This is a genomic window from Pedobacter aquatilis, from assembly GCF_030409415.1.
GTDB classification, from domain to species: domain Bacteria; phylum Bacteroidota; class Bacteroidia; order Sphingobacteriales; family Sphingobacteriaceae; genus Pedobacter; species Pedobacter aquatilis.
Genome location: NZ_JAUFPW010000012.1, coordinates 576,504 through 691,846 on the forward strand (window position 1 = coordinate 576,504; position 115,343 = coordinate 691,846).

General features: G+C 35.3%; 104 protein-coding genes and 7 tRNA genes. 68 read left to right on the top strand and 43 right to left on the bottom strand.

Annotation, left to right across the window (positions count from 1 at the left end):
* The first annotated feature begins 465 nt into the window (after positions 1 to 465).
* From rpsF to rplI, 3 genes are read left to right on the top strand one after another with little or no spacing between them, the layout of a single operon-like run.
* Complete coding sequence (gene rpsF / locus QWY86_RS06535) at positions 466 to 822, top strand: 30S ribosomal protein S6 (protein WP_290239999.1); 357 nt, start codon at positions 466 to 468, stop codon at positions 820 to 822.
* A complete protein-coding gene (rpsR, locus tag QWY86_RS06540) occupies positions 822 to 1,085 on the top strand; it encodes a 30S ribosomal protein S18 (RefSeq protein WP_056093004.1) in 264 nt (87 codons plus the stop codon). The genes rpsF and rpsR overlap by 1 nt, the downstream gene beginning before the upstream one ends.
* Before the next feature lie 11 nt (positions 1,086 to 1,096).
* Positions 1,097 to 1,540 carry a 50S ribosomal protein L9 gene (rplI, locus tag QWY86_RS06545; protein WP_290240009.1) on the top strand — a complete coding sequence of 148 codons (444 nt, stop codon included), beginning with the start codon at positions 1,097 to 1,099 and terminating at the stop codon, positions 1,538 to 1,540.
* 192 nt (positions 1,541 to 1,732) lie between these two features.
* On the opposite strand, the gene QWY86_RS06550 is transcribed toward rplI, so the two are convergent.
* Positions 1,733 to 2,437 (bottom strand): SDR family oxidoreductase, encoded by a 705-nt coding sequence (locus QWY86_RS06550; RefSeq protein WP_290240010.1) that lies wholly within the window; start codon positions 2,435 to 2,437, stop codon positions 1,733 to 1,735.
* 127 nt (positions 2,438 to 2,564) lie between these two features.
* Between QWY86_RS06550 and mtgA the strand changes: the two genes are divergently transcribed.
* Positions 2,565 to 3,293 (top strand): monofunctional biosynthetic peptidoglycan transglycosylase, encoded by a 729-nt coding sequence (mtgA, locus tag QWY86_RS06555; protein WP_290240012.1) that lies wholly within the window; start codon positions 2,565 to 2,567, stop codon positions 3,291 to 3,293.
* A 79-nt stretch (positions 3,294 to 3,372) separates the two neighbouring features.
* Here the strand turns inward: mtgA and QWY86_RS06560 are convergent, their stop codons facing one another.
* Both QWY86_RS06560 and QWY86_RS06565 read right to left on the bottom strand, forming a co-directional pair.
* On the bottom strand, positions 3,373 to 5,790 hold the full coding sequence (locus QWY86_RS06560) for an AsmA family protein (protein ID WP_290240014.1): 2,418 nt from the start codon (positions 5,788 to 5,790) through the stop codon (positions 3,373 to 3,375).
* A 127-nt stretch (positions 5,791 to 5,917) separates the two neighbouring features.
* Positions 5,918 to 6,397, bottom strand: coding sequence for an ABC transporter ATPase (locus tag QWY86_RS06565; protein ID WP_290240017.1), 480 nt, complete (start codon positions 6,395 to 6,397; stop codon positions 5,918 to 5,920).
* Between the two features lie 51 nt (positions 6,398 to 6,448).
* Here QWY86_RS06565 and QWY86_RS06570 point away from each other — a divergent pair, with 51 nt between their 5' ends.
* Positions 6,449 to 6,943, top strand: a complete 495-nt coding sequence (locus QWY86_RS06570; protein WP_290240018.1) for a hypothetical protein — start codon at positions 6,449 to 6,451, stop codon at positions 6,941 to 6,943.
* Here QWY86_RS06570 and QWY86_RS06575 read toward each other — a convergent pair.
* Both QWY86_RS06575 and QWY86_RS06580 read right to left on the bottom strand, forming a co-directional pair.
* Complete coding sequence (locus QWY86_RS06575) at positions 6,938 to 7,726, bottom strand: (Fe-S)-binding protein (RefSeq protein ID WP_290240020.1); 789 nt, start codon at positions 7,724 to 7,726, stop codon at positions 6,938 to 6,940. The two genes, QWY86_RS06570 and QWY86_RS06575, sit on opposite strands and share 6 nt — an antisense overlap.
* Positions 7,727 to 7,829: 103 nt before the next feature.
* Complete coding sequence (locus tag QWY86_RS06580) at positions 7,830 to 9,131, bottom strand: 4Fe-4S dicluster domain-containing protein (protein WP_290240022.1); 1,302 nt, start codon at positions 9,129 to 9,131, stop codon at positions 7,830 to 7,832.
* A gap of 219 nt (positions 9,132 to 9,350) precedes the next feature.
* On the opposite strand from QWY86_RS06580, the gene QWY86_RS06585 reads away from it, so the two are divergent.
* The 3 genes from QWY86_RS06585 (at position 9,351) to QWY86_RS06595 (ending at position 11,001) form a co-directional block, all read left to right on the top strand.
* Positions 9,351 to 9,423: transfer RNA gene (locus QWY86_RS06585), tRNA-Phe, on the top strand.
* Between the two features lie 120 nt (positions 9,424 to 9,543).
* Positions 9,544 to 9,616 (top strand) — tRNA-Phe (locus QWY86_RS06590).
* 137 nt (positions 9,617 to 9,753) lie between these two features.
* Positions 9,754 to 11,001: a hypothetical protein gene (locus QWY86_RS06595; protein WP_290240024.1), complete on the top strand. Its 1,248-nt coding sequence runs from the start codon at positions 9,754 to 9,756 to the stop codon at positions 10,999 to 11,001.
* 36 nt (positions 11,002 to 11,037) lie between these two features.
* Here QWY86_RS06595 and QWY86_RS06600 read toward each other — a convergent pair whose 3' ends face one another.
* The gene (locus tag QWY86_RS06600) at positions 11,038 to 11,463 is read right to left on the bottom strand and encodes an SRPBCC family protein (protein ID WP_290240026.1); all 426 of its coding nucleotides are present in this window, start codon (positions 11,461 to 11,463) and stop codon (positions 11,038 to 11,040) included.
* Positions 11,464 to 12,138: 675 nt separating this feature from the next.
* On the opposite strand from QWY86_RS06600, the gene QWY86_RS06605 reads away from it, so the two are divergent.
* The gene (locus tag QWY86_RS06605; protein WP_290240028.1) at positions 12,139 to 13,728 is read left to right on the top strand and encodes a S41 family peptidase; all 1,590 of its coding nucleotides are present in this window, start codon (positions 12,139 to 12,141) and stop codon (positions 13,726 to 13,728) included.
* A gap of 116 nt (positions 13,729 to 13,844) precedes the next feature.
* Here the strand turns inward: QWY86_RS06605 and QWY86_RS06610 are convergent, their stop codons facing one another.
* The 3 genes from QWY86_RS06610 to QWY86_RS06620 form a co-directional block, all read right to left on the bottom strand.
* Positions 13,845 to 14,444 carry a hypothetical protein gene (locus QWY86_RS06610; RefSeq protein WP_290240030.1) on the bottom strand — a complete coding sequence of 200 codons (600 nt, stop codon included), beginning with the start codon at positions 14,442 to 14,444 and terminating at the stop codon, positions 13,845 to 13,847.
* 63 nt (positions 14,445 to 14,507) lie between these two features.
* A complete protein-coding gene (locus QWY86_RS06615; RefSeq protein WP_290240032.1) occupies positions 14,508 to 14,906 on the bottom strand; it encodes a hypothetical protein in 399 nt (132 codons plus the stop codon).
* Between the two features lie 91 nt (positions 14,907 to 14,997).
* A complete protein-coding gene (locus tag QWY86_RS06620; protein ID WP_290240033.1) occupies positions 14,998 to 15,639 on the bottom strand; it encodes a DUF47 domain-containing protein in 642 nt (213 codons plus the stop codon).
* A gap of 80 nt (positions 15,640 to 15,719) precedes the next feature.
* Between QWY86_RS06620 and QWY86_RS06625 the strand changes: the two genes are divergently transcribed.
* The gene (locus tag QWY86_RS06625; protein WP_290240034.1) at positions 15,720 to 16,202 is read left to right on the top strand and encodes a GNAT family N-acetyltransferase; all 483 of its coding nucleotides are present in this window, start codon (positions 15,720 to 15,722) and stop codon (positions 16,200 to 16,202) included.
* A gap of 26 nt (positions 16,203 to 16,228) precedes the next feature.
* Here QWY86_RS06625 and QWY86_RS06630 read toward each other — a convergent pair whose 3' ends face one another.
* Positions 16,229 to 17,080: a DUF5694 domain-containing protein gene (locus QWY86_RS06630; RefSeq protein WP_290240037.1), complete on the bottom strand. Its 852-nt coding sequence runs from the start codon at positions 17,078 to 17,080 to the stop codon at positions 16,229 to 16,231.
* A gap of 203 nt (positions 17,081 to 17,283) precedes the next feature.
* Here QWY86_RS06630 and QWY86_RS06635 point away from each other — a divergent pair, with 203 nt between their 5' ends.
* The 5 genes from QWY86_RS06635 to QWY86_RS06655 all read left to right on the top strand — a co-directional run bounded on the left by QWY86_RS06635 (position 17,284) and on the right by QWY86_RS06655 (position 23,957).
* Positions 17,284 to 18,291 carry a sensor histidine kinase gene (locus tag QWY86_RS06635; protein ID WP_290240039.1) on the top strand — a complete coding sequence of 336 codons (1,008 nt, stop codon included), beginning with the start codon at positions 17,284 to 17,286 and terminating at the stop codon, positions 18,289 to 18,291.
* Between the two features lie 2 nt (positions 18,292 to 18,293).
* The gene (locus QWY86_RS06640; RefSeq protein ID WP_290240040.1) at positions 18,294 to 19,007 is read left to right on the top strand and encodes a LytR/AlgR family response regulator transcription factor; all 714 of its coding nucleotides are present in this window, start codon (positions 18,294 to 18,296) and stop codon (positions 19,005 to 19,007) included.
* A gap of 42 nt (positions 19,008 to 19,049) precedes the next feature.
* Positions 19,050 to 19,517: a pyrophosphohydrolase domain-containing protein gene (locus QWY86_RS06645; protein WP_290240042.1), complete on the top strand. Its 468-nt coding sequence runs from the start codon at positions 19,050 to 19,052 to the stop codon at positions 19,515 to 19,517.
* Positions 19,518 to 19,589: 72 nt separating this feature from the next.
* Entirely contained in the window at positions 19,590 to 20,519 is a 930-nt protein-coding gene (locus QWY86_RS06650) for a glycerophosphodiester phosphodiesterase family protein (protein WP_290240044.1), read from the top strand.
* A gap of 48 nt (positions 20,520 to 20,567) precedes the next feature.
* Positions 20,568 to 23,957, top strand: coding sequence for a DEAD/DEAH box helicase (locus QWY86_RS06655; RefSeq protein WP_290240046.1), 3,390 nt, complete (start codon positions 20,568 to 20,570; stop codon positions 23,955 to 23,957).
* 281 nt (positions 23,958 to 24,238) lie between these two features.
* On the opposite strand, the gene QWY86_RS06660 is transcribed toward QWY86_RS06655, so the two are convergent.
* Both QWY86_RS06660 and QWY86_RS06665 read right to left on the bottom strand, forming a co-directional pair.
* Positions 24,239 to 25,042 carry an SDR family oxidoreductase gene (locus QWY86_RS06660; RefSeq protein ID WP_290240048.1) on the bottom strand — a complete coding sequence of 268 codons (804 nt, stop codon included), beginning with the start codon at positions 25,040 to 25,042 and terminating at the stop codon, positions 24,239 to 24,241.
* 17 nt (positions 25,043 to 25,059) lie between these two features.
* On the bottom strand, positions 25,060 to 25,641 hold the full coding sequence (locus QWY86_RS06665; protein WP_290240050.1) for a thymidine kinase: 582 nt from the start codon (positions 25,639 to 25,641) through the stop codon (positions 25,060 to 25,062).
* A 454-nt stretch (positions 25,642 to 26,095) separates the two neighbouring features.
* Here QWY86_RS06665 and QWY86_RS06670 point away from each other — a divergent pair, with 454 nt between their 5' ends.
* Positions 26,096 to 26,350, top strand: a complete 255-nt coding sequence (locus tag QWY86_RS06670) for a hypothetical protein (protein WP_290240052.1) — start codon at positions 26,096 to 26,098, stop codon at positions 26,348 to 26,350.
* Positions 26,351 to 26,498: 148 nt separating this feature from the next.
* Entirely contained in the window at positions 26,499 to 27,650 is a 1,152-nt protein-coding gene (locus QWY86_RS06675) for a DUF8457 domain-containing protein (protein ID WP_290240054.1), read from the top strand.
* Between the two features lie 192 nt (positions 27,651 to 27,842).
* On the opposite strand, the gene rodA is transcribed toward QWY86_RS06675, so the two are convergent.
* From rodA to purH, 6 genes are all read right to left on the bottom strand, one after another.
* Positions 27,843 to 29,105, bottom strand: a complete 1,263-nt coding sequence (gene rodA, locus QWY86_RS06680) for a rod shape-determining protein RodA (protein WP_290240056.1) — start codon at positions 29,103 to 29,105, stop codon at positions 27,843 to 27,845.
* A gap of 13 nt (positions 29,106 to 29,118) precedes the next feature.
* Positions 29,119 to 31,089, bottom strand: a complete 1,971-nt coding sequence (gene mrdA, locus QWY86_RS06685; protein ID WP_290240059.1) for a penicillin-binding protein 2 — start codon at positions 31,087 to 31,089, stop codon at positions 29,119 to 29,121.
* Positions 31,089 to 31,604: a rod shape-determining protein MreD gene (locus QWY86_RS06690; RefSeq protein ID WP_290240061.1), complete on the bottom strand. Its 516-nt coding sequence runs from the start codon at positions 31,602 to 31,604 to the stop codon at positions 31,089 to 31,091. The genes mrdA and QWY86_RS06690 overlap by 1 nt, the downstream gene beginning before the upstream one ends.
* The gene (gene mreC / locus QWY86_RS06695; protein ID WP_290240063.1) at positions 31,601 to 32,437 is read right to left on the bottom strand and encodes a rod shape-determining protein MreC; all 837 of its coding nucleotides are present in this window, start codon (positions 32,435 to 32,437) and stop codon (positions 31,601 to 31,603) included. Before mreC ends, QWY86_RS06690 begins: the two co-directional genes overlap by 4 nt.
* A 73-nt stretch (positions 32,438 to 32,510) precedes the next feature.
* Entirely contained in the window at positions 32,511 to 33,533 is a 1,023-nt protein-coding gene (locus QWY86_RS06700) for a rod shape-determining protein (protein WP_290240065.1), read from the bottom strand.
* A gap of 580 nt (positions 33,534 to 34,113) precedes the next feature.
* Positions 34,114 to 35,640 carry a bifunctional phosphoribosylaminoimidazolecarboxamide formyltransferase/IMP cyclohydrolase gene (gene purH / locus QWY86_RS06705; RefSeq protein WP_290240067.1) on the bottom strand — a complete coding sequence of 509 codons (1,527 nt, stop codon included), beginning with the start codon at positions 35,638 to 35,640 and terminating at the stop codon, positions 34,114 to 34,116.
* Between the two features lie 39 nt (positions 35,641 to 35,679).
* On the opposite strand from purH, the gene QWY86_RS06710 reads away from it, so the two are divergent.
* Entirely contained in the window at positions 35,680 to 35,859 is a 180-nt protein-coding gene (locus QWY86_RS06710) for a hypothetical protein (protein ID WP_290240069.1), read from the top strand.
* 26 nt (positions 35,860 to 35,885) lie between these two features.
* Here QWY86_RS06710 and purN read toward each other — a convergent pair whose 3' ends face one another.
* A complete protein-coding gene (gene purN, locus QWY86_RS06715; RefSeq protein WP_290240071.1) occupies positions 35,886 to 36,464 on the bottom strand; it encodes a phosphoribosylglycinamide formyltransferase in 579 nt (192 codons plus the stop codon).
* A gap of 234 nt (positions 36,465 to 36,698) precedes the next feature.
* Between purN and rpsT the strand changes: the two genes are divergently transcribed.
* From rpsT to QWY86_RS06765, 10 genes are all read left to right on the top strand, one after another.
* A complete protein-coding gene (gene rpsT / locus QWY86_RS06720) occupies positions 36,699 to 36,953 on the top strand; it encodes a 30S ribosomal protein S20 (RefSeq protein ID WP_187593711.1) in 255 nt (84 codons plus the stop codon).
* 73 nt (positions 36,954 to 37,026) lie between these two features.
* Entirely contained in the window at positions 37,027 to 37,725 is a 699-nt protein-coding gene (radC, locus tag QWY86_RS06725; protein WP_290240077.1) for a RadC family protein, read from the top strand.
* A 66-nt stretch (positions 37,726 to 37,791) separates the two neighbouring features.
* Positions 37,792 to 38,628, top strand: coding sequence for an endonuclease/exonuclease/phosphatase family protein (locus tag QWY86_RS06730; RefSeq protein WP_290240079.1), 837 nt, complete (start codon positions 37,792 to 37,794; stop codon positions 38,626 to 38,628).
* Between the two features lie 384 nt (positions 38,629 to 39,012).
* Positions 39,013 to 41,412 (top strand): phenylalanine--tRNA ligase subunit beta, encoded by a 2,400-nt coding sequence (gene pheT / locus QWY86_RS06735; RefSeq protein ID WP_290240081.1) that lies wholly within the window; start codon positions 39,013 to 39,015, stop codon positions 41,410 to 41,412.
* A gap of 31 nt (positions 41,413 to 41,443) precedes the next feature.
* Entirely contained in the window at positions 41,444 to 41,734 is a 291-nt protein-coding gene (locus QWY86_RS06740; protein ID WP_290240083.1) for a hypothetical protein, read from the top strand.
* Between the two features lie 33 nt (positions 41,735 to 41,767).
* Positions 41,768 to 42,058 (top strand): cell division protein ZapA, encoded by a 291-nt coding sequence (locus tag QWY86_RS06745; RefSeq protein ID WP_231462488.1) that lies wholly within the window; start codon positions 41,768 to 41,770, stop codon positions 42,056 to 42,058.
* 284 nt (positions 42,059 to 42,342) lie between these two features.
* A complete protein-coding gene (gene rny, locus QWY86_RS06750; protein ID WP_290240088.1) occupies positions 42,343 to 43,905 on the top strand; it encodes a ribonuclease Y in 1,563 nt (520 codons plus the stop codon).
* Positions 43,906 to 44,150: 245 nt separating this feature from the next.
* The gene (locus QWY86_RS06755; protein WP_290240385.1) at positions 44,151 to 44,666 is read left to right on the top strand and encodes an Mpo1 family 2-hydroxy fatty acid dioxygenase; all 516 of its coding nucleotides are present in this window, start codon (positions 44,151 to 44,153) and stop codon (positions 44,664 to 44,666) included.
* A gap of 150 nt (positions 44,667 to 44,816) precedes the next feature.
* Complete coding sequence (locus QWY86_RS06760) at positions 44,817 to 47,570, top strand: TonB-dependent receptor (protein ID WP_290240090.1); 2,754 nt, start codon at positions 44,817 to 44,819, stop codon at positions 47,568 to 47,570.
* 101 nt (positions 47,571 to 47,671) lie between these two features.
* Positions 47,672 to 49,102, top strand: coding sequence for a beta-helix domain-containing protein (locus QWY86_RS06765; protein WP_290240092.1), 1,431 nt, complete (start codon positions 47,672 to 47,674; stop codon positions 49,100 to 49,102).
* Between the two features lie 55 nt (positions 49,103 to 49,157).
* Here QWY86_RS06765 and QWY86_RS06770 read toward each other — a convergent pair whose 3' ends face one another.
* The 4 genes from QWY86_RS06770 to QWY86_RS06785 all read right to left on the bottom strand — a co-directional run bounded on the left by QWY86_RS06770 (position 49,158) and on the right by QWY86_RS06785 (position 53,229).
* Complete coding sequence (locus QWY86_RS06770; protein WP_290240094.1) at positions 49,158 to 49,472, bottom strand: hypothetical protein; 315 nt, start codon at positions 49,470 to 49,472, stop codon at positions 49,158 to 49,160.
* A gap of 126 nt (positions 49,473 to 49,598) precedes the next feature.
* Positions 49,599 to 49,874 carry a hypothetical protein gene (locus QWY86_RS06775; protein ID WP_290240097.1) on the bottom strand — a complete coding sequence of 92 codons (276 nt, stop codon included), beginning with the start codon at positions 49,872 to 49,874 and terminating at the stop codon, positions 49,599 to 49,601.
* A 120-nt stretch (positions 49,875 to 49,994) separates the two neighbouring features.
* Positions 49,995 to 51,203 carry a hypothetical protein gene (locus QWY86_RS06780; RefSeq protein ID WP_290240099.1) on the bottom strand — a complete coding sequence of 403 codons (1,209 nt, stop codon included), beginning with the start codon at positions 51,201 to 51,203 and terminating at the stop codon, positions 49,995 to 49,997.
* A 274-nt stretch (positions 51,204 to 51,477) separates the two neighbouring features.
* Complete coding sequence (locus QWY86_RS06785) at positions 51,478 to 53,229, bottom strand: bifunctional lysophospholipid acyltransferase family protein/GNAT family N-acetyltransferase (protein WP_290240101.1); 1,752 nt, start codon at positions 53,227 to 53,229, stop codon at positions 51,478 to 51,480.
* Between the two features lie 79 nt (positions 53,230 to 53,308).
* Here QWY86_RS06785 and QWY86_RS06790 point away from each other — a divergent pair, with 79 nt between their 5' ends.
* Positions 53,309 to 54,217 (top strand): ComEA family DNA-binding protein, encoded by a 909-nt coding sequence (locus tag QWY86_RS06790; RefSeq protein WP_290240104.1) that lies wholly within the window; start codon positions 53,309 to 53,311, stop codon positions 54,215 to 54,217.
* 220 nt (positions 54,218 to 54,437) lie between these two features.
* Positions 54,438 to 55,589, top strand: coding sequence for an acyl-CoA dehydrogenase family protein (locus QWY86_RS06795; protein ID WP_290240106.1), 1,152 nt, complete (start codon positions 54,438 to 54,440; stop codon positions 55,587 to 55,589).
* Between the two features lie 212 nt (positions 55,590 to 55,801).
* Here the strand turns inward: QWY86_RS06795 and QWY86_RS06800 are convergent, their stop codons facing one another.
* A complete protein-coding gene (locus QWY86_RS06800; protein WP_290240108.1) occupies positions 55,802 to 56,188 on the bottom strand; it encodes a hypothetical protein in 387 nt (128 codons plus the stop codon).
* A gap of 494 nt (positions 56,189 to 56,682) precedes the next feature.
* Here QWY86_RS06800 and QWY86_RS06805 point away from each other — a divergent pair, with 494 nt between their 5' ends.
* The 23 genes from QWY86_RS06805 to QWY86_RS06915 all read left to right on the top strand — a co-directional run bounded on the left by QWY86_RS06805 (position 56,683) and on the right by QWY86_RS06915 (position 80,560).
* On the top strand, positions 56,683 to 59,823 hold the full coding sequence (locus tag QWY86_RS06805) for a SusC/RagA family TonB-linked outer membrane protein (RefSeq protein WP_290240109.1): 3,141 nt from the start codon (positions 56,683 to 56,685) through the stop codon (positions 59,821 to 59,823).
* 11 nt (positions 59,824 to 59,834) lie between these two features.
* Entirely contained in the window at positions 59,835 to 61,283 is a 1,449-nt protein-coding gene (locus tag QWY86_RS06810) for a RagB/SusD family nutrient uptake outer membrane protein (protein WP_290240112.1), read from the top strand.
* A 145-nt stretch (positions 61,284 to 61,428) separates the two neighbouring features.
* Positions 61,429 to 61,623, top strand: coding sequence for a 30S ribosomal protein S21 (gene rpsU / locus QWY86_RS06815; RefSeq protein WP_231462547.1), 195 nt, complete (start codon positions 61,429 to 61,431; stop codon positions 61,621 to 61,623).
* A 137-nt stretch (positions 61,624 to 61,760) separates the two neighbouring features.
* A complete protein-coding gene (locus tag QWY86_RS06820; RefSeq protein WP_290240114.1) occupies positions 61,761 to 62,645 on the top strand; it encodes a phage lytic cycle repressor MrpR family protein in 885 nt (294 codons plus the stop codon).
* Between the two features lie 14 nt (positions 62,646 to 62,659).
* The gene (hpf, locus tag QWY86_RS06825; RefSeq protein WP_290240116.1) at positions 62,660 to 63,007 is read left to right on the top strand and encodes a ribosome hibernation-promoting factor, HPF/YfiA family; all 348 of its coding nucleotides are present in this window, start codon (positions 62,660 to 62,662) and stop codon (positions 63,005 to 63,007) included.
* Between the two features lie 229 nt (positions 63,008 to 63,236).
* Positions 63,237 to 63,309 (top strand) — tRNA-Thr (locus tag QWY86_RS06830).
* Positions 63,310 to 63,389: 80 nt separating this feature from the next.
* Positions 63,390 to 63,472 (top strand) — tRNA-Tyr (locus QWY86_RS06835).
* Positions 63,473 to 63,559: 87 nt separating this feature from the next.
* Positions 63,560 to 63,632: transfer RNA gene (locus QWY86_RS06840), tRNA-Gly, on the top strand.
* Positions 63,633 to 63,711: 79 nt separating this feature from the next.
* Positions 63,712 to 63,783 (top strand) — tRNA-Thr (locus QWY86_RS06845).
* Positions 63,784 to 63,905: 122 nt separating this feature from the next.
* Positions 63,906 to 65,093 (top strand): elongation factor Tu, encoded by a 1,188-nt coding sequence (tuf, locus tag QWY86_RS06850; RefSeq protein ID WP_290240117.1) that lies wholly within the window; start codon positions 63,906 to 63,908, stop codon positions 65,091 to 65,093.
* Between the two features lie 57 nt (positions 65,094 to 65,150).
* Positions 65,151 to 65,224 (top strand) — tRNA-Trp (locus QWY86_RS06855).
* A 95-nt stretch (positions 65,225 to 65,319) separates the two neighbouring features.
* Positions 65,320 to 65,517 carry a preprotein translocase subunit SecE gene (secE, locus tag QWY86_RS06860; RefSeq protein ID WP_056092816.1) on the top strand — a complete coding sequence of 66 codons (198 nt, stop codon included), beginning with the start codon at positions 65,320 to 65,322 and terminating at the stop codon, positions 65,515 to 65,517.
* 6 nt (positions 65,518 to 65,523) lie between these two features.
* Positions 65,524 to 66,063 carry a transcription termination/antitermination protein NusG gene (nusG, locus tag QWY86_RS06865; protein WP_231462584.1) on the top strand — a complete coding sequence of 180 codons (540 nt, stop codon included), beginning with the start codon at positions 65,524 to 65,526 and terminating at the stop codon, positions 66,061 to 66,063.
* 304 nt (positions 66,064 to 66,367) lie between these two features.
* Positions 66,368 to 66,868 carry a hypothetical protein gene (locus tag QWY86_RS06870; protein ID WP_290240124.1) on the top strand — a complete coding sequence of 167 codons (501 nt, stop codon included), beginning with the start codon at positions 66,368 to 66,370 and terminating at the stop codon, positions 66,866 to 66,868.
* A gap of 198 nt (positions 66,869 to 67,066) precedes the next feature.
* A complete protein-coding gene (rplK, locus tag QWY86_RS06875; protein WP_010601094.1) occupies positions 67,067 to 67,510 on the top strand; it encodes a 50S ribosomal protein L11 in 444 nt (147 codons plus the stop codon).
* A 19-nt stretch (positions 67,511 to 67,529) separates the two neighbouring features.
* The gene (rplA, locus tag QWY86_RS06880; protein WP_290240148.1) at positions 67,530 to 68,228 is read left to right on the top strand and encodes a 50S ribosomal protein L1; all 699 of its coding nucleotides are present in this window, start codon (positions 67,530 to 67,532) and stop codon (positions 68,226 to 68,228) included.
* Between the two features lie 2 nt (positions 68,229 to 68,230).
* On the top strand, positions 68,231 to 68,752 hold the full coding sequence (gene rplJ, locus QWY86_RS06885) for a 50S ribosomal protein L10 (RefSeq protein WP_231462586.1): 522 nt from the start codon (positions 68,231 to 68,233) through the stop codon (positions 68,750 to 68,752).
* A 63-nt stretch (positions 68,753 to 68,815) separates the two neighbouring features.
* On the top strand, positions 68,816 to 69,193 hold the full coding sequence (rplL, locus tag QWY86_RS06890; protein WP_231462588.1) for a 50S ribosomal protein L7/L12: 378 nt from the start codon (positions 68,816 to 68,818) through the stop codon (positions 69,191 to 69,193).
* Between the two features lie 157 nt (positions 69,194 to 69,350).
* Complete coding sequence (rpoB, locus tag QWY86_RS06895; protein ID WP_290240153.1) at positions 69,351 to 73,154, top strand: DNA-directed RNA polymerase subunit beta; 3,804 nt, start codon at positions 69,351 to 69,353, stop codon at positions 73,152 to 73,154.
* Between the two features lie 77 nt (positions 73,155 to 73,231).
* Positions 73,232 to 77,518 (top strand): DNA-directed RNA polymerase subunit beta', encoded by a 4,287-nt coding sequence (gene rpoC / locus QWY86_RS06900; protein ID WP_290240155.1) that lies wholly within the window; start codon positions 73,232 to 73,234, stop codon positions 77,516 to 77,518.
* Between the two features lie 129 nt (positions 77,519 to 77,647).
* Positions 77,648 to 77,959 carry a DUF3467 domain-containing protein gene (locus QWY86_RS06905; protein WP_231462600.1) on the top strand — a complete coding sequence of 104 codons (312 nt, stop codon included), beginning with the start codon at positions 77,648 to 77,650 and terminating at the stop codon, positions 77,957 to 77,959.
* A gap of 79 nt (positions 77,960 to 78,038) precedes the next feature.
* Positions 78,039 to 79,262: an OmpP1/FadL family transporter gene (locus tag QWY86_RS06910; protein ID WP_290240157.1), complete on the top strand. Its 1,224-nt coding sequence runs from the start codon at positions 78,039 to 78,041 to the stop codon at positions 79,260 to 79,262.
* Positions 79,263 to 79,273: 11 nt separating this feature from the next.
* Positions 79,274 to 80,560, top strand: a complete 1,287-nt coding sequence (locus QWY86_RS06915; protein WP_290240159.1) for an SGNH/GDSL hydrolase family protein — start codon at positions 79,274 to 79,276, stop codon at positions 80,558 to 80,560.
* Between the two features lie 219 nt (positions 80,561 to 80,779).
* Here QWY86_RS06915 and miaA read toward each other — a convergent pair whose 3' ends face one another.
* From miaA to QWY86_RS06935, 4 genes are all read right to left on the bottom strand, one after another.
* Positions 80,780 to 81,700, bottom strand: coding sequence for a tRNA (adenosine(37)-N6)-dimethylallyltransferase MiaA (miaA, locus tag QWY86_RS06920; RefSeq protein WP_290240162.1), 921 nt, complete (start codon positions 81,698 to 81,700; stop codon positions 80,780 to 80,782).
* A gap of 68 nt (positions 81,701 to 81,768) precedes the next feature.
* Positions 81,769 to 82,416: an IS1096 element passenger TnpR family protein gene (locus QWY86_RS06925; protein WP_290240165.1), complete on the bottom strand. Its 648-nt coding sequence runs from the start codon at positions 82,414 to 82,416 to the stop codon at positions 81,769 to 81,771.
* A 99-nt stretch (positions 82,417 to 82,515) separates the two neighbouring features.
* The gene (locus QWY86_RS06930) at positions 82,516 to 83,922 is read right to left on the bottom strand and encodes a CCA tRNA nucleotidyltransferase (RefSeq protein WP_290240167.1); all 1,407 of its coding nucleotides are present in this window, start codon (positions 83,920 to 83,922) and stop codon (positions 82,516 to 82,518) included.
* Positions 83,923 to 84,024: 102 nt separating this feature from the next.
* Positions 84,025 to 84,591 (bottom strand): L-threonylcarbamoyladenylate synthase, encoded by a 567-nt coding sequence (locus QWY86_RS06935; RefSeq protein WP_290240169.1) that lies wholly within the window; start codon positions 84,589 to 84,591, stop codon positions 84,025 to 84,027.
* A gap of 189 nt (positions 84,592 to 84,780) precedes the next feature.
* Here QWY86_RS06935 and QWY86_RS06940 point away from each other — a divergent pair, with 189 nt between their 5' ends.
* Positions 84,781 to 85,335, top strand: coding sequence for a DUF4136 domain-containing protein (locus tag QWY86_RS06940; protein WP_290240172.1), 555 nt, complete (start codon positions 84,781 to 84,783; stop codon positions 85,333 to 85,335).
* Here the strand turns inward: QWY86_RS06940 and QWY86_RS06945 are convergent, their stop codons facing one another.
* Both QWY86_RS06945 and QWY86_RS06950 read right to left on the bottom strand, forming a co-directional pair.
* Positions 85,336 to 86,451, bottom strand: coding sequence for a glycosyltransferase family 4 protein (locus QWY86_RS06945; RefSeq protein ID WP_290240174.1), 1,116 nt, complete (start codon positions 86,449 to 86,451; stop codon positions 85,336 to 85,338).
* A gap of 80 nt (positions 86,452 to 86,531) precedes the next feature.
* A complete protein-coding gene (locus QWY86_RS06950) occupies positions 86,532 to 87,350 on the bottom strand; it encodes a 2,3,4,5-tetrahydropyridine-2,6-dicarboxylate N-succinyltransferase (protein ID WP_290240176.1) in 819 nt (272 codons plus the stop codon).
* A 191-nt stretch (positions 87,351 to 87,541) separates the two neighbouring features.
* Between QWY86_RS06950 and QWY86_RS06955 the strand changes: the two genes are divergently transcribed.
* A complete protein-coding gene (locus tag QWY86_RS06955) occupies positions 87,542 to 87,943 on the top strand; it encodes an RNA-binding S4 domain-containing protein (protein WP_290240178.1) in 402 nt (133 codons plus the stop codon).
* On the opposite strand, the gene QWY86_RS06960 is transcribed toward QWY86_RS06955, so the two are convergent.
* On the bottom strand, positions 87,944 to 88,717 hold the full coding sequence (locus tag QWY86_RS06960) for an EcsC family protein (RefSeq protein WP_290240181.1): 774 nt from the start codon (positions 88,715 to 88,717) through the stop codon (positions 87,944 to 87,946).
* A 110-nt stretch (positions 88,718 to 88,827) separates the two neighbouring features.
* Here QWY86_RS06960 and QWY86_RS06965 point away from each other — a divergent pair, with 110 nt between their 5' ends.
* The gene (locus QWY86_RS06965) at positions 88,828 to 90,750 is read left to right on the top strand and encodes a TlpA family protein disulfide reductase (protein WP_290240182.1); all 1,923 of its coding nucleotides are present in this window, start codon (positions 88,828 to 88,830) and stop codon (positions 90,748 to 90,750) included.
* 124 nt (positions 90,751 to 90,874) lie between these two features.
* Here the strand turns inward: QWY86_RS06965 and QWY86_RS06970 are convergent, their stop codons facing one another.
* Complete coding sequence (locus QWY86_RS06970) at positions 90,875 to 91,357, bottom strand: nucleoside deaminase (RefSeq protein ID WP_290240185.1); 483 nt, start codon at positions 91,355 to 91,357, stop codon at positions 90,875 to 90,877.
* A gap of 67 nt (positions 91,358 to 91,424) precedes the next feature.
* Positions 91,425 to 92,024 (bottom strand): OmpH/Skp family outer membrane protein, encoded by a 600-nt coding sequence (locus QWY86_RS06975; protein WP_290240187.1) that lies wholly within the window; start codon positions 92,022 to 92,024, stop codon positions 91,425 to 91,427.
* 515 nt (positions 92,025 to 92,539) lie between these two features.
* Between QWY86_RS06975 and gyrB the strand changes: the two genes are divergently transcribed.
* The 3 genes from gyrB (at position 92,540) to QWY86_RS06990 (ending at position 95,634) form a co-directional block, all read left to right on the top strand.
* Positions 92,540 to 94,498 carry a DNA topoisomerase (ATP-hydrolyzing) subunit B gene (gene gyrB / locus QWY86_RS06980; RefSeq protein WP_290240189.1) on the top strand — a complete coding sequence of 653 codons (1,959 nt, stop codon included), beginning with the start codon at positions 92,540 to 92,542 and terminating at the stop codon, positions 94,496 to 94,498.
* A gap of 135 nt (positions 94,499 to 94,633) precedes the next feature.
* Positions 94,634 to 94,972: a PadR family transcriptional regulator gene (locus QWY86_RS06985; RefSeq protein ID WP_290240191.1), complete on the top strand. Its 339-nt coding sequence runs from the start codon at positions 94,634 to 94,636 to the stop codon at positions 94,970 to 94,972.
* The gene (locus tag QWY86_RS06990; protein WP_290240193.1) at positions 94,972 to 95,634 is read left to right on the top strand and encodes a hypothetical protein; all 663 of its coding nucleotides are present in this window, start codon (positions 94,972 to 94,974) and stop codon (positions 95,632 to 95,634) included. The genes QWY86_RS06985 and QWY86_RS06990 overlap by 1 nt, the downstream gene beginning before the upstream one ends.
* A 203-nt stretch (positions 95,635 to 95,837) precedes the next feature.
* On the opposite strand, the gene QWY86_RS06995 is transcribed toward QWY86_RS06990, so the two are convergent.
* From QWY86_RS06995 to mdh, 8 genes are all read right to left on the bottom strand, one after another.
* Positions 95,838 to 96,764, bottom strand: a complete 927-nt coding sequence (locus QWY86_RS06995; RefSeq protein ID WP_290240194.1) for a bestrophin family protein — start codon at positions 96,762 to 96,764, stop codon at positions 95,838 to 95,840.
* 27 nt (positions 96,765 to 96,791) lie between these two features.
* Positions 96,792 to 97,289 (bottom strand): hypothetical protein, encoded by a 498-nt coding sequence (locus tag QWY86_RS07000; RefSeq protein WP_290240196.1) that lies wholly within the window; start codon positions 97,287 to 97,289, stop codon positions 96,792 to 96,794.
* A gap of 161 nt (positions 97,290 to 97,450) precedes the next feature.
* Positions 97,451 to 98,803 carry a HAMP domain-containing sensor histidine kinase gene (locus QWY86_RS07005; RefSeq protein WP_290240198.1) on the bottom strand — a complete coding sequence of 451 codons (1,353 nt, stop codon included), beginning with the start codon at positions 98,801 to 98,803 and terminating at the stop codon, positions 97,451 to 97,453.
* On the bottom strand, positions 98,803 to 99,480 hold the full coding sequence (locus QWY86_RS07010; RefSeq protein ID WP_290240201.1) for a response regulator transcription factor: 678 nt from the start codon (positions 99,478 to 99,480) through the stop codon (positions 98,803 to 98,805). The genes QWY86_RS07005 and QWY86_RS07010 overlap by 1 nt, the downstream gene beginning before the upstream one ends.
* Positions 99,481 to 99,636: 156 nt before the next feature.
* The gene (locus QWY86_RS07015; RefSeq protein ID WP_290240202.1) at positions 99,637 to 100,176 is read right to left on the bottom strand and encodes an SRPBCC family protein; all 540 of its coding nucleotides are present in this window, start codon (positions 100,174 to 100,176) and stop codon (positions 99,637 to 99,639) included.
* A 55-nt stretch (positions 100,177 to 100,231) separates the two neighbouring features.
* Entirely contained in the window at positions 100,232 to 100,627 is a 396-nt protein-coding gene (locus QWY86_RS07020) for a group III truncated hemoglobin (protein WP_290240204.1), read from the bottom strand.
* 57 nt (positions 100,628 to 100,684) lie between these two features.
* Positions 100,685 to 101,110, bottom strand: coding sequence for an aspartyl protease family protein (locus QWY86_RS07025; RefSeq protein WP_290240206.1), 426 nt, complete (start codon positions 101,108 to 101,110; stop codon positions 100,685 to 100,687).
* 70 nt (positions 101,111 to 101,180) lie between these two features.
* On the bottom strand, positions 101,181 to 102,119 hold the full coding sequence (gene mdh, locus QWY86_RS07030; protein WP_290240208.1) for a malate dehydrogenase: 939 nt from the start codon (positions 102,117 to 102,119) through the stop codon (positions 101,181 to 101,183).
* 119 nt (positions 102,120 to 102,238) lie between these two features.
* Here mdh and QWY86_RS07035 point away from each other — a divergent pair, with 119 nt between their 5' ends.
* The 9 genes from QWY86_RS07035 to QWY86_RS07075 all read left to right on the top strand — a co-directional run bounded on the left by QWY86_RS07035 (position 102,239) and on the right by QWY86_RS07075 (position 112,520).
* The gene (locus QWY86_RS07035) at positions 102,239 to 102,784 is read left to right on the top strand and encodes a lipocalin family protein (RefSeq protein ID WP_290240210.1); all 546 of its coding nucleotides are present in this window, start codon (positions 102,239 to 102,241) and stop codon (positions 102,782 to 102,784) included.
* 22 nt (positions 102,785 to 102,806) lie between these two features.
* Positions 102,807 to 103,259, top strand: coding sequence for a lipocalin family protein (locus tag QWY86_RS07040; protein ID WP_290240212.1), 453 nt, complete (start codon positions 102,807 to 102,809; stop codon positions 103,257 to 103,259).
* An 89-nt stretch (positions 103,260 to 103,348) separates the two neighbouring features.
* Positions 103,349 to 104,029, top strand: coding sequence for a type 1 glutamine amidotransferase domain-containing protein (locus QWY86_RS07045; RefSeq protein WP_290240214.1), 681 nt, complete (start codon positions 103,349 to 103,351; stop codon positions 104,027 to 104,029).
* Positions 104,030 to 104,194: 165 nt separating this feature from the next.
* The gene (gene dnaE / locus QWY86_RS07050) at positions 104,195 to 108,553 is read left to right on the top strand and encodes a DNA polymerase III subunit alpha (RefSeq protein WP_290240216.1); all 4,359 of its coding nucleotides are present in this window, start codon (positions 104,195 to 104,197) and stop codon (positions 108,551 to 108,553) included.
* Positions 108,554 to 108,729: 176 nt separating this feature from the next.
* Positions 108,730 to 109,050: a thioredoxin gene (gene trxA, locus QWY86_RS07055; protein ID WP_290240218.1), complete on the top strand. Its 321-nt coding sequence runs from the start codon at positions 108,730 to 108,732 to the stop codon at positions 109,048 to 109,050.
* A 108-nt stretch (positions 109,051 to 109,158) separates the two neighbouring features.
* The gene (locus QWY86_RS07060; protein ID WP_290240220.1) at positions 109,159 to 110,370 is read left to right on the top strand and encodes a PQQ-dependent sugar dehydrogenase; all 1,212 of its coding nucleotides are present in this window, start codon (positions 109,159 to 109,161) and stop codon (positions 110,368 to 110,370) included.
* A gap of 165 nt (positions 110,371 to 110,535) precedes the next feature.
* Positions 110,536 to 111,453, top strand: a complete 918-nt coding sequence (locus tag QWY86_RS07065) for a DUF58 domain-containing protein (protein ID WP_290240222.1) — start codon at positions 110,536 to 110,538, stop codon at positions 111,451 to 111,453.
* Between the two features lie 85 nt (positions 111,454 to 111,538).
* Positions 111,539 to 111,997 (top strand): peroxiredoxin, encoded by a 459-nt coding sequence (locus QWY86_RS07070; protein WP_290240224.1) that lies wholly within the window; start codon positions 111,539 to 111,541, stop codon positions 111,995 to 111,997.
* Positions 111,998 to 112,001: 4 nt separating this feature from the next.
* Complete coding sequence (locus QWY86_RS07075) at positions 112,002 to 112,520, top strand: DsbA family protein (RefSeq protein WP_290240227.1); 519 nt, start codon at positions 112,002 to 112,004, stop codon at positions 112,518 to 112,520.
* Between the two features lie 319 nt (positions 112,521 to 112,839).
* Here the strand turns inward: QWY86_RS07075 and hppD are convergent, their stop codons facing one another.
* Together hppD and QWY86_RS07085 are read right to left on the bottom strand one after the other, a co-directional pair.
* Complete coding sequence (hppD, locus tag QWY86_RS07080; protein ID WP_290240230.1) at positions 112,840 to 113,970, bottom strand: 4-hydroxyphenylpyruvate dioxygenase; 1,131 nt, start codon at positions 113,968 to 113,970, stop codon at positions 112,840 to 112,842.
* A gap of 136 nt (positions 113,971 to 114,106) precedes the next feature.
* Entirely contained in the window at positions 114,107 to 115,267 is a 1,161-nt protein-coding gene (locus tag QWY86_RS07085) for a homogentisate 1,2-dioxygenase (RefSeq protein WP_290240232.1), read from the bottom strand.
* Positions 115,268 to 115,343 lie beyond the last annotated feature (76 nt).

Genomic DNA, 115,343 nt, shown 5'->3' on the forward strand with positions numbered 1-115,343 from the left:
TGCCCCTCCTAAATTTAGGAGGGGAGCTGTCAGAAAGCTATTTAACGTTGTAGCTTAGATTTAAGTTTTATCGTTTAATCCAAAACTCAAAAGCAATGAAGTTTTACCTTCATAAACCAAATCCCCTTTTTTTAATGAGGGGCAGGGGTGGTTTCTAATATGGCTATTGTTTGTATTTCAATCAATTTCAACTAAAAAATGATTTACTGTTATATTTTTCTAAAGTATAAGTAAATACTATTTGCATAAACCAACGGATACTAAATACCAAGCCAGTTCTATTCCGTTATAAAAACTATTGCTAACCTGATTTAAACTTTTTGATTTCAAGCGATTTAATTAATTCAGCAACAACTAATTATTGTGGTTTATTTTTAGTTAATGCTTTGGGTTTTAAAATTATATTGTTACTTTTGCAACCCCGTAATATACCTCGGGATTAAAAAATTAAAAAATTTTATAACAATGAATCAGTACGAAACTGTTATCGTTCTAACCCCGTTGTTATCAGAAGAAGTTGCGAAAGAGGCTATGGCTAAATTCAAAGCTGTTCTTACTGATGGCGGAGCCGAAATTATCCACGAAGATAATTGGGGTTTAAGAAAATTAGCGTATCCGATCGCTAAAAAATCAAACGGATTTTTCAACTTAACTGAGTATAATGCTCCAGGTGATTTGATTGCTAAATTAGAGTTACAATTAAAGCGTGATGAGCGTGTGTTACGTTTCTTAACCATCAGGTTAGATAAACATGCAGTTGCTTACAACGCAAAAAAACGCAGCGGTGCGTTCAACAAAAAAACTAAGGAGGTTGCAGCGTAATGGCAAGAGAACAAATTCAATACGTTACTGCCCCTAAAGTAGAGGATAACCGTAAAAAATATTGCCGTTTCAGAAAAAATGGTATTAAATACATTGATTACAAAGACGCAAACTTTTTGTTAAAATTTATTAACGATCAAGGTAAATTATTACCACGCCGTTTAACTGGTACTTCGTTAAAATTTCAACGTAAAGTGGCTCAAGCTGTAAAGCGTGCTCGCCACATCGGTTTGTTACCTTTCGTTGCTGACCAATTAAAATAGGAGGATTTGATATGGAAATTATTTTAAAACAAGATATTAAATCATTAGGCGAGAAAGATGATATCGTTACAGTAAAGCCAGGTTTTGGCCGTAACTATTTAATTCCGCAAGGATTTGCAACTTTAGCTACTGTTTCTGCAAAGAAAGTTTTAGCTGAAAACTTAAAGCAAGCTGCTTTTAAACAAGATAAAATTAAGAAAGATGCTGAAGGTATTGCTGAGCGTTTAACTGATGTTAAACTTTCTATCGGTGCTAAAGCTGGCGAAAGCGGTAAAATCTTTGGTGCTGTTAACACTATCCAAATCGCTGAAGCATTAAAAGCTCAAGGTTTTGATGTTGACCGCCGTCGTATTACTTTCGAAACTGAACCAAAATTTGTTGGCGAGTATGTTGCTAACTTAAACTTACATAAAGAAGTGAAAGTTCAAGTTCCTTTCGAAGTTATTGCTGAATAAGCATTTCTTTAAAACATAAAAAAAGTCCTTTCATTAATTTGAAAGGACTTTTTTTTTGATTTGTGATGTAAGATGGATTATGTTTATCGTTGTTCGATGTTCGTTTTTCGTCTGTCGATTTTCGTTCTCCATTCCATCATCCATTTTCCATTTCGCATCTTCCATTTTACATCTCACCATCTTACATCTTTCCTATCCCTTAGGCGTTGTTGGTCTTATTTCTATTTTACTTGGTAAGGTTCTGGCTGGCATAGCTAATAAATCAACAATTAACTTACCCATATCTTCCGGTTGGATTTTCCATGCATCATCCTGTTCATTAGGATTATGATCATTAAAATGGCTAGCCACAGAACCCGGCATAATCGTACTTACTTTAACGCCATACTTTCTTAAATCTAACATTACAGATTGCGTAAAACCTGTTAAGCCAAATTTACTGGCATTATAAGCAGAGCCACCGGCAAAAAAGTTTGTTCCTGCTAAACTCGAAATGGTAAATATATATCCTTGAGTTTTCTTAATTTCCGCAACGGTAGCCTTAATACTGTAAAATACACCAGTTAAATTGGTATCAATAATCTCATTCCAGTCTTCAACTCTTATTTCATCAATTGGAGCAAAATGCCCAACACCCGCATTTGCGATTAAAACATCCAGCTGACCCCATTTTTCGATAATTAAATTTACGGCATCTTGCTGCGAGGCGAAATCCTTAACATCAGCTTCTATTGCCAATACATCACCATGGGCAACTAATTTTGATGCGGCTTCATTTGCGCTGTTTATCGAACGACTGGTAATGGCAACTTTATAACCATTTTTTAGAAGTGATTCTGCAATACCGTAACCTATTCCTTTGCTTCCGCCTGTTATTAAAACTGTTTTCTGACTCATAATTTTGTTTATAAATTAACCAATTAAATGCAAATATGTTTAAGCATATTTAAAATTAGGTATTCAAACTGTCAGGAATGGAGAGATTCAAATTATATCGGGATTAAGATTTTATTAACTTTGCAGCATGGCGAAAAGACGAAGCTCCAAATCGAAATCAACAGCGAAAAGACCCTGGTTAAAAAAAACGATTAACATTGCGACCAAGGTTTTTATTTATTTTTTGTTGGTTTCTGTTATTTGGGTTATTGCGCTACGCTTTATCAATCCACCTATAACCTTATTGATGGTTTTGCGCAACATTGAACGCAAAGCAGATGGAAAAGCTTTTAAATTGGAGAAAGAGTGGGTGAAATTTGATGATATATCTGATAATATGAAACGGGCCGCAGTTTCTGCAGAAGACCAGCTTTTCCTAAAGCACATTGGTTTTGATTTTAAATCGATAGAAAAGGCTTTCGCCAGCAATGCTAAAGGCAAAAAAATAAAAGGTGGGAGTACCATTTCTCAGCAAACTGCAAAAAATGTATTTCTCTGGCCTGGTCGCTCATGGATAAGAAAGGGTTTTGAAGCTTATTTTACTTTGTTAATTGAGATTTTCTGGAGTAAGGAGCGAATTTTAGAAGTTTACTTAAACGTTATAGAAATGGGCGATGGTATTTATGGTGCCGAAGCTGCAGCGCAAGAATATTACAATAAATCATGTCGTAAGCTTAGTCGCAATCAGGCTGCATTAATTGCTTCTTGCTTTCCAAATCCCCGCCGTTGGACACCAAAAAATGCTACTTCATATATCAGGCATCGCCAGTATCTTATATTAAGAAACATGAAAAGATTAGGGCCTTTGGATTTTTAGTTGCTTAGTTCGTTGCTCGTTTTTAGTGTATAGTTTTTCGTTTTTTATTGTAACAATTTTACCTAAAGCCGTTCAAATGCTAATCATGGTCTTTGTTCCACCTGATTTTTATCCCGCCCTTTTCATCGTCAATTGCTTTCAAATGTAAAACGATACCTTTCATTCTGGCTTCACGTTTTTCTTTAGCAGTTAGGTTTTCATCCCCTTTGGGGTTTCTAAGTGGAATATCCATTTGCACATTTGTACCTGTATTTAGGGCATAAATACCTTTAACATTAAAATTTAATGCGCTCGAATTTACCTGCATAGGCTTTATTTCAACCTTATCACCTCTAACAATTAAGGTTCCGTCGAGGTTATTGATTTTAACATCAGACAGGTTTCTGTTTGCAAAGGCAAATTTTCCAACCTTAACCATTGGATCGAAGTTAACCAAAGCAGCATTCTTAAGATTGAATGCAACCTTTCCGTTGATGGAGCGAGGTAAGATTTTTCCTGAATGTGAAATCCTACCTGAAATGTTTACTAAAGAAGATAAATAACCCTTGATATTTTTATTCGTGATGGTTTGTTGCCCAAAATTATCGAAAGAATAGAAAAAATCCTTAACACTTACATGGCTAATTTTAGAATTGATTTTAAAAAGATTTGAACCTGTTTCCTGTATGATATTTCCATCTAAGGCCAATAAACCACCCGCATGCGCTACGCTAATTTTATTAAAATAAATTCCAGAACCTCTAAGTGAAATATCTGCGTTTAGGTTCTTGGCTGTAAACTTATCGTAAATGGCTTTATCAACTTTAAGCTGCATGTTCATTTTTGAAACTTCTAATACATTGCTTAACTCTTTCGAAGCAGATTTCATTCCACCGGTAGATCTGCTTTTTTTCTTAACGGTTCGTGGTCCTAAAAAGGGTAAAAACTCATTCAAATACAGCTGCGGACTGTACATATTAAGATTCACAATAATTTTATCAGGGTCGGTATAATACAAATTTGCAAAATTGGCGATGCTGCAATTCACATTCAGCTCACTTTTGCCAAGTTGGAAATGACCATCTTTTATAGATAAGTCGTTTTGATTAAAATTGATATTCAAAGCGCTTTTTACCAAATGCAGTTTACGTGGAATATATAGAATATCCGCATTAGCAATTTTAATCGCACCAGAAACCACAGGTTTAGTGAAACGGAAATTATCTATATCTGCCTTGCAATAAAGTTTTAAATCTGCGGTTCCGTTTTTAAATTCAAAATCGTTTGTGCCTAAAGAATTATTCAAATTTGATAGCGGAAACTGCGAAGTAACGAGTCCAGTAGCAATGGGTTGCGCTAAGTTATTAACCGTAAAGGTATCTATCTTCAACGGTGCATTAAAGTATTTCGCAGTTAAATTGTGGAATTTAATGGAAGAGTTTTCATCGCCAATAATGCCACCAACCGTATCCTGATTCGTAAATGAACCATCAAAATTAGCAGCTGTTAGCTTGCCAGCAGGAATGCTCACGATATTATCACGAACCTTAATTCCAACCTTAATTAGTGGGTCGCCATATTTTCCCGAACCATCATCAATAATATTTCCTCTGATGTCTATCGGTTTTTCAATGCCGAATTTAAGGAGTTTAGAAGAAATATTTGGTGAAAGTAGTAGCGCAACATCTCTAAACAGAATTTTATCAACTGCAATACTGATGTTAAACCCAGAATTTGCTAAATCTATTTTAGCCCCTATTTTAAATGGATGTTCTCCAATTTTTAAAACTTCAGGGGCTAAAATTACAGCTTCTTCCTTTCGACTGTAGTGTGCAGAAAGCGTTCCATCTAAAATTTTATCTTTTAAGAAGCTTCCTTTTCTGGTGTTAAAAGCAAAGCTGTTAACCATTGTTTTCAGTCTGATTTTGCCGGTCCAGCCACTATCTGGATATTTCAATCTGCCTTGAACCTGATCGATATTAAAATTGAAAAGCTTAAATCTTTTTTGATTGTTGACAGTAAGTTCTACTTTGTTTAAATCGATTTTTTTAACTGCGAAATCTGGGGCTTTTGAGTCAGATGGTTCCGTTTTGGCAGTTTTGCTTTTGAAAATGCTGGTGTTGCTATATCCCGTAGAATCTGTAAAAAGATATATTGATGCGTTGTTGATGGAAATTTGATTAATGTTAACGTTGCCAACAATTAATGAAAGTACGTTTAATGAAACATCAATATTTTGTGCTTTTAGTAAATCGTGTTTATGCTGGCTCCATAAACTATCTCTTAATAATACACCATTTAAAGAAACAGCTACGCCAGGAAAACTTTTTAACAAAGTTGGTTCCATTCCTGTGGCTGTAATTTCACCATTTAAGTTCTTATTTAGTTGTGATAAAATAGAGCTTAAAATTTCTTTCTTATTTCTGCTGATGTAAAATGCGCCAGCAAGCCAGGTTAGAATTATCAGAATAAATAGTGCCCCAACAATTTTTAGAGAGATTTTTAACCAGCGTGCCATAGAGAATGTTTGATTTAACCAATATAATGATTTAACCGGTTAAATTGTTTGGGCATGGAGCTAATAAATCGCTTTATTCCACAGTATTGTGTTTTTTTCGAGTTTATTGATTGTGGGTTTCCTTGGGTTAAAGCAGGTGGGCGAAAACCTGGGCATGCCAGCTATCCTTAAATGCAACTTCCCATTTGGTTTCAAGCTCTTGCAGGTTTTGAACCATATTGTTAAAAACAATGGTTTCTGGCGTTACATTTTTAATATTTACCAGTGTTTCAAAATCTTCCTTGCCCTGAACATGCACTTCTCCATCAAGTTTATAAGCAATATTAAAACGGTTGAATAAATCTACATTATAAGTTTGCTCAATATCTTTGATAATCCTTACAGAACTATCGATTGAGCAACCGGTTACACCTGCCTGACTTTCATCAACAGTTAGAATAATAAAATAACCATATCTAATTTCTGCTTTTGCCATCAATTCGTTGCCATGAGCTTTCCATTGGCTGGTAAAAACTTCGAGTTTTTGAAGAATTTCTGTTTCTTCAATTGCACTAAATTTACGGTTGCTTTGGTATATCCAAACTCTTGATTGTGGAGAAAAAATCATATTACAAATTTATCATTTTAATTAACTTGGTGTTGTCAAAACCCTAACGCTATGAAAAAGTTTACATTCTGCTTGAGATTGTTAAGTATTTCGGCTATATGTATGCTTTTATATTCTTTTTCAACAGCTGATAATGTTGATGAGTATGTAAATTATTTACAAAAAAGCTTCACTGAACATTACGATTTTGCACAGGAAAGTAGTGCGGTAAAGAAGTATGAACTTAATGTTACCAACAATGGATTTTGCAGGTACAAGCGTTATTTTGCAAATGGAAAAATAGAGTATTTTGCCTTTAAACTTGCTAAGTTTAAGGATTTAGATTATTACGGTACCACCACCGCGGGCAAATTATTCCTGCGCACTAAAAGCGATGATGTGATTGTTCAAACTTACAACGATAGGGCAGGAGATGTAGATTCGATGGGAACCTGTATTGTTATTCCATTAAAAAACATTGAAGCCGAAGATTTAAATCAGATCAAGGAAAGTTTAACCCGAATTGGGCCAAACAATACCATTCAGCTTAAAGAAAGTAAACTATAAGCCGTTAGCTCTAGCTGTAATTTCTGCAATATCTAAAACCTTAACTTCTTGTTCTTTATCTTTCAATTTAATGCCATCGCTTAACATGGTCATACAAAACGGGCAACCTGCAGCGATAAATTGTGGGTTGGTTTCTAATGCTTCATCAATACGTTCTACGTTAATGTCTTTTTTTCCTTTTTCAGGTTCTTTAAACATTTGAGCGCCGCCTGCACCGCAACATAAACCATTGCTTTTGCAACGTTTCATTTCTACCAGTTGTGCATCTAAAACTTCAAGTGCTTTTCTCGGGGCCTCATAAATGCCATTTCCACGCCCAAGGTAACATGGGTCGTGATAGGTTATTTTTTTGCCCTTAAAGCTTTCGCCACCTTCGGCCTTTAGTTTTCCTTCATTTATTAAGTCCTGTATTAACTGAGTATGATGTATTACTTCATATGTGCCACCCAAACCCGGATATTCATTTTTAATGGTATTAAAGCAATGTGGGCAACCTGTAACAATTTTTTTAATGTTATAAGCATTCAAAACCTCAATGTTGGTCATTGCCTGCATCTGGAATAAAAACTCATTTCCCGCTCGCTTTGCCGGGTCTCCGGTGCAACTTTCTTCGGTACCTAAAACGGCATACTTTATACCAACGTGATGAAGGATTTTGCAGATATCACGCGTGATTTTTTGTGCTCGCTCATCGTAACTTCCAGCACAACCTACCCAAAATAATATTTCTGGTTCCTCTCCTGCAGCCATTAATTCGGCCATCGTTGGTATTTTAAATTCCATTTCTCTTTATCAAATATTGTTTTAGTATCAAATATATAGTATCAAGTATTGAGTTTTGAGCAGATTAAATCGTTAGTTCAAAACCTCAATCTTAACCTCAGCCTCAACCATTATTATCTTCCGCCCAATTAAAACGGTCGGCTGGCGAATATTTCCATGGCGCCTGATTGTTTTCAATATTTCCCATCATGGCATTAATGCTTCCCGGTGCCTGAGATTCTTCCATAACAGCAAAACGCCTCAATTCTGTAATAATTTGCAATGGGTCAATATTTACCGGGCAAGCCTGAACGCAGGCATTACAACTTGTACAAGCCCAAATTTCTTCTCTGGTGATGTAATCATCCAATAGAGATTTTCCATCCTGATGTTCAGCACCATGCTTATCAATATTTTTCCCGATTTCGGTAATCCTGTCACGGGTATCCATCATAATTTTACGTGGAGATAATAACTTTCCGGTAATATTAGCCGGGCAAACCGAGGTACAACGACCACACTCTGTGCAAGTATAGGCATTCATTAAATTTACCCAGTTTAAATCCGTTGCGTCCTTAGCGCCAAACTTTCCGGCTTCAGTTTCAGTCGGCACAAAAGAAGGGTCAAGCATGGCTTTTACTTCATTTGTAACAGAAGCCATATTTGTAAACTCACCTTTTGGGTTAAGGTTTGAATAGTAAGTATTTGGAAACGCAAACAAAATATGGAAGTGCTTAGAATATGGCAAATAATTTAAAAATGCCAGAATTCCGATGATGTGAAACCACCAGGTACTTCTTTCAATTGCAATTAAGGATTGCGTAGAATTTGGTAATAAATCTACCAAAAACTGACTAACAGGAAAAGCGCCTGCACTCACGTAATGCTCTGCACCAAGCATTTGCAATTTAGCATCTGCAGCATTCATCAATAGAAATGCTGTCATCAACAAAACCTCTGTTATCAAAATATAATTAGCATCTGATTTTGGCCATTTCGTCATTTCTACGCCTCTAAAACGTTTCAGATTTAAAATGTTTCTTCTGATTAAAAAGATAATACAAGACAACCAAACCGTAAAAGCAAGTATTTCAAAAGAACCAATCAGGAAATTATATAAACCCCCTAATCCGTTAAAAATTCTGTGTGTACCGAATAGGCCATCAATCATGATTTCCAGAACTTCGATGTTGATGATAACAAAACCGATATAAACGAAGAAATGCAAAAACGCCGGAATGGGTTTTACCACCATTTTCGATTGACCAAAAGCAACCCGCAACATCGTCATTAATCTTTTTTGAGGTTGATCATTGCGATCGACAGCTCTACCCAAACGGATATTGCGTATAATTTTGCGCAGATTAACCGTAAAAAGTGCAATTGCGGCAATAATAAGTACAAGAAAAAGGATTTGGCTCACCATGTAATTAGGATTGTTGCGCTAAATTAGGATATTTAATTTAAATAAATTGCTATGCATGCATAAAAAAATGATAGTTTGTACTTATTCTAAATTACAACATTACGTGGATTCACTATATCTATAAAAATTAATTTATTGATAATCAGACAGAGAGGTTCTTTTTTGAAAAAAAGTTTTGCTTTTGGAAAAAGAACACTACATTTGCAATCCCAAACGGGAGGTGCCATAGCTCAGTCGGTAGAGCAAAGGACTGAAAATCCTTGTGTCCCTGGTTCGAATCCAGGTGGCACCACTTCAAAAGCCTTTCAGAAATGAAAGGCTTTGTTGTTTGAAATTGAAGAGAATGTTTTATTTTTTAAAAGCATTCTTGGATTTGAAAAAAAGAATATTACATTTGCAATCCCAAACGGGAGGTGCCATAGCTCAGTCGGTAGAGCAAAGGACTGAAAATCCTTGTGTCCCTGGTTCGAATCCAGGTGGCACCACTTCCTAAAAGCCTTTCAGAAATGAGAGGCTTTTTTGGTTTCCAGTCAATTTAATTTATGATTATTCAAGGCTATCAGGCTCAAATTTATTTCTGTTATCAACTTTATTTTTAGTTTTGCGGTTCAAACAAATTAATATGCAATCTAAAATAATCTCAGCACTACTAAGCTTAATACCTTTTTTTGTTTTTTCTCAAAATTATAAGCCTGCAACCATTACAACTTCATCAGGAAACAAGCTGCAGGTCGAGTTAAAAATGGAAAACTGGAAATTTAATCCTAAAATTTTTAATTATAAAACTGTAAATGATGCCGCTCTTAAACAACTTTCAGTAACAAATACGTCTATTGTTGAAATTGAAAACGAATTAAAATTTGAGCGTGCGGAAATTCAAAAGAGTATTAATAAGGTTAACTATCCCGATATTCCTAAGTTCGAAGATTCATCAAGTGTAAAAGAAAAAGTATTTTTAAAAGTCATTTATCAAGGCGAAAAGCTATCTCTTTACGCTTATAATGATGAAATTAAAAACAGATTCTATATTAAAAGTATTAATGGAAATATAGAAGAATTAAAATATCGAGTGTTCTATTCAGCAAATATCGATTTCAAGATAGAAACCCAGCATTTATACAAAGATCAGTTAAGTAACCTACGTTCAGCACTCGCGATATCGGATCCTATAGTTGCTCAAAAAATTCAATCTTCAAAATATAATACTAATGATATTCTTGCAATTGTTAAATTGCTCGATGGAAGTAAAGGAACAATTAGCAGCAAAGCTGATGCATCACCATTCTCTTTTATTTTAGGGGTGGGTATAAGTATTTCTAAATTTAAGCTTAGCAGTAATGAGGTTTTAGGTCAATCTCCATCTTATAGCTCAACATCACCTTTTCCAGTAATCGGTCTAAATTATATGTTGGATTATAATCAAAAGTCGATGATTCAGTTTTTAATTTCCGCTTCAAGAGATAAAGCGTTTTTCAGTGGTATAGATAGGCGTTCGGAAGAAACCAAAAAGTTTACCCAAACAAATATCAGTTTTGCCTCAATGTATTTATATAATTTTTATAATAGTAAACACTTAGCTGCATTTTTTTCAGCAGGTTTAGGCTTAAATGTACCATCTTACAAAGATGATGTTGTAACATGGAAATCAACGGAAATACCTAATGCCTCTACGGTGGTTACTAATGATTTGGCAGGATTTCAAGGCATTGGATTTCTTCTCCCTGTTAAAACCGGAATTTCGGTTAAAAACTTTCAATTCGGAATTGGTTATACTTATAATGTTGCAGGCATTACAGATTCGCCAAAATTTGAAATCAATAAAAGTTCATTGAATTTTTCTATCCAGTATATTTTCTCCAAGAAAAGATAATTCCTTTTCACAGGCACATTTTTTGCCTGTGAAAAGCTACCCTTCCGCCAATTCAGCAACCTTATCCAATGCTTTTGGCCAGGCTTGGTTAAAATAGTCCTTCCATTCATGCTGAACGCCAATATCTATTTTTAAAAGTGTACCATCATTTGTTGGCTCAAGTGTATAATTCTCCAATGTTCCGGCCCAATCATTATCATAGTTTTCTTTGCCATCTTTAATTTCACCAAGATGCTCTATTGATAAATACTCATTTTGGATATTTTCTTTAATTCTGGCAATCATACCATTTCCGGTACCATCACCAAATACGGCTTTGCTCCCCTTTTTCCAGTCGGTTTCTACAGTTGAGTTTTCGGCAAATGCCGATGTCCATTGCTCGTAAGTTTTCTCCCCAAATAAAATACTCCAGACTTTTTCAGGAGTAGCCTTAATATTTTTAGCAAATTCTAATGTTTCCATGGGTTTAGGTATTTAATGTTTTTAAGTAAATATCGGATAAATAAAAAAAAGATGTAGGGTGTAAATGCGACAAATAAAGGGGTTGGGGGTTCAAAATCACATTCAGGATAAAAATTTAAACAAACGTTTGACTAGCATTAAAAATGCATATTTTTGTTATATTTGATTTTTGATATTCGCTTACAATCTAATTTAAAATACTGCACATCTACTAAATGGGATACTTCATCTACTTTAGTATTTTGGCAGCAATATCTTTAATAAGTTTACAGCATTATATAAAGAACACGCTCTAAACAATCTAGGCAATTTAAACCCTAATCAGGGGAGAATTGAATAGATTATTAATTGGATTAGTGTTTCTTTTTTATCAATTAGTTGTTTTGGTTGTTTGCTATTTTAGCGACCGTTTTAAAATATTTCAGTTGGTAGAAGGACTGAAATGATACGTAACATCTCATCCTATTGTTACAACAGAAGGCCTTTCAGCGATTGAAAGGCTTTTTTGTTTTTCAAACTTCGCCGATACTCTTTCTCTCGTACATTGATACATTATAGTTTTAACCGTTAGTTATGATTATATTTAAGTCATAAAATTGTTGTAATATCACTGCAACAAACTTTTAGCTGGTGTTTTACGTATATGTATTATACTGATTTGACAATCAATAATTTATGAAAAGTAATAACTCAAGATTAATATTATTTCTTTTAACATTCGGCATATCTGTTTTGTTCGCTTGTAAAAAAACAAGTACGCCTCCCGAAGTAACGCCAACACCTCCCGTAGTGGCTACTGGCACTAGAGATGAATTGACTAAAGATTCTATCTTCTTGTATTCTAAAGAACTATATTTCTGGAATACATCCCTTCCAACCTATGATGTTTTTAAACCGCGTAGTTTTAGCAGCAACGAAACAGAATTATATGCATTAACACAGTATTCTAAGAATCCGGAAACTGGTTTACCTTACGAATATGTTAACAATAGTACATCTCCAAAATACTCTTTTTTTGATTACGGCGCTACAGGCAAAACAGCTGCGCTCAAAGCAGATTTAAATGGTACAGAAACTGATTTCGGTTTTTCTATTTTATATAATACGACTTCAGATTTAAGGGTGAAATATGTATACCCTAATTCTCCGGCAAGCCAGCAAGGATTATCAAGAGGCAGTAGGTTAACTGCTATTAACGGACGAACCAATTTATTATATAGTTCTGCTACTGTTTCATTTTTAAATGATGCGCTTTTCGGTTCGAATAGCTCGATAAGTTTAACCTTTACAGATTTGGCAGGAAATACAAAAGGCGTTACCGTTACTAAAGCAACTTATACGCTTAACCCAATTTTGTTCACAAATGTTTATACGGCGGGAACAAAGAAAGTAGGGTATATTGTATTTAATAGTTTTACAAATAACGCCTCAGCAGCAATAAGCTCAACGTTCGCGAATTTTGCCACTCAAGGTGTTAGTGAAGTTATTGTAGATCTTCGTTACAATGGTGGTGGTTATGTAAGTACAGCTGCACAAATTATAGATATTTTAGCACCTGCAGCTCAGAATGGAAATGTAATGTATGTAACGCATTATAATTCTTATCTGCAGGGATTAACAACGGCTCAAAGAAAAGCTTCTGTATTGGCTCACCAACCTATACTAGATGGACAAGGGAAGTTGCAAAATTACACAGGCGGTGTTAACGGTAAATACGCTACCTATGCAGATTTAGATTATTCATCAACCTCTGCAGATAATATTGAGCGCTTTGCTAAATCTGGTGCATTAAATTTAAGTAGAGTATATTTTATAGTTACAGATGCCACAGCTTCGGCGAGTGAATTAACCGTTAACAGCTTAAAGCCTGTAATGGATGTAAAGTTAATCGGAACCAAAACTTATGGTAAGCCAGTTGGTTTTTTTCCTGTTAAAATTGATAAACTTGAAATGTATATTCCTGAGTTTGAAACGAAAAACCAACTGGGTGTTGGTGGTTATTATTCTGGCTTAATGGTTGATAAGGAAGCTTACGAAGATTTAACCAAAGCCTGGGGTGACGAAACTGAAACGTTACTCGGCTATGCCTTAAACTATGCCAAAAATGGAACTTTTGTAACCTCGGCAGCCAAAACCGCAAGCTTAAGTGCAAACTCTACTACGATGCCTCAAAGGCTTTCAAGTACCGAAATAAAATTGGTTTCAGAACAACTAGACCAAAATAGCTTTAAAGGAATGGTTAAAGAGCCTGCTAAAAAGTTTTAATACCTAGTTTCCCACCAATTTAAAGAGATGTAAAAAAACGCAGATTCAGCATGATGATTTTGTCATTTTGAATCTGCGTTGAAGGTTTTTGTAAAAAAAACTTCACTTACGAAGTTTTACAATAAAATTTTGCTGCTTATATCTTTATTAATGGTAATATACCCTGGATATTTAACAGGCATATTGCCTAACATAATGGTCGGCTTAATCTTAATTGTTAACAAACCTAGTTTTTCATCGCTTTTAGTGCCTTTTTGTGCGGCTTTAATAATGTCGTTCAATACGTTTACATTAGAGATTAAGCCATAAATGTTACTTCCCATTTGCACAGGCACGGTTACCGTTTGTCCTTGAGGTATACTCACGGCCTGATTAACAATACCCTCCGCTAAATCTGTATTATTTACCAATATTTTATATTCAAACTGGTTTATCGCAGCCAGATTCGCAGATGGATTTGTAATCTCCAGATTCAAGTTTGCCCTTAAGGGTATATCTTTCCTTAATAAACCTAAAGCAACGCCTGGCAAACTACTAATATTAAAGTCTTGCTGATTAATCAGCCTGGTTAAATCTGTTCCCGCTAGAGTAATCGAATTAACATTCTTAATTTTGTAGGTACAGGCTTCTAAAGCTTTTATCTGCTGTGCTTGCTTATTTATGCCGCAACCAAATATCGAGATGGTTAAAAAGCAAAATAATAGTGTTTTTTTCATGTGTGTCATAATGCCAAATTAGTAAACTATTTCAGCGGTATAACAATTATCTCGCCAAATACATTATGGTGCAACAGTTTCTATTTTATCGCCTTCATCTGTACCTTCTTTTTTATCTTTTGATGAAGTTTCCGTTTCCTTTTTCGGTTCTTTATCTTTTATTTCCTCCGATTCATCTTCCGGGCTTTCAGTTTTTACTTCTGAATCCTTATCAGTAGTTTCTTCTGTTTTATTTTCTACAGTTTCAGCTTCATCTACGCTTTCCTCTTTTTCAGAACCATCTTTTTGATCCGTGGCCTCCTCCTTTTTATCAACTGGTTTTTGAGGTGTTTCTAAAGAAATTTTATGTTTTACTTCAGTGGTTTTGCTTTCTTCGGTTTCTGTAGATGGGATAATTGTTTCTACTAAAGACTGCGCATCATCAGACGGCTTTGGGCTAAGTTTATTGTCTTGATTTTCCATAATATCTTTTATATAACAAAGAAATTTTATCTGCCTTTTGTTTTGATATTATGCAATCTTTTAAGCTCAGCGCATCTGCTAATGCTTTGATTTAGGCATTTTTTAAAAAGATAGTTTCAATGGTTGTAGCTAAATCGCCGCATTTATCTGTTGTGTTTTCTAGTAAAGCCAACACTTCCGATTGCCTGATTAAAATTATGGCATCAAATTCACTTTCGAATAATATTGAAACAGATTGCTCATAAAGTCTATCGGCTTTGCTTTCTAATTGGCTTACATCCTTGCAGATATCAATAATGGTTTGCTTGTTTTTGAAGTTTTTGATTTCAATAATAGCAAATTCAAGCATTGAGCACATTTTAAAAATAATCTCCGCAAATTTTACAATAGGCTCTTTAAAATCAACCAGTTGATAAAGTTCAATCTTTGTTAATATGGAAAGAATTTCATCAGCAATATCATCAATATTCGTAGCCAGTAAATGCACATCTTGCCTATCAAATGGAACAATAAAATTATTGTTAAGTTCTTCGTAAATGGTATCGGTTGCTTTATCTCCAAGCAGTTCCATATTTTTTATTTCTTTTGATAATCTGCTTTTTTCAGATTGCTCTTTAGAACGCAAATAAAGTACAAGTGCTTCTGAAATATTGGTCAGATTTTTTGCCCCTGTTTCAAAAAGTGGCTGGAAGGTTCGGTCTTTCGGTATAAATAAGCTGAAAATCTGATTCATAAATAAAAATAAATTATAAGTAAATGTACCTTTGTTATGTTAACACAATGTTGCCAAAGCATTATATCCGTTAAAAACTTATGCCCATTCAAACCAGACAAATAGAACAGCTAGATAATCCCGTAATTGCAGAATTAATAAGGGTTATTTTCAGAGAATTTAAAATTGATAAACCTGGTACAGTTTATACAGACCCGACGACGGATTCACTTTACGAATTGTTTCAGAAGGACGGTGCCGTATATTGGCTTGCAGAAGAAAATGGGATAATTTTAGGTGGTTGCGGCATTTATCCAACTGATGGTTTGCCTGATGGCTGTGTAGAATTGGTAAAGTTCTATGTTTCAGCTGAGGCCCGTGGTAGAGGTGTTGGGAAATTATTAATGCAGAAAAGTATCGAATCTGCCCAACAGTTCGGCTATAACGAAGTTTATCTGGAATCATTTCCAGAACTCAATACAGCAATTGGAATGTATGAAAAGGCTGGGTTTAAAAACTTAAGCGGTCCTTTAGGTAATTCTGGTCATTTTGCCTGTAATGTATGGATGTTACTGGTGCTGTAAATTACAACACCAGTAAACTTTCTGATTTACTTTAGCACATCCTTAAGTTCTACAATTTTAAATTTATCTTCCAAGTTAATAAACTCTTTAATCATCGATATATGTCCAGAGCCTAAAAGAATTACAATTTTTTTATCGGTTGATTGTGTTAACTTCTGCACCAAAGAATACATGTATAAATTACGACGATACCACTCCGAAACGGAATAAGCACCAGCAAAACTTTCATTGCTACCTGCTTTGTTAATCGCTTTAAGATAAAAACCTGCATTAGCTTTTCTTGCAGCAGGAGTATTTAAATCGAGCATCAGTTCTGTTAAACTCATAGTTTTTCGTTTAAGGTTTGCTTCCTCACCAGATTTTTTCACAAAAGCATTAATTTCATTCATCAACTCTTTTTGCTTTGCAGATTTAATCGAATTCATTACCGTGTCAAAAGGCAAATCGATGTAATAATCTATTCCATTTACCTTTGCTAAATTGCTTTTCTTTGCAGCCCTGAAAGCCAATTGAAAGATTTCGTTTTCTTTGTAAAAAGCTAAATCATCCGCATTTTTATATTTTTCTTTGATAAATTTATCATACTTCCCATCGAGATATAATTGGTATAAGGAATCTAATTTTGCTTGCTTATCAAAGTTCCATTCTACAAAAATCTTATCGGGATTGTATTGTTTAATTTTATCGCTTATCTGCTCTAATTCTCTCTGTGATTTGTCTCCCAAAACATCAAAGGCATCTGTTTTAACGGCATCAAAATTTGGATTGTTATAATGGAAAGTGCCTATCAATAACACTTCTTGCTTCTGGCCAAAGGAAGTATAGTAATTGGCTGTAAAAGCAATTAATAAAGCTAAGGTTTTAAATGTGGTCTTCATATCTATTCGTTTATTTGATGGTTCAAAGTTGTTGAATAAGCTTTGTCGGGAGAATAAAATAATCCCAACAGGTCAAATTTTTATCCCAAACGGGATTTATTACTTTAGCCATTTTATCTATGAAATCAGCCCGTTGGGATAAAGTTTTTCGGCTTTTGGATAAGAAGATTTAACCTTTGAAAAGGTTTATATAGTTTTATAGCATGAAACAAACAAAAGTTATTTTAATACACATTGCTTGTTGGTTGCTAATTCTTGGCTATCAGTATAGTGGTTATCTGGTGGAGTCGGCTAGCTTCGGCAGTATTGCTTTAGGCATATCCATGACAATTATCCAAATCATAGAATTTTATATCTGCTATTTGTGGGTTTATCCACGCTTTTTAAAAAAGGGTAAAATACCGCAGTTAATTTTGGGGCTTATTTTTACATTATTTATTTTCATCGCTTTGCGATATCTTATTGAAGAGATTTTGTATTTAAAATGGTTCGGCTTTCATAATTATTCTGATCAAACTACAGCAATAAGTTATATTTTAGATAATATATATTACGGTACATCATATCTGGTTATTCCAGCTGCGGTTTATGCGGTGCAGCAAAATTTCAAAACTGAAATTGCCAACCGTAAACTGAAAGATGAGGTGGTTAAATCGGAACTAGCCTTTTTGAAGTCGCAAATTAATCCTCATTTTTTGTATAATACCTTAAATTATGTATACTCGCTAGCGATTCCTGTTTCAGATAAATTGGCAAATGCGGTGCTTCGATTGTCAGATTTGATGCGGTACACACTGAATGAAAGTCCGGATGGAAAAGTTAGCCTGAATAAGGAAGTTGATTACCTGGAAAGTTATATAGAACTTTTTAGAATGCGTTTTGAGCCAAAATTTTATGTCGATTTTAAATCAGAGGGTATTGAAGAACAAAAGATTGCAGCCTTGGTGCTGATTCCTTTCTTAGAGAATGCTTTTAAGCATGGCGTTGTAAATGATGAGAAACATCCGGTACGTATTCGGTTAAAGGTACAGCAAAAAAGATTAAGCTTTGAAGTGAGCAATAAAATCAGTCATGCGCAAAAAGACCATTCGAGTGGTATCGGACTGGTCAATATCCACCGCAGATTGGATTTAATTTATCCGGAACAACACGATTTGCTCATATCAAACAATGGAAATACTTATAAAACAACTCTAACAATAAACCTTTAACTATGATTCGCTGCCTTGCTGTTGATGATGAATCTTACGCATCAGATATTATCGCCTCTTTTATTTCAAAAACCCAATTTTTAGAACTTGTAGGTACAACAACTAATGCTTTTGAAGCGCTGAACATGGTTCAGAATGGTATGGTTGATTTAGTTTTCCTTGATATACAAATGCCCGAATTAACTGGTATTCAGTTTATGAAAATTTGTGGCGATAAGTGTAAGGTGATCTTAACTACCGCCTATCCGGAATATGCCCTTGACGGTTTTGAATTTGATGTTGTTGATTATTTATTAAAGCCGATTTCTTACGAGCGGTTTTATAAAGCAGCACAAAAGGCACAGCAAATAATTTCGCCTGCAAAGGTTGAAATTGTAAATGCGCCTGCAGCCACAAGCGATTATATTTTTATTAAAGGCGATACCAAGAATAAATTTATAAAGGTAAATTATAACGAAATTCTTTACATAGAAGGCTTGAAAAATTACATATCGGTTTACACGGCTAATCAAAGAATAATCACTTACCAGTCACTTCGCGAATTGGAAACCCAATTGCCGCAACCACCATTTTACAGGGTACATAAATCGTATATTATTTCGCTCGAAAAGATTAAAATGATTGATGGTAATGCGCTTTATATTGGCGAACAGTCTATCCCGATAGGAGATACCTATAGAGAAGGGTTTTTTAAAATTGTTAGGGAAAATAAGTAAACAATATTTTTAACTTTGTTGCTTTAAAAACCAAACATTGCCATGCAAGAAACGAATTCATTAAATCAGGTTGCAGAATTTCACACTACCTTTAAACATCCAATTTTAGAAACTCCGGTTATTCCTTCTAAACAAAGGGCTAATTTGAGAATATCGCTTTTAGCTGAAGAATTGAAAGAATTACAGGAAGCGGTTGATAACGATGATTTAATTGAAGTTGCAGATGCGCTTTGCGATTTGCAATACGTATTGGCAGGTGCCATTCACGAATTTGGTTTAGGTGGCAAGTTTAAGACCCTTTTTGATGAGGTTCACCGTTCAAATATGAGCAAAGCTTGTAAAACGGTTGAAGAAGCCGAACAAACCATTCAGTTTTATTTAGATAAGGATAATACAGAATCATACTATAAAGAAATTGACGGATTGTTTTTGGTTTTTAGAAAGGCCGATGATAAAACCCTAAAATCAATTAATTATTCGCCAGCCGATTTAAAAGGATTATTAGTTTAGAAAACGATTTAATACCAGCTTAATATTCTGGTTACAATATTTAACTAGAATTGGATTTTACTATTTTTAAATATGAAATTCAATTCTGGTTTTTTTTATGCGTTTATTTTTCTCTTACCGTTTAATTTAAAGGCGCAGCAAAATATTAACGTGCTTAAAATTGATAATGCTAAGCAACTTCAGGCATTTTTTAAATATACTGGTAAAAATATTCCCATCATTAGCGGGCATCGCGGCGGAACGGTTAAAGGCTTCCCAGAAAATAGTATTGAAGCTTTTGAGCATACTTTAAGTTACACGCCCGCTTTTTTTGAGGTAGACCCGAGATTAACCAAAGACAGTGTTGTGGTTTTGATGCATGATGCAACCTTAAACAGAACAACAAATGGTACCGGGAAGGTTGCAGATTACACTTATGCCGAATTGCAAAAGCTCAGGTTAAAAGATATTGATGGTAATGTTACGGATTTTAAAATTCCAACCTTAAAAGAAGCCATAGATTGGAGCAAGGGTAAAACCATTTTAAACCTCGATAAAAAGGATGTACCTTTTGCCTTACAACAGAAAATAATGGCCGAGCATCCAAATAAAGTAATAATGATTACTGTGCATGATGCTAAACATGCTAAATTTTACTTTGATAAAAATCCGGAAACTATGTTTTCTGCCTTCGTAAAAACAAAGGCTGCCTTTGATGAATATGAAGCAGCAGGCATTCCCTGGAAAAATATGATTGCCTACATTGGTTCTGTGAATAAACCTGAAAACGCAGAATTATTTAAAATGCTTCACAGCAAAGGGGTAATGTGTATGATTTCTGCCGCCCCGAGCTTTGATAAGCTTGCAGACAAAAAGGATAGAGCCGAGCAATACAGAACAACGTTTTTGCAGGGTGCAGATGTTCTTGAATCTGATTTGCCTGTTGAGGTTGGCGAAGCAATACAGTCAATTTTGCCTAAGGTTAATACGAAGAAAAATTTCTTTAGCACGCTAAAGCTTTAAATACGGATTAAAATGTCTTACTTTTATTTCCTTATAGTTAACTATTAAATGCAGGAAAATAATATCGGTAATGATGAAGGAGAAGCAAATCTGTATGATTATATTTTACCAGATTTCAATTTAAAAAGCCTTAATCAAACCTTTATTTTAAAGCATTTAAATCAACAGGTATTCACCGATACAAAAAGTTTTTACAATTTAGAAGCAACGCAAATCGAAATAAATTTTGCAGCTTTTAGCTTTCCAAACGCCGATGATTATTTTCCGGTTGTATTGGTTCAACAAAATGAGTCTTCTGTAAAGCTCACATGCAGATGTGAAACACCAAAAACCAAACTTTGCCTTCATCAGGCGCAAACTTTATATAATATTTTAAAGCGTGATGAGTTGCTGGTTTTTTTTGATGAAAATCTGCGTCGACAGAAATTAGTAAAAGTAGCAGCCGATTATGGTTTGGAAAAGGAATCAGACCTCGACCAATTTTTCGACCTGACTATTGAGCAGCAAAGCTTACAGATTAAACCCAAAAATAAATCCTTACAGGGTTTTAATGCAGAGATGCAGCAGAATTTACAAACAGCCTTACTTCCTGTTAAAAAAAATAAATTTGCAGCACAGCATCTACATCCCGATAATGCTAAACTGATTCTGGTACTTGGTCCGCATCGTTATTATGGCAATTTAACTTTAAATTTATTTGAGGCCGAGATTACGAAAAGTGGCAAAGTTAAAAATCCGTTCAAGGCAATAAACCCCGCAGATTTAGTTTTTAAAACCGAGCAAAGTGAAGCACTGAAATACTTTAGTGGTGTGAGTCGCTTTCATCAAAATTATGCTACCGAAGCAATCGATGTAGAGTTGGAAGCCCTTATCGCGATAGCTAAAAATCCATTGGCTATTCCTGTTTATTTGCATGATGAAAAGCGTTCTGTAAATATTCAGGCATCTTCTGTAATCCCCATTAATATCCATTTGCTTGATATGGATTTAAGGTTACAGGTTAATCAGAAAGATGATTTCTTTGAGATTACCGGTCGTTTGTTCATCAACGGAAATGATTATCAACTGGATAATCTGGCCATAAAATATCAATATTTTGTACAGCTAAACAATCAATTGTATTTAATTGGAAAGCCTGATTTTGTTCGGGTTATTGGTTTTTTCATCAGGCAAAGCAACCGAATCGTTATCCATAAAAATAAATATGAAGAATTTCAGCGAACTATTCTTATTCCGTTAGAAGGTAATATTCATGTTGATTATTCGTACCTGAAACCTGCAACGCCAAAACAAATTGAAGAGAAAGGTTTCGATTTGGAGAATGAAAAGTTGGTTTATCTTTCAGAATCTGAAGATTATATATTGATTACACCTGTAATGAAATACGGTAACCTGGAAATTCCGGTTTTATCAAAAAAGAAAATTCAGGCTCAGGATAAGTTTGGCAATGTGTTTACCCTTCATCGTGATGAGGACGCCGAACTCCAGTTTGCGGCAGATGTAATAAGGCAACACCCATATTTCTACGATCAGGAAACAAACGAATCTTATTATCTCCACAGAAAAAGGTTTCTGGAAGAACTTTGGTTTTTAAATGCATTTGATGCATGGAGAAAAAAAGACATTCATATTTTAGGCTTCAATCAACTTAAAAACAATAAGCTTAACGAACATAAACCCGAAATTAATATTGAGGTTTTAAGCGGAACAGATTGGTTTGAAACAAAGGTTAAGGTAAAGTTTGGCAAGCAGAAAGTAGCTTTAAAGTACCTGCATAAATCAATACGCAACAAGAGTAAATTTGTAACACTAGATGATGGAACTCTAGGCATCTTGCCGGAAGAGTGGATTGAAAAGTTTACCAATTATTTCAATGCAGCTGAAATTGCTGAGGAAACTCTACTTACACCGAAGATAAAATTTGCTTCTATAAATGATTTGTATGAGGATGCTTTGCTTGATGGCGATGTTAAAAATGAAATCAGTTTACTAAAGAAAAAGTTTAACAGTCCGGAGCATATTCAGGTTTCGAATGTACCGAAAGCACTTAAAACTAAACTCCGGCCATACCAACACGAAGGGTTAAACTGGTTAAATTTCCTCGATGATTTTAACTTCGGCTCTGTTTTGGCCGATGATATGGGTTTGGGGAAAACCATTCAGGTAATCGCTTTTATTTTATCGCAAAGGGAAAAAGTTGAGCATAATACAAATCTAATCGTAGTTCCGGCTTCTTTAATTTTCAACTGGAAAGCGGAGATTGAAAGGTTTGCGCCATCCGTTCAGGTTAAAACCATTTATGGCAGCGAACGGGTAAAGGTTACAACAGATTTTAATCATTTCGAGGTGATTTTAACTTCATACGGAACGCTGCTTTCTGATATACGTTTCCTCAAAGATTTCCGTTTTAATTATATTTTCCTGGATGAATCACAGAACATTAAAAACCCCGAATCGCAACGTTACAAAACGGTTAGGATGCTTCAATCCAGAAATAAAGTGGCCATAACCGGAACACCGATAGAAAATAATACCTTCGATTTGTACGGACAACTCTCTTTCGCTTGTCCGGGTTTATTTGGAAGCAAACAGCAGTTTGCCGATTTATATTCTACACCCATTGATCAGTTTAAGGATAGTAAACGAGCGAAGGAACTTCAAAGTAAAATCCGACCTTTTATTTTAAGGCGAACAAAAGAACAGGTTGCCAAAGAGCTGCCCGACAAAACAGAAATTACCTTGTATTGTGAGATGGGAACGGAACAAAGGGATGTTTATGAAGCCAATAAAAAGGAAATTCAGGATTATATTTTAGGTAAAACTGAAGATGAACTACCAAAAAGTTCGATGCACGTATTAAGGAGCATCACTCGCTTAAGGCAAATTTGTAATTCGGCAGCCTTACTTGCTGATGGAAAATCTTATGTGCAGGCTTCCTCCAAAATTGAAGTGTTGATTGAGCAAATTGAAAGTAAGGCACAAAAACACAAGATTCTGATTTTCTCTCAATTTGTGGGCATGTTAGATTTAATTAAAAAGAGGTTAATAGAAAAGGAAGTTAACTTTCAATATTTAACCGGGCAAACCAAAAACAGGGAAGAAGTAGTGCGAGATTTTCAGTCGAACACCTCCATTCCGGTTTTCCTAATTAGTTTAAAGGCCGGTGGAACTGGCTTAAATTTAACCCAGGCAGATTATGTTTACCTGGTCGACCCGTGGTGGAATCCAGCTGTAGAAAACCAGGCGATTGATAGGGCTTATCGCATTGGTCAGCATAAAAATGTAATGGCCGTTCGGTTGATTTGTCCGGATACGATTGAAGAAAAGATTATGAAACTGCAGTCGGTTAAAAAGGATTTGGTTAAAAATTTAATTCAGAGTGATGGAAGTTTCTTAAAAGGCTTAACCAAGAAAGAATTGTTGGGTTTGTTAAGTTAATTTCTTTCTCTTATTATTCAGTTTGGTTATTGCTAGAAAATTAAAGGGCAGAATTACTATCGGCTTTCCGGCCCGCTAAACACTACAATCTTTTAAAAACCTAAGGTAGTCGTGTTTTAAAAAGTTGCTGCAATTTTTAAAAGTATTTCCATTTATATCGGGTTTAGTTACAACGTTTAGTGCATAACAATCCCCTCAAAAAGGTTTTTAAGGCTGAAAATAGACTTACAAAGTTTTCTTTAAGCGCCCAATAAACTTCGTAAGTTCCTTTTAGCGATTGCTTAAATGTTCACCTCAAATTTGTAATCTAAAAAGGCTAAAACATTTTCACTCTCAATAACTTTCCAACTCGTTTTTTCGGCTATAAATTCAGGTTTTTCTAATCCAGTTTTTGCGGCAGCATCGGTATAAAATTCCTTTTTTGTTGGATGCTGCGGTGCACAAGCATTGTAAACCCGACCGAAAGCCTGCTTTTCGATAATGGAAAGGGCAATGCCAATCGCATCCATCTGGTGGATAAGATTTACTGGTGCCAATCCATTTGAAACTGATGTTTTTCCGGCGAAAAACCTGCCTGGGTTTCGTTCCGGACCAAATAATCCCGCGAAGCGAAGTATAGTAAAAGATTTTGGTAAAAGGTTCTGAATAATTTCCTCAGCCTTTAGAATAACTTTTCCAGATGCCGTATCGGGTTGTGTTGCACTATTTTCGTTTACAGTTTTATTATCATCGCCGTAAATACTGGTAGAGCTGATGAGCACAACGTTTTTGCTCTTGTTTTTTGCAGCATCAATAATGGCTTGAATTTTAATTGGGTAGTCATTTAATTCAGTTGAATTACGCTTGGGCGGAATGCAAATAAATAAAACATCAGCATCAAAAAAAGCTACATCTGCGGCAATTTTATTTGCCGTAAAGTTTACCAGATAAGGTTGGATATTTGCTTCTGATAAAAGAGGCAACTTTTCTGCGGTTGTTGTAGAGCCTTTAACCGCGTAACCCAATTCTATCAGTTTCTTTGCGAAGGCAAGACCAAACCAGCCGCAACCTAAAACAGAAACAGTTTTCATCGGAATAGTCTGCATAATTTTTGGAGGATATTTTAGGACTTATTAATATTGTAGCAAGCCCGGCATCGCGGCTCATAACTTTCTTTCTCGCCCAATAAAACAGTAGATTCGTCTTCAACAGTTCTGTAGCTGTAAAGTGCGGGATTGCCACAGCAAACACACACAGCGTTTACTTTGGTAACATGTTCGGCAATTGCCATTAATCCTGGCATTGGCCCGAATGGTTTGCCGGTAAAATCCATATCCAAACCCGCAACAATTACCCTTATACCCCGCATCGCCAGTTTATTGCAAACATCCGGTAATTCATTGTCAAAAAACTGAGCCTCATCAATGCCAACCACTTGTGTGTTTGTTCCAAGCAACAAAATGGCCGAAGCGCTATCAACAGGTGTGGAATTGATTGAATTTAAATCGTGAGAAACGACAGCAGAATCGTGATAACGTGTATCTGTACGTGGCTTAAAAATTTCTACATTTAATTTTGCTATCTGTGCTCTTTTTAACCTTCTTATTAATTCCTCAGTTTTTCCTGAAAACATCGAACCGCAAACAACTTCAATACTGCCCGAAAATTCGCCCCTTCTTCTAAAATTTTGCTCGCTGAATAACATGGTTTAGTTTATGCTGTAGAAATTTAAATGAGTTTCAAAGTTATTAAAATATCTGATTTCATGAGGAAGCAGATTTAATTTTATCTCCCGATTCTTGGATGATTGAAATTCAATTTACCACCAATCTTTATTCTAATACGTAAGTAGTCTTCTTTACGTTTTCTTTAGGGTATGTCCACAGTGAGTCCGCAGTTAGTCCGCCTTTTGCTATGAAAATGCGGACTAATTGCAGAGGGTAGCAAGTTATACCCTGACTATGGCTTATTTAAAAGTGCAATGATCTAGGCATATGCATCCAGTAGAGTATGGATTGATAACCGTTCTAGATGGTTGTGCTTATGGACGATTACCAATACTGATGATAAATATTCCTAAAAAATCTAAGCCATTTATTTTTTCGTAAGTGTAAACCAAATACTGAAAGGCATGAATCTAACTTACTTTTAGCCCAGTTATGGAGAATCAAGATAAATTAAAAACATTGGATAACTTTCTCTTTCGGGTAAAGCAACTTCGCGGGTATGGCGATATGAACTCATTTAACCTTGTAAATGAATTAAAGGAGCTTTACGAAGTTTTACCAGAATCGCCAGAAAAAATAGATAATATTATTAAAGATTTAGCTGCACCACAAACATGGAGTAATGGCAAAAAGGCATTAAAGGATAGGGTTGAGCATGCAATTTCCGCGGCACATGATAATTCTTAATCCCAGTAATTAAAACAAATCATAACTTCTGATTGTGTTTCTTATTGATGGCTGATTTTTGAACAAAAGACTTCAATATCACTAATTAAGTGTTATTTTTGAATGTTTAGTTACAAACATAAATCAGCAAAAAAAACGTTTATAGTTTATGATGAATCAACGAGATATTTTCAGAAAAGTAGGTAGCATTTTAACAGAATTAAATGAGCAGTATGAGTTTCTAGCTCGAAATCCTGAAAAACTTAACCACTTGGAAGTTGAACTTTTTTTAGCTAATGCTGATTTCTTGGCAGATCATGTACGTGTTGTAAAAAAACTCAACCCCGATGAAACTGCTGATAAACACATCGAGACTGATTCAGCACATCTTTTAAATCAGCAAAATACCATAATTTTACCTGAAGTAAAAAGTTATAAGGAAGCCGAAGAATGCTTCGACCCAGTAGAATTACCCGAAGTTATTACGGCCGAAGAAGAAGAAGCCAGGGTAGATATTCAGCCTGAACAGGAAGTATTTGATGAGGAAAAAATTCAGCAAGAAACTGCTGATGATATTTTACACAAGGATTTTTTTAAACCCGACCAAGAAGAGAATACTTTTGAATTCGTTTTAGGAAATCATAATGTGGATGATAAGTTTGACTATGAGCAAAAATCTGTTGATGAGATTTTTGATAGACCATTAAGCAAAGCTGAAGAAGAAATTCTGGCTCAGAAAAAAAGGATTCAGGAAAAAGATGAACAACAGGAAAATGAACCTCTAGCGGCTGATGATGATGAAATGGGGCCTGAGCCATTTTTATTGCCTCACGAGGAACAAGTTGAAACGAGACCAATGGTTGAAACACTTTTTAATCAAGTAGAAGAAACACCTGTAGAAATTGTGAAACCTGTTGAATATGATGAGCCCATTATCGCTCCTGCAGTTGAAGATAGACCTGCTTTTATTCCACAAGCCGTGCCTGTTAAACCAACGCCACCTGTTGAAGATGCAAAAGCACCAACATTGAATGATCTATTGGCTAAAACTAACCAACAACCTCAAGAGCCTTCTAAAGCGCCAGTTGCAGATTTGAAACAGGTAATTAATTTAAACGAGAAACTTTTATTTATAAAAGATTTGTTTGGTGGTTATAATTTAGCGTATTCGGAAGCAATTGATATCGTTAACAAAATGCCAAATTTTGAATCAGCTGATAGTTTTTTACAAAATAATTACGCTGGTAAAAATAACTGGGCAGCAAAACAAGCTACTGTAGATCAGTTTTACGAATTGTTGAACAGGAGATTTGGAGCATAAGACTAAGAAATAAGGAGCAAAGATCAAAGAACAAGGAGTAAGAAACAAAGAGTAAAGATGAAAGAACAAGGAGTAAGGAACAAAGGAAAATACGCAAAGAATTACGCGTAAGCCTTATCAGGCAATTAAGTCTTTATTCTTTGCGCAATTATCTTTAATCTCTATTTATTTATCCTTAATCTTTTCTTCTTGCTAAATAAATCCCATTCTATTGGAATCCAGTTTTAAGAATATAAAAAGCAAAATTGTAAAACTCCATAATGAAGAACCACCGTAACTTATAAATGGTAATGGAATACCGATAACCGGAATAATTCCGATCGTCATACCGATATTTATAAATACGTGAAAAAACAGTATACAAGCTACACTATAACCATAAACTCTGGAAAATGTTGAACGTTGCCGTTCTGCAAGGTTAACTAATCTTAACAATAGGAAAATAAACAAGCCTATTATTATAGAGCATCCAACAAACCCCCATTCTTCACCTACAGTCGAGAATATAAAATCTGTACTTTGAGCAGGAACATAGCCATATTTTGTTTGTGTGCCTTGCAAAAATCCTCGTCCGGTTGCTTGTCCGGAACCAATTGCAATTTGCGATTGAATTACATTATAACCTGCACCCTTAGGATCTGTTTTTAAACCAAGCATTAGCTCAATTCGGCTGCGTTGATGTGGAGCAAGTATATTATTGAAAGCAACTTTCACTAAAAATAAATATGCGATTGCAATTATAGTAACCAAAACAGTCGTGATAATTATGGTCTGTTTTCTTTTGTTTGCATAAATAAATAAACCAGCTATGGTTATAATAATTCCAATAAGAACTGCACTTGGAACAAGGAAATCGGCTACAAACAATACAATCATTCCCAAAAATATCAATAGAAAATAGCCTGATAAACCTTCTCGGTATAATGGGAACATAAAAGCTAAAAATACAAGAGCAGAACCTGTATCGGGCTGAAGCATAATTAAAGCTAAAGGTGCTAAAACGATAATTGCAGCAAAAAATATAGATTTAAAATCCCTGAACTTTGGATTAAATGAGCTTACATACCTGGCTAAAAAAAGTGCTGTTCCGAATTTTGCAAACTCAGAAGGTTGTAATCGGAATGAGCCTATAGGTATCCAGGCTTGGTTTCCGCCCACATTTCGACCAACAAATAAAACAACAACCAATAGTATTAATGTTCCACCGTAAATAAAAGGGGAGAACACATTGAACAGTCTACCATCAAATAATAATATCGATAAGCCCAAAATCAATCCTGAGATGATATAGATAAGTTGTTTTCCATAGCTACTTCCAAAATCAAAAGCAGAAGAATTCTCTGGATGAGGAATTGAAGCATAAATGTTAACAAAACCAATGGCACATAAACAAATATAGATTAGTACCGTAATCCAATCAACATTAAAGAAAAATCGGTTGCCCTGCTGTTGCATTATTGATTTGTATTTACTTAGGTTTGGTTGTTAACTTTGCAGAAATTGTATTTTTCAAAGTCGCGGATTTTATTCTAATGCTGTCTTGAATTCTTTTGGAAGAATCAGCTTTTTTAATTGCAGCACTATCTGCTTTTGTTAGTTTTGGTTTCTTCGTTTTATCGATAATTAATGGTAAAAGATTCTGGCTTTTCATCCACTCTACCTGATTTGCCCTTGCGCCCGATACTTGTCTGGTTATATATTTCTCAACCATATAACTGGCAATTGGTGCAGCATAGGTACTTCCATAACCTGCATTTTCTACAATTACTGCAATGGCAATTTTAGGATTATCGCGAGGGGCAAATCCAATAAACACAGAGTGATTTTTTCCTCTCGAGTTTTGTACCGTTCCGGTTTTACCACACATTAAAATATTTGGGATTCGAGATAGTGTTGCCGTACCCCAAGCGGTGTTTACTGCATCTTGCATTCCATCAATTACTGGTTCAAAATGCTTCGCATCAACGCCCACGTAATTTTTCTCAACATATTCTTTTTTAATTCTATCGCCTATGGCTTTAATTAAATGTGGTTTAATATAATAACCACGATTGGCAATAACGGCCATAGCATTGGCGATTTGCAGAGGTGTAGCCGTAATTTCGCCCTGACCAATTGCCTGAGAAATTACATTTGTATAACCCCATCTGTTATTGTAAATTTTATCGTAATGGTCTGAATTATAAAAATAGCCTTTCTTTTCGAAAGGTAAATCGATATCCAACTTGGTTCCAAACCCGAATTTTGCAACTTTATCACGCCATTCTTGATAAGTTGGACGCTGTTTTTTCATCCCATTTTTTGTTATTAATTTTTGAAAAACATAACAAAAATACGTGTTGCAAGAACGGGCAATGCCTTTTCTTAAACTTATTGGTCCATCGAAGTGTTCACATTTAATTCTGCGATTTCCGGCTTGATAATAGTGCGGGCAAAAAAATGTTGTATTCGGATCGATAACACCTTCCTGTAAACCAATTAATGCATCGATGGGCTTAAAAGCAGAGCCAGGAGGATAATAACCTTGAATGGCTCTTGGGTACGAAGGACGATATGGATTTCCGATTAAATTCATGTAGTGGTTACCTTGATCTTTACCCACTAGTAAATTTGGGTCGTAACCAGGACTACTTACCATTGCAATAACTTCTCCTGTAGCAGGCTCAATTGCAACAATTGCACCAACCTTATTCTGCATTAATTCCTCGCCTAATCTTTGTACCTGAATATCTATACCAGAAATTAGGCGTTCGCCAGCAACTGCATTAATGTCATATTTACCATTAGCATAACTGCCTTGTGGAGTGTTTTTAGCATCATAAACGGTGTTGACGACACCACGTTCTCCCCTTAAAACTTCTTCATAAGCCCTTTCAAGTCCGCTCTGCCCTTTGTAATCTCCAGATTTATAATAACCCTCAGATTTATCAATATCCTGTTGACTAACTTCTTTAACATAACCAAAAAGAAGACCTGCCAAGCTATCCGGATAATGGCGTATGGTTCTATCCTGAGTAGAAAATCCTGGAAAACGGTACATAATTTCTTGTAACCGAGCATAACTTTGAACAGAAATTTGCTTAACAAACGGTGTTGCCTGATAAGGGGATTTTGCTCGGGCTTTACGCATAAATTTACGGGCATCAACCATCGTAATTTCCAAGGCATTTGCTAAAGCAACGGTGTCGAAAGGTTTAACCTCATTCGGAATCACCATTAAATCATATACAGGCTCGTTTTGAACAATTACTTTTCCTGTTCTATCCAAAATTGCGCCACGGGCGGGGTATTTAAATTTCTTTTTTAATACATTGCTTTCAGCAGAAACAAAGGCTTTATCGCTAATGATTTGTATATAGAAAAGCTTTGCCAAAAGAATTAAGGCAACTACAATAAACAATCCTTGAATAATATACTTTCTGTTAAATAATTGATCCATTAGCGGGATGTTCTTTTATAGAAGATAAACTCTACAAGTAAGATAATAAGTAGTGTAAATATACAACTTAAGCCGCATCTCATTAACGTATAATTAATTTCTGTAAGCCTAAATGTTTCTAAAAAGAACAGAACTAAATGATGCGAAATCACGCAAAGCAGTGCATATAATGAAAACCATTGGAAGCCCATATAACTTAAAGATGGCTCCGGATCATCAATCGAATCGCGATTTAAACTTATTGAGATAAAGGAAATTCTTACAAAAGCCATAACTGTACAAGCTGTTGCATGTACACCCATTGTATCGTAAAATGCATCTAATATTAAACCAGTTGCAAAAGCTAAACCATATAGTAAAATGTTTGGAATGCTAAAAGGAAGTAGCAGGATAAATAAAACGTATATAAATGGCGTAGATAAATCATAAAAGCCCATGTTTTTGAGCAGGAATATCTGAACAAACAAAAGGATGAACCATCTGATTATGTTAACTATTATTAATCTACTGTTCATTTCGGAATAACAGGGTTTTCTAAAAGATCTTGTTCTTTTGCTAATTTATCTTTTATAACATAAACATACTGTAGTGTACCAAAATCGTTAAATAAATTTAGTTCACCGGATAGGAAATTATCGTTTGTTGCAACACCGGTTTTAATTAATCTACCTACCGGGATACCAGCAGGAAATTTCCCAAAACCAGAAGTTATTACAGTATCACCAACATTCATTTTAATATGATTGGGCACTTCTTTTATAAATGCCCTTCTTATGTCAAAGTTGTTTTCTCCCCAAACTAGCGAGCCTAAGGCATTTGTTTTCTTTAGTGTTACACTAATTTTTGTGTCTTTATGCAATAGCGATTGTATGGTAGCAAGATGCGCAGAAACATCTCTTATAAAACCAACAACACCTTTCTGTGGTGAAATAACAGCCATTCCGGTTTCAATTCCATCAACTGAACCTTTATTTATAGTCATTACATTATTCCGCAAAGTAATTGAGTTTTTAACAACCTTTGCAGCGAGGTAAGTATATTGCTGGTTGGTTACGGTATCACTTACCTTAATATCTTTAGCAGAATCTACTGTAGTAATGGCTAACAACTTAGACTTAAGCTTTGCATTTTCTGCTGCCAAACTATCATTAACCATTCCCAGATTCAGATATCTTTTAAGAACATTTAAATTCTCGTACGCGTTACCAACAATTTCGTTTGATGAATTTAATGTTACACTACGCGGATAGGCATTATTTTTTATCGTAAGGTAAATCCCAATGATAAAAAAAATTATAAATAAAAAGAATGCGTTATATCTGCTTATAAAAATCCAAAGGTTACGCATTTAGGTTCTAAGTTATATGTGATACGTTGTAAGTCAAAAACGTAAAACGTATAACTTACAACGTAAAACTCGATTACTGCATTAAAAATTTATAATTACCAATATTTTTAAGGGCAATGCCTGTTCCACGTACTACCGCACGAAGTGGATCTTCTGCAACGTGTACAGGTAATTTTGTTTTAGCGGCAACACGTTTATCTAAGCCTCTTAATAATGCACCACCACCTGTTAAATAAATACCGGTTTGGTAAATATCTGCAGATAATTCTGGGGGTGTAATCTCTAATGCCTTTAAGATTGCTTCCTCAATTTTAGAAATTGATTTATCTAAACAGTGTGCAATTTCAGTATAAGATACTGTGATTTGTTTCGGTACTCCAGTCATTAAGTCACGACCTTGAACTGCAAAATCAGACGGTGCATCCTGTAATTCAGGTAAAGCCGCACCAACTTCAATTTTAATCTTCTCTGCCGTACGGTCGCCAATCATGATATTGTGCTGACGGCGAATGTAATTTACAATATCCGAGTCAAAATTATCTCCCGCAACGCGGATAGATTGGTCGCAAACAATACCAGATAATGCAATAACAGCAATTTCAGTAGTACCACCACCAATATCGATAATCATATTACCCATCGGTTCCTCAACATCAATACCAATACCAACGGCAGCTGCCATTGGCTCGTGTATTAAATAAACTTCTTTCGCACCTGCAATTTCAGCTGAATCACGTACTGCACGTTTCTCAACTTCAGTAATTCCAGAAGGAATACAAATTACCATACGTAATGATGGGAACATCCAGCCTTTACCGCCATTAAGCATTCTAATCATGCCTTTAATCATCGCTTCAGCGGCGTTAAAATCGGCAATAACACCATCTTTTAGTGGGCGAACGGTTTTAATATTATCGTGGGTTTTACCCTCCATTTGCATCGCCTGACGGCCAATTGCGATAACTTTATTTGTAGTGCGGTCAAAAGCTACGATAGATGGTTCATCTACAACAACTTTGTCGTTATGTATAATCAGGGTGTTCGCAGTGCCTAAATCAATGGCAACTTCTTGCGTAAACCAGTTAAATAATCCCATGTAAAAGGTGTCTTTATTTTAATTTGTTTAAATCTATACTATTCCTAATGTAAAAATAGGATTTTTATTGTTTTATGTTTGATTTTCATTACTCATTTAATTGATTTTGTTGCAATTAAAATCTTTTGAAAATCATGAACGGTCATTCTTCGGTTAAATCAGTCCCACTTTTTTTTCACCCGATGAAAAATGGGGATCCACTTCAAATGGGCATAATTTACTTTGGATTGTGAAAAATCCTCCCCCTGCTCCTCCAAAGGGGGATGCCCCTCAAAGTTTAATATTGTGCATGCTCTTTCCCAGTCAATAGGTTTAATTTATTAGTAATTGCTGCTACATATGTGCAAATTGCGTATACCACCCCGCCCTGCGGGCATCCATCAAGAGGGAATTTCCCCTCAAAGCTTTAAACCAAGCATATCATATAGACTATCATTATTGCGAGGTACGAAGCAATCTAACTTCTAAGGTTTCTAGCGCTTTAAGATTGCTTCGTACTTCGCAATGACTGGCTATTATCCTTCGACAAGCTTAGGATGACAAATTCTCTAACCCTTTAATCTTAATCTCTCAACTCCTTTTAATGTTTGAAATGCCTAACGCCGGTAGTTACCATTGCAATGCCTTTTTCGTTGGCTTTCGCTACCGAATCTGCATCTTTAATAGATCCGCCAGGTTGTAAAACAGCAGCAATACCTGCATCAGCAGCAATCTCCACACAATCAGGGAAAGGGAAAAATGCATCAGATGCCATCGAAGCACCTTTAACACTAAAGCCAAATGATTCTGCCTTTTCAATCGCTTGTCTTAACGCATCAACGCGTGATGTTTGACCAACACCGCTTGCAATTAAAACATCATCTTTAACCAACACAATGGTATTTGATTTAGTATGTTTTACGATTTTATTAGCGAAGAATAAATCTTTTAATTCTTGTGCTGTTGGCGCTTTATCGGTAACGGTAGTCATTTGCTCCGGACCTTCGATAATTAAATCTTTATCTTGTTCAATTACACCATTTAATAAAGTTTTGAATTGTTTTTTGCTCAATTCAACTTCATTACGTTGCAAAATAACACGGTTTTTCTTTTTGCTGAATAATTCAATTGCTTCTGGCTGGTAAGATGGTGCAATTAAAACCTCAAAAAATAAGTTGTTAATTTCTTCGGCTGTAGCCAAATCAACCTCACGGTTTGTAATTAATACGCCACCAAAAGCAGAAACAGGGTCGCAAGCTAAAGCATCAACCCAAGCTTGTTTAACCGTTGGGCGAGATGCAATACCGCAAGCATTCGTGTGTTTTAAAATCGCAAATGTTGGTTCTTCAAATTCATCAATTAATGCAACGGCAGCATCAACATCTACTAAGTTATTATATGAAAGTTCTTTACCGTTCAATTTGGTAAACATTGCATCTAAATCACCATAAAAAACACCACCTTGATGAGGGTTTTCTCCGTAACGTAAAGTTTTAGCTTCAGTAACACTTTGTTTAAAAACATCAAGCGGTTCTTCCTGATTAAAGTAATTAAAAATTGCAGTATCATAATGAGAAGAAGTATGGAAAGCTGTTTTAGCAAAAGCTTTACGTTGCGCTAAAGTAGTTTCCCCATTCTGAGCTTCTAATTGAGCCTGTAGAGTAGGGTAGTCGTTCTTTGATGCTATAATTACAACATCATTAAAGTTTTTAGCTGCAGCACGAATTAAAGAGATACCACCAATATCGATTTTCTCAATAATTTCTTCGGCAGTACCACCACCTTTAACAGTTTCTTCGAATGGGTATAAATCAACAATAACCAAGTCAATTTCAGGGATTTCATATTCGGCAATTTGTTGTTTATCACCTTCTAAACCTCTGCGGTTTAAGATACCACCAAATACTTTTGGGTGTAAAGTTTTAACACGTCCGCCTAAAATTGAAGGATAACCCGTTAAATCTTCGACCGCTGTAACCGGCAGGTTTAAGTCTTTAATAAATTGTTCAGTTCCACCTGTAGAAAATAATTGTACTCCATGCTTGGCAAGTAATTCTACCAATGGTGCTAAACCATCTTTATAATATACTGAAATTAAAGCGTTTTTGATTTTAATGGGTTGACTCATTTTACTGTAAATTTTGAGCCGCAAAGGTAGTAAAACAGAATGTTTTTTTTGTATGATAAAGCTGTAAAAAGTGGATTATTTCATCAAAGAAATATCGGGCAATTGATAATGCCTTCAATTATCATCCACGCTACTTATTTTGAAGTAAAAAATGTTGAAGTCTACGTAAATAAAAGAAGTGACTTTTTGCCGCAGTTTGGTGCTCTAAAGATAGTTTGAATGCTTTTTATAAGTTTAAGAATTAACTACTTCTTAATCTTCTTTATAATGCTTTCTACAATTCTTGGGTAATGTAAATGCTCAAGTTGCTGACCTTTAAATTTAATCATTTCAAGGTTGTCATTTTTATCTACCTTATATCTGGCCTGGTAAATATACTCGCCCTCGTCGTAATGCTCATTTACATAATGAATGGTAATGCCACCCTCGGCTTCGCCTGCGGCTATAACAGCATTATGCACATTGTCGCCATACATGCCCTTGCCACCAAACTTAGGTAATATTGCAGGGTGTATATTTATGATTCTACCCGGGTAAGCAGCAATTAAATTTTTAGGCACGAGCCAAAGAAATCCGGCTAAAACGATAAGATCTATGTCGAGATTTTTTAATAAATCGATTACTTCTTCAGTTTTATAAAATTCGTGTTTATCAAAAACGTGACTCGGAATTTCGAAATTATCTGCTCGTTGCAAAACGTAAGCATCTGCATTGTTGGTTAATACTAATGAAATTTCCGTATCGGTGCTTCTCTTAAAATGCTCCATTAGTTTTTGGGCATTTGAGCCCGAACCTGAAGCAAATATGGCTATTCGTTTTTTCACTAAAAATTCGTTTTGCTCAAAAATAGCATTTTTAGGCAGGTTTAATAGAAAACATTTTAATAATCTATAATAGCTTATACAAAGCAGAAAAATAACAGTATTTTTGCATCGATTATTAAGGGAGAAAAAAATATAATAAAAAAGTTAAAAGTGTTTTGTTATTTAAAAACATTAATTCTATATTTGCATCCCGAATTAAAGGAAACGATTAAAGAAAAAAATAAAGGCTAAGCAATGGCAAATCATAAATCTTCATTAAAAAGAATTAGAGCAAACGCTACAAAACGTTTACGTAACAGATATCAGGCAAAAACTACACGTACATTTATCAAAAGATTACGTGCGGCTGAAGATAAAAAATCTGCATCAGATTTATTGCCTAAAGTAATTTCTATGTTAGATCGTTTAGCTAAGAAAAACGTTATTCACAAAAACAAAGCAGCTAACAATAAATCAAAATTAACGAAATTCGTTAACGGTTTAAAATAAGCTAATTTTTTACGATATTAGTAAAAGGCATCCCAACCGCAAGTTGGGATGCCTTTTTTTTGCGTAAAAAATTATGGAAAACTACGAACAGAAATTAGGAATTAAACTTTGGGCAGAGGAAGACCGACCAAGGGAAAAATTATTATTGAATGGAAGGAGGCACTTAACCGATGCCGAACTCATTGCGATTTTAATTGGCTTGGGTAATAAAAATGAAAGTGCCGTTGATTTAAGTAAACGCATATTAAGTGCTTTTCAAAATAATTTAACAAAGCTTGGTATGGCCTCTACAGCAGAGCTTTCAAAGTTCAAAGGTATAGGAGAGGCTAAAGCAATTTCTATTGTTGCTGCACTTGAATTGGGCTTACGCCGAAAGGAAACTGCCGTGGATGATGTTGTTAAAGTAACGGCATCAAGCGATGTATACAAATATCTTTATCAAACTTTTGCGCATTTAAACCATGAAGAATTCTGGATTTTGTTGCTCAATCGATCTAACAAAATCATCGGTAAGCATTTAATAAGCAAGGGCGGCCAGGCTGGTACTGTTGCGGACCCGAAAATTATTTTCAAAGTTGGGCTGGAAAACAATGCAGCCTATATTGTTTTGGCTCATAACCATCCCTCCGGAAATTTAAAACCAAGTGATAGTGATAATAAATTAACGTCTAATATGGTTTCATCCGGTAATTTACTTAGTATGCCTGTTATCGACCATTTAATTTTTACAGATAATGCTTATTACAGTTATAGAGATGAGGGACTTATTTAAGCATAAAACAATTGTTACTTAACATGAAATCAACATTGAGCATAAACAATTTTGTATTTTAGCTGCATGAAAAACTTAGTAACCATTGCAATTTGTTTGTGTTTATCGATACATGTTTTTGCCCAAAAAGGCGAAAAGCCTTTAAATGTTATAACTTATAACATCAGATATAATAATCCTGGCGATGGCGTTAATGCCTGGCCTAATCGCAAGGAAAATGTTAAGGCCTTAGTTAAGTTTTATGATGCAGATATTTTATGTGTGCAGGAAGCTTTGGCAGATCAATTTGATGATTTATTAGCGAACTCAAATTTCGATTTTGTTGGAGTTGGTAGAGATGATGGTAAACGCAAAGGTGAATTTTCTGCTGTATATTTCGATAAAACCAGGTTTACTAAAAAGGACGGAGGTACTTTTTGGTTATCTGAAACACCGGATGTACCATCAAAAGGATGGGATGCTGTGTTGCCAAGGGTATGCAGTTGGGTGAGATTATATGATAAGTTAAATAAGAAAGAATTTTTAGTTTTTAACACACATTACGACCATGTAGGTGTTAAAGCCCGTATTGAATCAGCAAAGCTGATTAAACAAAAAATACAAGAAATTGCACCAAAATTACCTGTTATTTATACTGGTGATTTAAATGTTACGCCAGAAACCGAAGCGATATCTACTATAAAATCTTTTCTTCTGGATGCTAAGGAAATTACACAAGAGCCACCCTATGGCCCAAATGGAACATTTAATGCTTTCGATTTTAACAGCGAGCTGAAAAATAGAATCGATTATGTTTTTGTGAACAAGGGTTTTAAAGTTCAAAAATTTGCTGTGTTGAGCGATAGTAAGGATAAAAGGTATCCTTCTGATCATTTACCTGTTTTTGTGCGCCTTTGGTTCTAGCTTGGCCTGTTTTAATTATTCAGTTATTGTCGTCATTTCGAGCGAAGTAAAGCGCCAAGAAGTGTTTAGGGTTCAAAGATCTCGCCGTTCCGCTGCGCTCCAATCGAGATGACGGCTTTAGAAGTCTTCGTGTCGATGGCAGTGGAGAACCACGAAGTGCTCAGCGAAGCTAAATCTTTTAAAGTAGAAAAAATTCAGGGTTCAAAGATCTCTCCATTTCGCTGCGCTCTGTCGAGATGACGGAGGGCTAAATTTTATTACATCAAGATTTCTCGATTAGCTTTCTGCTTTAACCTTTAAATAATATCTTTGCGTTTTATAAAATTACTGTATTTAGTGAAGGCATACGCTTTGATACTTGATACAATTACTTGATTCTTAAAAATGAAAATATCATACAACTGGTTAAAGCAATTCATTAAAATAGATAAAACCCCGCAAGAACTTTCGCTGATTTTAACTAACATTGGTTTAGAAGTTGAAAGCGTAGATAAGGTGCAGCCAGTTGTTGGTGGCTTAGAAGGTTTGGTAATCGGTGAAGTTTTAACTTGCATACAGCATCCTAATGCCGATCGTTTACGTGTTACAACCGTAAATGTTGGTGGTAAAGAGAACTTACAAATTGTTTGTGGTGCACCAAATGTTGGCGCAGGGCAAAAAGTTGTTGTGGCTACAGTTGGTACAACTGTTTATCCGTTAGAAGGAGAACCTTTTAAAATTAAGGAATCGAAAATCAGGGGTGAAGTATCTCAAGGGATGATTTGTGCTGAAGATGAAATTGGTTTAGGTAAATCTCACGATGGAATTATGATTCTTCCAGCTGAAACTCAAATTGGAATTTTAGCCAAAGAACATTTCCAAATGGATGATGATTTTGTTTTTGAAATAGGTTTAACGCCAAACCGTGCTGATGCTGCTTCGCATTTAGGTGTGGCAAGAGATTTAGCCGCTTACTTCAGAACTGAATTTGAAATGCCTGATTTATCATCTTTTAAAACTGACAACGAAGATTTAGTTATTCCGGTAGAGATTGAAGATCTAGAGGCTTGTCCGCGTTACAGCAGTGTTACGATTTCTGGTGTTACAGTAACCGACTCTCCGGATTGGTTAAAAGACAAATTAAAGGTAATTGGTTTAAGACCGATAAATAATGTTGTTGATATTACAAACTATGTTTTGCATGGCTTTGGTCAGCCTTTGCATGCTTTTGATGCGGATAAAATTGCAGGTGGAAAAGTAATTGTAAAGAAGGTTGCAGAAGGTTCGCCTTTTGTAACGCTTGATGATGTTGAGCGTAAGTTAAGTGCAGATGATTTAATGATTTGCAATGCGGATTCGCCAATGTGTATTGCTGGTGTATTTGGCGGTAAAACATCTGGTGTAGATACTGCTACCAAAAACATTTTCTTAGAAAGTGCTTACTTCAATTCGGTTTCTGTACGTAAAACGGCTAAAAGACATGGATTAAAAACTGATGCTTCTTTCCGTTTTGAAAGAGGTACTGATCCTGAAATGACGGTTACTGCATTAAAATACGCAGCACTTTTAATTAAAGAGCTTGCCGGAGGTACCATTTCATCATCAGTTTCTGATATTTATCCAAATCATATTAAGCCATTTGAATTTGAGGTTAGCTACTCAAGCATTAATAAATTAATTGGCGCAAATATTCCTGCAGCAGAAATTAAACATATTATTACGGCATTAGGTATTTCGGCTACAAATACATCCGATGATACTTTGGCGCTTCGAGTGCCATCATTTAAGGTTGATGTAACCCGCGAATGTGACATTACAGAAGAAGTTTTAAGAATTTACGGTTATAACAACATCGAAATTCCTTCAAAAATTAATGCTTCGCTTTCTTACACTTCAAAGCCAGATAAAGAAAACACGCAAAATGCGATTGCAGATATGCTTACTGCAAATGGTTATGCCGAAATCTGGTGTAATTCGTTAACTAAGTCGGCTTATTCTAAAAAGACAGATGAGGCTGTTTTTATATTAAATCCGCTAAGTAGCGATTTGAATGTAATGCGCCAGAGTTTGTTAATGCCTGCCTTGGAAAGTGTTGCATATAACCAAAACCGTAAAAATGCTGATGTTAAATTCTATGAATTTGGCAAAACCTATCATTTAATTAACGAGCAATATGTTGAGCGTCCGCGTTTGTTATTGTTAATTTCTGGCGCTACAGAAAGTGAGCAATGGAACCAAAAAGCAAAGTCATCAAGTTTTTATAATCTTAAGGCTGCTGTTGATGCTGTTGTAACTCGTTTAGGCATTACCACTTATCAATCTGATGTGTTAACTGATGAAAACTTTGCTTATGGCATAAAATATTTCAGAGGAGATAAAGTTATTGTGAACTTTGGTGCTGCTACCAAAACCGATAGAAAAGTGGCTGATGTAAATGCTGAGGTCTTCTATGCAGATTTCGACTGGTCGGTTTTATTGGATATCGTTCGTAAAAATAAGATTGTAAATAAAGAGGTTTCAAAATACCCGCAGGTGAGAAGAGATTTATCACTACTAATTGATAAGCAAATTACATTTGAAACCTTAAAGGGGATTGCATTTAAAACCGATAAAAAGCTGATTAAAGAAGTTGGCGTTTTTGATGTTTACGAAGGCGATAAATTACCTGAAGGGAAAAAATCGTATGCATTAAATTTCATTTTGCAAGATGAAGAACAAACGCTTACAGATAAGCAGATTGAGCAAACCATGCAGAAATTAATTAGCAATTTAACTGCTCAAGCTGGCGCAGAAATTAGGAAATAAAATATTATTTTGTATTTTTAAAAATAAATTCATGACTTCTGTTGCAGAACAATTAAGTAAAGTAATACAAAAAACAACACGAATTATCGAGTTGTGTAATGCCTTACAGGAAGAAAATGATTTATTAAAGCTTGAGAATCAATCGTTAAAAGTTGCACTTGATACTTCTAAAGTAAAACATGTAGACCTTGAAGAAAAATTGAGGGTTACAAAACTTGCTAAAAGTATCGAAGGTACAAGTGAGAAGTCGCTTGATATTAAACAAAAAATTAACGATTTTGTGCGGGAGATAGACAAAAGTATTGCATTGCTTAAAAAATAAGTGAGGCAAAAAAAATCGAAACTAAGCTAAACAATGGGAGAAATCTCTATTAAAATAACCATTTCCGACCGTATTTACCCTTTAAAGGTTAATATGGAAGAGGAAGAGATTGTGAGACGAGCAGCAAAAATGATTAATGAGCGCATAAAAGACTATCAGGAAAATTATGCGGTTAGAGATAAGCAGGATTTACTTTCTATGGCGGTATTGCATTATGCAACTGCTGTATTAAGAACGGAGAACAAAGTTCAAAACCAGGATACTGCTGTTGCTGATAAAGTTGAAGAATTGGATGTTTTATTAAACGATTTCTTTTCAAAATAAGGTACGTTCTTTAATAGTTGCCGTCACTCTGAACTTGTTTCAGATTCTGTTTATTTCAACATGACGACAGCTTATGATAAATAGCATTAAAAACATAGCCGCGGCTAGTTTTTGAGTTTCAAATTTTATAAAACTTAACACTTCAATATCTATAGGGTTAAGAGGGCGTATTTCATCTGCTTTGGCACCTGAAAATGGCTTAAACCCTAATTATGCTTAGTTGAGGTTTGAAAAAGATGAGACTTTAAAAATTAGCTGCGGTTTTTTTTTACAAACAAAACAAAATGGAAATATTAGGATACGTGTTTGCCTTAATTGCCGGTTTAGCCATCGGCGTTGTGGTTGGTAGATTCCTGTTACGCAGCTTGCTTAAACAACAAGAGGTTGCCGCACAGAGTAAAGTGAAGAAAATTTTAAAAGACGCAGAGAATAACGCTGAAATTTTAAAAAAGAACAAACTTTTAGAAGCTAAAGAGAAGTTTTTGCAGTTAAAAGCCGAGCATGAACAAGAAGTTAGTGCTAAAAATAATACGATTAATCAACGTGAAAACACGATTAAACAAAAGGAGCAGTCGGTTAATCAGCGTTTAGAAAATTATAACAAAAAAGAACAAGAGCTTGATAAGCAAAAAGTTCATTTAGAGAAACAAACTGAAGTTGCTGTTAAAAAGCAAGAGGAAGTTGAGGTTCTTAAAAATCAACATTTAAAACAATTGGAAACAATTGCAGGCCTTTCAGCTGAAGAAGCCAAAGAGCAATTGGTTGAAAACCTGAAACAAGAAGCCCGTACACAGGCAATGATGCAGGTTAAAGATATTGTTGATGAAGCAAAATTAACTGCAAGCAAAGAAGCTAAGAAAGTTGTTATTCAAACCATTCAGCGTACCGCTACTGAGGCTGCTATCGAAAATTCAGTTTCTATCTTTCACATCGAGAGTGATGAAATCAAAGGTAGGGTAATTGGTAGAGAGGGTAGGAATATTCGTGCGCTTGAGGCAGCAACAGGTATCGAAATTATTGTTGATGATACACCTGAAGCGATTATTTTATCAGGGTTTGACCCGGTAAGAAGAGAGATTGCCCGTTTGGCCCTTCACCGTTTGGTAACAGATGGTCGTATTCACCCGGCTCGTATTGAAGAAATTGTTGCTAAAACCAAAAAGCAGATTGAAGATGAAATTGTAGAAATCGGCGAGCGTACGGTTATCGATTTGGGCATTCATGGTTTACATCCAGAGTTAATTCGTATGGTTGGTCGTATGCGTTACCGTTCATCTTATGGTCAGAATCTTTTACACCACTCTCGCGAGGTTGCAAATTTCTGTGCAACTATGGCAGCTGAGTTGGGTTTAAATGCGAAGATGGCTAAACGTGCCGGTTTATTACATGACATAGGTAAAGTGCCTGATGATAATCCTGAATTGCCACACGCAATTTTGGGTATGCAACTGGCAGAAAAGTATAAAGAACATCCAGAAATTTGTAATGCAATTGGTGCTCACCACGATGAAATCGAAATGACTTCGATGATTTCTCCAATTGTTCAGGCTTGTGATGCGATTTCAGGCGCTCGTCCGGGTGCACGTAGAGAGGTTGTAGAAAGTTACATCAAGCGCTTAAAAGATTTAGAAGAGCTGGCGCTTTCTTATCCAGGTGTAGAAAAAACTTTTGCAATACAGGCTGGTAGAGAGTTGCGTGTTATTGTAGAAAGTGAAAGAATTACAGATGCACAGGCTGAATTGCTTGCGGCAGATATTTCTACCCGTATTCAAACTGAAATGACTTATCCTGGTCAGATTAAGGTTACTGTAATCAGGGAAACTCGTTCTGTGGCCTTTGCGAAGTAGAGAAGGGGATTACGCAGATTAAAAGATTCCACAGATTCATGTGGTTGAATAGTTTAAAGCGATGAGTTTTCATCGCTTTTTTATTGCGTTTGTTTTCTATTGTGATTTTTTGCCACGGAAACACGAAGTACACGGAATTTTATTTTTTTATTGATTACTTGCCAATAAATTAGTTGATTGATGTTGAATTTTTTGAACGGATATTACTTCAATCGCTTCTTAATTATTTTTTTTATTTTTACATGATGAGCAAGCAAACTAAAACCATTATTGAAAAGCGTCCTGTTGATGTTTATTTTGATAAGTATCAGGAAAGCCATAATAATCATACTAATGAAATTATTCACTGGATTTGTGTGCCGCTTATTATTTTCAGTTTGCTTGGCTTAGTGTGGTCTATTCCGTTTCCAAAAATTGGTTTTTTGGGTCAGTATAATATGTATTTAAACTGGGCTTCATTCTTAATTGCCTTTTCGGTTTATTACTATTATCGTTTATCGCCGGTGCTTTCATATTTTATGCTTTTGATAATTGCAGCCATGAGTTACGGTATTGTTGCTTTGGAACAATGGGAGAAAATTGGCGGACCGGCATTATGGTTGGTTTGCCTGATTATTTTTGTAGTGGCATGGATTGGTCAATTCATCGGACATAAAATTGAAGGAAAGAAACCATCGTTTTTAGATGATGTTAAATTCCTGTTAATTGGTCCGATATGGTTATTGCACTTCATTTGCAAGAAAGTTGGTTTAAGGTATTAATATTTTGGCGATTAACACTGAGTTAACATTTAGCTAAACAAAGCTTAATTAACATCTAACATATAGCTAACATTGTGGTAATAGCTTTGCCTAAAATTAAACGTAGGCAAATTGAACTCAATCACAATTTTTAGAAAATCGGCGTTAACAATGCTGATTTTATTCATGGGCATAGTTTCTTATGCGCAAACCGGAAAAATAGCAGGTACAGTATCAGATAAGAAAACAGGTGAAACCATTATTGGTGCAACTGTTAGAATTAAAGGTACAAATAAAGGTGTTTCTACAGATGTAGATGGCAAGTATATTCTTCCTATCGCTGATGGAAAGCATATTTTAGAGTTTTCTTTTATCGGATATCAGGGCAAAGAAGTTTCTGATGTTGAGGTAAAGGGCGGTGCAACGACCACTTTAAACGTAATCTTGAGCGAATCTAGCAGTCAGAATTTAGGTGAGGTTGTTGTAAAAGCAAGTTTCAGACAAGAATCTGTTAACTCATTATACGCAAAACAGAAAAACAGTGCTGTTATTTCTGATGGTGTTTCGAGCGACCAGATTAAAAAATCTCCGGATAGAAATACTTCGGATGTTTTAAAAAGGGTTAGTGGTGCAACGGTTCAGGATAATAAATTTGTTGTTATCAGAGGATTGAGCGACCGTTACAACAACGCAACATTAGATGGTTCATCATTACCAAGTACAGAGCCGAATCGTAAAGCTTTTAGCTTTGATATTGTACCTTCAAATTTGGTAGATAACTTAATTATCAGCAAAACAGCTACACCAGATTTACCAGCAGATTTTACAGGTGGTGCAATCCAAATTTCAACTAAAGACATTCCGGACAGAAACTTTATAAGCTTTGGTGTTGGTACAGGTTATAATACAGAATCAACCTTTAAAGATTTTAAAAGCGGTCAAAGAAATGCGACTGACTACTTAGGATTTGATAATGGTGATAAAGCATTACCTGCAAGCTTCCCTTCACGTACAAGAATCAGTAGCGGATTAACTTCTGCACAACAGATTGCTGCAATGAAGTCGCTATCACAAGATTGGAAAATTTACAACAATACGGCTTTACCTACTCAAAACTATCAATTCACTTTAGGTAGAGTTAAAGAATTTAAAGAGCGCACGAATAAATTTGGTGCTTTATTCTCGTTAACCTACAGAAATGCGCAGACTATTAATAATGATGTAATTCGTGATTATGTAAATTACGATTACCATGATAACATTTACAGGTTTTCTACTAGTTTAGGTGCAATTGCCAATTTCGCCTACACTTACGGAAAGAGTAAAATTACTTTCAAAAATATTTATAACAGAGCATACGATGATGCTTATTTAACCAGAGATGGATTTAACAGCGATAGAGGACGTGATATTAAGTTTTTTGCTTTCGATTTAATGCAAAAGCAATTATTTAAATCTACTGTAGAGGGTAACCATGCTTTAGGTGAAAATAATTCAAAAATTAACTGGTCTTTAAGTTATGCCAATATATTAAACGACCAACCAGACCAAAAGAAAATTTCTTATCAACGTAATCCATCAGATGCAGGAACAGCAAACTATGTATATACTGCAAGTACTGGTACGTTAAGTAAGGAAAACTCTAGATTATTCTCTAAATTAAATGAGGATAACTTTAGTGGTGCTTTAAACTACACATTGCCGTTAAAAATGTTTGGTCAGTTGGCTACATTTAAAACAGGATTGAGTTCAATTTACCGCGACAGAACATTTGATGCAAGGTTTGTAGGTTTTAGAGCAAACACCGGTGCACCAAATGCAGATTTAATTAGCCAACGCCCGTTAAGCACTTTATATGGTGCAGATGCAATTAATAGCGGCGCATATTCATTAGATGATATTTCAGCTGATGCGGATAGTTACAATGCGCATTCAATTACCAATGCTGGTTACTTAATGCTTGATAATAAGTTTGGCGAAAAATCGAGATTGGTTTGGGGTGTAAGGGTAGAGCAATTTAATGTTGTTTTAGATGCTAAAGTTCCAACTCCGCAAACATCTGTAGATGATAATTATGTAGATATTCTTCCTTCTGTTAACTATACTTATAGCTTAACTCCAAAGGTAAACTTTAGAGCATCATATTATCGCACATTAGCCAGACCAGAATTTAGAGAATTATCTTCGGCAGCGATTTATGATTATGAATTATTAGCGCTTCAACAAGGTAATCCTAATCTAAAAGAGGCAAAGATTGATAATGCCGATTTACGTTTCGAATTTTTTCCTGAAGCAGGACAAATATTATCAGTATCTGGTTTTTACAAAAAATTTCATAATGCAATTGAGTCTTATAACCAGGATGCAGGTTCTACAAGAATCATGACTTATATTAACTCAGACAATGTGAACGTTTATGGTGTCGAGTTTGAATTCCGTAAAAGTTTAGATTTCATTGCTAAAACAGATTTCCTAAAGAAAACTACTTTCTACACAAACGTATCTTTAATAAAATCAAAAGTTGAAACGGCTAACACTGGTATTAACCTGAAGCAGACAAATCGTCCGATGGTTGGTCAGGCACCTTACATTATCAATGCAGGTTTACAACATAGCTTCTTAGGAGATAAATTAAGTTTCAATGCATTGTATAACAAAGTTGGTCGTAGACTAATTGTTGCTGGTGGTGTATTGTTCCCTGAGATTTGGGAAGTACCAAGAGATGTAATTGATTTACAACTAGCGTTAAAAGTAATCAAAAATAAAGGCGAGATTAAATTTAATGCCGGAGATATTTTAGGTAATCGTATTACTCAGTACTATGATATTGATGTTAACAAAAAATACGATAGAGCATCAGATGAAACCATCACCAGTTTTAAACCAGGTAGTAATTATTCATTATCATTCTCTTACACTTTTTAGTCTTAATATAAATTTAAAGTTCGATTAACAATCTGTTAAACAAGCCTTAATACTCAAATTACATTCATATCATATTTTTGGAAAAAGTAAAATTAATTAAAATGAAAAAACAATTATTACTATGCGCATTAAGCGTATTGGTTTTCTTAGCAGGCTGCTCTAAAAGTGGTGATGATGGCGAGATTAACCCACCGACTGATGCAAACACAGTTGAAATTTCTGGTGATATAACTACTGCTACAACTTGGTCTGCAAGTAAAATTTATCTTTTAAAAGGTAATGTTTTTGTAACTAATAATGCTACTTTAACAATCGAACCTGGAACAATCATTAAAGGTGATAAAGCAACTAAAGGTGCTTTAGTTATTACAAGAGGATCAAAAATCAATGCAGCTGGTACTGTAGATAAGCCTATTGTATTTACATCAAGTGTTGCTGCAGGTGCTCGTAAAGAAGGAGATTGGGGTGGTTTAGTTATTTTGGGTAAAGCTCAAAATAATGTAGGTACTTCAGTTGCTATAGAAGGTATTTCTGATGCTACAGATAAGGGTAAGCATGGTGGTACTGATAACGCTGATAACTCTGGTGTTTTAAAATATATCCGTATTGAATATGCAGGTATCGCTTTAAGTCCTGATAATGAAATCAACGGTTTAACATTCGGTTCAGTAGGTTCTGGAACAGTTGTAGATTATATTGAAGTTTACCGTTCTGGTGATGACGCTTTCGAATGGTTTGGTGGTTCAGTTAACTGTTCTCACTTAATTGCTATTGATACTTGGGATGATGATTTTGATACTGATAACGGTTACTCTGGTAAAGTTCAGTTTGGTTTAGCTCAACGCTTATCAGTAACTGCTGATGTTTCAGGTTCAAATGGTTTTGAATCAGATAACAATGCTGCAGGTGATAATGCAACTCCACAAACTTCAGCTGTATTCTCTAACATGACCATCTTAGGTCCAGTAGGTTCTGGTAGCTCTAGTATCAATGCTAACTTCCAACACGGTGCTCAAATTCGTCGTAACTCTGCAATAAGCATTTTCAACTCTGTGTTTGTTGGTTATACAGAAGGTATTTTCTATGATGATGCATTACCTGCTGGTGGAGCGTTAAACGCTTCAGGTAACTTAGTTGCCGGTAGATCAGTTTTTGCTAACAACTTAGTATACAACTCAAACAGTAAAAGCAATCAAATCAAAGCTTCTAACGCTACAGCTTTAGGTGTTGTTACACCATTATTAACTGCTGGTAATACGTTTGATGCAGCGGCTTTAGCGGCAAGTATCTTTGCAGACCCTTACAAATATTCTGCAGATTTAGTAGCTGCGGCAAGAGTTGGTGTACCTAACTTTACAGTAGTTGCTAATTCAGCAGCGGCTTCGGGTGCATTATTTACAAATTCTAAATTAACTGCCGGATTTACAAGTGTTCCTTACAAAGGTGCTTTCGGTGCTGAGAACTGGGCAGCAGGTTGGGCGCACTTCGACCCACAAAATTTACCATACACAACTCCAGGTGCCGTAAAATAATTAATATTAAATCAAATAGAAAAGGAGTCAGAATTTTAAATTCTGACTCCTTTTTTTATGAAGCTGCTTCTGTGCTTTCAGCAGTTTTAGTTTTACTTTTAGTAGGTTTCTTTACGTTAGGCTTTTCTTCTTTTACAATTGTTAAAGGTTCATCTTCTTTTAAAAAAGGAGCAATATCATCTTGTTTTGCACTAATGGTTACCTTTTTTGAAAGTTGCTTCGCAAGTTTTTCAATTGCTTTTTGTGCCTTCTTCTCTTTTCCATACGCCTTCGCAATTTCGCTGAACGCTAAAGTTAATTTAGATGCTATTTCTTTTTTTAGTGTCTTGCTCGTACCTTGATTTTTCTTGGGTGTTTTTTTCTTTTTCATCTAACAATAATGGATTTTGCTCAAAGATATGTTATGTTAAAATTAAATCCATATTATGATTATGTTAACTGTTTGATTTTGAGTTAACATCGAAAGTAGTATAGGGAAGGATGATAAAGGAAATGTCTAAAATTTAGCGCCTTCAGCAACAATGCCGCCTAAATCAAGTGTGTTTTGAAAAGCCTCAAGATATCCTAATAAATGCCGCTCCGCATTGGCGTAAGAAGTAAAGGTTGATGTTGGATCGTTTGCATCAGCATCGCTTTTATTCTTGAAATATAGATTTACTTGAATCGTGAATAAATTTTCATCATTGATGGGTGAAAGAATCCTGCCTTTAACTTGGTGGTTATGAATTTCGACAAAAAATTCTTTTAAAACAGAATAGATAATTACAGCCATGTTATAATGATAAGATCTAAAAAGATAATTAAAGAAATAAATGTAGGTAAAAACTTGAGGGCTTTACGGAGTTATCAATAAAATAACATTGAGTTAATATTAAATTAACCTGTTGATTAATTATCGTTTTGTTGGTTCGTAGGCGTAAACGATTTCAAACTTTTTATCCCTCAAACTACTGGATAGTTGGCCAATTTTTAAATTTTGTACTTGTGGTGTTGGCTCACAGTAGGAATATTTTTTACCATTGTAGGTGATGGATTCGCCTATGGGTTGGTCAAATTGAACTGCAATTGTTAGGTGTGATGGATATAAAACAGCCAGCATTGGTAGGTTATAAATTTCTCTAACCAAATAAAAAAACAGGGCTGCCCTGTCATCGCAATCACTCGCATTGTTTAGCAGTGTTTGCTCTGGAGAGCAGCGTTTTTCTTTACCAAAGTTCTCAGAATCATCTTCATATAAAAAGGCATACCTTGTAAATCGCATCAAATAATCAACACCTTTCTTTTGGTTCATCGTTTTCATGTTATCTTTTAAAACCGGAATTAATGAACTATAGGTTTCTCTGCTTAATGGAATGTTAAAATAGGTTTCGAAATCTACGATGGGGTAGTTTTTGAAAATCGTTTCTACCTCTTCATTTATCTTTAGTTTAAAATGATTTACTTTTTGGTTGTAACTAAATTGAATATCTTTTTCTTTGTAATTATCAGGTTTAAAATCAGGCATTCTGGTTACTTTATAAGAAAATGAATGCTCTGCCTCTGGAACTGAAATATTTACTTCCTTGTAAGCGCCGGCTTGTTTAAATAGTTTTCCATAATCATGGTAGTTTAGGCACATGTATTTTTTACCATCAATTTCAAAAAATGGAATATCACTTATGTCTTCATCATTTTTTACATAAAAGATAATTTGACCATTGCCTACAGCAATTTTGGCATCGTAACCGCATTTGGTTAATAAAAACCACTTGTAAAGTGTATAACGACTATAGTTATCTGTCTTTGGGCTAATTTGCTCTGCAGTTCTTCTTATCAGTTGATAAAAAATCCAATCGTTTAAATTGTTTCTCTTTTTGTAATCCTTTAAAGCCGTTACTAAAGAAAGATATTTGCTGTGAACTGCATCCTGATAAAATTCTTTTACTGATTGAGTGGTTGCTATTGTCGGCGTTGCAATGAGTGTGCTTTCATCAATGCTAAAATTGAAAGTTCCATCACAAAATTCAAAAGAATAAGATTGAGCCTGCACACTATTTAGCCAAATAATCGGGCTTATTATTATCAAGTAAGCAATAAAATATCTGCTGGCTCTATTTTTCAATTTTGAATATTTGGTAACATTAAATTTAACATTAAATAACATTAATCCAACAATTATTTAATGTTAATTAGTGTGTTAAAAATTAACATCTACTTAATTTTAATTCGGATTTGTAGGAGGAAATGAAAGGTAGAAAGAAGTCTTTTTATAATGATTTATTGATTTTAACTTAACATTAAAACTTCACCTTTGCCCATGTAAATATTTGGTTAGTATTTATAAAGTTTAGGTTAGTTGATAATAAAAAACCCGGATGGATGTCCGGGTTTTTTTATTAAAGATTTTTGCCAAGCTTTTCCAGAATCTCTGCCGGAATGTTATGTGTATCTACCACCAAAAATCCATCAAGGCAATCTGAAAACTTAGGATCGATATTAAAGGAGATAATTTTTGCATTAAGGTTCATATATTGTCGTAAAAGCACAGGTACTTTAATGTGCGAATTTTCAATATCGCCAATTATACTGTCTAAATCCTTAAACGAATCGCTACTATCTACCAATGTATCGGTAGAAATAGGCAATAAATCGGCCTTGAATTTGTTTTTCGGTTTTATATATTTCGCCATTTCATAATCGAAATGGTTTTTGGTAATGTAATCTACAATTAATGCTTTACTGAATTTAGAAAAGCTATTGCTTATGCTCACCGGTCCGAACATGTAACGGTACTGGGGGTTATCAATCAGGTATTTTAAAATCCCTTTCCATAGTAAGAAAAGTGGAAGCGGCTTGCCTTGGTATTCCTTTCTTATCCATGAGCGGCCAAGTTCTATGCCTTGTCTTAAGATAGGATAAAACTGGTCTTTCATTTTAAATAGCTCTGAAAGATAAAAACCACGGCGACCCATGCTTTCTAAAATTTCATCGCCCTTACCAATTCTGTAAGCACCAACGATATTTTCCAAATCTTTATCCCAGATAAATAAATGATTGTAATAAATGTCGTAGTTATCTAAATCGATTTTTTTATTTGTGCCTTCACCTACTTCGCGGAAGGTAATTTCTCTTAGTCTCCCAATTTCTCTTAAAACATTTGGGATTTTAAGCGTTGGAACAATATATACTTCGTAGTTTTTTTCGGTCCAAACTCTAAAATCTTCTAGCGTAGCTACTTCATTCTTAATTAAAACTCTCGAAGTTTCTTCAATAACTTCGACAGCTTTCTTCTTAATTTTGAATAAATTTAAAGGGTTGAAAAGTTTCTTTTCTGTATCTAAGCCAACACCTAAAGCATAAGTACGGGCACGTAAAAAGTCCATTAACTTATTGCTTTTGTTCATGTTCGAGATTTCATCCAAACCGATGGCTTTCCCAATTCTTACTCTAATGGTTCTCCCATGCTTATTTAAAAACTCAGAAGGTAATTTTGCAGTACGAAGCGTTGGGTGTATAAAACTTAAAATATTAAATAAAACCCCATTGTTGCCGTGGAAATAAATTGGTATTACCGGAACTTTTGCTTTTGCGATTAATTTTCCAACAACCGGATGCCACATTCTATCTGTTACCTGTTGTGCATCGAGCTTAAATGTTGATACTTCTCCGGCGGGAAAAATACCGATTGGAGTACCATTTCTTAATAAATCGAAAGTTGTTTTTAATCCGCTGATGCTTGATGAGTGCTGCACATTTTCGAATGGGTTTACAGCTACAAAAAATTCATCAAGATTTGGGATTTTCTTTAAAATGAAGTTTACCATAACCTTTGCATCCGGGCGAACCGTACATAAAAGTTTAACCAAAGCCAAACCTTCAACACCACCATAAGGATGGTTTGCTATAGCTATAAATGGACCAGTTTTAGGGATACTATTTAATTCATCTTCATCAAAATCAATCGAAACGCCAATTGTTTCTAATATTTTATCTACAAACTCTAAACCTTTAAAATGCTGATTTTGAGAGAACACATCGTTAATGTCGTTCAATTTCATAATCTCCATCAGCAATCCGGCCAAACCCGGTACACCCAATTTATCAATCTTCGTCGCCTTTGCAAATTCTGAGGTCGTGATAATCTTCATAAAAAATAATTAGCTTGTTGATATGCGAAACATCAAGTGTTTTGCAATCCCAAAAATAAGATTTATATTTATAATACACATGTCATATCGTATAATGAGAATTTGGCTAAACAAACATTTTGGTTTCAGCAAAGGCGAATTCAATGGATTGCTGCTTTTAATCATCATTATCATCCTTCTAAAATCTTTTCCATTAGTCAATAATTATTTCAAACCTCTTGAAAAGGATAACCCAAATTTAGTTGCATCTATAAAAGCTATTCAAGTAAGCGACCAGCAAAGATTTACCTACATAAAAGATTATGTAGAAAGCTCAACTGAAAAAGTTCCACATCGACTCTTCAAATTTGACCCGAATAAAATTGATGTAGAAGATCGGCAAACATTAGGTTTATCTGCCAAACAAGCACAATCCATTGTAAATTATAGAAATAAGGGCGGTAAATTCTACAAAGCTGAAGATTTACAAAGAATGTATACCGTTTCTCCTGAAATGTATAAAAAGTTGCTGCCGTATATAGAAATTGAACCGCAGGAGTATGCCAGAAAAGAATTTCAATTTGAGAAAAAGGATTATGTTAAAAAGGCATTGGTTGTAGTAGATGTAAATCAGGCTGATTCTACTGCGCTAGATCAAATAAAAGGTATTGGGCCCACTTTTGCTTTACGCATTTTAAAATATCGGGAGCGTTTAGGAGGCTTTCATAAAAAGGAACAACTTCTTGAAGTTTATGGCTTGGATTCTGCTAAATATGCTGAGGTAAAAGATCAGATATTTATCAATCCAAAATCTTTAAGAACTATAAATATCAACAATGCTGATTTTAACCAATTGAAAACATCGCCATATTTGTCATACAAACAAATTAATGCGATACTTCAGTATAGAAAACAACATGGCAACTATAATAGTGTGGATGATTTAAAAAAGGTCTTGATCCTTAACCAACAGGTTATAGATAAAATTACACCATACTTAACATTTTAATCAATTAAGGCTTTTAAAGATTTGCTATTTTGAAAATTTTCAGATTTCAATAAAAAAAGTTAAAGGCTTTATCTGGGGTTTAATCAATGTTTAAAATTAACGGGTATGTTAATTGAACTAAATACCATTTCATTCTACTTTTGCACAAATATTTAGTGGTAAATAACTCAAAAATAATTGATTATCATTGCCGCATCTAACCACATAAAAAATATAATTAATGAGCGTAAGCTATAATTTTTCAGAAACTGAAACGCAAGTAAATGTAAAGGCGATGGTTCGGGAATTTGCCGAAAAACACATTCGTCCATACATAATGGAATGGGATGAGGAACAAATTTTTCCGATAGAATTATTTAAACAATTAGGAGAAATGGGTTTAATGGGCGTTTTAGTACCAGAAGAATACGGTGGTTCTGGATTGGGTTACCAGGAATATGTTGATGTAATTGTAGAGGTTGCGAGGGTTTGCGGTTCAATAGGATTATCGCTTGCTGCACATAATTCACTATGTACAGGGCATATTTTAGCCTTTGGTAATGATGAGCAAAAACTAAGATGGTTGCCTAAATTAGCCACAGCAGAATGGATTGGAGCTTGGGGTTTAACCGAAGCAAATACTGGTTCGGATGCTTTAAGAATGATGACAACTGCCGTTGAGGATGGTGATGATTATATCATAAATGGTTCAAAAAATTGGATTACGCATGGGAAAAGTGGCGATATTGCTGTAGTAATGGTTCGTACTGGAGAGCAAGGTAGTTCAAAAGGAATTTCTGCATTAGTTGTAGAGCGTGGTACACCTGGTTTTACGGCTGGTAAAAAAGAAAATAAACTGGGGATGCGTGCTTCAGAAACCACTGAAATGATTTTTGACAACTGCCGTGTACCGAAAGCCAATTTGCTCGGAAACGTGGGTGAAGGTTTTAAGCAGGCGATGAAAGTTTTGGATGGCGGTAGGATATCAATTGCTGCGCTGGGCTTAGGGATTGCTAAAGGTGCTTTTGATGCTGCGGTTAATTATTCAAAACAGCGTCAGCAATTTGGACAGCCAATTTCCAGTTTTCAGGCAATTAGTTTTAAGCTGGCTGATATGGCGACTGAAATTGAAGCTTCGGAACTGTTAATCCGCCAGGCGGCAGATTTAAAAAACAGGCATTTGCCAATGACAAAGGAATCGGCAATGGCTAAATACTTTTCATCTGAAGTTGCTGTAAAAGTTTCTACAGAGGCTGTACAGATTTTTGGAGGCTATGGTTATACTAAAGATTTCCCGGTTGAAAAGTTTTATCGCGATAGCAAATTGTGCACAATAGGAGAGGGAACCTCAGAGATTCAAAAGATTGTAATTGCCAGAGAGATCTTAAGTTAAATCTGAAAATTAATTTAGAAACAACAAACCAAATATATTATGAGTAAATCCGGATGGTAATAACCTCCGGATTTTTTATTTTAAGCTTTAGACTTAATTGCTAAGCTTAATGCGTTTAATTCGTAACAAAAAACGAAGTATTTAATGTTTTTAAACACAACCGGCTATTTATAGTTTTCACTAACCAACCAACCAACTAACCAACTAACCAACTACTGCGGTAAATCTTTTACTGAAATAATACTATCTACAACGTAAACAGAGAAGCCTCTCCAAGGCAACGTGTTTTTATATTCTTTATAACGTAATTCATAAAACTTTCCACTGTTTGCCATCATTTTTTCAGCAATGGCTTTATTGCCAATTGAGAATTCAAATTCATTATTTTGTAACGTTCCGGTTGCTCTTGATTTAATACCACTTTGAATTAATTTTCCTTCATAAGTCTTAAACATGTATCCTTTTTTCACAACATAATTCAATTCCCCGGCCTTAACACCTTCTCCAAAAACGAAAAAATATCTGTAATAGCAAACGCCTGCTAAAATTAGAAGAATTACAATTGAGATGGTGATGAAAACTTTTTTGCTTGTTGTCATTTTTTAAATTTTTATGCAGTTAAAATTAATAAACTTATTTGGAATAGTATATTTTACAATGATTATAGATTTATGTAAGTTTTAATAAGTTTTTTTTACTTTAAAAGTTTTTTAATTCAGTATATTCTAATAATTTTTTAATATTTAATGCTTATTTCCGTTTGTTTGTGTTCTTTTTGTTTATTTATTGATAAATATTCATTAAAAAATTAATATTTATTCTTTTGTTTACTATTTTTTTTGTTTTTTTATGGAATCAAAACCTAAAACGAACTAATTTTAACCAGATATCACATTATTTTGTATATTATTTTAAATATTATACATTTTATAGTGGTATTTTTTTATTTATTGTGTTTCTTAATCGTATCCGAAGGGATTAATGTGATGTTTTTTAAGCTTTTTAGGCTTATTGATCGATTATATTAGGGTTGATGTTGTAAAATGAATACAATTTTCTCTAAATAATTAATCAATAACCTAAAATTAAAAGTATGAAAGAAAAACTACTCGTTTTATTCCTTCTCGCCTTCATGAGCTTTTCGGTTCAGGCGCAACAAAAGAAGATTACCGGTAAGGTAACTTCCAATTCAGATGGTCTCCCACTTCCAGGTGTTTCAGTTAGTGTACCCGGTGTTAGGATTGCTGCCCAAACTGGTGCTGATGGTGTGTATTCCATCTCAGTTCCAAATAATACCACTTCCTTAATTTTTCGCTTTGTTGGTTACGAATCTAAAACCGTGAGCGTAAAATCTGGGGTGGTTAATGCCTCTTTAACCGAAGATAATACAACACTAAATGATGTTGTGGTTACAGGTTATGGAACGATGAAAAAAAGAGATTTGGTTGGTTCGGTCACCTCAATACGAGGAGATCAGGTAGCAAATCGACCTGTGCAAAGTTTTGATCAGGCATTAGGTGGTAAGGCTGCAGGTGTGCAGGTATCTATCCCGAATGGGGTCTTAAATAATCCGCCGGTATTACGTATCCGTGGTACAAACTCTATTTCACTTAGTTCATATCCATTAATTGTAATTGATGGTGTGGCTACTTTTACCGGTGATGCAAGCGGAACAAATGCTGCGGGCAATGCTTTGGCGAGTATTAATCCAAATGATATAGAATCAATGGATGTTTTGAAAGATGCTTCTGCCACAGCAATCTATGGTAGTCGTGCGGCAAATGGCGTATTAGTTATTACTACCAAAAAAGGTAAGCCAGGTAAAGCTGTTGTAACCTATGATGGTTGGGCAGGAGTTGCGAATGTGCAGCGCTTGCCGAAAATGATGGACGCTTTTCAGTATACCGACATTAAGAATGAAGGTTTAAGAAATGCGGGTACTTACAATGCTGCAACTCTTGCATACGCATTAACTAATGGTCCGGATGGGCAACCGATTAATACAAATTGGTATGATTATGCTTATCGTCAAGGTGTATCTTACAGTAATTCTTTAAGTGTTTCTGGAGGTTCTGAATCTACCAATTATTACATGTCTTTGAATTACACCAATCAGCAAGGTATAATCGTAAAAAATGATTACAAGAGATTAGGTGCAATTTTTAATGTTGATCATAAAATAAGTAAATCTTTAAGTATTGGTGCTAAACTTCAGTATTCTAATGAGGATAACTTAGCAGTTATCAGTTCTGGTTCTTTATCTGGTCAAGCTTTTTCAACAGCGGGTTTAGGACGTGTTGCTTTGGTAAATGCACCAAACGTTTCGCCATATTTAAATTCTGGTGGTTATAATTTAACAGGAAATAATCTTGGTTTAATGAATAATAAGGTTTCGCAGGTTGGTTTTTACAATCCGGTGGTGCAAATTGATTTAGATCGATCTTATAATTATTTAAATAGAATTCAATCAAACGCATATGCTCAATATAAACCGGTATCATGGATAAGTTTAAGGAGTGTTTTTGGTATTGATTATCTTTTTTCGAATAACGATTCTTTTGCTAACCCCTTTAATGGTGATGGTTACAACGCAAATCCAGCAAATGCAGGTTCTGCAACTTTAAGCTATAGCCAAAATAAGCGTTGGGTATGGACCACAACTGCTCAAGCAGATAAAACCTTTAATGATGTACACTCATTTTCATTATTATTAGGGACGGAACAGCAAAAAACTACTGCACGTTCGTTTGGTGCCACAAGAACAGGTTTGTCTGATCAGGCCTTTAACGATTACACTGCTGGTTATGCTCAGTTTACAAATTCTGGTGGTTACGGAGAAAACTATCTGGTATCGTTTTTTGCCCGTTTAAGCTACGATTTTAAGAAAAAATATATTTTAAACGCTACGATCCGTCAGGATGAGTATTCTGCATTTGGCCCTGATAAAAAAGCGGGTACATTTTATAGTGTAGGTGCCGCTTACGAAATTGCGCAGGAAGATTTCTGGAAAAATGGTGCTATTGGCAAAGTGTTTAGCAGTTTCCGTTTAAGAGGAAGTTATGGTGAAGTAGGTAATTTTAACGGTTTAGATAATTACGCTCCAAACTCTTATTATAGTGCAGGTTTATTCGGTGGTGCGCCTACCCTAAACTTTAGTCAGGCTGGTAACCTAATGATTGGGTGGGAAACCAGTAAAAAGCTTGATGTTGGTATTAATTTCGGTATTTTAAGAGATAGAATTACTTTTGAAACTGCTTATTATAATAATGATATCGATGGTTTAATTTACAATGTTCCGCAAGCACCATCAGCAGGATTGCCTAATTCACCGCAAACCAATATTGGTTCGATGTATAACAGGGGATTTGAATTTACAGTAAATGCGCAAGCTATCAATACAAAAGATTTTAGCTGGTCTCCATCTTTTAACATTACTTACAATAAAAACCTAATAACTTCTCTAACACCAACAATTGATCAATTTACTTCTGCAACATCAACATTAGAAACAGCAAGTATCTCAAAAGTTGGAACATCATTGGGAATGATTTATGTTGCCAGAACAGCTGGCGTAGATCCTGCAACAGGTCGTAGGATTTTTGTTGCTGCCAACGGCAGAAGAATGCTTTACGATCACAGTTCGCCAGTGGCAAGCAGATGGAGGTATGAAGATGGAACAATTGCTCCTGGTATCACCTCGCAAGATCAAAGCATTTACGGAAATTCACAACCAAAATTCTTTGGTGGTTTTACGAACAGTTTCAGGTATAAAAATATAGATATGGGCTTTACCTTAACCTATCAGGCAGGTTTTTATATTTATAATGGAACGCAAGCTTCTATCATGGATCAACGTTTCTGGAATAACTCAGTGGATATATTAAACAGATGGACAACACCAGGGCAAATCACATCGGTACCAAGAGTTGTTGCAGGTGATAATATGTCCAATGGTTCAGCTGTTCCGCTTGATATTAATGTTTACAAAGGCGATTTTATAAAGCTGAGGGATATTTCTCTTGGTTATACACTTCCAAGCAGCTTACTTGCTAAATTGAAAATAACAAGTGCAAGAATTTATGTTAGCGGTCAAAATTTATTAATTCTAACTAAATATAATGGTACCGACCCAGAGGTTTCATCAAATGGTGGAGCAAATGCATCTCAAGGTATCGAACGTAATTCAGTAGCGAATGGTAGAGTATTCACAGCAGGATTAAACTTTAAATTTTAAGAATAATTAACATGAAAAAATCAATTATATATACACTTGCATTAGCTGCTGTTATGGCAACTTCTTGCAGAAAGGAGGGAGATTTAAATCCAGTATCGTTAAATGCTGTGGATTTTAATACCTCCTTCAGTACACCAGATCGTATTAAGGCCCAGGTTTTAGGTATTTATTCAGGATTAAAGGCTGGGGATTTTTATGGTGGCCGATTTATTGTTTATAACGAAGTTAGGGCGGATAATTACATCAACCTTACTACAAATGCGGTAACAGCTTACCAGGTTTGGAATTTTACCACCTCGAATAATGCTCAGGAGGTAACTGGCCTTTGGGGTGCAGCTTATTCAGTGATAAATCGTTGTAATTTATTTATTGATGGAATGACTGCAGGTGGTTCGGCTACTGTTGGTACTGCTTTAGCTGCCAATTACATCGCAGAAGCAAAAATGGTTCGAGCTATTGCATATTACAGTTTGCTGCAGTTATATGCTCGTCCGTATTGGGATGGCAATGGTAGCAAGCCTGGTTTGCCACTTCGCTTAAAAGGAAATTCTGGTGCAGGCGATTTTGATTTAGCAAGAAGTACCGTTGCGCAAGTTTATGCACAAATTATAACAGACTTAAATGATGCTGAAGCTGGATTGCCTTTAACTTATACCACAGCTTATGATAATACAGTTCGCGGGCATAGAAATACCGCAATTGCATTTAAAACCAGAGTTTATTTATCTATGCAACGTTATGCTGATGTGGTTACTGAGGCAAATAAGATTGTTAGTGCAACTGCTCCATTCACTGCAACCACTGGTGTTGCAAATGCGCTTCAAGCAAATGTGGCAAATGTTTACAAAACTCCATATACTACAAGTGAATCTATTTTATCCTCACCAATGGTTGTTGGTGCTGATATTGTTGGTGGTCAAACCGCATTAGGGTCATATTTTCATTCGGTTAGAGAGTATAAATTAAATGATGCAGGTATTGTTGCCGATGCAGGCTGGAAAGCTACCGATGCAAGAAGAACTTTGGTAACTTCCGCCACTGTTGCAAATGTTCCAAGTCAGTTGATGAGTAAATTTACCAGTTCGCCTTACAGCGATTATGTGCCGGTAATTCGCTACGCGGAAGTTTTATTAAGTTTAGGTGAGGCTTTGGCTAGAAGTACTAACAGTGTTGATGCAAGAGCAATTAGTTTGTTGAATGCTGTAAGGCAAAGATCGGATGCAACAACAACTTTTACTGCAGCGAATTTTGCAACTCCGCAAGCATTATTTGATGCTTTCTTAAAAGAGCGTAATATTGAGTTTTTGGGCGAAGGTTTAAGAAGTCCGGATTTGTTAAGATTGGGTTTGGATTTACCAGCTAAAGGAACAGTTTCGTCTGTACCATCAACAGACAGAAGGTATATCTTTCCAATCTCGCAAACAGAACTTTTGTACAACCGATTAATGACAGATAATTAATTTCTTTATAATCAATTTATTGCGGCGGCTGAGGTTAAAAATCTTCGGCCGCCATTTTGTTGTGTTACTTTGCTGAAAAAGTTTTTTCATTTCAGATAAAATCCTTATGTTTGCAATCCCAAATGAGAGGAGGTATTTCAGCGTTATGATCATTATCAACATTAAAGACGGCGAATCATTAGATAAAGCCCTAAAACGTTTCAAGAAGAAATTCGAAAAAACAGGAGTTTTAAGAGAACTACGTAGCCGTCAGGCATACGAGAAAAAATCTGTAGCTCGTCGTACTGAAATTAAACATGCTGTTTATATTCAAAACATGAATCAAGATACAACTATCTAGTTGTTAGCGATATAAGATTTATTATGCCTTCAGGATATTTTCTGAAGGCATTTTTTTTTGTAAAAAAAATCCTTAATAATTTCTTAATATTAAAACAATTAGTAACTTCAAACTAGTGCAGAACTAACATCTACTTTATGTTGCTGAACAGTTTTCTTATTTATTTACAACACGAAAAACGTTATTCGCAACATACCGTTACAGGATATAAAACAGATCTTGAAAGTTTTGAAAATTACATCAAAACAACTTATGAAATTGATGTTTTAGAAGTTAAGCCTACCCACATACGTAGCTTCATGGTTTTTCTGATGGATAATAGTTCCTCAGCAACAACCATCAACCGTAAAATATCTGCTTTGCGTAGTTTTTATAAATTCTTGCTTCGCGAAGAAAAGATAACAAGAAACCCAATACAAATAATCAGGGCACCAAAAATGCCGAAGCGCTTGCCCGTTTTTATAGAAACTGAAAAGATAAATCAACTTTTAGATAAGGATGGGGTTTTTGATGAAAGCTTCGCCTCTGTAAGGGACAATTTAGTAATAGAATTGCTTTTCGGAGCTGGCATGCGTTTATCTGAATTAGTTCAATTAAAAGAAACTGATGTAGATTTTTACGCCGAAACCTTAAGAGTTTTAGGGAAAAGAAACAAAGAGCGAATTATACCAATAAATAAACAGCTTATAAATCAATTAAATAAGTATTTGCAGTTAAAAAAGTTGCAAAACTTTAATAACATTTTGTTTAACTTAATCGTTACCAATACGGGCACTGCGGCTTATCCAAAATTAATATACCGTATTGTTAGTTCTTACTTAAAGCTGGTATCTACAAGTAATAAAAAAAGTCCGCATGTGTTGCGCCATAGTTATGCTACAAGTTTGCTTAACGCCGGAGCTGATTTGAATGCTATAAAGGAGCTTTTAGGCCATGCAAGTTTGGCTGCCACGCAGGTTTACACACACAACTCAATCGAAAGATTAAAAACAATTTATAAACAAGCCCATCCAAAGGCATAAAAAAAGGAGGAAAAATGAAAATCGGAGTTCAATCAATCCACTTCAGTGCAGACAGTAAGTTGTTAGATTTTATACAGAAAAAGGCCAATAAGCTCGATCAGTTTTTCGATCAGATTATTAGTGGTGAAGTGTATTTAAAATTAGAGAATGTAGAGGACGAAGCCAATAAAATAAGCGAGATAAAGCTAATTGTGCCGGGTGGAACTTTATTCGCTAAAGAACAATGTAAATCATTTGAGGAAGCCACAGACTTGGCGATTGAATCGTTAAGAAAGCAAATAACTAAACATAAAGAGAAAACGAGGAAAAAAAATAGTGAGCTTAAAAATGTTTTAATAGAGGGCGAAATATCTGATTATTAAGCAACTATTTTGCTGAAAAATATAATATGAAATGGCAGGCTTAAAAGCCTGCCATTTTTTTTTAAAATTTATTTTGAAGTGAAATATAAGTGTGTATATTTGCATTCCATTTCGGAGAGGGGGTTACCCCAAAAAGAAATGGTTAGTTCTTTAAAAAGATAAAATTTTAAAAAATACGTTGGTGATGTGAAAAATGAAGATTTTTCGTATCATTGCAAAAAAATTAAAAGCCTCCTTAGCTCAGCTGGTAGAGCAACTGACTTGTAATCAGTAGGTCATTGGTTCGATTCCGATAGGAGGCTCTTTTTTATTTTAGAATGAAGATTTTAGATTGACGATTGCAAGATCTACGTTTTTAATCGAAAGCTATAAATAAAAAGATGGGGAGATTCCAGAGCGGCCAAATGGGACAGACTGTAACTCTGTTATCGCAAGATTTCGAAGGTTCGAATCCTTCTCTCCCCACAATTTAATAATTGACTGAGATGATTTAAAAATGAGTGAATGCAAACATTCTATCATTCAAAATTTAATCATTCTAACATTAAAAAAGCGGAAGTAGCTCAGTTGGTAGAGCGATAGCCTTCCAAGCTATAGGTCGCGAGTTCGAACCTCGTCTTCCGCTCTTGGAAGTTCATTAGCAAATTGGTTCATTAGAATATAGATGAATTGATATTAATTGAACTAGTGAGCTTTTAAAATAAGCCGACTTAGCTCAGCGGTAGAGCACTTCCTTGGTAAGGAAGAGGTCGTGGGTTCAATTCCCATAGTTGGCTCAAGTAAATAGCTTTGTTAAATCTGTTAATTAATACAGAAGAGGCAAGGTTTTTTGTGTTGCATTGCAAAAACAATAAATAAAATTAATAAAAAGTTAACCTACTAATTAGTTATAAATAAAATGGCAAAAGAAAAATTTGACCGCAGTAAACCGCACTTAAACATCGGTACAATCGGTCACGTCGATCACGGTAAAACAACTTTAACAGCAGCTATTACAAAATGTTTAGCTGATGCAGGTTTATCTGAGGCACGTTCATTCGAATCTATTGACTCTGCTCCAGAGGAAAAAGAAAGAGGTATTACAATCAATACAGCTCACGTTGAGTATTCAACAGCTAACCGTCACTATGCACACGTTGACTGTCCAGGTCACGCGGATTATGTGAAGAACATGGTAACTGGTGCTGCTCAAATGGACGGTGCAATTATCGTTGTTGCTGCTACTGATGGTCCAATGCCACAAACTAGAGAGCACATCTTATTGGCTCGTCAGGTAGGTGTACCTTCATTAGTTGTATTCATGAACAAAGTGGATATGGTTGATGATCCTGAATTATTAGAATTAGTTGAAATGGAAGTTCGTGAATTATTATCATTCTATGAATTCCCAGGTGATGATATTCCAGTAATCCAAGGTTCTGCATTAGGTGGATTAAACGGTGATGCTAAATGGGTTGGTAAAATCATGGAATTAATGGAAGCTGTAGATAACTACATTCCAATCCCTCCACGTTTAACTGACTTACCTTTCTTAATGCCTGTTGAAGATGTATTCTCAATCACTGGTCGTGGTACTGTTGCTACAGGTCGTATTGAGCGTGGTGTAATCAACTCAGGTGATCCAGTTGAAATCTTAGGTATGGGTGCTGAGAACTTAAAATCTACAGTAACTGGTGTTGAGATGTTCCGTAAAATTTTAGATTACGGTGAAGCTGGTGATAACGTAGGTTTATTATTACGTGGTATTGAGAAAACTGATATCCGTCGTGGTATGGTAATCTGTAAACCAGGTTCAGTAACTCCTCACACAGATTTCAAAGGTGAAATCTATGTATTATCAAAAGCAGAAGGTGGTCGTCACACTCCATTCTTCAACAAATATCGTCCTCAATTCTATTTCCGTACTACAGACGTAACTGGTGAAATTTCATTAGCTGAAGGTACTGAGATGGTAATGCCAGGTGATAACGTTACAATCACAGTTAAATTAATCAACGCGATTGCAATGGAAAAAGGTCTACGTTTCGCTATCCGTGAAGGTGGTAGAACAGTAGGTGCTGGTCAGGTAACTGAAATCTTAGCTTAATTTTTAAGCTATCATAATACAAAAAGAGCTAGTTTATGCTAGCTCTTTTTTATACACACGGGAATAGTTCAACGGTAGAATAGAGGTCTCCAAAACCTTTGATCAGGGTTCGAATCCTTGTTCCCGTGCCAAAAATATAATGATTGAATTAGTGAATGTTTTAATGATTGAGTGTTTTAACATTCTCTCACTCACTAACTCAATCATTTAATCATTAAAAAGAAATATGGCTAAAGTAGTTCAGTTTATAAAAGAATCGTACGATGAAATGACCCAAAAGGTAACTTGGCCTACATGGGGAGAACTTCAAAATTCGGCAGTTCTTGTTTTAGTAGCCTCTTTAATTATTGCATTAATTATTTTTGCAATGGATAAAGGTTCTGTTTTTGTGTTAGATACTTTTTACAAATCACTTTCTAATTAATCTATAATGAGCGAATTAAAGTGGTATGTTGTAAGAGCGGTAAGCGGTAAAGAGAAAAAAGTAAAACAGTACATTGATGCTGAGATTAGCCGTTTAGGATTTTCTCATTTGGTTCCACAGGTTTTAATCCCTATGGAAAAATATTACCAAATGAAAGATGGTAAGAAAATTGCCAAAGAGCGTAACTTTTATCCTGGCTATGTTTTAATCGAAGCAACTTTAGATGGAGAGTTAGAACATATCATTAAAGGCATTAATAGCGTTATTGGTTTCTTAGGTGATAAAGCTGGTAATCCAATTCCAATGCGCCAGGCAGAAGTTAACCGTATTTTAGGTGTGGTTGATGAAATGAGCGAACAAGGTGAGACTATGAATGTTCCTTATTATGTTGGTGAGAACATCAAAGTTATGGATGGTCCTTTCAACGGTTTCTCTGGTGTTATCGAAGAAGTTAACGAAGAGAAGAAAAAATTAAAAGTTATGGTTAAGATTTTCGGTCGTAAAACGCCGCTTGAACTTAACTATATGCAAGTAGAAAAAGAGTAATCGAATTTACGATTGTAGATTTACGAATTACGATTTTTAGAATATTTAAAAGCTTTCCTCAAAAGGGAAAGCTTTTTTTTATATCTTAATTTTATATCTTAATAATTCCTAAAAGCTATATTCGTATACCTTTAACAATAAAAAATAGGCGTAAAAAGATCAATTATAGTTGATCTTCTAAACGCACACGCGACACGCGTGCGGCAGCAAGGGGAACGTTTAGTGATTCAAAACCTAATGAATAGGCACAGGAAAACTACATCAGCAAACTTGGAACATGGTACATATTGTAATTAAGAAAAAAATGAAAATAATATTTTTTGGAATGTGTTTTATTCTGACTTCTGTGAGTATATCTTTTTCTCAAATATCCATCGAAAATAATTCAAAAAAAATTCAGGATGTGAGAATTTTAGCTCTAAAAAAACTAAGTAAATATATTAAGAATGATATACTATTTAGTAAACAGAAAAATACTGCATTTCTGCTCACTTTAGGTCTTTCCATTGATTCCGGTGGGAATATTGATGATGTTTTGTTTTCGGCTACTGAACCGAAAGTAGTAATTAAAAGTGTTCAGTTAACTAAAGATTTTAAGGAAATACCTTTTAAAAAATTTGATTATAAAAATCAAATATTGATTCTCCCAATACTTTTTATACGTCCAGAAGATGATAAGATTTCTAATTTGAAAGAATTTTTAAATAATTTTTCTTCATTATGGCCTGTAATTGAACCAAATAATACCCGGAAGATTCTATTACTGGAACCTTTAATCAATAATTTTTTTGATCCTATCGATTAGATGTTCTTGTTTATTGCCCATTAGAAGCCAAACTATAACTTCCGGATTTTAAAAATATATTTTTGCTAATGTGTTGTAGGACTGCAAGATTATTCATATCTTTGCAGTCCTTTTGGTTTTATAGGAATTGAAAGGGAAAATAAATGTTACATGCTTCCAATATTTAACATTGAGTTTTAAATAAACAAAAAACACAAAATGGCAAAAGAAGTCAGTGCAATGATCAAATTACAGATCAAAGGCGGAGCGGCAAATCCATCGCCACCAGTAGGACCTGCATTAGGTGCTAAAGGTGTTAACATTATGGAGTTTTGCAAACAGTACAACGCTCGTACCCAAGATAAAGCAGGTAAAGTATTGCCAGTTGTAATTACTGTTTATGCTGATAAGTCATTCGATTTCATCATCAAAACCCCTCCGGTAGCTATCCAATTAAAAGATGCTACTAAATTACAGAGTGGTTCTGCTGAGCCTAACCGTAAAAAAGTTGGGTCGGTGACCTGGGACCAGATTAAAGTTATTGCTGAGGATAAAATGCCTGATTTAAATGCATTTACAATCGAATCTGCAATGAGTATGGTTGCTGGAACAGCACGCAGTATGGGAATCACCGTTTCTGGTGACGCACCCTGGAACAATTAATTAAAAAAAGTTTACAACAGTGGCGAAATTAACTAAAAATCAAAAAAAGGCACATGCTAAAATAGAAGCTGGTAAAGCTTATACTTTGAAGGATGCTGCTGCTTTGGTAAAAGAAATCACTACAACTAAATTTGATGCATCAGTAGATATTGATGTTTCTTTAGGTGTAGACCCGCGTAAAGCCAATCAAATGGTACGTGGTATTGCTACTTTACCACACGGAACAGGTAAAACTGTACGTGTTTTAGCTTTAGTAACTCCTGATAAGGAAGAAGAAGCGAAAGCAGCTGGCGCAGACTTCGTTGGTTTAGACGAGTATGTTGCTAAAATTGAAGGTGGTTGGACCGATGTAGACATTATTATCACAACACCGGCTTGTATGGCTAAGGTAGGTAAGTTAGGACGTGTTTTAGGACCGCGTAACTTAATGCCAAATCCAAAATCTGGTACAGTAACTAACGAAGTTGGTAAAGCTGTAACTGAGGTTAAAGCAGGTAAGATTGATTTTAAAGTTGACAAAACGGGTATCATACACGCCTCAATAGGAAAAGTATCATTCCCAGCAGATAAAATTTATGAAAATGCATTGGAGATTATCTCTGTTATTTCTAAATTAAAACCATCTGCTGCAAAAGGAACTTATTTTAAAAGCATTCACGTGTCTTCTACAATGAGTCCTGGGATTGCAATTGAAACTAAATCAGTAGCGGGGATCTAATCATGAACAGAGAAGAAAAAAACGAAGTAGTTTTAGAACTACAAGGACAAATGCAAGAGTTTGGCAATTTTTATATTGCTGATACTTCTAGCCTTTCTGTTGAGCAGATCAATAACATCCGCCGCAAATGTTTTGAAGGTGATATCGTAATGAAGGTTGCTAAAAACTCTTTAATTCGCAAAGCGATTGAAGGTTTAGACGGCGATGCTTCTGAGATATACGAAGCCCTTAAAGGTTCATCATCATTATTATTCTCAAAAACAGCTAATGCTCCGGCTAAGTTGATTAAAACTTTGAGAAAAACATCTGATAAGCCTGTACTTAAAGCGGCATACATAGATTCATCAGTTTACGTTGGCGATGACCAATTGAATAACCTAGTAAGCTTAAAATCAAGAGAAGAGCTTATTGGCGATATCATTGGATTATTACAATCACCAGCTAAAAATGTTGTTTCTGCGCTTAAATCAAGTGGAGGCAAAATTGCAGGAATTGTTAAAACTCTTCAAGAAAGAGAAGGTTAACGAACACCTTAAGTTCGCAATTAAATAAAATTATTTTACGTAAATTTTTAAAATCTTAATAAAATGGCAGATTTAAAATCGTTTGCTGAGCAATTAGTAAACTTAACAGTTAAAGAAGTTAACGAATTAGCTCAAATCTTAAAAGACGAGTATGGTATTGAGCCTGCAGCTGCTGCTGTAGTTGCTGGTCCTGCTGCTGGTGGTGATGCACCTGCTGCTGCTGCAGAAAAAACATCTTTTGATGTTATCTTAAAAGAAGCTGGTGGTCAGAAATTAGCAGTTGTAAAACTTGTTAAAGACTTAACTGGTTTAGGTTTGAAAGAAGCTAAAGACTTAGTTGATGGTGCACCAAAAGAATTAAAAGCTGGTGTTGCTAAAGACGAAGCAGAAGCTCTTAAAAAACAATTAGAAGAGGCTGGAGCAGTAGTTGAAATTAAGTAATCACTTAATTTAGCTAAGCTAAAAATGTATTAGACACCGACTGAAAATGTTGGTGTCTTTACCTGTTTATAAACATCTCATTTTGCTTGGTTAATGAGAATGTTTCAAACCCGAACCAAACAAATAGTTTATTCTTAAACTAAAATCTTTTAGTCCATTGGCAAAGACAGTCGAACAAAGAGTAAATTTTGCAACTAGTAAGCACATTATAGACTATCCGGATTTTCTGGATGTGCAATTGCAATCATTCAGAGAATTTTTCCAGATAGATACAACATCAGACGATCGCTCTAGCGAAGGTTTGTTTAAAGTGTTTGCTGAAAACTTTCCAATAACAGATTCAAGAAATATCTTCGTATTAGAGTTTCTTGATTATTTTGTTGATCCGCCACGTTACGATATACACGAGTGTATTGAGCGTGGGTTAACCTACAATGTTCCATTAAAAGCAAAGCTGAAGCTTTCTTGTAACGATGTTGAACATGAAGATTTTGAAACCATTATTCAGGATGTGTACTTAGGTACTATCCCGTATATGACACCAAAAGGTACATTTGTTATCAACGGTGCAGAACGTGTTATCGTTTCGCAATTACACCGTTCTCCAGGTGTGTTCTTCGGCCAAAGCCGTCACACTAACGGAACCAAATTGTATTCTGCCCGTGTTATACCTTTCAAAGGTTCATGGATTGAGTTTGCTACAGACGTTAATAACGTGATGTATGCTTACATCGATCGTAAGAAAAAATTCCCGGTTACCACTTTATTACGTGCTATTGGTTACGATTCTGATAAAGACATTCTTGAATTATTTGATCTTGCTGACGAAGTAAAAGTTAGTAAATCAGGTTTAAAGAAATACATCGGCCGTAAACTTGCAGCAAGAGTTTTAAAGAAATGGGTTGAAGATTTTGTAGATGAAGATACAGGTGAGGTAGTTTCTATCGACCGTAATGAAGTGATTCTTGAAAGAGAAACCGTTTTAGAAGACGAACACATTGATATGGTTATCGAAGCTGGTGTTAAAACTATCATTCTTTCTAAAGAAGATGGTGCTAGCCAGGCCGATTATACCATTATTTATAATACATTACAAAAAGATACATCAAACTCAGAAAAAGAGGCTGTTGAAAACATCTATCGTGCTTTGCGTAACGCAGAACCACCTGATGAGGAAACTGCCCGTGGCATTATTGATCGTTTATTCTTCTCAGATAAACGTTACGATTTAGGAGATGTTGGTCGTTACCGCATCAACCGTAAATTGAAAATGGATACCCCGGATGATGTTAAAGTTTTAACTAAAGCAGATATTATTGCTATTGTTAAATACTTAATAAAATTAATTAACTCTAAAGAAGAGGTGGATGATATTGACCACTTATCAAACCGTCGTGTACGTACGGTAGGTGAACAATTATACGCACAATTCGGTGTTGGTTTAGCCCGTATGGCTAGAACAATCCGTGAGCGTATGAACATTCGCGATAACGAGGTGTTTACACCAACTGATTTGATTAACGCCCGTACGTTATCATCAGTAATTAACTCTTTCTTTGGTACCAATCAGTTATCTCAGTTTATGGATCAAACCAATCCATTAGCAGAGATTACACACAAACGCCGTTTATCAGCTTTAGGTCCGGGTGGTTTATCTCGTGAGCGTGCTGGTTTCGAGGTACGTGACGTTCACTACACGCACTACGGTCGTTTATGTACAATTGAAACTCCAGAGGGACCAAATATTGGTTTGATTTCATCACTTTGTGTGCATGCAAAAATCAATAATTTAGGTTTCATTGAAACACCATACAAACGTGTTGAAGATGGTAAAGTAGTTGTTGATTCCGATGTTATTTATTTATCAGCAGAAGATGAGGATGGTAAAACCATCGCTCAGGCTAATGCAGAATATGATGATAAGGGTGTTTTCGTAACTCCACGTGTTAAAGCACGTTATGAAGGTGACTTCCCGATTATTGAGCCTGAGAAATTAGACTTGATGGATGTTGCACCAAACCAGATCACTTCAATTGCTGCTTCGTTAATTCCGTTCTTGGAACATGATGATGCGAACAGGGCTTTGATGGGTTCAAACATGCAACGCCAGGCCGTACCATTGTTACGTCCTGAAGCGCCAATTGTTGGTACAGGTTTAGAAGGTCGCGTTGCTCGTGACTCAAGAACACTTATCAATGCAGAAGGTAATGGAGTTGTAGAATATGTTGATGCAAACGAAATCACAATCAAATACGAACGTAACGAAGATGATCGTTTAGTTTCTTTTGAAGGTGATAGCAAAACTTACCGTTTAACTAAATTCAAAAAAACCAACCAAAATACTTGTATCAACTTAAAACCTATTGTTAAAAAAGGTCAGAAAGTTACTAAAGGTCAGGTGCTTTGTGAAGGTTATGCAACTCAAGATGGTGAATTAGCATTAGGTAGAAACTTGAAAGTGGCTTTCATGCCTTGGCAAGGTTTCAACTTTGAGGATGCGATTGTTATTAACGAGCGCATTGTTCGTGATGATGTTTTCACTTCATTGCATATTGAAGAATTTGAGTTAGAAGTTCGTGATACAAAACGTGGTGAAGAGGAGTTAACTCCAGATATTCCGAACGTTTCTGAAGAAGCGACTAAAGACTTAGATGAAAATGGTATTATCCGTATCGGTGCTGATGTAAAAGAAGGTGATATTTTAATTGGTAAGATTACACCAAAAGGTGAGTCTGACCCATCACCTGAAGAAAAATTATTACGTGCAATTTTTGGTGATAAGGCTGGTGATGTTAAAGACGCGTCTTTAAAAACTCCTCCTTCAATCCAAGGTGTAGTAATTGATACTAAGTTATTCAGCCGTGCTAAGAAAACTACAAAAGCTGAGGAAAAATCGGCGATTGAGAAATTAGACAAAGGATATAACAACATTACTGAGAAATTAAAAGCAGAATTAGTTGATAAATTATTCACAATTGTAAATGGCAAAACATCGCAAGGTGTATTCAATATCTACAAAGAATTATTAGTTGCTAAAGGTGCTAAGTTTACTCAGAAAATTTTAGCAGAGCTTGATTATAATCACATCAATCCAAACAAATGGACTACTGATGATGACAAGAACGAGCTAATTAAAATGTTGCTTCATAATTACGGTATCCGTGTTAACGAAGAACTTGGAGCTTACAAACGCGATAAATTTGCGATTAGCGTAGGTGATGAACTTCCATCGGGTATTGTACAAATGGCAAAAGTTTATGTTGCTAAAAAACGTAAATTAAAAGTAGGTGATAAAATGGCTGGTCGCCACGGTAATAAGGGTATTGTTGCACGTATTGTACGTGATGAAGACATGCCTTTCTTGGCCGATGGTAGCCCGGTTGACATCGTGTTGAACCCACTAGGTGTACCTTCACGTATGAACCTTGGTCAAATCTACGAAACCGTATTAGCATGGGCTGGTAAAGAGTTGGGTGTGAAATTCGCTACTCCAATTTTTGATGGAGCTACGCATGATGAGGTTGAAGAGTGGATTGCTAAAGCTAATGTTCCTGCTTCAGGAAAAACATACTTATACAATGGTTTAACTGGTGAGCGTTTCGATCAGACTACAACTGTAGGTATTATCTATATGTTGAAATTAGGTCACATGGTTGATGATAAGATGCACGCCCGTTCAATCGGACCATACTCATTAATTACACAACAACCATTGGGTGGTAAAGCTCAATTCGGTGGTCAGCGTTTTGGTGAGATGGAGGTTTGGGCATTAGAAGCATTCGGTGCTGCTAATATTCTTCAAGAGATATTAACCGTTAAATCGGATGATGTTATCGGAAGAGCTAAAACTTACGAAGCCATTGTTAAAGGTGAAAACCTACCAACTCCAGGTGTACCAGAATCGTTTAACGTATTGGTACATGAGTTACGCGGTTTAGGTTTAGATATTACGTTAGACTAAAAGTTATAGGTGATACGTGGTAAGTTATAAGTTAACTTATCACGTAAAACTTAAAACTTAAAACTTAAGAAAGAGATATGTCTTACAAAAAGGATAATAAATTAAAAAGCAATTTCACATCAATCACGATTAGCTTATCGTCTCCGGAAATTATTTTGGAACGCTCTAGCGGTGAGGTGTTGAAACCGGAAACGATTAACTATCGTACTTACAAACCTGAGCGTGATGGTTTGTTTTGCGAGCGTATTTTTGGTCCGGTAAAAGATTACGAATGTCATTGCGGTAAATACAAACGTATCCGTTATAAGGGAATCGTTTGTGATCGTTGTGGTGTTGAAGTAACAGAAAAGAAAGTACGTAGAGAACGCATGGGTCACATCGCTTTGGTGGTTCCTGTTGCGCATATCTGGTATTTCCGTTCGTTACCGAACAAAATCGGTTATTTATTAGGTTTACCTACTAAAAAACTAGATCTAATTATCTATTACGAGCGTTACGTGGTTATTCAATCAGGCTTAATGGCTGAAGAAGGTATCAACTATATGGACTTCTTAACAGAGGAAGAATATTTAGATATCTTAGATAAATTACCTAAAGAGAACCAATATCTTGATGATAAAGATCCTAATAAATTCATCGCCAAAATGGGTGCTGAAGCATTAGAAGATTTATTGAAACGTATTGATTTAGATACTTTATCTTATGATTTACGTCACCAGGCTGCTAACGAAACTTCTCAACAACGTAAAAATGAGGCTTTAAAACGTCTTCAGGTTGTTGAAGCTTTCCGTGGTGCTAATACACGTATTGAGAATCGCCCAGAGTGGATGATTGTTAAAATCGTTCCGGTTATTCCACCAGAATTACGTCCTTTAGTTCCATTAGAAGGAGGTCGTTTCGCTACTTCAGATTTAAATGATTTATACCGTCGTGTAATTATCCGTAATAACCGTTTAAAACGTTTAATTGAGATTAAAGCACCAGAAGTTATTTTACGTAACGAGAAACGTATGTTACAGGAAGCTGTAGATTCGTTATTCGATAACTCACGTAAAGTTAACGCGGTAAAAACTGAAGGTAACCGTGCCCTAAAATCTCTTTCAGATATTTTGAAAGGTAAACAAGGTCGTTTCCGTCAGAACTTATTAGGTAAACGTGTGGATTATTCAGCTCGTTCTGTAATTGTTGTAGGCCCAAGCCTTAAATTACACGAGTGTGGATTACCAAAAGATATGGCAGCTGAACTTTACAAACCATTCATTATTCGCAAGATGATTGAAAGAGGTGTTGTAAAAACAGTTAAATCAGCGAAGAAAATTGTTGATAGAAAAGATCCATTAGTTTGGGATATCTTAGAAAATGTACTGAAAGGACATCCGGTATTATTAAACCGTGCACCTACATTACACCGTTTAGGTATTCAGGCTTTCCAACCTAAATTGGTTGAAGGTAAAGCTATCCAGTTACACCCATTAGTTTGTACTGCATTCAACGCCGATTTCGATGGTGACCAGATGGCTGTGCACTTACCTTTAGGTAATGCAGCAATTTTGGAAGCCCAAGTATTAATGTTGGCAGCACACAATATCTTAAACCCTGCAAATGGTACGCCAATTACGGTTCCATCTCAGGATATGGTTTTGGGTCTTTATTACATTACTAAAGGCCGTAGAACTGATGAAACTAGAGTTGTAAAAGGACAAGATTCAAATTTCTATTCTCCAGAGGAGGTTATCATTGCTTATAACGAAAAGGAATTAGACTTACATGCTTTCATCAAAGTGAGGGTTAATGTTAAGCAAAATGACGGTTCTATCGTTAACAAGTTAACTGAAACTACTGTTGGTAGAGTATTATTTAACCAATTAGTTCCTGCAGAGGTTGGTTATATCAATGAGTTATTAACTAAAAAATCGCTAAGAGATATTATCGGTGAAGTAGTTAAAATGACTGGTATGGCTCGTGCTTCTCAATTCTTGGATGATATCAAAGAATTAGGATTTAGAATGGCTTTCCAAGGAGGTTTATCGTTCAACTTACAAGACGTAAATATCCCTGTAGAGAAACATACTTTATTAGAGCAAGCGGCTAACGAAGTTGAAGAAGTAAGAAACAACTATAACATGGGTTTCATTACAAACAACGAACGTTACAACCAAATTATCGATATCTGGACTCGTATCAACAACAGATTGACTACCTTTGTAATGAACCAATTATCTAGCGATAACCAAGGTTTTAACTCGGTGTATATGATGCTTGATTCGGGTGCACGTGGTTCTAAAGAGCAGATTCGTCAGCTTTGCGGTATGCGTGGTTTGATGGCGAAACCTCAAAAATCTGGTTCTGGTGGTGATATTATTGAAAACCCAATCTTATCAAACTTTAAAGAAGGTTTATCGGTATTAGAGTATTTCATCTCTACTCACGGTGCTCGTAAAGGTTTGGCGGATACGGCATTAAAAACAGCTGATGCTGGTTACTTAACCCGTCGTTTACATGATGTTGCACAAGATATGATTGTTAATGATGTGGATTGTGGTACTTTAAGAGGTATGTACACAACTGCATTAAAAGATAATGAAGATATTGTTGAGCCATTATACGAAAGAATTTTAGGTCGTACTTCATTACATGATGTTTATAATCCACTGGATAACACATTATTAGTAGGTGCGGGCGAAGATATTAACGAAGACGTTGCAAAAGCGATTGAAGAGTCTCCGTTAGAAGGTATCGAAATTCGTTCGGTATTAACTTGCGAAGCTAAGCGTGGTGTTTGTGCATTATGTTACGGACGTAACTTAGCTTCTGGTAAACGCGTTCAAAGAGGTGAGGCTGTTGGTGTAATTGCTGCACAGTCAATCGGTGAGCCGGGTACACAGTTAACACTTCGTACTTTCCACGTGGGTGGTACTGCATCAAATATTGCTGCAGAATCAAACATCGTAGCTAAATTTGATGGTGTTATCGAATTTGAAAACATCCGTACAGTTGATACTCAAACAGAAGATGGTAAAGTACAAGTTGTATTAGGCCGTTCTGGTGAGTTCAGAATTGTTGAGCCAGGAAGCGGAAGAGTTATTGTTACAAATAACATCCCTTACGGTGCATTCTTATTCGTTAAAGAAGGCGATAAACTTTCAAAAGGAGATAAAATTTGTTCTTGGGATCCGTATAACGCGGTTATCATCTCTGAATTTGCAGGTAAAGCGCAATTCGATGCAATTATCGAAGGTGTAACTTTCCGCGAAGAATCAGATGAGCAAACTGGTCACCGTGAAAAAGTAATTATTGATACACGTGATAAAACTAAAAACCCCTCTGTTCAAATTGTTGATAAGAAAGGTGAATTTATCAAAGGATATAACATTCCAGTAGGTGCTCACGTTTCAGTTGATGAAGGTGAAGCTATCCAAACTGGTCAGATTATCGCTAAAATTCCACGTGCAACTGGTAAAACCCGAGATATTACGGGTGGTTTACCTCGTGTAACTGAGTTATTCGAGGCTCGTAACCCATCTAATCCGGCAGTTGTAACTGAAATTGATGGTGTTGTAACTTTAGGTGGTGTTAAACGTGGTAATCGTGAAATTACTATCGAATCTAAAGATGGTGAAGTAAAAAAATACCTTGTTCCATTGTCTAAACACATCCTTGTACAGGATAACGACTTTGTGAAAGCTGGTATGCCTTTATCAGATGGTTCAATTTCTCCTGCGGATATCTTATCAATTAAAGGTCCTGCAGCGGTTCAAGAATACTTAGTAAATGGTATTCAAGAGGTTTACCGTTTGCAAGGTGTGAAAATTAACGATAAGCATTTCGAGGTAATTGTTCACCAAATGATGCAAAAAGTTCACATTGAGGATCCGGGAGATACTATTTTCTTAGAGAACAATGCTGTTGATCGTTGGGATTTTGCTGATGAAAACGACGCAATGTACGATAAGAAAGTTGTTGAAGATGCAGGTGATTCAAATGATTTCAAACCAGGTCAAATCGTTTCATTACGTAGATTAAGAGATGAAAATTCTCAATTGAAACGTAAAGATTTGAAACAGATTACCGTTAGAGATGCAAGACCAGCAACTGCAAGTTCTATCTTACAAGGTATTACTCGTGCATCGTTAGGTACTAAATCGTTCATTTCTGCGGCTTCGTTCCAGGAAACTACGAAAGTATTAAATGAAGCGGCAATTGCAGGTAAACGCGATAATATGTTAGGCTTGAAAGAAAACGTAATCGTTGGTCACTTAATTCCTTCAGGAACTGGTGTTCGTGGTTACGAAAGAATCATCGTTGGTTCTCAAGAAGAATACGATAAATTATTAGCTTCGAAACAAGAAGAAGTAGAAGCATAGAAATATCATATCATTTTAAGAAGGGTTGTTTCGAATAGAAACAGCCCTTTTTTTGTACGCAATAATTTTAATGCTAATGATTAAACCTTACCTTTAAGACTTCATTTTACCGATTATTATAATCAAGTTATGGACGAGCAACAAAACGAAAACCAGTTAAACATAGAATTGTCTGAAGAAATTGCGGAAGGAATTTTTTCTAATCTTGCAATTATTACACATTCCAATACGGAATTTGTTCTAGATTTCATTCGTGTAATGCCTGGAATCCCAAAAGCAAAAGTTAAGTCTAGAATAATTTTAACACCAGAACACGCAAAACGTTTACTAACTGCATTGGATGATAATATCCAAAAGTTTGAGGCAGCGAACGGGCGTATCAAAACACAGGAAGAACCACCGTTTCCAATGGGCTTTGGCGGGCCAACAGCGCAGGCCTAATTTTCTTTGTTAATTCTTAAACAAATTATTGGCTACTATGTTAGCATAGTATGCATTTGTGCTATAACCATTTATAAGTATGAAAAAAATTTTATTGAGCGTATTACTATCTGCTCCACTTTGGGTATTAGGGCAAGGTTTTCAGGTTAATTTACAAGGACAAAAGCAAATAGGTATGGCGGGGGCTGGCTCAGCTTTGGCGTTAGATGAAGCATCCGTATTTTTTAACCCAGGTGCAGTAAGTTTTTTAGAGAAAAACTCAATTTCTGCGGGCGTTAACCCATTACTTTTCAAATCCGTTTTTCAACAAAGTGGTTCAAATATTTCTGAGAATGTAAAAAATAAAATTGCACCACCATTTGAGGCTTATGCTGTTTGGGGTCCAAAATCTAACAAATGGAAGTTAGGCATAGGCGTTTATACACCCTTCGGAGGCATGGTAGATTGGGGCAATGATTGGTCTGGTAAATACACTTTAACTTCCCTAAACTTAAAAGCAATTTATATTCAGCCAACCTTGAGTGTTAAAATTACTGATAGAATCGGTATTGGAGCTGGTTTTGTATATAATCATGGTGAGGTAAATCTTCAGCGTGCTTTACCAGTAAATTATCCTGATGGTCGTTCAGGCCATGCTACACTTGAAGGAACTGGTAGTGGATTTGGATGGAATGCAGGTATTTACATTAATACACTTAGTAATGTAACCTTTGCTGTAGTTCATAGGTCAAAAGTAATAACCAAACTAAACGATGGTGATGCAACTTTTGATGTCCCGGGCTCGTTAAAACCTTCTTTCCCAGATGGAAATACATTTAACGCAGAATTACCATTGCCATCTACAACAACCTTAGGAATTGGTATTCCTATTTCTAAAAGCACAACTTTAGCATTTGACGCGAGTTGGGTTCAATGGAGGGTTTATAAAGAACTTGCTTTTGATTATGCTATAAATACAACAGCTTTGGCTGATACTAAATCGGCACGTAATTATCGTGATGGTTCATCGTTTAAGTTAGGCGTGAACCATCAAGCGAGTAACAAACTTGCATTAAGGGCCGGTGTTGGATACGCGATTTCACCAGTTCAAGACGGTTTTGTTACACCAGAAGCACCAGATGCTAATCGTTATATTTTAAGTGCCGGAGCCGGATATTCATTTACATCAAAATTCGAAGTAAATGCATCTTTCTTTTTTGAAGATGTTGAATCGCGTAAGCAAAAAAATATTGAAACAGGTTTAGATGGAACATTTAAGACTTTGGTTTATGCACCTGGTATTTCATTAACATATAAGTGGTAGGAGATTTTCACATGAAAAAATATATATTCAATAGTTTATTAATTACGGCAATATTATTGGCAGTTTCTTGCAAGCCAGAGATAGAAGCTGCAGTCGGCACTTCGGCTGGCCAAGCAAATTTTAGTAAGTATATCTCAGTTGGTAATTCCCTTACCGCTGGCTTCGCAGATGGCGGACTTTATCTGGAAGGACAAAAGGTCGCTTACCCTAACTTGATTGCTGCTAAAATGGCAACAGTAGGTGGTGGAAGTTTCACTTCGCCATTTTTTACAGATGCTCAGGCAAATGGTTCGGGTTATTTATCGCTCACAGCATTGGTAAATGGAACACCAACCTTAACCCCAGTTACAACCAATTTAGCTTTAAGAGATGCAACTGGTAAACTAACAAAATATACTGGCGAAGTTCAGAATTTGGGCATTCCGGGTATGCGTGTAGATTTGGCTTTTGCTGCACCTTTTGGAGCTGCAAATCCATACTTAGAGCGTTTATTAACAGATACACAAGTTGGAACAGTAAGTTATTTCCAATTTATTCAAGCTCGAAATCATACTTTTTTCTCACTTTGGTTGGGAAACAATGACGCATTAGGTTATGCAACTAATGGCGGCGTAACAACTGATGCTACAAATGTTTTAACAGATAAATCTACGTTCGCACTTTTATATTCGAATTTGATTAATTCATTGACAGCAAATGGTCAGAAAGGTGTGGTTGCCACCATACCTGATGTAACCTCAATACCCTATTTTAATACAGTAACTGTTGGGGCGCTTTTAAACGCTGCAAAGGCAATAAATCCTGCTGCTAATGCAATTTTTATACAAACAGGCACAGGAACAGTGAGAACAGCAACAGCTGAGGATTTAATTCGTTTACCCTTCCAATCTTCAGGATTATTTGGTGTTCCAAACACTTCAGGTTTACCTTATGGTTTGCATCCTCTAAATCCGATTGCAAATAATTGGGTATTAGATAAGGATGAAGTTGCTAAAGTTAAAGATTATGTATTGAGTTATAACAGCACGATTAAATCTTTAGCCGATAGCAAAAGTTTAGCTATTGCTGATACTTACAGTTACTTAAATCAGGTTAAAACCGGCATTGTTATACAAGGTGTTGGTATAAATTCTTCATTTATTACAGGCGGCGCTTTCTCTTTGGATGGCGTTCATTTAACTCCAAGGGGAAATGCTGTTATTGCAAATGTGTTTATTAATGCGATTAACGGCAAGTATGGTTCAAATATACCCGTGGTTGATATTACCCAATATAGAGGCGTTAAATTTCCTAATTAAGGATTAATTAGATAGCTGTTTATACTGATAGAGATTTACTGTTTGATAATATTTTGAATATTCGTCATTCCCGTGAAAACGGGAATCTTAAAGCGATAGGAGTAAACTAAAGTTATTTCTAAATAAAGCATTAAGATGCCCAGTCAAGCTGAGCATGACGAAAAGTGCCAAATTAAATTCTTGCAAACTCGTAAATCTATAAGTATGATACAGCTTTTTTTATGAGCCTAGATTTCGGTTAATTAAATCAATTACGGCTTCTGTTTGATTAGGCTCAAACCAATTTATTTGTTCATCTCGCCTAAACCAAGTTAATTGTCTTTTAGCAAAGCGACGGGTATTTTGTTTTATAGCTGAGATGGCTTCATCAAGAGAAACTTTTCCATCCATATAATCGAATATTTCGCTATAGCCAACTGTATTTAATGCATTTAAACTTCTAAATTCAATTAAAGATTCAACTTCTTTTAAAAGTCCTTCATCAAGCATTTTGTCAACTCGCTCATTAATTCGGTGGTATAATATGGCTCTATCAGTATTTAAACCAATTTTAATGATGTTAAACGGGCGCTCTTTTTTAGTTGCCGATAACATCGATGAAAGTTTTTTTCCGGTGGATAAATAAACTTCCAAACCTCTAATCATTCTCTGCGGATTATTCTGATCCACTTTATCAAAATATTCAGGGTCGTATTCTTTCAGTTGTTTTTGAATCGATTCCAATCCTTCGGTTTCAAATTGGTGGTTGAGTTTCGAACGAATCTGCATATCAATTTCAGGCATTTCATCTAAACCATTAATAACAGCATTGATGTATAAACCCGAGCCGCCAACCATAATGGCGATATTATGATTTACGAAAATATTATCGATAACTTTTAAGGCATCTTGTTCAAAATCTCCGGTACTGAATAATTCTGTTACAGAATGAGAATTTATGAAATGATGCTTAGCTGCATTCAGTTCATCAGCATCAGGCTTTGCAGTGCCAATTTCCATTTCTTTAAAGAATTGTCGGGAATCAGCAGAAATGATTTCTGTTTTAAAATGTTGAGCAATCTGTATGGATAAAGCCGTTTTTCCAATAGCTGTTGGTCCAACAATTACAACCAAAGTTTTAGGTTTTTCGCTTTTTGCCATTTTGTTTATATAAAAAAACTGCCGGATGATTTGTCCGACAGTTAAATATTATTCGATAATATGTTTAATTAATAATCGTCTTTCTGGTTATCATCTTCGTAACTGTCGTTATCCGAAAATTCATCGCCAAATTCATCATCTTCGCTTTCATCTTCTTCATCACGCTCTTCTTCATTAATGCCCATTTCGCCCATCGCTTCCAGTTCATCCGTATCTTCAGGTACAAAATTCATTTCATTCAAGAAATCAAATTCATTTGCAGAAGCAACCGCAGTTCCGGCATCAACAACCTGACCACTTTTTTGTTCCATAATTTTTGGCGCTTCTCCGGTACTTTTAGCTAAAAATGGATATTCAATATGAGGGTCTGCATCCAATACAATTTTAACCAATTCTACGTGGAAATCATAAGGACGATCAAAATTATACGTATAATAAAATTTCTGATGAGGATCTTCTATAAAGCCGCTTAATTTTGAATTTTCCATTAAAACAACGCGGTCTTTTTTTCTATCATTTGGTAAATACGCAATTTCATCACCTTTTAGCCAATTATCCGTACTCACATAAAATGATGAAGATTTTTCTGCATTGTAACCTGTTGATTTGTGTATCGCTTTGTGCAAATCTTCAAAGGTTTGATTAGATTTGATATCAATTTCACGTACAACATCATCAAAATCTTCGAAGGTAATTTTAAATTTATAAATAGCCATTATTGTTCTTTGGAGCCGTAAAAATAAAGTTAATTTGTTTCATCACAAAAAAACAAACGCAACAAAAAGGTTGTTTGTTTTATCGCTCAGGCAATTAAATTATTTATTAACAGGATTTAAACCCATTTGTTTGGCTAAGTTTAGCATAAAATTATAAGCCTGGTGGTAATCGTTTGCAATTTCTCCTTCAAGAATAGCCTCTCTTATCGCATTTTTTATGATGCCAACTTCTTTGCCTGCCTCTAAAGCAAAGGTTTCCATAATATCATTTCCGGTTACAGGCGGTTGCCAGTTTCTTATCTGGTCCCGTTCTTCAACATCCTTAAGTTTTTGTTTTACCAGTTCAAAGTTGTTTCTGTATTTCGTCTTTTTGTATTCGTTTTTAGTTGTAACATCGGCATTGCACAGTAGCATTAAGCTTTCAATTTCTTCACCTGCATCAAAAAGTAACCTTCTAACGGCCGAATCGGTAACGGTATCTTGCGCCAAAACTATCGGACGAAGGTGCAGCTGAACTAATTTTTGCACAAACTTCATCTTCTCATTTAGAGGTAACTTTAGCTGACTGAAAATTTTTGGTACCATGCGAGCACCCTTATCTTCATGTCCGTGGAAAGTCCAGCCATGTCCTTCTTCAAATCTTTTAGTAGCAGGCTTAGCAATGTCGTGCAGGATTGCAGCCCAACGCAACCATAAATCATCAGTTGTTTCACAAATGTTATCTAAAACCTCCAATGTATGGTAAAAATTATCTTTGTGGCCTTTTCCTTTAATAATTTCGACACCATAAAGCTGTGCCATTTGAGGGAAAATTAGATGCAATAAGCCTGTATCAAATAAAAGTTTAAAGCCGATTGATGGTTTTGCAGACAAAATAATCTTATTCATTTCATCTGTAATGCGCTCTTTTGATACGATGCTAATGCGATTTTTTTGAGATTTGATGGCTTCAATTGCCTTTTTATCAATACTAAAATTAAGTTGCGATGCAAAGCGAATCGCCCTCATCATTCTTAATGGGTCATCAGAAAAGGTAATTTCAGGATCAAGTGGTGTTCTGATGATTTTTTGTTCGATGTCTTGGATTCCATCAAATGGGTCAAGTAATTCGCCAAAATGTTGAGCATTTAAGTTAATAGCCAAGGCATTTATGGTAAAATCGCGACGAAGCTGGTCGTCTCTTAAAGTTCCATCTTCAACAATTGGCTTTCTCGAATCTAAACGGTAGGATTCCTTTCTGGCACCCACAAACTCAATCTCTAAATCGTTATGTTTAATGTTTGCTGTTCCAAAACTTTTAAATACAGCAACTTTGGTGTTTAATTTTTTGCCAACAGCCTCTGCATAAGCAATACCACTTCCTACAACCACAACATCTATATCTTTTGAAGAACGGTTTAGAAACAAATCGCGAACAAAACCACCAATAACATAAGCTTTAGTATTGTTTTTATCGGCAATTAGCGATAGGGTTTTAAAAATAGGATTTTGTAAATGTTGCTGCATAGTTGTGAAGTTGTTTTGCTAAATTCATTTCAGCTTCTTTTTAAGGATCCGATATAAATTAAGGTTGACAACCTGCTAATATTTTCTACAAAAGTAACAAAATTACTTACGAATAAATTCGAATTGGCCACCAGAAGAAAGTTTCATTATGGTTGATGGTTTTTTTTCGGTACGATTTTCCTGTTCGAAATCTACAACGTAATCTACAGCTTCGATAATCTGGGAATCTATATCATCAAAATATTTTGGAGATGGATTTCCACTTAAATTTGCAGAGGTAGACACTATTGGTTTTCTAAATCGCTGAATCAGTGGCGTACAAAAATCGTGCTTCGCAACCCTAATTCCTACACTTCCATCGGCATTAATCACATTTGCAGCTAAATTTTTTGCACCAGAAAAAACAATCGTTAATGGATTTTCTGCGTACTCAATTAAATCATAAGCAACATCAGCCACTTCGGTTACGTAGCTTTGAATTTTATTTTCTGTATCTAATAAAATAATCAAGCTTTTTTCTGCTGGTCTGTTTTTAATCGTTAAGAGCTTTTCTACGGCTTCCGGATTTGTAGCGTCGCAACCAAGTCCCCAAATCGTATCAGTTGGATAAAGAATTACTCCACCAGATTTTAAAACTTCTAAAGCTTTATTGATTTCATCTTTAAGCATGTACAAAGATAAGATGTTAAATTTCTCAATCGAATAATATTTAACATTTTAGCAAAAACAAAGGGATTTTCAAAACGTTTTAAAATGACAATAATAATGTAAAAATTAAGCGATTATACAATCTATTTCACATAAATATTCGTATTTTTAAGTAGGTTATAAATAAAGAAACACACAAATTAAACGCATATGAGAAATTCACTTAAATTACTAATGCTATTCGCGATTGTAATAGCATTCAGCAGTTGCTCTTCATTACGTACAGCATCTGATTACGATAAAACCGCAAATTTCGGTAACTACAAAACTTATAATTTTTACGATAAGGGTTTAACCAGGTTACGAATGAATAATTTGGACAAACGCAGAATGATGGCTGCCGTTGAAGCAGATTTGAATGCAAAGGGTTTTACAAAATCTGCAAAACCAGATTTGTTAGTTAACTTAGTTGTTGTGGCCAGAGAGCGTACCGAAGTTTACAATTATGGCCCAGGTTTTTACGGCCCAGGTTGGGGTTGGGGCTGGGGTTGGGGCGGCTGGGGAGGCGGCGGCATGACCAACGTTAACCAGTTCATGGAAGGCACCGTTATCATCGATTTTTTAGACCCAAAATCGAAAACTTTAGTATGGCATGGTCGCGGAAGCGGATTTAACCTTGATAACTTAAAAGACAGAGAGGAGCGTTTGAACAAAGGAATTAGCGAAATTTTAATGCAATATCCACCTGCTGTTGCTTCTAAATAATTATTTTAAAACATTTATATAGCAATTCATTAATTGCTGCGTTATAGAAGGGCTGTTGAATTTTTGAACAAATTCCAGCCCTTTTGCTTTCATATGACTGCTTAAGTTTGGTTCGTTTAAAATTCTATTGATTTCTTCTGATAATTCTTTAGCATTGTTCGGATTAACATAAATGCTACCAGCTCCACCAGCTTCTTCTAAGCAAGAACCTGTTGCTGCCACAACTGGTACATTTGAGTATAAAGCTTCGATAATCGGAATGCCAAATCCTTCATAAAATGAGGGATAAACAAATAGCTCAGCAAGCTGATAAATGCCGGGCAAATCAGAAAATGGAATATTTTTAAGAAAAATTATTCTCTCATTTAAACCAAGCCTATCAATTTCCAACTTTACAGATTCTAAATATGGTGTTGGTTTACCAATAACTACGAGTTTATAATCGCTATTAACATTTTTTAAAGCTTGTATAAGTAACTTAAGGTTTTTCCTAGGTTCTATTGTACCAACATTTAAAATGTATTTATCAGGTAGGTTATACGTTTTTTTTATTGTTGATAAGGTTTCTGGAGGAAGTAATGTTTTAAAGGAATCATCACAGCTTTGATAAATGACTTCGATTTTATCAGCATTGATGTTATAAAGTTCAACAATATCACTTTTTGTTTTTTCGCTAATGGCGATGATTTTATCCGCATTCTTGCAAGCCAAGTTACTCTTCCATTCATAAAGTTTCCTGTCGAAAAATTTGTAATATTCCGGGAAACGGAGAAAAATTAAATCGTGAATGGTAACAACTGATTTGATTTTAGTTTTAGATATTCCGATAGGAATTTCATGACTTAAACCATGAAAAATCTGGATTTTATCCTTCTTTAAATCTTTTAAAATATTAAAGCTTCGCCATAAAAACTTAGTGCCTTGCGGAAGCTTCAGAAAGATGTTTTTTACTTTAAAAAAAGATTGGATTTGCTTGGCTTCCTTAACCTTCTGCGAATAAACGAAATATTCATTCTCCGGAAATTGATGTGCTAAACTTTCAATTAGCGAGCGACTGTAATTTCCTAATCCTGTTAAATTATTTGCAGCACGCTTGCCATCGAAGCCGATTTTCATAATGGTGAAAGGTTTAGGGTAAAAGGTTTAAGGTTTTTGATGTAGCCTTACACCCTAAACCTTATACCTTAAGCCATGTTTTAAACAGCTACATTATTTTCTCTTAAAGCATCGTTAAGCGAAGTTTTTTTATCTGTACTTTCTTTACGTTTACCAATAATTAAAGCACAAGGAACTTGATAATCTCCGGCAGGGAATTTTTTAGTGTAACTACCTGGAATAACTACCGAACGTGCAGGAACAATTCCTTTATATTCTACTGGAGTTGGGCCTGTTACATCAATAATTTTTGTTGATGCAGTTAATACAACATTTGCACCAAGTACAGCTTCTTTCTCAACCTTAACACCTTCAACAACAATTACTCTCGAACCTAAAAATGCATCATCTTCAATAATAACCGGCGCTGCTTGAACAGGTTCTAAAACACCGCCAATACCTACACCACCGCTTAAGTGAACGCGTTTTCCGATTTGTGCGCAAGAGCCAACCGTTGCCCAGGTATCAACCATTGTACCTTCATCAACATAAGCGCCAATATTTACATATGATGGCATCATGATTACACCTTTAGCTAAAAATGAACCATAACGAGCACTAGCCATTGGCACAACACGTACACCTGTAGATTTGTAGTCGGTTTTTAAATCCATTTTATCGTGGTAAACAAACGGACCGCTTTTAATTTCTTTCATCTCACGGATTGGGAAATATAAAATAACAGCTTTTTTTACCCATTCATTAATGCCCCAAGAGTTTAAAACTGGCTCAGCAACGCGGATTTCTCCTTTATCAAGCCCCATAATTACGGCTTCGATGGCTTCGCAATAATTACTATATTTTAAAAGGGTTCTATCTTCCCAAGCGGCTTCAATTAATTTCTTTAAATCTGAATACATGATGTTTTTAAATTTTACGCAAAATAACTTAAAATTATCTATAACTGGCGATTCCCTCACAGAAATATTGATGAAATTGTTAGATTGCTGTATTGTTAATACACATATTGATTACAAATTTCAATTATCAATTTTAATTTTCAACCATCTAACAATTCAACAATTAATCAATTAAACGTAGTTTTGCAAATATGGCAGAAGCAGAAAAACTTAGAATCGATAAATATTTGTGGGCAATAAGACTTTTCAAAACCCGAAGTTTGGCTACCGATGCTTGTAAAGCAGGGCGTGTGAAAATTAATGGACAGAACATAAAACCTTCTGCAATTGTTAAAATCGGAGATGTTTATCAAGTATCTAAAGGTATAGAGAAGAAAATTATTGAGGTTGTAGAATTTTCTTATAATCGAACAGATTCTCCTACAGCCTTAACCAAATATAAAGATTTAACACCTGTTGAGGAAACCCATGCCTTTAAATCTGCGTTTCACGCACCGAGTTTGAAGAGAGATAGGGGCACAGGAAGACCAACCAAAAAAGATCGCCGCGAAACTGACGACCTAATTAGTGGAATGTTTGAGGAGGAAAATTAATTAGTCTGGAGTTTTTAGTTGTAAGTCTTTAGCCAAATCATGACTAAGAACTACAGACTGAAGACTAAAATATCGCATTCTATAACTCATCATCGCAGTTTTGCCTAATCTTTCGATAAGTTTATAATTTGCCACCGCACCAACAGCAGCGCCGATAAATGGAAGCATTTGAGCGAGTTTTGCTAAATCTATATAATCGCGGTATTGTTGTTGAAAAGTTAACCAATCAAATTCATCTATATTTGTTGGCAGTTTATGGGCAATATTATCCCAGTTCTGCATTTTATTAAAAACGTTTTGGCTTTCCTCTTTGCTAGAAAATGCCAGTTGAAAAATGTGGAGGATAAATAACCGTTCTCTGTAATCTTTAACATCGTAACCGTAAACAGCGGCAATATCAAAAAGCATCTTCATTTTTATACCTAAAAGGATGGGAAAATCGGCAAGGCTCATCAGAAAACCGCCTGCGCCGGTAATTCCACCTTCTGCGGCACCGGTTTTTTTATAGTTTTCAATCTTTTGCTTTATTAGTGCTTCGCGATGCATAAAAGTTAAATCAACCGTAGGTTTTGAAGTAGTAAAGGTTGAACCGAAAAGTACAGTTTTTACCATTTGCTTGATGGCCACGGTTATTGCATTGTGCACTTTATCAGGAATGTAGCTATTTATTTTCTTCTGTACCTTATCTGTAACCTTATTCAGTAATGAAGGTTTTTGTAAAGTTTTAAACTTCCAAAATTCTAGCTGGTGAGAGATTTTTTGCTCGTAGGTCATGAATAAAATATTAACAATAATTATACCCTAAAATTTTAAAGATTAATTTGGATATTCAAAACAATAACTATATATTTAGTTTGTCTATTTTTAAATCTAACCTTTTCAATATGAAACGATTAAAATTATTTCTGCTGCTATGTTTTATGGTAAAATTGGCAGGCGCTCAATCCGTTAAATTTTCAGAGGAACAACCTGTAGCAGGCGCAACGGTTAAATTTACTTATGACCCGAAGGGTACAAGTTTGCAAAACTTGAGTGATGTTAAATGCGTCGTATTTAATTTCTTTTCAACAACTAATCCGAAGAGTGCAAAAATTGATTTAGTTAAAGAAGGAGAGGTTTACAAAGGTGAGTTTAAAACCACAGACAGTACAACGTTAGCGGCTTTGGCTTTTTCTGTTGATGAACAAAAAGATGAATCGGCAAAAGGTTATATGTTGGCATTTAGTAAGGATGGGAAAATTGCTGCTGAATCTTATATCAATCGGGCATTTCTATATGGTTTAGCTGGGAAATTCTATTTGGGTATGCCTTTGGATTATGAAAAAAGTGCTGCATTATATAAACAGGCTTTTACGATCAAACCCAGCTTAATTAATACTAATCGCTATTCCTACCTTTCGATAGAGTATAAAGCAAATAAAGAAGAAGGCATCAAATTAGTAGAACAAAGTATAAAAAATACATCGAAATTAAAGGAAGTGAAAGAAAACGACCTGGAGTTTATGTTAAATGCATACTTGTTAATAAAGAAAAAAGCACAGGCCGATTCTGTTAAAGCAATTATCTTAAAGAAATTTCCGGTTGGAAATTATGCATACGGCCAAGAAATGAACGCTTTGTATTCAGAAAAAGATGCGGTTGTTTTGGAACAAAAAGCAAATCATTTGATTTCTAAATTTAAGCTGGATAAAAGCAAAAAGGCAGACGCGGGCAAATTAAATTCAATTAATGGATTGGTTGCAGAATCTTTCGCAAAGGCTAATAATGATGCGAAGTTTGAATTATATGCTAACAAAGTTGATGCGAAAACTACTCGTGCTGGTTTGTACAATCAATTCGCCTGGCCTTTGGCAGAGAAAAATGAAAACGTTGCATTTGCTACAAAAATCTCTAAGCAATCGCTTGAACTAATTGAATCAGCTAAGAATGATGAAAAGCCAAGCTACTATCAAACTCAGGAAGATTACACTAAAGCATTAGACCAAAGCTGGGGCATGTATGCAGATACTTATGCTTTACTTCTTTTTCACGACAAAAAATTTAAGGAAGCTTTAGAAACACAAGAAAAAGCAATCTCATTTTATAAAGTAATTCCTCCTGATGTAAGCACACGTTATGTTACTTACTTAATTAAAAACGGACAAAACGAAAAGGCATTTACCGAAGCTGAGAAATTGATTAAGGAAGGAAAAGCCTCTGATTCCTTAAAGAATGATTTTAAAACTTTGTATGCTAGTCTCAAAAAAGAAGGTACTTACGAAACATTTATGGCAGGTTTAGAAAAAGAGGCAATTGCAAAAGCTAAAGCTGAATGGACTAAGAAAATGATTAACATTCCTGCTCCAACATTTTCTTTGGCAAATTTAAAAGGGGAAAAAGTTAGCCTCGCTAACTTAAAAGGAAAGATTATAGTTCTGGACTATTGGGCAACATGGTGTGGTCCATGTGTGGCATCTTTTCCAGGTATGCAAAAAGCTATGGCCAAGTATGCTAATAATCCTAATGTGGTATTTTTATATGTGAATACATGGCAAAATGAAGAAAATAGAGAAAAGGTTGTTACTGATTTTATTGCCGAGAAAAAACTAAACTTCAACGTTTTGTACGATACTAAAAACGTCAAAGACCCATCGAAATTTGATATCGTAAGCGCTTATAAAGTTGATGGAATTCCGACAAAGTTTGTAATTGATGGAGAAGGGAATATCAGGTTTAAAGCTGTAGGTTTTTCAGGCTCTGATGATGGTGTAGTAAAAGAAATTGATTCGATGATCGGTTTGCTTACTGCTAAAGAAGCCAGCAAATAAAAGTATAGGTTAAAATTACAATATTTTAAATGCTTGTCACGTTGAGCTTGTCGAAACGCCTTAAATTTTTAAGTTTAAGTCCTTCGACAAGCTCAGGATGACAGGTTGCAAAAGTCGATTTCTATTAATAATCTATTCGCATCGGCGACTGTTCCCAAAGTTTAAAAGCTTCCATTGCCTCATCACGCATTAATTGCAAAATGGGTAAACTTCTTTTGTTCATCTCTTTTTCCAGTTCCTCATAAATAAACTTATCGCTGAAGCCAATGTTCTCAGCATCAACCTTAGTGTTTGCATAGTAAATCGTATCAATTTTAGCCCAGTAAATTGCACCTAAACACATTGGACAAGGTTCGCAGCTCGTGTAAATTACACAACCGCTTAAATCAAAAGTGTTTAATTTTGTGCAGGCCAATCTAATTGCCGAAACTTCTGCGTGTGCGGTTGGGTCGTTTGTAGATGTAACTTTATTACCAGATGCCGCTACAACTTCTCCATCTTTAACTACAACTGCGCCAAATGGGCCACCAATATTTTCAGTAACATTTTTAGCCGAAAGTGTAATGGCTAAGCGCATAAACTCGGCATGTTTTTCTAAATTTTCCATCGTTAATTTTAAGCAAAAAAAATGCCCCGATTAACTCAGGGCATTTACAATTTAAATATTTTAAAAATTATTTTTTAGAATAATCTGCATTTAAGCCTTTAATAACTTCAGCAGTTACATCTAAGCTTTCATCGGCAAATAAAATAGCGCTGTTACCTTTAGAGTAAGTCAAAACCATTTTATAACCTTTTTCTTTTGCGTAAATTTTTAAGTAAGCCGCAACTTTATCATAAAGTTTTTCGTTTTCTACAGCTTGCTCATTTTGTAAAGCACCACCAGCATTTTGTTGGTAAGTTTGCAATTCTTGTTGTTTACGAGCTAAACGTTCTTCTGTAGATTTACGTTGGTCGGCAGATAAAGTTTGAGCCGATTGTTGGTATTGCGTAACCTCTCTTTGAAAAGCCTGACCTTTAGCTTGCATATCTGCTTGGGCATTTTTGCTTTTACCTTCAAATTTTACTTTAAGGTCTTTAAAATAATCGTATTTTGTTAATAAAGAATCAGAGTTAACATATACAATTTTCTCGTCTGCAGTTGCTACAGTAGCTGTACTATCTGTTTTTTTAGTTTCAGTTGTTTTGGTGTCTTTGTTTTGGCATGCAGAAAAAGCTGTAATTAATGCTGCTGTTGCAAATAAACCAAAGGTTTTCAAGGTTCTTCTTTCCATTATTGTTTAATAAATTTTAGCAAACTTATATAAATTAGTTTTTATATGCAATTTAAGAGTTATGCACAACTATATTAAAACGTTAAGCATTAAAAAATATTTGAAAAGCAATTGCAGTAATTCTATTTAACAGTTTGCGCCCGCTAATCGCTACAATCTTTTTGTTTAGCTTCAGCAGCACAGTATTTTCATTTCTTTACCAACAAAAAGTATTTCCGCTCATATCGGGTTTAGGTGGCAAAAGTAGCATTTCAATTGGCGGTTGCAGGATGCTGATAGACCAAAAGAACTACAGTTTTTGAAGATTAAACCCGATTGAAATGGAAAGCCCCCGATTTTCTCGGGGCTTGTAATAAAAAGCGGGACGAACATTAATCTGATTTACAGGTTTTGCTTTTCAAAATCTCTGTCTAAACCTTGCAGAAGGCATTTTTTTTACGGTTTAAAACTTATCCACATATTAGTTAAAGTGCCGAAATTTCCGTATTTTTGAGGATTATAGTTTTAAATAAAATATGAGCGAAGAACAAGATTTAAAGTCAAATTATTCGGCAGATAATATACAGGTTTTAGAAGGTTTGGAAGCGGTGCGTAAGCGCCCTTCGATGTATATAGGTGATACTGGTGTAAAAGGTTTGCACCACTTGGTTTATGAGGTTGTAGATAACTCTATTGATGAGGCTTTGGCTGGTCATGCAGATACAATCGACGTAAGAATTTTAGAAGGAAACTCGATTAGGGTAGAAGATAACGGTCGTGGTATTCCAACCGGTATTAATACAAAAGAGAATAAATCGGCACTAGAAATTGTAATGACGGTTTTACATGCCGGCGGTAAATTCGATAAAGATACTTATAAGGTTTCTGGTGGTTTACACGGTGTTGGGGTAAGTTGTGTTAACGCACTATCTACCGATTTAAAAGCTGAAGTACACCGCGAAGGGAAAATCTGGATGCAGGAATACAAAATTGGTGTTCCGCAGTACGATGTTAAAGAAGTTGGTACAACGGATAAACGTGGTACGATTGTGACTTTTAGTCCTGACCCGACAATTTTTACGCAAACTACTGAATATAAATACGATACTTTAGCTGGTCGTTTACGCGAATTGGCTTTCTTAAATAAAGGTATTACATTAACCTTAACAGATGAGCGTGAAACTTTAGAAGATGGAACTTTCTTTTCAGAAGTTTTCCACTCTGAAGGTGGTTTGAAAGAATTTGTTGCCTTTTTAGATGGTACAAGAGCATCTTTCTTGCCAGAACCAATTTATATCGAAGGTATTAAAAATGGTATTCCGGTTGAGTTGGCTTTCCAATACAACGATAGTTATTCTGAAAATGTGCACTCATATGTAAATAACATTAATACGCATGAGGGCGGTACACATATTGCAGGTTTTCGTAGAGGTTTAACCAGAACTTTAAAGGCTTATGCTGATAAATCTGGTTTATTGAAAAACCTTAAAATGGAAATTACAGGTGATGACTTTAGAGAAGGTTTAACTGCAGTTGTTTCTGTAAAGGTACAAGAGCCACAGTTTGAAGGCCAAACCAAAACCAAACTGGGTAACAGTGAGGTAATGGGAGCGGTTGATGTTGCGGTTGGTGAGGCTTTGGGTTATTATTTGGAAGAAAACCCAAAAGAGGCTAAAATGATTATCAATAAGGTAATCTTAGCGGCTACAGCTCGTGCTGCGGCCCGTAAGGCTCGCGAAATGGTTCAACGTAAAAGTGTAATGGGTGGTTCTGGCTTGCCAGGAAAATTAGCCGATTGCTCGGACAGTGACCCAGAAAGATGTGAAATTTTCTTAGTAGAGGGTGACTCCGCAGGTGGAACTGCAAAGCAAGGTCGTGATAGAAATATTCAAGCTATTTTACCTTTAAAAGGTAAGATTTTGAATGTTGAAAAAGCGATGGAGCATAAAATTTACGAAAACGACGAGATTAAGAATATGTTTACGGCAATTGGCGTAAGCATCGGTACGCCGGAAGATGATAAGGCTTTAAACTTAACTAAACTTCGTTACCACAAAATCGTAATCATGACGGATGCTGATATCGACGGTTCGCACATTACAACCTTGATTTTAACATTCTTTTACCGTTATATGCGTGCTTTAATTGAGGCTGGTTACGTTTACATTGCATCTCCACCACTTTATCAGGTTAAAAAAGGTAAAGATTTTGAGTACTGCTGGAATGATGTACAACGCGACGCTGCTGTACAACGTTTAAAAGGTGCTGGTAAAGAAGATAGCGTACACATACAGCGTTATAAAGGTTTGGGTGAGATGAACGCAGAGCAATTGTGGGATACTACATTAAACCCGGCTACTCGTACTTTAATGCAAGCTACAATTGAAAGTGCAGCAGAATGCGACCATACTTTTTCTATGTTAATGGGCGATGAAGTTGCACCACGTAGAGAGTTTATTGAGCGTAATGCAAAATATGCAAAGATTGATGCTTAATTTGAGTTAAAAGCTTAAACATAAATTCAATAAAAAACCTCTTCGAGAATTAACTTGAAGAGGTTTTTTTGCTTGAATATGTTAAATGTTATATATATAATTTTCTTATGCATGTAATTTTTATTACATTTGACTATGGCGATTAATAACGAATTGTTTAAAGGTACTTTGCAAACCATTATTTTAAATCTTTTATCGGAAAATGAAAGAATGTATGGTTATGAAATTACTCAAAAAGTAAAAAATATTACCCAAGGGGAATTATTACTTAAAGAAGGTGCCTTGTATCCGGCATTACATAAATTAGAAGCAGAGGGGTTTTTGGAAACTTCAACCGAAATTGTTGATAATAGGGTACGTAAATATTATTCGTTATCAAAAGACGGAGAAAAAGAAGTGATTAATAAACTTCAGGAAGCAAAAGACTTTATTAGCCATTTACAATTATTATTGAACCTTAAACCAAGCTTTTAATGAAATTAAATGTAGCGGAAAAGCAAGTCTTGCGGGATTATATTTTCAATGAACCAAAATATAGGGAAACTTATAATGAGTTATATGATCATTTAATAAATGCATTATCTGATAGTGATGAGCTATTTAGTATTGAACTTGTGGCAAAAATTATCAACGAAGATTTTGGAGGTTTTATTAATATCAGAAATAGAGAGGAAGCATATCAAAAACAACTGCATAAAAAATATATAATTGATTTTAGGAAGGAAATGCTACAAACTTTAGGCTGGTCTGATTTTTTCAAAAACATATCAATTTTAGGTTTATGCTTCTGTATTTATTATGGCAGTAAAACTCAAGTGTTTAACATAAAACCAATGATAATTGGTTCGATGATTCCACTTATATTAATTGCGCTGTTTGGTTTTTTTAGGATATTTACACAAAGAATTAAGTATTCCAAATACTCTATAGTGGATAATTATGTAGGCAATATCTCTACACTCGGAACAATAGTTTTAAATGTTTTTTTATTTAATATAATATCCAAAGAAAGGATTTTCGATGTAAGTAATGATTTAAAACTTATTGCCACTTTAGTTTTGTTTTTTTTGAGTAGCATTTATATAAGAAGCTTTATCAAATTTTATAATAAAAAAATTAAAGTTTTAACCGCTTAGCACAAATATTGTGTTAAAGGCTAAAACTGAAATCAATAAAAAAAACCTCTTCGAGTTTAAAACTTGAAGAGGTTTTTATGTTTAGAATCGATAATTATAAAGTCAATTATCAAACTTTGCCTAAACTTACTTCTATCCAGAACCAAAGTTATCGGCTTAACTAACCATCCCAAATTATGAGATGAAACTAAAAACTATCTTAATTACAAGATATAGTACGAGCCTACAGGGGCAAGTTCTGTTTGAGGTTTATCCTCATATATTTTATTATCATCCAACATTTGTGATAAATCTCTTTCAATCGTTCTGCAAATTGTTGTGGTCGGTGTATCTGTTGGTTTATTCTCGAAAGGATCTTGCAAATGAACAGCCATTTTTTCTACCAATAGAAAGAAAGCAGCGATTGCAACGACTAATGGAACTTCCATATATCCAAAATATTCTATTAATCCAAACGGTAATAAAACGATAAACAAATGGATAGACATACTGATATATTTACTGTAAGTTACCGGGAAAACCGTGTTTTTAATTCTTTCAGAGCCCCCCATATGATTACATAATGCGGTGATGGTTTTATCAATCTCTATTTGCTGGTATTTATTAATCCAACCTTCTTGTAAGGCTCTTTTTAAATCCATACCGTGCAATTCTAATAGAGTGACCGTAACATTTTTACGCTTCTTTATAAAATCCATCTCTTCTGGCGATAAATACTGTTCTAAGCCTTTTCGCGGATTGAACCCTCTTAGTGACTGGCTGAGTGCATAACACCAGGCAATTTGTCTTTTAATAAAGCGTTCTTTAAACTTTTCTATATCATCCTGACCATAGGGATTTTCTACAAAAGATAATATCTGACGGGAAATGGACCTTGAGTCGTTAACAATAGCCCCCCAAAGAATTCTTGCCTCCCACCATCTATCGTAAGCCTGGTTGGATCTAAATGCAAGTAAAAGTGAAATTACCGTACCTAAAAGGGCGGGTACTGCTACAGGAATTGAGATGCGTGTAATATGGAAATTTTGGTAAAGTATAACTATACCCACAGAGTAAGTTATAACGAAAAGCAGTTCTTTTTTTACCTTTCCAAATATATAGGTGAGCGGAATATTATTTCGTAACAGCATAATGCACTGATTTAAATTCGTGAATGATCAGGCAGTTGCCTCAATTAGTTCTTTTTCAGGTATTTTCGATTCGATTAAGTTCTCCGGAACCTGAATGTTATTTATGTCTAACTCTAATAAATTGCAACCCGAACGTTCTGTTAAAAATTTTGGGTTAATGCTATATTTATTTATCGGACAAAAATTATAATCCTTTGGATAAGCAATAAAATCTACATCAAATGCTTCGATAAAATTTTTGAATGCGGCAACCGTGCTACCGTAAAAATATTCTACGCCAGTTGTAGCCACCTGATTTGGGAATTTTTCGCGGTACTGATTTATCGTTTGATAAAATTCATCACTTACATTTTCATAATCGCGGCTGCGGCGACTCAGCATTAACATATCTGTGATAGAATCTGATAACTTAAAAGCATGCAGGAAAATTATATTTAGTTTCTCATTCGGTTCATTCTGAATAAGCGCATCGATAATTTTAGTGCTTTCTAAATTGAAATCTGTTGGTACTAATACTGTTTTCATGGCTTTTCTTTTTAATTGATAATTTTTATATTACAATTTTAAGCCAATGATATTACAGCCGAATAAGAGTGAGATTAAAACTAGATTAGAATTTTAAGATAGTTAAATCTTTAAGGAATGAATTGCCGGTAGGAGGCGGATTTAATTGAAATGTCTGTCGGTTAAGCGTTTATAGGTATCATAACTTTTATTTCAGTACCAACGCCAACTTGAGATTTAATACCAATGCTACCACGATGTAAACGAACAATATTTAAGGATAAAGGCAAACCTACACCATAGCCTTTAAACTCATTTGTATTCGAGGCACGATAAAAAGGTTCGAAAATATGTTGAATATCTGATTGAGGAATACCAATACCTCTATCGGTAACTGCGACAGAAACAATGTTTTGGTTAGATTCTATCAGAACAGTCACCACATTATTATTTGAATACTTGCAGGCATTACTAACAATATTCGAAATAGCGAGTTTTATCAAATTCTTTATCGATCTAATAACGAGTAGATTTTCATCTTCGGGCAGTTTACTTAAATCAACTTCAATTTTATTTTCAGGATGAACGAGATTTACCGCTTCAATAACTTCCCAAACTACTTCATCAATTCTAACTTGTTCCCAAGGTTGGTTCTTACCGTTAAAGCCAGATTGTGCTAAGCCAAGCAAACTGGTAAGGATATGTTCCAGCCTGTCTGCCTCGTCTTTAATTTTGGTTAAAGCTTTGTGCTGTTTTTCAGCGTCTTGTTTGGTATTTATTGCCAACTCAAGTTCACCACTAATAATGGTTAACGGTGTACGTAATTCATGCGAAGCATTACTAATGAAATTATTTTGTGTTTCAAATGCTGTTTCTAACCGATTAAGCATATTGTTAAAAGTTTCTGCAAGTTGAGTCATCTCATCTTTGCCTTTCTTAACATCAAGACGCATGTGTAAATTCTCTGCTTTCATATGCTTAACACTTTTAATAATGTTTCGCAGTGGCTGTAACATATAATTTGAGAATTTCCATCCTACAACAAAGGATAAGAGAACGGATAAGAAAAATCCAATAATTAAAATCTTTTGCAAGTCTTTCAGTTCTCTAAAACCTACCGGATCATTTGCTGAAACAATTACAATGTATCCACCAGAACTGTTTTTGAAAAATTTGCCAGCATAAAAATGATTTTCAGTTCTGTATCTGGCGGTTAAACCCGTGTTAATTCTTTTATAGAAACTTTGCGGTAATTCCCTGTCTAATTTTTTTTCAGTTTTTCCGGCTTCGATAATGTATTCTTTTTCTGATGGCAACCTTTCTAGATATTGGTTACGCATTTTAGCATATACGCTATTATTATCGTCTTGATATAGTTTTATTTGTGCTGCGATATTAACCCTTGCTTCCAGGCGTTTGTAAAAATCCTCGAAAGCAAATTCATTAGAGAAGTACCAAACAAAACCACTTAGCAGTGAAATAATCACAGCAGATAAGATTGCAAAGAGCAAAGTGATTTTTTTGGCGATAGACATTATTTTTCCTTTAAAACATAACCTAACCCAACAGCGGTACGAATTAATTTAGGTTCATAGTTCTTATCAATTTTTTTTCGAAGATAATTTACATAAACATCAACTACGTTTGTACCGAGGTTAAAATCGATATCCCAAACGCTTTCTAAAATATCAATCCGAGATAATATTTTGGATTTATTTTTAGCCATAAATTCTAAGAGCCTATATTCTGTAGCGGTAAGTGTAATATCTGTATTATTTCTTTGAACAGTTTTAGCGCTTACATTTATTTTTAAATCAGCAATTTGAATAATCTGGTCGCTTACTGCTGCTCCACTATATCTGCGCAATAATGTTCTAATTCTGGCGAAAAGTTCTGCAAATTTAAAGGGCTTAATTAAGTAATCATCAGCTCCATTATCCAAGCCATTTACAACATTTTCAGTTGTGCCCAAGGCGGTAAGCATAATTACAGGCGTGTTGGGTTTTTGCTCTTTGATGATTTTGCATAACTCCAGACCGTTGATTCCAGGCAACATGATGTCTAAAATAATCAAACTAAAATCATTGTTTAATGCCATTTGCTTTCCGATTAAGCCGTCTGGAGCTATACTAACTTCAAAACCTTCTTCAGTTAAGCCTCTTGAAATTACTGAAACCACGTTCGGCTCATCTTCAACAATTAACAAATTCATCTTTTCAGCAATTAATTTAAAGTGTAGGGAATTACTAAACCTGTAAAGATTTAGTTTTAGTCATGTAAAATAAACATTATTGTTTACCAACAAAAAAATATTACAAAAAAAGCCTTTCGCACTGGCGAAAGGCTTTTTATTAAAAATCTAGTTTATTTAGTTTCCTTTTTCTGATTTCTCTTTTAAGGATGCTAAACCACTTTCAAAATCTTTTCCAATCATTTTATCCATGCCACCCATTACAACGCACATCCATTTGCTGATAAAATTATTTTCACCACTCATTGTCCAGGTTACCTTGTTACCACCAGCTTCAGGAACAATATCAAATTTTGTATCTGCATGGCTTTCGAATGGTTCTTTAAAAAACAAATCGATATCAACCTGCTTATTTGGCTCAACTTTTAAAATCTTCATTTCTCCAGAACCAGTTTCTTTTCCTACCCAAGCATAAACATGACCAGGTTCGCCCGGCGCACCCGAAAAGGTTGTTTTGGCTGTTGGCTCCATTTTAGCCCAAGGATTCCATTTGTAAAATTCATTAAAGTCTGCAATGTTTTTATAGACAATGCTATCGGTTGCATTGATGGTTGTACTTCTGCTCACCGAATACGTTTTGGGCAGAAAAAAACTTCCGACCACTAAAATTATTGCCAGCACGACAATAATTCCTAATAAGATTCTTAAAAATTTCATATATAATTTGTTTGTTCACTTAAATTTAAAATAAACATTCAAATGACACAAATTTTTAAACGATATTAATTTTCGACTTGTGCGAATTTAATTTGAAATGCATTAAATCAGCTATTGATTGTGCTTTTTGTTTTATCAGTTCTGCGTTATCTCCCTCAAATAATTCATCAACAGTTTGGTAAAAAAGCGACTTCCACGAATCAAATTCTTCTTGAAATAAATCGACTTTTTGTTGCAAAGCAAAATGTGTAAGCATAGGGTTGCCCTTATAAGTGGCTTTTCCAAAAAGAATACTTTCCCAAAAATCGTACATTTTAGGTAAATGATGTGACCAATTTACTTTTGCAATATCCGTAAAAATTGCTCCGATTTTACCATCCTTTTGTACCTTTTCGTAAAAAGTATTGACCAAAAGTATAATATCTTCTCTGTTAATAATATCACTTTTCATATAAACGTAAATATGAAGCTAAGTCTGCTTTTAAAATATGATATTTATCAGATAGCATTATTTCTTAAGGATGAGGACCAAATTTTGGTAATCGATAACTGCTTCGTGTTTCATCAAAATATCGCCACCAATTATGCAGCTAATTGCCGGATGCCCAAATTGTTGGTAGGTTTCGCTAACGGATTGTAAATCAAAAGCAACAGTGTCGTAATCTGGAATTTTTAATTTACCAATTTTTAATTCAGGAATAGTAGCCTGAATAGTAGTTGTGGTTGTAAACAAGGTTGCTGCATTTATTTCGTCTGATACTTTAATGGTTTCCGAAAGATGCTTTTCGATTAAAGATTTATCGAAAACGGTTCTGGATGCACCAGTATCTAAAACGGCAAAATGCTTCTCCTTAAAAACAACAACTTCCACCAAAAGGTGGAAGCCGTCATCTTGTAAGTTTATAAGTTTTAATGGGATTGAAATTGATTTCATAAAAGTTTAATGATTGAGGCTTACACAGTAGACATTTATTTTCGCCCTATGTTGCTTCAATTATCAAATATTAAACCAATTTCATATCAGCCAATACGCTATTCATGTTTCTAACGGCATCAGCACTTTTGTTAAATGCCGCTTGCTCATCATCTGTTAATTTAAAATCAATAATTTTTTCCCAACCGTTACGACCAATAATTACTGGTACGCCTAAGCAAATATCGCTTTGTCCGTATTCGCCTTCTAGCGAAACGCAACAAGTGAACAGTTTCTTTTCATCACGTAAAATAGCTTCAACCAAGGCTGCTCCAGCTGCTCCAGGTGCATACCAAGCCGATGTGCCGATTAAACCAGTTAAAGTTGCACCACCAACCATAGTATCTGCGGCCACTTTATCAAGCGTAGCTTTATCTAATAAATTGCTAACCGGTAAACTTTGGTACGTTGCCAAACGTGTTAAAGGAATCATGGTTGTATCGCCATGACCGCCAATTACGAAACCTTGTAAATCATTTAGGTTACAATCTAATGCTTGCGATAAATAGAATTTAAAACGAGAACTATCTAAAGTTCCGCCCATTCCAATTATGCGATTTTTTGGTAAACCCAAAGATTTTAATGCCAAATAGGTCATTGTATCCATTGGGTTGCTAATCACGATAATAATTGCCTCTGGCGAGAATTTTAATATATTTTCTGCAACACCTTTTACAATGCCGGCGTTAATTCCGATTAATTCTTCACGGGTCATGCCTGGTTTACGTGGCAAGCCTGAAGTGATAACTACAACATCCGAACCAGCTGTTTTACTGTAGTCGTTTGTAACACCCGAAATTTTTGTATCGAAGCCTAAAAGGGTAGCAGTTTGCATCATATCGATAGCTTTCCCTTCGGCAAAACCTTCTTTAATATCTAATAATACAAGCTCGTTAGCCAGTTCTTTGCGTGCTATATTATCTGCACAAGTTGCGCCTACAGCGCCTGCTCCTACAACCGTTACTTTCATATATCTATATTTTTTATGGTTTGCTGTTAATTACCTATCGAAGGTATAAATAAATATAAGGTTTAAAAATGCTTTTCAAAACTTTGTGACTTCTAATCTGTTAAATCCTTAAACACATTATGAGATCAAATACCTATAAAGTTTTTCTTCTTTTAACCATCTCAATTCCAACATTGCTCTCTTTTTCGATCAAAAAAAATCAACAAAAAGAGGATTTAAATAATCAGCCAATAGCGAAAATAGATTTTAATAAGTTCCAGGGAAAATGGTATTCCTTAACCAGCATACCAACATTTTTAGATGAAAAATGGCGTAAAACTGTAGAGAACTATACGCTAACAGAAAATCGTTTTGATGTTCTTACTACTTATTACAAAGAAGGTAATACTAAAGAGAAATCTATAAAATCTAAATTATTCTTTTATTCAGATGAACCTGATGGTAAGATGAAAGCGCAATTTTTTTGGCCTGTAAAAGTTGATTATTGGGTAATTGAACTACCACAAGATTACAGTTATGTAGTAATAGGTCACCCAGATATGAAGTATCTTTTCATTATGTCTCGCAAGCCAAATCTCGACAAAAAGTTAATGTCGCAAATTATCGAGAGGTGTAAAAGCAGAGGATATGACACAAGTAAATTAGTTAGCCAAGAGCATGAATAATTATATTAAAGCGTAAATAAATATGGAAAACAGACCAATTTCAAATATCGATTTGAATGCCTTTGCCGGAAAGTGGTATTCGTTATATTCTATACCAACCTTAATGGATAAGAATTGGAAACAAACAACAGAAACTTATACTTTAAAAGATGATGATCATTTTGATGTTTTAACAACTTACCATAATGAAGGAAATCCGGAGGAAAAATCTATCACCTCAAAACTATTTTTTTATGATGAGAAAGCTGATGGAGATATGAAAGCTCAGTTTTTATGGCCTTTTAAAATCGGCTATTGGATTATCGAACTTGCTGATGATTACAGTTATGTTGTTGTTGGGCATCCTGATGAGAAATATCTTTTTATAATGGCTCGTGAACCAAAAATGGAAGCTGACTTATTAGTAGATCTTATCGAAAGATGCCGTGTAAAAGGCTATGATGTAAGTAAATTGGTAAGTCAGGAGCATTTTTAGTCAAATCGTATTGCATTTGTCATTTTAATAAAGAATCCAGTTTCTGGCATCAATATAGAGTTATCCCAAGCATAAATAAAAAATAAATAATGAAAGTATTAATGATTTTAACATCCCACAGCGAGTTGGGAAATACAGGAGAAAAAACAGGTTTTTGGATTGAAGAATTTGCTGCTCCATATTACGTTTTATCAGATGCTGGTGTAGAAATTACGCTTGCGTCGCCAAAAGGAGGGCAGCCACCTATAGATCCAAAAAGTGATGCTCCGGACGCACAAACTGAAGCAACTAAAAGGTTTAAGGCTGATGAAGCACTAAAAGAAAAACTTAGCAAAACAGTTAAATTAATTGATGTTAACGAAGCTGATTTTGATGCCGTTTTCTATCCGGGAGGTCATGGTCCACTTTGGGATTTGGCAAACGACGAAAAATCAATTTCATTAATTGAATCTTTTTATAGTGCAGAAAAGCCAGTTGCATTTGTTTGCCACGCTCCTGGGGTATTGATTAAGGTAAAAGATAAAGATGGCAATCCTTTAGTAAAAGATAAACAAATTACAGGTTTCTCAAACACAGAAGAAGAAGCTGTAAAGTTGACAGATGTTGTTCCATTTTTACTAGAAGATGAATTGCAAAAGTTAGGTGGCCATTATAGTAAAGGTGCAGATTGGGGTTCTTATGTTAAAAAAGACGGATTATTAATTACTGGACAAAATCCAGGTTCATCTGAAGAAGCTGCAAATGTACTTTTAGAAACTTTGAAAGGATAATTGTGTTCTTTCATTAAAACTAAAGCCGAAATAATTTCTATTTCGGCTTTTTTTGCGCATAATTATTTCTGTTTTTGTTGATAAAATTTGACAAATCAGCCTATCAAATTCCTTATTTTTGAAGAACCGTTATTATTCTGAACGGCTAATTCTTTAAAGCTAACTATGTACTTAATTTTTGATACTGAAACCACTGGTTTGCCGCGTAACTACAATGCACCAATTACCGATACCGATAACTGGCCACGTTGTATTCAAATCGCATGGCAATTGCACGATGAGATGGGGAGATTGGTTGAACATCAGGATTATCTGGTAAAACCAGAGGGATTTAACATTCCTTACGATGCTGAAAGAATTCACGGTATATCTACCGATTTAGCCATTGAACAAGGTATTTCATTTGATGAAATGCTGGCAAAATTTAATGAGGTTTTAAATAAAGCTAAATTTATTGTCGGGCAAAATGTTGGCTTTGATGTTAACATTATGGGTTGCGAATTTCACCGTTTTGGTGTTGCGAACCGCTTAACCGAAATGCCAGTTTTAGATACCTGTACCGAAGTTACAGCCCAGCTTTTGCAATTACCGGGTGGTAGAGGTGGGAAATTCAAATTGCCAACCCTAACAGAACTACACTTATACTTATTTGGTGTTCCATTTAATGAAGCACACAACGCAACTGCCGATGTGGAAGCAACTACCCGTTGCTTTTTAGAATTGGTAAAACGCGAAGTTTTTAAAAAAGAAGAACTTTTAGTTGATGCTGAATATTTCCCACGCTTTAGGGAAATAAATCCTGCAATGATTGAAGGTGTTGGTTTAAAACACATCAATTTAAAAGCAGCTTCTGATGAAATTCGCAAACGCATTCAAAAAGCTGAAGGTGGTGGAATTTCTAAACAAGAACTTGAAGGCAATAAACAAGAACTTGCTGCGGCAACTTTTGTGCATTTACATAATCATACTCAATTTTCTGTTCTTCAAAGTACCATCAGTATTCCAGACTTGGTAAAAGCTGCTGCTGCACAAAAAATGCCAGCTGTAGCCATGACCGACCATGCGAATATGATGGGGGCTTTTCACTTTGTGAACAATGTTTTAAACCATAATAAAGCCGCAGAAGCTAAAAATGCTGCTGCCATTGAAGCTGGTGAACGCCCAACTGAAATGGTTATGACGCCAATTGTTGGTGTAGAGTTTTTTGTTTGCGATAACCATTTGGATAGAACGGCAAAAGATAATGGCTACCAAATGGTGCTTTTGGCGAAGAACAAAAACGGGTATCATAATTTAGCCAAAATGTCTTCAATTGCTTATACCAAAGGCTTTTATTATGTTCCTCGTATCGATAAAAACGTAATTGAGCAGTATAAAGAAGATATTATTGTACTTTCTGGAAACTTATCGGGAGAAATTTCTAATAAGATTTTAAACATGGGTGAAACCCAAGCCGAAGAAGCATTGGTTTGGTGGAAAGCACAATTCGGTGAGGACTTTTATGTTGAGGTGATGCGCCACAATCAAGAGGATGAAAATCGGGTGAACGAATCCTTAATTTCTTTGGCGAGAAAGCATTCTGTTAAGCTGGTTGCTACGAATAATACTTATTACATCAATAAAAAAGATGCCAATGCGCACGATATTTTACTTTGCGTAAAGGATGGCGAAAAACAGGCTACACCGATTGGTCGCGGTCGTGGTTACCGCTATGGTTTGCCAAATCAGGAATATTATTTCAAATCAGCCGATGAAATGAAATCACTTTTTGCTGATTTGCCAGAGGCGATTTTAAACATAAAGGAAATTGTAGATAAAATTGAAACCTACAAGCTTGCCCGCGAAGTTTTACTTCCAAAATTTGATATTCCTGAAGAATTCTTAGTACCTGAAGATGAGGTTGATGGTGGTAAACGCGGTGAGAATAAATATTTAAGGCATTTAACTTATGAAGGGGCTAAAAAACGCTATGGCGAGCTAACTTTAGATGTTACAGAGCGTTTAGATTTCGAGTTGGCAACAATTGAGAAGACAGGTTATCCTGGTTACTTCTTAATTGTGCAGGATTTTATTGCTGAAGCGAGAAGGAGAGATGTTTCTGTAGGTCCTGGTCGTGGTTCGGCGGCGGGTTCGGTAGTTGCATATTGTCTTTGGATCACCAACATCGACCCAATTAAATACGATCTCCTTTTTGAGCGTTTCTTAAACCCGGACCGTGTTTCCATGCCCGATATCGATATCGATTTTGATGATGAAGGTCGTGGACGTGTAATGGAATACGTAATTAATAAATATGGTTCCAGTCAGGTGGCGCAAATCATCACCTATGGTACCATGGCGGCGAAATCTTCTATCCGTGATACGGCGAGGGTTTTAGATTTANAAACCTTAAAAGATTCGCTTCGCCCTGATGAATATGAACGTGTTGTAGAGCTTAAAAATATGGGCGGACTTAAAGATTTAAGTGCCGAAACCATTCAACAAGCGCAGGTTTTGGAAGGTTCATTGAGAAATACTGGCATTCATGCTTGCGGTGTAATTATTACGCCAAGCGATATTACCAATTTCGTTCCGGTAGCTACCGCAAAAGATTCAGATTTATATGTTACCCAGTTCGATAACTCTGTTGTAGAAAGTGCGGGTTTGCTAAAAATGGACTTTTTAGGTCTGAAAACACTAACGCTAATAAAAGATACTGTTAAATTGGTTAAGAAAAGGCATAATATCGATTTGGATCCAGATAACTTCCCAATCGATGATGTGGCAACTTACGAACTTTTCCAGCGTGGCGAAACCATTGGTATTTTTCAGTATGAAAGTCCTGGTATGCAGAAGTACATGAAGGAATTAAAGCCAACTGTTTTTGATGATTTAATTGCCATGAATGCCTTATACCGCCCGGGACCAATGGAATATATTCCTAGTTTCGTAAGAAGAAAAAATGGCGAAGAAGAGATAAAATACGATTTAGATGCCTGTGAAGAATATTTAAAAGAAACTTACGGAATTACGGTTTATCAGGAGCAAGTAATGCTTTTATCGCAAAAACTGGCTGGTTTTACCAAAGGTGAGGCCGATGTTTTGCGTAAGGCAATGGGTAAAAAGCAAAAGGATGTTTTGGATAAAATGAAGCCAAAATTTGTGAAGCAGGCTTCTGAAAAAGGACACGCGGCTGATACCTTGGAAAAAATCTGGAAAGATTGGGAAGCTTTCGCATCTTACGCGTTTAACAAATCTCACTCTACCTGTTATGCGTGGATTGCTTATCAAACGGCATTTTTAAAGGCACATTACCCTGCAGAATATATGGCTGCGGTATTATCCAATAACATGAGCGACATTAAACAAGTGGCTTTCTTTATGGAAGAATGTCGCCAAATGGGAGTTGTGGTTTTAGGACCTGATGTTAACGAATCTGATTTAAAATTCTCTGTTAATACCAATGGCGAAGTTCGCTTCGGAATGTCGGCGGTCAAGGGTGTTGGAGAAAAGGCGGTAGAAAGTATTATCGAAGAAAGATTGGAAAAAGGCCCTTTCAGCAGTATTTACGATTTTGCAAAACGTTCAAACACCCGTATCGTGAATAAAAAAGCTTACGAAAGTTTTGTTTATAGCGGCGCATTTGATGCATTTGGCGGTCATAGGGCGCAGTATTTTTATATCGGTCCGAATGATAAAATGAATGGCATTGAGAAAATAATTAAATATGCCAACGATTTCCAGAATAATGAAAGTACATCACAAGCATCATTGTTTGGCGGCTCAAAAGCCGATATGATTTTAGAACCAACATTGCCGGTATCGCCAGAATGGGCCTTAATGGATAGATTAAAATACGAAAAGGATGCAATTGGAATTTTTCTATCTGGTCATCCTTTAGATAATTATAAATTAGAACTTGATAAATTTTGTACACACGGCGTTAAGCAATTAAGTGTAATTAACAAAGTACGAATGGGTGATACAAATGAAGACGTTCTAGCTGAATTTGAAAAATTAAAAAACAGAGAACTATGCGTAGGCGGATTAGTTGTAACCGCATCGCAAAGAATTACAAAAACTGGTAAACCCTTCGGAACATTTGTTTTTGAAGATTATGACGATGCTTGCGAAATGGCACTTTTCGGCGAAGATTTCTTAAAATTTAAATCATTTTTAACAGAAGGATATTTCTTACAAATTCGTGGTCGGGTGGGAGAACGTTTTGGAAAAGCGGGTGATTGGGAATTCAAAATCACTTCAATAAATTTAATGTCTGAATTACGCGATAAATTAGCTAAATCGATTACCATACAAGTACCAATAGAAAAGGTAAACGATGAGCTTATGCGCCAGATTGAAGAGATTCTGGCAGACAATAAGGCAAACTCTGAACAGCAAAACTGTCAGCTAAATTTTGCAATTTACGACAGAGAAAAGGAGTTTATGCTGGATTTACCATCTAAAAATTTAAAGATTAATCCGAACAATAAGTTCTTAGAACAAATAACAGGTTTAAACGTTGTTAATTATAAGTTAAATTAGATTTTGTCCACTAATGCGCTCGTCATGCTGAATTTATTTCAGCATCTTAAAAGGGAGACTCTGAATCAAGTTCAGAATGACGTTAACAATAAAGCGTTTAAGTATTGTCAAATTGGCATTACACTATTGGTGGCATTAGAATTGAATATATATATTTGAATATAAAAAAATAGATTATGGCATTAGAAATCACAGATGCAAACTTCGAGGAGCTTGTATTAAAATCAGATAAACCAGTATTAGTAGATTTTTGGGCAGAATGGTGTGGCCCTTGTCGCATGGTGGGTCCGGTAGTAGAAGAAATCGCTAAAGAATATGATGGCAAAGCTATCGTTGGTAAAGTTAACGTAGATAACAACCCTCAAATTTCTATGCAGTTCGGTATCCGTAACATCCCAGCTTTATTATACTTTAAAGATGGTCAGGTTGTTGATAAACAAGTTGGGGCGGTTCCAAAATCAGTATTGGCTGAAAAATTAAATAAGCAAATTGCTTAATAAGTAAAGCACAACGCTTTATTAAAATATATGACCCGAATTCGTTACAGAGTTCGGGTTTTTTATTACAGATATTTTTTGTTCTTTTATCAAATAAAATCATAACTAATGAAACTGTCCAATTTCAAAAAATCAACCATTATACTTTCGTGCTGCGTTGTCGCACTAAACATTGCTACATCAGTTTCTGCGCAAAATCCTGTAGAAACTCAGCAGGCAACAGCAGATTTTAAACCGGCTTTTGCTGGTCAAACCAGAATTGCAGGTGTTAAAACAAGCACAGCACTTAATATATCTGTCATCAATGATAAACTCGAACGCCCTTGGGCGATTTCTGAACTTCCAAAAGGAGGTTTTTTAGTTACTCAAAAAGGTGGAAACATGGTTATTCTAACCGCTGATGGAAAATTAAGTAAAACTATTGAAGGTTTACCAAAAGTTGATGATTCTGGACAGGGAGGTTTGTTAGACGTGACGTTAGATCCGGATTTTACTAAAAACAGAATGATTTACTGGGCATATTCAGAGCCACAAGCTAAAGGTGTACTTTTAGCCATCGCAAAAGGTAAATTATCTGCAAGTGAGACCTCAATCGAAAACCAAACAATAATTTATCGTGCAACTCCAGCCTATGGCGGAAAACTTCAATACGGTTCGAGAATAGTTTTCGAAAAAAATGGTAATTTATTTGTGAGCACTGGAGAGCGTTCAGGTGGCGATATCAGAATACAGGCACAGTATTTAAATTCTTCATTAGGTAAAATTTTGCATTTAACGAAAGATGGTAAAGCTGTTCCAAATGGTCCGTTTGCAGGAAAAGCCGATGCTAAACCAGAAATATATGCATATGGTTTACGTAATCCGGATGGCTTGGCGATTAATCCGCTAACTGGCGATTTATGGGAAGCAGAATTTGGACCAAGGGGTGGTGATGAGGTTAATCTAATCAAGCCAGGCAAAAATTACGGCTGGCCAATAATCACTTATGGAACAGAATATAGTGGTAAGAAAGTTGGCGATGGCATTCAACAAAAAGATGGTATGGAGCAACCAGTTTATTACTGGAACCCAAGTATTTCGCCGGGTTGTATCGCATTTTATAATGGCAGTGCCATTCCAGAATGGAAAGGAAATTTATTTGTAGGTGCCTTAAGCGGTTCTCACATCATTAGGTTGGTTATAAAAGATAATAAAATTGTTGGCGAAGAACGTTTGCTCGAAGGAAAAGGCGAACGTTTTAGAGATATGGTTGAAGGCAAAGACGGCGCAATGTATAGCGTTACCGATAACGGAAAACTATATAAGATAGCAAAGAAATAGAAATTATAATAAGACTTTTAGGAATTTCGTCATCGCGTGGCACGAAGCAATCTCATTCAAGAGATTAATAGAAATAGGGTTGCTTCAGCTCATACAGACCTGGCTTATCGATGACGACAAGCAAAAAACGTAAATATTAGCATAATCTTTTATTAGTTTTACGATATGCAGGAAGTCAACTATGAAAACCAATCGGGCTACGGAAACCTTGAATTACTAGCAACGCAGGTTGTTGAGGGATTTATTACCGGTTTACATAAAAGTCCTTTCCATGGTTTTTCAGTAGAATTTGCAGAACATCGTCAGTATAACAACGGCGATAACGTAAAAAATATTGACTGGAAATTATATGCAAAAACCGATAAACTGTACAGTAAACGTTTTGAGGAAGAAACAAATCTTCGTTGCCAGTTTGTAATCGATGTTTCTTCATCAATGTACTTTCCAACACCTAAAAACAATAAATTAAGTTTTTCTATTCAGGCAACGGCATCTTTAATGTATTTATTAAAAAAACAGAGAGATGCATTTGGCCTAAGCCTTTTTGCCGATGAAATTTTGCTGAACACGCCTGCAAAATCTACAACTGTTCATCAAAAGTACCTATTTACAAGGCTTGATGAATTGTTGCAAAAACCAAAGGTAAATGCACAAACCAATTTGAGTGAAGCTTTACATCAAGTAGCTGATTTGATACATAAACGTTCGTTGGTAGTCATTTTTAGCGATTTGTTCCACAGCCAAACCAACAACCAAAAAACTGAAGAATTTTTTGATGCTTTGCAACATTTAAAGTTTAGCAAGCACGAAATTGTGGTTTTTAATGTAGTGGATAAATCGAAAGAAGTGAACTTTGAATTTGAAAACCGACCATACCAGTTTATAGATATGGAAACCGGTGATTCAATTAAGGTTCATGCGAATCAGGTTAAAAAAACTTATACTGATGCGGTGGCGAGCTATCGTCAACAGATTGCTTCTAAGTGTGCGCAATACAAAATTGATTTAATCGATGCCGATATTAATCAAGGGTTTTACCCAATTTTGCAGGCCTATTTAATCAAGAGGCAGAAGTTAGGCTAAAATTTACAAAAGGCTGAATCTTTTAACAAACAATCTGTTGGCTTTTGAAGTATAACTAAAACGATAATTTCAAAAACCATAAATTATGTTAGAAAAAGGAACTAAAGCACCCGATTTTGAATTAAATGCCACACCCGACCAAAAAATTAAACTTAAAGACTTTAGAGGTAAAAACGTAATTCTGGCATTTTATCCGGCAGACTGGAGTCCGGTTTGCAGCGACCAAATGGCACTTTATAATGAAATGTTGAAATATTTTACTAAGCACGATGCTCAAATTTTTGGGATTTCTGTGGATAGCGTTTGGTGTCATTTAGCTTTCGAGCAAGATCGTAAATTACATTTTCCTTTGCTTGCCGATTTCGAACCCAAAGGAAAAGTATCAAAAGCTTATGGTGTTTATGATGAGGAAGTTGGTGAAAGCAAAAGAGCATTGTTTGTAATCGATAAGGAAGGTAAAATCGCCTGGAGTTATTTATCGCCAACGGCTGTTAATCCTGGTGCTGACGGTATTTTGGACGCTTTGGAAGAACTTAATAAGTAATAGTATGAGCACATTAAAACCTGCAATATCAGAAAATGACCATTTTGAAGGTGGCAAGTCGGCTTCTGTAGAAATTGTCGAATTTGGCGATTACCAATGTCCGCATTGTGGCCATGCTTATCCAATTATTAAAAAGATTCAGAAAGTTTTTGGCGAACAGATTAAGTTCATTTTTAGACATTTTCCATTACAAGAAGCTCATGAGTATGCTTTTCCAGCGGCGATTGCCGCAGAAGCCGCTGCACTGCAGGGTAAATTTTGGGAGATGCATGATGGAATCTACGAAAATCAAAATCAGATAGGGGAAAAACTTTTTAATGAACTTGCTGAAAAGATTGGACTGGATATCGATCAGTTTAAAAAAGATTATAGTTCTGGTGATTTAACTGAAAAAGTGGAATCGGATTTTGAAAGTGGTATAAGAAGTGGAGTTAATGGAACGCCGTCATTTTATGTAAACGGAACTAAATTTGATGGTGGTGCTGAAGATTTATTTGAAATGCTTAAAGAAAGCGCAGAATAAAAAAACCTGATGTATTTTGCAATACATCAGGTATCAGATAAGGGTAACCGGAAAACTAAAAAACTAATTATGTTTTTAGAATTTAACAAAATAGAAATCGCTTCATGTTTTTGTTATTTCAAAGGTGCATTTCAATTATGAAGTTTTGGTGAAGAAATTGGATAAAGGATGAAGGAGCAAGGAATAAAGATTAGTTGCTGAATCTGTGAGCCTTCATCTTTACTCCTTACTCTTTGTTCCTAATCTTTTATCCTTAATCATTGTTTCTTATTCCTATCTCTTTGCTCTTTTATCCTTGTTCTTTATTCCTTGCTCCCTTTTACAAATTCCCTCTTAATTCCTGTTCTCTCTCTAAAGATTCGAAAAGTGCCTTAAAATTGCCTGCACCAAAGCTTTGTGCACCTTTACGCTGAATAATTTCAAAGAATAATGTTGGTCTGTCTTCTACTGGTTTAGTGAAAATTTGTAGTAAATAACCTTCTTCATCACAATCAACCAAAATGCCTAAATCTTCAAGGATTTTAATTTCTTCATCAATTTTGCCTACTCTTTCAGGCATCATATCATAATAAGCTTCGGGGGGGGCGCTTAAAAATTCAACACCTCTGGATTTTAGTTCCTTAACTGTCGTCACAATATCTTTTGTGGCAACGGCGATATGCTGCACGCCTTCGCCTTCGTAATATTCTAGGTATTCTTCAATTTGCGATTTCTTTTTTCCTTCTGCCGGCTCATTAATCGGGAATTTTGAAAAACCATTTCCATTACTCATCACTTTACTCATCAAAGCAGAGTATTCGGTATTAATTTGTTTATCATCAAAGGATAAAATATTTACAAAGCCCATTACGTCTTCATACCATTGCACCGCTTCATTCATTCTGTTCCAGCCTACATTTCCAACACAATGGTCTATGTATAAAAGTCCTGCATCTGCAGGCTTGTAATCGCTTTCCCAGGCACGGTAACCAGGCATAAAAATGCCGTTGTAATTTTTGCGTTCGATAAACATATGAACGGTTTCACCATAAGTGTAAATGCCGCTCATTCTTACTTCACCGTTTTCATCTGCTAAAGTTTGAGGTTGTAAGTATGGTTTTGCACCACGTTTTGTCGTTTCCTCGAATGCACTGTAGGCATCATCAACCCATAGCGCCAGTACTTTAACGCCATCGCCATGTTTTTTTACATGCTCAGAAATTGAATGTTCTGATTTTAAAGCAGTAGTTAAAATCAATCTGATTTTTCCTTGCTGTAAAACGTAAGATGCTCTGTCCCTTACACCAGTTTCTGGTCCGGCATAAGCTAAACTTTGAAATCCAAAAGCCGTTTTGTAGTAATGAGCTGCTTGTTTAGCATTACCAACATAAAATTCTATATAATCTGTTCCGTTAATTGGCAGAAAATCTTGTGCCTTAGATATTTTCTCTGCAAATGTTAGTGTTTCCATTTTTTGTGAAATTTGTCCGAGGTCGGAAGTCCGAAGTCGGATGATGTTTGTTTTAAATTAGTCCGAAATTCGGATGATTAAATATTGTATCTATGTGTTTTATCTTTCGGTCTTCCGACTAAAGACTTCTGACTTTTTATTGTTCTTTCCAGCTTTTGTAATAGTTTTCATCTTCAATGTCTATTGCTTCTTGCGTTAACATTAAAGGTTTAAAAGGGTCAATCATTACAGCTAATTCATCAGTTTTTTCCTTTCCTATTGATTTTTCTACCGTTCCTGGATGTGGGCCATGAGGAATTCCACCTGGATGTAAAGTGATTTGTCCTTTAACTACACTTTTCCGACTCATAAAATCGCCATCGACATAATAAAGAACTTCATCGCTATCTACATTACTATGGTTATAAGGTGCAGGAATAGAATCTGGGTGGTAATCGTATTTACGTGGAACAAACGAGCAAACCACAAAATTATGACCTTCAAAGGTTTGATGAACTGGTGGTGGTTGATGTAAACGGCCGGTTATTGGCTCAAAATCGTGTATAGAAAATGCGTAAGGGTAATGATAACCATCCCAACCTACATAGTCGAATGGATGCGTGCCGTAAGTGTAAGGATAAATCAATCCTTGTTTTTTAATCAGCACTTTAAAATCACCATATTCATCGTGTGTTTGCAAATTTTCTGGTAATCGCAAATCACGTTCGCAATATGGTGCATGTTCCATCAACTGCCCATATTGGTTTAAGTAACGTTTTGGAGCTCTCAGCGGACTAAAACTTTCCACTATAAACAAACGATTTTCCTCGGTATCGAATTCCATTTGATAAATTGTACCTCTTGGAATGATTAAATAATCGCCATAAGCAAACTTAATTTCTCCAAAACCACTTTTTAACTTACCCGAACCTTCGTGTATAAAAATCATTTCATCAGCCTGGCTGTTTTTGTAGAAATAATCTGTCATCGATTTTCTTGGCGCAGCTAATACAATGTGTAAATCGCTGTTAACTAATACAGGTTTACGGCTTTGCAAAAAATCATCTTCAGGCTTAATTTTAAAGCCTATTAGGCTAGTATGTTTAAGGTGCTTTTCGCGGGCAATTTTTGGCTCAACATTAAAAGGCTCACCTAAGTGTTTTACAATTGTGGGTGGATGGCAATGGTAAACAAGTGAATAAAGGCTTGAAAAACCTTCTGTAGATACCAATTCTTCAGCATACAAATTTCCATCAGGTTTACGAAAAACCGTATGTCGCTTTGCAGGAATTTGCCCCATTTTATGATAAACAGGCATATTAATTATGTTATGGTTAGAAAAAAATCTTTAGTAATAAACAATCAAAACAGCAATGCGTTTTAATCAAATAAAG

Bases quoted from the DNA above. Each gene is read 5' to 3' on its own strand.
- rpsF (WP_290239999.1), top strand. From the start codon at position 466: ATGAATCAGTACGAAACTGTTATCGTTCTAACCCCGTTGTTATCAGAA.
- rpsR (WP_056093004.1), top strand. From the start codon at position 822: ATGGCAAGAGAACAAATTCAATACGTTACTGCCCCTAAAGTAGAGGAT.
- rplI (WP_290240009.1), top strand. From the start codon at position 1,097: ATGGAAATTATTTTAAAACAAGATATTAAATCATTAGGCGAGAAAGAT.
- QWY86_RS06550 (WP_290240010.1), bottom strand. From the start codon at position 2,437: ATGAGTCAGAAAACAGTTTTAATAACAGGCGGAAGCAAAGGAATAGGT.
- mtgA (WP_290240012.1), top strand. From the start codon at position 2,565: ATGGCGAAAAGACGAAGCTCCAAATCGAAATCAACAGCGAAAAGACCC.
- QWY86_RS06560 (WP_290240014.1), bottom strand. From the start codon at position 5,790: ATGGCACGCTGGTTAAAAATCTCTCTAAAAATTGTTGGGGCACTATTT.
- QWY86_RS06565 (WP_290240017.1), bottom strand. From the start codon at position 6,397: ATGATTTTTTCTCCACAATCAAGAGTTTGGATATACCAAAGCAACCGT.
- QWY86_RS06570 (WP_290240018.1), top strand. From the start codon at position 6,449: ATGAAAAAGTTTACATTCTGCTTGAGATTGTTAAGTATTTCGGCTATA.
- QWY86_RS06575 (WP_290240020.1), bottom strand. From the start codon at position 7,726: ATGGAATTTAAAATACCAACGATGGCCGAATTAATGGCTGCAGGAGAG.
- QWY86_RS06580 (WP_290240022.1), bottom strand. From the start codon at position 9,131: ATGGTGAGCCAAATCCTTTTTCTTGTACTTATTATTGCCGCAATTGCA.
- QWY86_RS06595 (WP_290240024.1), top strand. From the start codon at position 9,754: ATGCAATCTAAAATAATCTCAGCACTACTAAGCTTAATACCTTTTTTT.
- QWY86_RS06600 (WP_290240026.1), bottom strand. From the start codon at position 11,463: ATGGAAACATTAGAATTTGCTAAAAATATTAAGGCTACTCCTGAAAAA.
- QWY86_RS06605 (WP_290240028.1), top strand. From the start codon at position 12,139: ATGAAAAGTAATAACTCAAGATTAATATTATTTCTTTTAACATTCGGC.
- QWY86_RS06610 (WP_290240030.1), bottom strand. From the start codon at position 14,444: ATGAAAAAAACACTATTATTTTGCTTTTTAACCATCTCGATATTTGGT.
- QWY86_RS06615 (WP_290240032.1), bottom strand. From the start codon at position 14,906: ATGGAAAATCAAGACAATAAACTTAGCCCAAAGCCGTCTGATGATGCG.
- QWY86_RS06620 (WP_290240033.1), bottom strand. From the start codon at position 15,639: ATGAATCAGATTTTCAGCTTATTTATACCGAAAGACCGAACCTTCCAG.
- QWY86_RS06625 (WP_290240034.1), top strand. From the start codon at position 15,720: ATGCCCATTCAAACCAGACAAATAGAACAGCTAGATAATCCCGTAATT.
- QWY86_RS06630 (WP_290240037.1), bottom strand. From the start codon at position 17,080: ATGAAGACCACATTTAAAACCTTAGCTTTATTAATTGCTTTTACAGCC.
- QWY86_RS06635 (WP_290240039.1), top strand. From the start codon at position 17,284: ATGAAACAAACAAAAGTTATTTTAATACACATTGCTTGTTGGTTGCTA.
- QWY86_RS06640 (WP_290240040.1), top strand. From the start codon at position 18,294: ATGATTCGCTGCCTTGCTGTTGATGATGAATCTTACGCATCAGATATT.
- QWY86_RS06645 (WP_290240042.1), top strand. From the start codon at position 19,050: ATGCAAGAAACGAATTCATTAAATCAGGTTGCAGAATTTCACACTACC.
- QWY86_RS06650 (WP_290240044.1), top strand. From the start codon at position 19,590: ATGAAATTCAATTCTGGTTTTTTTTATGCGTTTATTTTTCTCTTACCG.
- QWY86_RS06655 (WP_290240046.1), top strand. From the start codon at position 20,568: ATGCAGGAAAATAATATCGGTAATGATGAAGGAGAAGCAAATCTGTAT.
- QWY86_RS06660 (WP_290240048.1), bottom strand. From the start codon at position 25,042: ATGCAGACTATTCCGATGAAAACTGTTTCTGTTTTAGGTTGCGGCTGG.
- QWY86_RS06665 (WP_290240050.1), bottom strand. From the start codon at position 25,641: ATGTTATTCAGCGAGCAAAATTTTAGAAGAAGGGGCGAATTTTCGGGC.
- QWY86_RS06670 (WP_290240052.1), top strand. From the start codon at position 26,096: ATGGAGAATCAAGATAAATTAAAAACATTGGATAACTTTCTCTTTCGG.
- QWY86_RS06675 (WP_290240054.1), top strand. From the start codon at position 26,499: ATGATGAATCAACGAGATATTTTCAGAAAAGTAGGTAGCATTTTAACA.
- rodA (WP_290240056.1), bottom strand. From the start codon at position 29,105: ATGCAACAGCAGGGCAACCGATTTTTCTTTAATGTTGATTGGATTACG.
- mrdA (WP_290240059.1), bottom strand. From the start codon at position 31,089: ATGGATCAATTATTTAACAGAAAGTATATTATTCAAGGATTGTTTATT.
- QWY86_RS06690 (WP_290240061.1), bottom strand. From the start codon at position 31,604: ATGAACAGTAGATTAATAATAGTTAACATAATCAGATGGTTCATCCTT.
- mreC (WP_290240063.1), bottom strand. From the start codon at position 32,437: ATGCGTAACCTTTGGATTTTTATAAGCAGATATAACGCATTCTTTTTA.
- QWY86_RS06700 (WP_290240065.1), bottom strand. From the start codon at position 33,533: ATGGGATTATTTAACTGGTTTACGCAAGAAGTTGCCATTGATTTAGGC.
- purH (WP_290240067.1), bottom strand. From the start codon at position 35,640: ATGAGTCAACCCATTAAAATCAAAAACGCTTTAATTTCAGTATATTAT.
- QWY86_RS06710 (WP_290240069.1), top strand. From the start codon at position 35,680: ATGTTTTTTTTGTATGATAAAGCTGTAAAAAGTGGATTATTTCATCAA.
- rpsT (WP_187593711.1), top strand. From the start codon at position 36,699: ATGGCAAATCATAAATCTTCATTAAAAAGAATTAGAGCAAACGCTACA.
- radC (WP_290240077.1), top strand. From the start codon at position 37,027: ATGGAAAACTACGAACAGAAATTAGGAATTAAACTTTGGGCAGAGGAA.
- QWY86_RS06730 (WP_290240079.1), top strand. From the start codon at position 37,792: ATGAAAAACTTAGTAACCATTGCAATTTGTTTGTGTTTATCGATACAT.
- pheT (WP_290240081.1), top strand. From the start codon at position 39,013: ATGAAAATATCATACAACTGGTTAAAGCAATTCATTAAAATAGATAAA.
- QWY86_RS06740 (WP_290240083.1), top strand. From the start codon at position 41,444: ATGACTTCTGTTGCAGAACAATTAAGTAAAGTAATACAAAAAACAACA.
- QWY86_RS06745 (WP_231462488.1), top strand. From the start codon at position 41,768: ATGGGAGAAATCTCTATTAAAATAACCATTTCCGACCGTATTTACCCT.
- rny (WP_290240088.1), top strand. From the start codon at position 42,343: ATGGAAATATTAGGATACGTGTTTGCCTTAATTGCCGGTTTAGCCATC.
- QWY86_RS06755 (WP_290240385.1), top strand. From the start codon at position 44,151: ATGAGCAAGCAAACTAAAACCATTATTGAAAAGCGTCCTGTTGATGTT.
- QWY86_RS06760 (WP_290240090.1), top strand. From the start codon at position 44,817: ATGCTGATTTTATTCATGGGCATAGTTTCTTATGCGCAAACCGGAAAA.
- QWY86_RS06765 (WP_290240092.1), top strand. From the start codon at position 47,672: ATGAAAAAACAATTATTACTATGCGCATTAAGCGTATTGGTTTTCTTA.
- QWY86_RS06770 (WP_290240094.1), bottom strand. From the start codon at position 49,472: ATGAAAAAGAAAAAAACACCCAAGAAAAATCAAGGTACGAGCAAGACA.
- QWY86_RS06775 (WP_290240097.1), bottom strand. From the start codon at position 49,874: ATGGCTGTAATTATCTATTCTGTTTTAAAAGAATTTTTTGTCGAAATT.
- QWY86_RS06785 (WP_290240101.1), bottom strand. From the start codon at position 53,229: ATGAAGATTATCACGACCTCAGAATTTGCAAAGGCGACGAAGATTGAT.
- QWY86_RS06790 (WP_290240104.1), top strand. From the start codon at position 53,309: ATGTCATATCGTATAATGAGAATTTGGCTAAACAAACATTTTGGTTTC.
- QWY86_RS06795 (WP_290240106.1), top strand. From the start codon at position 54,438: ATGAGCGTAAGCTATAATTTTTCAGAAACTGAAACGCAAGTAAATGTA.
- QWY86_RS06800 (WP_290240108.1), bottom strand. From the start codon at position 56,188: ATGACAACAAGCAAAAAAGTTTTCATCACCATCTCAATTGTAATTCTT.
- QWY86_RS06805 (WP_290240109.1), top strand. From the start codon at position 56,683: ATGAAAGAAAAACTACTCGTTTTATTCCTTCTCGCCTTCATGAGCTTT.
- QWY86_RS06810 (WP_290240112.1), top strand. From the start codon at position 59,835: ATGAAAAAATCAATTATATATACACTTGCATTAGCTGCTGTTATGGCA.
- rpsU (WP_231462547.1), top strand. From the start codon at position 61,429: ATGATCATTATCAACATTAAAGACGGCGAATCATTAGATAAAGCCCTA.
- QWY86_RS06820 (WP_290240114.1), top strand. From the start codon at position 61,761: ATGTTGCTGAACAGTTTTCTTATTTATTTACAACACGAAAAACGTTAT.
- hpf (WP_290240116.1), top strand. From the start codon at position 62,660: ATGAAAATCGGAGTTCAATCAATCCACTTCAGTGCAGACAGTAAGTTG.
- tuf (WP_290240117.1), top strand. From the start codon at position 63,906: ATGGCAAAAGAAAAATTTGACCGCAGTAAACCGCACTTAAACATCGGT.
- secE (WP_056092816.1), top strand. From the start codon at position 65,320: ATGGCTAAAGTAGTTCAGTTTATAAAAGAATCGTACGATGAAATGACC.
- nusG (WP_231462584.1), top strand. From the start codon at position 65,524: ATGAGCGAATTAAAGTGGTATGTTGTAAGAGCGGTAAGCGGTAAAGAG.
- QWY86_RS06870 (WP_290240124.1), top strand. From the start codon at position 66,368: ATGAAAATAATATTTTTTGGAATGTGTTTTATTCTGACTTCTGTGAGT.
- rplK (WP_010601094.1), top strand. From the start codon at position 67,067: ATGGCAAAAGAAGTCAGTGCAATGATCAAATTACAGATCAAAGGCGGA.
- rplJ (WP_231462586.1), top strand. From the start codon at position 68,231: ATGAACAGAGAAGAAAAAAACGAAGTAGTTTTAGAACTACAAGGACAA.
- rplL (WP_231462588.1), top strand. From the start codon at position 68,816: ATGGCAGATTTAAAATCGTTTGCTGAGCAATTAGTAAACTTAACAGTT.
- rpoC (WP_290240155.1), top strand. From the start codon at position 73,232: ATGTCTTACAAAAAGGATAATAAATTAAAAAGCAATTTCACATCAATC.
- QWY86_RS06905 (WP_231462600.1), top strand. From the start codon at position 77,648: ATGGACGAGCAACAAAACGAAAACCAGTTAAACATAGAATTGTCTGAA.
- QWY86_RS06910 (WP_290240157.1), top strand. From the start codon at position 78,039: ATGAAAAAAATTTTATTGAGCGTATTACTATCTGCTCCACTTTGGGTA.
- QWY86_RS06915 (WP_290240159.1), top strand. From the start codon at position 79,274: ATGAAAAAATATATATTCAATAGTTTATTAATTACGGCAATATTATTG.
- miaA (WP_290240162.1), bottom strand. From the start codon at position 81,700: ATGGCAAAAAGCGAAAAACCTAAAACTTTGGTTGTAATTGTTGGACCA.
- QWY86_RS06925 (WP_290240165.1), bottom strand. From the start codon at position 82,416: ATGGCTATTTATAAATTTAAAATTACCTTCGAAGATTTTGATGATGTT.
- QWY86_RS06930 (WP_290240167.1), bottom strand. From the start codon at position 83,922: ATGCAGCAACATTTACAAAATCCTATTTTTAAAACCCTATCGCTAATT.
- QWY86_RS06935 (WP_290240169.1), bottom strand. From the start codon at position 84,591: ATGCTTAAAGATGAAATCAATAAAGCTTTAGAAGTTTTAAAATCTGGT.
- QWY86_RS06940 (WP_290240172.1), top strand. From the start codon at position 84,781: ATGAGAAATTCACTTAAATTACTAATGCTATTCGCGATTGTAATAGCA.
- QWY86_RS06945 (WP_290240174.1), bottom strand. From the start codon at position 86,451: ATGAAAATCGGCTTCGATGGCAAGCGTGCTGCAAATAATTTAACAGGA.
- QWY86_RS06950 (WP_290240176.1), bottom strand. From the start codon at position 87,350: ATGTATTCAGATTTAAAGAAATTAATTGAAGCCGCTTGGGAAGATAGA.
- QWY86_RS06955 (WP_290240178.1), top strand. From the start codon at position 87,542: ATGGCAGAAGCAGAAAAACTTAGAATCGATAAATATTTGTGGGCAATA.
- QWY86_RS06960 (WP_290240181.1), bottom strand. From the start codon at position 88,717: ATGACCTACGAGCAAAAAATCTCTCACCAGCTAGAATTTTGGAAGTTT.
- QWY86_RS06965 (WP_290240182.1), top strand. From the start codon at position 88,828: ATGAAACGATTAAAATTATTTCTGCTGCTATGTTTTATGGTAAAATTG.
- QWY86_RS06970 (WP_290240185.1), bottom strand. From the start codon at position 91,357: ATGGAAAATTTAGAAAAACATGCCGAGTTTATGCGCTTAGCCATTACA.
- QWY86_RS06975 (WP_290240187.1), bottom strand. From the start codon at position 92,024: ATGGAAAGAAGAACCTTGAAAACCTTTGGTTTATTTGCAACAGCAGCA.
- gyrB (WP_290240189.1), top strand. From the start codon at position 92,540: ATGAGCGAAGAACAAGATTTAAAGTCAAATTATTCGGCAGATAATATA.
- QWY86_RS06985 (WP_290240191.1), top strand. From the start codon at position 94,634: ATGGCGATTAATAACGAATTGTTTAAAGGTACTTTGCAAACCATTATT.
- QWY86_RS06990 (WP_290240193.1), top strand. From the start codon at position 94,972: ATGAAATTAAATGTAGCGGAAAAGCAAGTCTTGCGGGATTATATTTTC.
- QWY86_RS06995 (WP_290240194.1), bottom strand. From the start codon at position 96,764: ATGCTGTTACGAAATAATATTCCGCTCACCTATATATTTGGAAAGGTA.
- QWY86_RS07000 (WP_290240196.1), bottom strand. From the start codon at position 97,289: ATGAAAACAGTATTAGTACCAACAGATTTCAATTTAGAAAGCACTAAA.
- QWY86_RS07005 (WP_290240198.1), bottom strand. From the start codon at position 98,803: ATGTCTATCGCCAAAAAAATCACTTTGCTCTTTGCAATCTTATCTGCT.
- QWY86_RS07010 (WP_290240201.1), bottom strand. From the start codon at position 99,480: ATGAATTTGTTAATTGTTGAAGATGAGCCGAACGTGGTTTCAGTAATT.
- QWY86_RS07015 (WP_290240202.1), bottom strand. From the start codon at position 100,176: ATGAAATTTTTAAGAATCTTATTAGGAATTATTGTCGTGCTGGCAATA.
- QWY86_RS07020 (WP_290240204.1), bottom strand. From the start codon at position 100,627: ATGAAAAGTGATATTATTAACAGAGAAGATATTATACTTTTGGTCAAT.
- QWY86_RS07025 (WP_290240206.1), bottom strand. From the start codon at position 101,110: ATGAAATCAATTTCAATCCCATTAAAACTTATAAACTTACAAGATGAC.
- mdh (WP_290240208.1), bottom strand. From the start codon at position 102,119: ATGAAAGTAACGGTTGTAGGAGCAGGCGCTGTAGGCGCAACTTGTGCA.
- QWY86_RS07035 (WP_290240210.1), top strand. From the start codon at position 102,239: ATGAGATCAAATACCTATAAAGTTTTTCTTCTTTTAACCATCTCAATT.
- QWY86_RS07040 (WP_290240212.1), top strand. From the start codon at position 102,807: ATGGAAAACAGACCAATTTCAAATATCGATTTGAATGCCTTTGCCGGA.
- QWY86_RS07045 (WP_290240214.1), top strand. From the start codon at position 103,349: ATGAAAGTATTAATGATTTTAACATCCCACAGCGAGTTGGGAAATACA.
- trxA (WP_290240218.1), top strand. From the start codon at position 108,730: ATGGCATTAGAAATCACAGATGCAAACTTCGAGGAGCTTGTATTAAAA.
- QWY86_RS07060 (WP_290240220.1), top strand. From the start codon at position 109,159: ATGAAACTGTCCAATTTCAAAAAATCAACCATTATACTTTCGTGCTGC.
- QWY86_RS07065 (WP_290240222.1), top strand. From the start codon at position 110,536: ATGCAGGAAGTCAACTATGAAAACCAATCGGGCTACGGAAACCTTGAA.
- QWY86_RS07070 (WP_290240224.1), top strand. From the start codon at position 111,539: ATGTTAGAAAAAGGAACTAAAGCACCCGATTTTGAATTAAATGCCACA.
- QWY86_RS07075 (WP_290240227.1), top strand. From the start codon at position 112,002: ATGAGCACATTAAAACCTGCAATATCAGAAAATGACCATTTTGAAGGT.
- hppD (WP_290240230.1), bottom strand. From the start codon at position 113,970: ATGGAAACACTAACATTTGCAGAGAAAATATCTAAGGCACAAGATTTT.
- QWY86_RS07085 (WP_290240232.1), bottom strand. From the start codon at position 115,267: ATGCCTGTTTATCATAAAATGGGGCAAATTCCTGCAAAGCGACATACG.